At 71.0% G+C, this 112,698-nt stretch carries 108 protein-coding genes and 3 tRNA genes (2 of these 111 only partly in view); 41 read left to right on the top strand and 70 right to left on the bottom strand.

All coding sequences use genetic code 11. The annotated features are described in order from the left end of the window. The 3 genes from P6897_RS03485 to P6897_RS03475 all read right to left on the bottom strand — a co-directional run. Positions 1–682: the beginning of a PepSY-associated TM helix domain-containing protein gene (locus tag P6897_RS03485; protein ID WP_282502542.1), read on the bottom strand. Its footprint begins 710 nt before the window's first position; only the first 682 of its 1,392 coding nucleotides appear in the window; it begins with the start codon at positions 680–682; the stop codon falls past the left edge of the window. A gap of 192 nt (positions 683–874) precedes the next feature. Then, on the bottom strand, positions 875–1,519 hold the full coding sequence (locus P6897_RS03480) for a hypothetical protein (RefSeq protein WP_282502109.1): 645 nt from the start codon (positions 1,517–1,519) through the stop codon (positions 875–877). 24 nt (positions 1,520–1,543) lie between these two features. After that, complete coding sequence (locus P6897_RS03475; protein WP_114588189.1) at positions 1,544–2,017, bottom strand: S-ribosylhomocysteine lyase; 474 nt, start codon at positions 2,015–2,017, stop codon at positions 1,544–1,546. A 228-nt stretch (positions 2,018–2,245) separates the two neighbouring features. On the opposite strand from P6897_RS03475, the gene P6897_RS03470 reads away from it, so the two are divergent. Continuing rightward, positions 2,246–3,274: a lytic transglycosylase domain-containing protein gene (locus P6897_RS03470; RefSeq protein ID WP_282502108.1), complete on the top strand. Its 1,029-nt coding sequence runs from the start codon at positions 2,246–2,248 to the stop codon at positions 3,272–3,274. Between the two features lie 96 nt (positions 3,275–3,370). Here P6897_RS03470 and P6897_RS03465 read toward each other — a convergent pair whose 3' ends face one another. Next, positions 3,371–3,499, bottom strand: coding sequence for a hypothetical protein (locus P6897_RS03465; protein ID WP_256978038.1), 129 nt, complete (start codon positions 3,497–3,499; stop codon positions 3,371–3,373). A gap of 140 nt (positions 3,500–3,639) precedes the next feature. Between P6897_RS03465 and P6897_RS03460 the strand changes: the two genes are divergently transcribed. From P6897_RS03460 to P6897_RS03450, 3 genes are all read left to right on the top strand, one after another. Further along, the gene (locus P6897_RS03460) at positions 3,640–4,074 is read left to right on the top strand and encodes a VOC family protein (protein ID WP_282502107.1); all 435 of its coding nucleotides are present in this window, start codon (positions 3,640–3,642) and stop codon (positions 4,072–4,074) included. 23 nt (positions 4,075–4,097) lie between these two features. After that, on the top strand, positions 4,098–5,336 hold the full coding sequence (locus P6897_RS03455; RefSeq protein ID WP_282502106.1) for an amidohydrolase: 1,239 nt from the start codon (positions 4,098–4,100) through the stop codon (positions 5,334–5,336). Positions 5,337–5,405: 69 nt separating this feature from the next. Then, the gene (locus tag P6897_RS03450) at positions 5,406–6,470 is read left to right on the top strand and encodes a sodium:calcium antiporter (protein ID WP_112616607.1); all 1,065 of its coding nucleotides are present in this window, start codon (positions 5,406–5,408) and stop codon (positions 6,468–6,470) included. Positions 6,471–6,493: 23 nt separating this feature from the next. Here P6897_RS03450 and P6897_RS03445 read toward each other — a convergent pair whose 3' ends face one another. Both P6897_RS03445 and P6897_RS03440 read right to left on the bottom strand, forming a co-directional pair. Next, positions 6,494–6,826: a hypothetical protein gene (locus P6897_RS03445; protein ID WP_112616605.1), complete on the bottom strand. Its 333-nt coding sequence runs from the start codon at positions 6,824–6,826 to the stop codon at positions 6,494–6,496. Positions 6,827–7,139: 313 nt separating this feature from the next. Then, entirely contained in the window at positions 7,140–8,939 is a 1,800-nt protein-coding gene (locus P6897_RS03440) for a DUF2207 domain-containing protein (protein ID WP_282502105.1), read from the bottom strand. Positions 8,940–8,974: 35 nt separating this feature from the next. Here P6897_RS03440 and P6897_RS03435 point away from each other — a divergent pair, with 35 nt between their 5' ends. Next, on the top strand, positions 8,975–9,406 hold the full coding sequence (locus P6897_RS03435; RefSeq protein WP_282502104.1) for a MarR family transcriptional regulator: 432 nt from the start codon (positions 8,975–8,977) through the stop codon (positions 9,404–9,406). Positions 9,407–9,539: 133 nt separating this feature from the next. Beyond that, positions 9,540–10,922 carry an HNH endonuclease signature motif containing protein gene (locus tag P6897_RS03430; protein WP_282502103.1) on the top strand — a complete coding sequence of 461 codons (1,383 nt, stop codon included), beginning with the start codon at positions 9,540–9,542 and terminating at the stop codon, positions 10,920–10,922. Between the two features lie 138 nt (positions 10,923–11,060). On the opposite strand, the gene P6897_RS03425 is transcribed toward P6897_RS03430, so the two are convergent. Beyond that, the gene (locus P6897_RS03425) at positions 11,061–11,486 is read right to left on the bottom strand and encodes an Hsp20/alpha crystallin family protein (protein ID WP_064956137.1); all 426 of its coding nucleotides are present in this window, start codon (positions 11,484–11,486) and stop codon (positions 11,061–11,063) included. A gap of 150 nt (positions 11,487–11,636) precedes the next feature. Then, entirely contained in the window at positions 11,637–13,046 is a 1,410-nt protein-coding gene (locus tag P6897_RS03420; RefSeq protein WP_282502102.1) for an L-serine ammonia-lyase, read from the bottom strand. Positions 13,047–13,135: 89 nt separating this feature from the next. Here P6897_RS03420 and P6897_RS03415 point away from each other — a divergent pair, with 89 nt between their 5' ends. Next, a complete protein-coding gene (locus P6897_RS03415; RefSeq protein ID WP_282502101.1) occupies positions 13,136–14,206 on the top strand; it encodes an FUSC family protein in 1,071 nt (356 codons plus the stop codon). A 13-nt stretch (positions 14,207–14,219) separates the two neighbouring features. On the opposite strand, the gene P6897_RS03410 is transcribed toward P6897_RS03415, so the two are convergent. The 4 genes from P6897_RS03410 to P6897_RS03395 form a co-directional block, all read right to left on the bottom strand. Beyond that, positions 14,220–15,473: an FAD-binding protein gene (locus P6897_RS03410; protein WP_282502100.1), complete on the bottom strand. Its 1,254-nt coding sequence runs from the start codon at positions 15,471–15,473 to the stop codon at positions 14,220–14,222. A 124-nt stretch (positions 15,474–15,597) separates the two neighbouring features. After that, positions 15,598–15,670, bottom strand: a tRNA-Arg gene (locus P6897_RS03405). 76 nt (positions 15,671–15,746) lie between these two features. Next, positions 15,747–16,364: an asparagine synthase gene (locus tag P6897_RS03400; protein ID WP_269267287.1), complete on the bottom strand. Its 618-nt coding sequence runs from the start codon at positions 16,362–16,364 to the stop codon at positions 15,747–15,749. A 44-nt stretch (positions 16,365–16,408) separates the two neighbouring features. Further along, positions 16,409–16,837, bottom strand: a complete 429-nt coding sequence (locus tag P6897_RS03395; RefSeq protein WP_112616589.1) for a YdeI/OmpD-associated family protein — start codon at positions 16,835–16,837, stop codon at positions 16,409–16,411. Positions 16,838–17,056: 219 nt separating this feature from the next. Here P6897_RS03395 and P6897_RS03390 point away from each other — a divergent pair, with 219 nt between their 5' ends. Both P6897_RS03390 and P6897_RS03385 read left to right on the top strand, forming a co-directional pair. Beyond that, on the top strand, positions 17,057–17,473 hold the full coding sequence (locus P6897_RS03390) for a DUF4383 domain-containing protein (protein WP_112616587.1): 417 nt from the start codon (positions 17,057–17,059) through the stop codon (positions 17,471–17,473). Continuing rightward, entirely contained in the window at positions 17,473–18,018 is a 546-nt protein-coding gene (locus tag P6897_RS03385) for a hypothetical protein (protein ID WP_274178413.1), read from the top strand. The genes P6897_RS03390 and P6897_RS03385 overlap by 1 nt, the downstream gene beginning before the upstream one ends. A gap of 39 nt (positions 18,019–18,057) precedes the next feature. Here the strand turns inward: P6897_RS03385 and P6897_RS03380 are convergent, their stop codons facing one another. The 7 genes from P6897_RS03380 to P6897_RS03350 form a co-directional block, all read right to left on the bottom strand. Then, on the bottom strand, positions 18,058–18,993 hold the full coding sequence (locus P6897_RS03380; protein ID WP_282502099.1) for an aldose 1-epimerase family protein: 936 nt from the start codon (positions 18,991–18,993) through the stop codon (positions 18,058–18,060). A 32-nt stretch (positions 18,994–19,025) separates the two neighbouring features. Next, positions 19,026–20,528: an L-arabinose isomerase gene (gene araA, locus P6897_RS03375; RefSeq protein ID WP_112616582.1), complete on the bottom strand. Its 1,503-nt coding sequence runs from the start codon at positions 20,526–20,528 to the stop codon at positions 19,026–19,028. A gap of 28 nt (positions 20,529–20,556) precedes the next feature. Beyond that, the gene (locus P6897_RS03370) at positions 20,557–22,170 is read right to left on the bottom strand and encodes an FGGY-family carbohydrate kinase (protein WP_282502098.1); all 1,614 of its coding nucleotides are present in this window, start codon (positions 22,168–22,170) and stop codon (positions 20,557–20,559) included. 89 nt (positions 22,171–22,259) lie between these two features. Further along, positions 22,260–23,279 (bottom strand): LacI family DNA-binding transcriptional regulator, encoded by a 1,020-nt coding sequence (locus tag P6897_RS03365; RefSeq protein ID WP_282502097.1) that lies wholly within the window; start codon positions 23,277–23,279, stop codon positions 22,260–22,262. Positions 23,280–23,370: 91 nt separating this feature from the next. Beyond that, complete coding sequence (locus tag P6897_RS03360) at positions 23,371–24,003, bottom strand: hypothetical protein (RefSeq protein ID WP_282502096.1); 633 nt, start codon at positions 24,001–24,003, stop codon at positions 23,371–23,373. A gap of 185 nt (positions 24,004–24,188) precedes the next feature. After that, the gene (locus P6897_RS03355; RefSeq protein ID WP_282502095.1) at positions 24,189–24,776 is read right to left on the bottom strand and encodes a PadR family transcriptional regulator; all 588 of its coding nucleotides are present in this window, start codon (positions 24,774–24,776) and stop codon (positions 24,189–24,191) included. Positions 24,777–24,839: 63 nt separating this feature from the next. After that, positions 24,840–25,916, bottom strand: coding sequence for an FUSC family protein (locus P6897_RS03350; protein ID WP_282502094.1), 1,077 nt, complete (start codon positions 25,914–25,916; stop codon positions 24,840–24,842). 67 nt (positions 25,917–25,983) lie between these two features. Between P6897_RS03350 and P6897_RS03345 the strand changes: the two genes are divergently transcribed. Beyond that, positions 25,984–26,484 (top strand): DUF1992 domain-containing protein, encoded by a 501-nt coding sequence (locus P6897_RS03345; RefSeq protein ID WP_282502093.1) that lies wholly within the window; start codon positions 25,984–25,986, stop codon positions 26,482–26,484. A 22-nt stretch (positions 26,485–26,506) separates the two neighbouring features. Here P6897_RS03345 and P6897_RS03340 read toward each other — a convergent pair whose 3' ends face one another. From P6897_RS03340 to P6897_RS03330, 3 genes are all read right to left on the bottom strand, one after another. Next, entirely contained in the window at positions 26,507–27,661 is a 1,155-nt protein-coding gene (locus P6897_RS03340) for a cystathionine gamma-synthase (protein WP_282502092.1), read from the bottom strand. Then, entirely contained in the window at positions 27,658–28,677 is a 1,020-nt protein-coding gene (locus tag P6897_RS03335; protein WP_282502091.1) for a pyridoxal-phosphate dependent enzyme, read from the bottom strand. The genes P6897_RS03340 and P6897_RS03335 overlap by 4 nt, the downstream gene beginning before the upstream one ends. Before the next feature lie 156 nt (positions 28,678–28,833). Then, positions 28,834–29,646: a nitroreductase family protein gene (locus tag P6897_RS03330; protein ID WP_282502090.1), complete on the bottom strand. Its 813-nt coding sequence runs from the start codon at positions 29,644–29,646 to the stop codon at positions 28,834–28,836. 85 nt (positions 29,647–29,731) lie between these two features. Here P6897_RS03330 and P6897_RS03325 point away from each other — a divergent pair, with 85 nt between their 5' ends. Beyond that, complete coding sequence (locus P6897_RS03325; protein ID WP_282502089.1) at positions 29,732–30,301, top strand: flavin reductase family protein; 570 nt, start codon at positions 29,732–29,734, stop codon at positions 30,299–30,301. A 19-nt stretch (positions 30,302–30,320) separates the two neighbouring features. On the opposite strand, the gene P6897_RS03320 is transcribed toward P6897_RS03325, so the two are convergent. After that, entirely contained in the window at positions 30,321–31,178 is an 858-nt protein-coding gene (locus P6897_RS03320; RefSeq protein ID WP_282502088.1) for a sulfurtransferase, read from the bottom strand. A 161-nt stretch (positions 31,179–31,339) separates the two neighbouring features. On the opposite strand from P6897_RS03320, the gene P6897_RS03315 reads away from it, so the two are divergent. Together P6897_RS03315 and P6897_RS03310 are read left to right on the top strand one after the other, a co-directional pair. After that, a complete protein-coding gene (locus P6897_RS03315; protein WP_282502087.1) occupies positions 31,340–32,677 on the top strand; it encodes an aminotransferase class I/II-fold pyridoxal phosphate-dependent enzyme in 1,338 nt (445 codons plus the stop codon). Further along, positions 32,674–33,999: an NtaA/DmoA family FMN-dependent monooxygenase gene (locus P6897_RS03310; RefSeq protein WP_282502086.1), complete on the top strand. Its 1,326-nt coding sequence runs from the start codon at positions 32,674–32,676 to the stop codon at positions 33,997–33,999. The genes P6897_RS03315 and P6897_RS03310 overlap by 4 nt, the downstream gene beginning before the upstream one ends. A 15-nt stretch (positions 34,000–34,014) precedes the next feature. On the opposite strand, the gene P6897_RS03305 is transcribed toward P6897_RS03310, so the two are convergent. Together P6897_RS03305 and P6897_RS03300 are read right to left on the bottom strand one after the other, a co-directional pair. Beyond that, positions 34,015–36,501, bottom strand: a complete 2,487-nt coding sequence (locus tag P6897_RS03305) for an MMPL family transporter (protein WP_282502085.1) — start codon at positions 36,499–36,501, stop codon at positions 34,015–34,017. Positions 36,502–36,556: 55 nt separating this feature from the next. Further along, complete coding sequence (locus P6897_RS03300) at positions 36,557–37,111, bottom strand: TetR/AcrR family transcriptional regulator (RefSeq protein WP_112616556.1); 555 nt, start codon at positions 37,109–37,111, stop codon at positions 36,557–36,559. Positions 37,112–37,149: 38 nt separating this feature from the next. On the opposite strand from P6897_RS03300, the gene P6897_RS03295 reads away from it, so the two are divergent. Then, positions 37,150–37,755: a response regulator transcription factor gene (locus tag P6897_RS03295; RefSeq protein WP_282502084.1), complete on the top strand. Its 606-nt coding sequence runs from the start codon at positions 37,150–37,152 to the stop codon at positions 37,753–37,755. Between the two features lie 54 nt (positions 37,756–37,809). Here P6897_RS03295 and P6897_RS03290 read toward each other — a convergent pair whose 3' ends face one another. After that, positions 37,810–38,400: a DoxX family protein gene (locus tag P6897_RS03290; protein WP_282502083.1), complete on the bottom strand. Its 591-nt coding sequence runs from the start codon at positions 38,398–38,400 to the stop codon at positions 37,810–37,812. Between the two features lie 181 nt (positions 38,401–38,581). Between P6897_RS03290 and P6897_RS03285 the strand changes: the two genes are divergently transcribed. After that, positions 38,582–39,037 carry a CinA family protein gene (locus P6897_RS03285; protein WP_282502082.1) on the top strand — a complete coding sequence of 152 codons (456 nt, stop codon included), beginning with the start codon at positions 38,582–38,584 and terminating at the stop codon, positions 39,035–39,037. 13 nt (positions 39,038–39,050) lie between these two features. Here the strand turns inward: P6897_RS03285 and P6897_RS03280 are convergent, their stop codons facing one another. The 3 genes from P6897_RS03280 to P6897_RS03270 all read right to left on the bottom strand — a co-directional run bounded on the left by P6897_RS03280 (position 39,051) and on the right by P6897_RS03270 (position 40,709). Beyond that, positions 39,051–39,344, bottom strand: a complete 294-nt coding sequence (locus P6897_RS03280) for a hypothetical protein (RefSeq protein ID WP_282502081.1) — start codon at positions 39,342–39,344, stop codon at positions 39,051–39,053. A gap of 64 nt (positions 39,345–39,408) precedes the next feature. Next, on the bottom strand, positions 39,409–40,368 hold the full coding sequence (locus P6897_RS03275; RefSeq protein ID WP_282502080.1) for a Gfo/Idh/MocA family oxidoreductase: 960 nt from the start codon (positions 40,366–40,368) through the stop codon (positions 39,409–39,411). A 44-nt stretch (positions 40,369–40,412) separates the two neighbouring features. Further along, positions 40,413–40,709 (bottom strand): hypothetical protein, encoded by a 297-nt coding sequence (locus P6897_RS03270; protein WP_114589261.1) that lies wholly within the window; start codon positions 40,707–40,709, stop codon positions 40,413–40,415. A gap of 173 nt (positions 40,710–40,882) precedes the next feature. Between P6897_RS03270 and P6897_RS03265 the strand changes: the two genes are divergently transcribed. Beyond that, entirely contained in the window at positions 40,883–41,182 is a 300-nt protein-coding gene (locus P6897_RS03265) for an ATP-dependent DNA ligase (protein ID WP_282502079.1), read from the top strand. A gap of 2 nt (positions 41,183–41,184) precedes the next feature. Here P6897_RS03265 and P6897_RS03260 read toward each other — a convergent pair whose 3' ends face one another. From P6897_RS03260 to P6897_RS03240, 5 genes are all read right to left on the bottom strand, one after another. Beyond that, positions 41,185–41,634 (bottom strand): MarR family transcriptional regulator, encoded by a 450-nt coding sequence (locus P6897_RS03260; RefSeq protein ID WP_269267256.1) that lies wholly within the window; start codon positions 41,632–41,634, stop codon positions 41,185–41,187. 86 nt (positions 41,635–41,720) lie between these two features. Further along, the gene (locus P6897_RS03255) at positions 41,721–43,175 is read right to left on the bottom strand and encodes an NAD(P)/FAD-dependent oxidoreductase (RefSeq protein WP_274178398.1); all 1,455 of its coding nucleotides are present in this window, start codon (positions 43,173–43,175) and stop codon (positions 41,721–41,723) included. After that, a complete protein-coding gene (locus P6897_RS03250) occupies positions 43,172–43,612 on the bottom strand; it encodes an SRPBCC family protein (protein WP_282502078.1) in 441 nt (146 codons plus the stop codon). Before P6897_RS03250 ends, P6897_RS03255 begins: the two co-directional genes overlap by 4 nt. Before the next feature lie 24 nt (positions 43,613–43,636). Beyond that, entirely contained in the window at positions 43,637–44,812 is a 1,176-nt protein-coding gene (locus P6897_RS03245) for a zinc-dependent alcohol dehydrogenase (protein WP_282502077.1), read from the bottom strand. Further along, the gene (locus tag P6897_RS03240) at positions 44,809–45,027 is read right to left on the bottom strand and encodes a multidrug transporter (RefSeq protein WP_112616536.1); all 219 of its coding nucleotides are present in this window, start codon (positions 45,025–45,027) and stop codon (positions 44,809–44,811) included. The genes P6897_RS03245 and P6897_RS03240 overlap by 4 nt, the downstream gene beginning before the upstream one ends. A gap of 104 nt (positions 45,028–45,131) precedes the next feature. Between P6897_RS03240 and P6897_RS03235 the strand changes: the two genes are divergently transcribed. Next, positions 45,132–45,254: a hypothetical protein gene (locus tag P6897_RS03235; RefSeq protein WP_258524624.1), complete on the top strand. Its 123-nt coding sequence runs from the start codon at positions 45,132–45,134 to the stop codon at positions 45,252–45,254. A 59-nt stretch (positions 45,255–45,313) separates the two neighbouring features. Here the strand turns inward: P6897_RS03235 and P6897_RS03230 are convergent, their stop codons facing one another. Continuing rightward, a complete protein-coding gene (locus tag P6897_RS03230) occupies positions 45,314–45,823 on the bottom strand; it encodes a MarR family transcriptional regulator (RefSeq protein ID WP_274178396.1) in 510 nt (169 codons plus the stop codon). Positions 45,824–46,001: 178 nt separating this feature from the next. Between P6897_RS03230 and P6897_RS03225 the strand changes: the two genes are divergently transcribed. Both P6897_RS03225 and P6897_RS03220 read left to right on the top strand, forming a co-directional pair. Next, on the top strand, positions 46,002–46,358 hold the full coding sequence (locus P6897_RS03225) for a hypothetical protein (RefSeq protein WP_269267244.1): 357 nt from the start codon (positions 46,002–46,004) through the stop codon (positions 46,356–46,358). A gap of 156 nt (positions 46,359–46,514) precedes the next feature. Then, positions 46,515–48,167, top strand: a complete 1,653-nt coding sequence (locus P6897_RS03220) for a thiamine pyrophosphate-binding protein (protein WP_282502076.1) — start codon at positions 46,515–46,517, stop codon at positions 48,165–48,167. Between the two features lie 9 nt (positions 48,168–48,176). Here P6897_RS03220 and P6897_RS03215 read toward each other — a convergent pair whose 3' ends face one another. Together P6897_RS03215 and P6897_RS03210 are read right to left on the bottom strand one after the other, a co-directional pair. Next, complete coding sequence (locus tag P6897_RS03215) at positions 48,177–50,066, bottom strand: FAD-dependent monooxygenase (RefSeq protein WP_282502075.1); 1,890 nt, start codon at positions 50,064–50,066, stop codon at positions 48,177–48,179. Between the two features lie 22 nt (positions 50,067–50,088). Beyond that, on the bottom strand, positions 50,089–51,489 hold the full coding sequence (locus P6897_RS03210) for an MFS transporter (RefSeq protein WP_023952395.1): 1,401 nt from the start codon (positions 51,487–51,489) through the stop codon (positions 50,089–50,091). Between the two features lie 76 nt (positions 51,490–51,565). Here P6897_RS03210 and P6897_RS03205 point away from each other — a divergent pair, with 76 nt between their 5' ends. From P6897_RS03205 to P6897_RS03180, 6 genes are read left to right on the top strand one after another with little or no spacing between them, the layout of a single operon-like run. Then, a complete protein-coding gene (locus P6897_RS03205) occupies positions 51,566–53,026 on the top strand; it encodes a fumarylacetoacetate hydrolase family protein (RefSeq protein WP_282502074.1) in 1,461 nt (486 codons plus the stop codon). After that, positions 53,023–53,721, top strand: a complete 699-nt coding sequence (locus tag P6897_RS03200; protein WP_114589260.1) for a GntR family transcriptional regulator — start codon at positions 53,023–53,025, stop codon at positions 53,719–53,721. Before P6897_RS03205 ends, P6897_RS03200 begins: the two co-directional genes overlap by 4 nt. A 27-nt stretch (positions 53,722–53,748) precedes the next feature. After that, positions 53,749–55,260, top strand: a complete 1,512-nt coding sequence (gene hpaE / locus P6897_RS03195; protein WP_282502073.1) for a 5-carboxymethyl-2-hydroxymuconate semialdehyde dehydrogenase — start codon at positions 53,749–53,751, stop codon at positions 55,258–55,260. A 53-nt stretch (positions 55,261–55,313) separates the two neighbouring features. Continuing rightward, a complete protein-coding gene (gene hpaD / locus P6897_RS03190) occupies positions 55,314–56,474 on the top strand; it encodes a 3,4-dihydroxyphenylacetate 2,3-dioxygenase (RefSeq protein ID WP_114589187.1) in 1,161 nt (386 codons plus the stop codon). A 27-nt stretch (positions 56,475–56,501) separates the two neighbouring features. Continuing rightward, positions 56,502–57,287 carry a fumarylacetoacetate hydrolase family protein gene (locus tag P6897_RS03185; RefSeq protein WP_282502071.1) on the top strand — a complete coding sequence of 262 codons (786 nt, stop codon included), beginning with the start codon at positions 56,502–56,504 and terminating at the stop codon, positions 57,285–57,287. Beyond that, complete coding sequence (locus P6897_RS03180) at positions 57,272–58,075, top strand: HpcH/HpaI aldolase/citrate lyase family protein (protein WP_282502070.1); 804 nt, start codon at positions 57,272–57,274, stop codon at positions 58,073–58,075. Before P6897_RS03185 ends, P6897_RS03180 begins: the two co-directional genes overlap by 16 nt. 7 nt (positions 58,076–58,082) lie before the next feature. On the opposite strand, the gene P6897_RS03175 is transcribed toward P6897_RS03180, so the two are convergent. The 3 genes from P6897_RS03175 to P6897_RS03165 are packed head-to-tail and all read right to left on the bottom strand — an operon-like array spanning position 58,083 to position 62,297. Beyond that, positions 58,083–58,910, bottom strand: coding sequence for a PRD domain-containing protein (locus tag P6897_RS03175; RefSeq protein ID WP_112616976.1), 828 nt, complete (start codon positions 58,908–58,910; stop codon positions 58,083–58,085). Positions 58,911–58,954: 44 nt separating this feature from the next. Beyond that, positions 58,955–60,406 carry a family 1 glycosylhydrolase gene (locus tag P6897_RS03170; RefSeq protein WP_282502069.1) on the bottom strand — a complete coding sequence of 484 codons (1,452 nt, stop codon included), beginning with the start codon at positions 60,404–60,406 and terminating at the stop codon, positions 58,955–58,957. Continuing rightward, positions 60,393–62,297 carry a beta-glucoside-specific PTS transporter subunit IIABC gene (locus tag P6897_RS03165; protein ID WP_282502068.1) on the bottom strand — a complete coding sequence of 635 codons (1,905 nt, stop codon included), beginning with the start codon at positions 62,295–62,297 and terminating at the stop codon, positions 60,393–60,395. Before P6897_RS03165 ends, P6897_RS03170 begins: the two co-directional genes overlap by 14 nt. Positions 62,298–62,517: 220 nt before the next feature. Between P6897_RS03165 and P6897_RS03160 the strand changes: the two genes are divergently transcribed. From P6897_RS03160 to P6897_RS03145, 4 genes are all read left to right on the top strand, one after another. Continuing rightward, positions 62,518–63,210, top strand: coding sequence for an SDR family oxidoreductase (locus P6897_RS03160; protein WP_282502067.1), 693 nt, complete (start codon positions 62,518–62,520; stop codon positions 63,208–63,210). A gap of 7 nt (positions 63,211–63,217) precedes the next feature. After that, positions 63,218–64,678, top strand: coding sequence for a glycosyltransferase (locus P6897_RS03155; protein ID WP_282502066.1), 1,461 nt, complete (start codon positions 63,218–63,220; stop codon positions 64,676–64,678). Between the two features lie 88 nt (positions 64,679–64,766). Continuing rightward, complete coding sequence (locus P6897_RS03150) at positions 64,767–65,069, top strand: hypothetical protein (RefSeq protein WP_282502065.1); 303 nt, start codon at positions 64,767–64,769, stop codon at positions 65,067–65,069. After that, positions 65,066–66,268, top strand: a complete 1,203-nt coding sequence (locus P6897_RS03145) for a glycosyltransferase family 4 protein (RefSeq protein ID WP_282502064.1) — start codon at positions 65,066–65,068, stop codon at positions 66,266–66,268. Before P6897_RS03150 ends, P6897_RS03145 begins: the two co-directional genes overlap by 4 nt. Here the strand turns inward: P6897_RS03145 and P6897_RS03140 are convergent. Genes P6897_RS03140 through P6897_RS03125 form a run of 4 tightly spaced genes read right to left on the bottom strand, consistent with a single transcriptional unit; the run spans position 66,228 to position 70,271 of the window. Further along, positions 66,228–67,025 (bottom strand): galactosyltransferase-related protein, encoded by a 798-nt coding sequence (locus P6897_RS03140; protein ID WP_274178378.1) that lies wholly within the window; start codon positions 67,023–67,025, stop codon positions 66,228–66,230. The two genes, P6897_RS03145 and P6897_RS03140, sit on opposite strands and share 41 nt — an antisense overlap. Next, the gene (locus tag P6897_RS03135; protein ID WP_282502063.1) at positions 67,022–68,032 is read right to left on the bottom strand and encodes a glycosyltransferase; all 1,011 of its coding nucleotides are present in this window, start codon (positions 68,030–68,032) and stop codon (positions 67,022–67,024) included. The genes P6897_RS03140 and P6897_RS03135 overlap by 4 nt, the downstream gene beginning before the upstream one ends. Further along, on the bottom strand, positions 68,029–69,147 hold the full coding sequence (locus P6897_RS03130) for a glycosyltransferase (protein ID WP_282502062.1): 1,119 nt from the start codon (positions 69,145–69,147) through the stop codon (positions 68,029–68,031). Before P6897_RS03130 ends, P6897_RS03135 begins: the two co-directional genes overlap by 4 nt. Then, positions 69,144–70,271, bottom strand: coding sequence for a glycosyltransferase (locus P6897_RS03125; RefSeq protein ID WP_282502061.1), 1,128 nt, complete (start codon positions 70,269–70,271; stop codon positions 69,144–69,146). Before P6897_RS03125 ends, P6897_RS03130 begins: the two co-directional genes overlap by 4 nt. A gap of 115 nt (positions 70,272–70,386) precedes the next feature. On the opposite strand from P6897_RS03125, the gene P6897_RS03120 reads away from it, so the two are divergent. Then, positions 70,387–71,445, top strand: coding sequence for a hypothetical protein (locus tag P6897_RS03120; protein ID WP_282502060.1), 1,059 nt, complete (start codon positions 70,387–70,389; stop codon positions 71,443–71,445). Next, entirely contained in the window at positions 71,442–72,719 is a 1,278-nt protein-coding gene (locus P6897_RS03115; protein WP_282502059.1) for a glycosyltransferase, read from the top strand. Before P6897_RS03120 ends, P6897_RS03115 begins: the two co-directional genes overlap by 4 nt. A 7-nt stretch (positions 72,720–72,726) precedes the next feature. Here P6897_RS03115 and P6897_RS03110 read toward each other — a convergent pair whose 3' ends face one another. From P6897_RS03110 to P6897_RS03100, 3 genes are all read right to left on the bottom strand, one after another. Further along, positions 72,727–73,359, bottom strand: a complete 633-nt coding sequence (locus P6897_RS03110; protein ID WP_282502058.1) for an NAD(P)H-dependent oxidoreductase — start codon at positions 73,357–73,359, stop codon at positions 72,727–72,729. A 72-nt stretch (positions 73,360–73,431) separates the two neighbouring features. Then, a complete protein-coding gene (locus P6897_RS03105) occupies positions 73,432–74,406 on the bottom strand; it encodes a squalene cyclase (protein WP_282502057.1) in 975 nt (324 codons plus the stop codon). Between the two features lie 19 nt (positions 74,407–74,425). Next, positions 74,426–76,480: a beta-galactosidase gene (locus P6897_RS03100; RefSeq protein WP_282502056.1), complete on the bottom strand. Its 2,055-nt coding sequence runs from the start codon at positions 76,478–76,480 to the stop codon at positions 74,426–74,428. A gap of 62 nt (positions 76,481–76,542) precedes the next feature. Here P6897_RS03100 and P6897_RS03095 point away from each other — a divergent pair, with 62 nt between their 5' ends. Beyond that, positions 76,543–77,139 (top strand): TetR/AcrR family transcriptional regulator, encoded by a 597-nt coding sequence (locus P6897_RS03095; RefSeq protein WP_274178369.1) that lies wholly within the window; start codon positions 76,543–76,545, stop codon positions 77,137–77,139. A 108-nt stretch (positions 77,140–77,247) separates the two neighbouring features. Here P6897_RS03095 and P6897_RS03090 read toward each other — a convergent pair whose 3' ends face one another. Further along, positions 77,248–78,054, bottom strand: a complete 807-nt coding sequence (locus P6897_RS03090) for a sugar nucleotide-binding protein (protein ID WP_274178368.1) — start codon at positions 78,052–78,054, stop codon at positions 77,248–77,250. Between the two features lie 290 nt (positions 78,055–78,344). On the opposite strand from P6897_RS03090, the gene P6897_RS03085 reads away from it, so the two are divergent. Further along, the gene (locus tag P6897_RS03085) at positions 78,345–80,057 is read left to right on the top strand and encodes a P-loop NTPase fold protein (protein WP_282502055.1); all 1,713 of its coding nucleotides are present in this window, start codon (positions 78,345–78,347) and stop codon (positions 80,055–80,057) included. 59 nt (positions 80,058–80,116) lie between these two features. On the opposite strand, the gene P6897_RS03080 is transcribed toward P6897_RS03085, so the two are convergent. The 4 genes from P6897_RS03080 to P6897_RS03065 form a co-directional block, all read right to left on the bottom strand. Next, positions 80,117–80,208: transfer RNA gene (locus P6897_RS03080), tRNA-Ser, on the bottom strand. Positions 80,209–80,300: 92 nt separating this feature from the next. Next, entirely contained in the window at positions 80,301–81,611 is a 1,311-nt protein-coding gene (locus tag P6897_RS03075) for an LCP family protein (protein ID WP_282502054.1), read from the bottom strand. Between the two features lie 270 nt (positions 81,612–81,881). Further along, the gene (locus tag P6897_RS03070) at positions 81,882–83,522 is read right to left on the bottom strand and encodes a RecQ family ATP-dependent DNA helicase (RefSeq protein ID WP_282502053.1); all 1,641 of its coding nucleotides are present in this window, start codon (positions 83,520–83,522) and stop codon (positions 81,882–81,884) included. 4 nt (positions 83,523–83,526) lie between these two features. Beyond that, positions 83,527–84,285 carry a hypothetical protein gene (locus P6897_RS03065; protein ID WP_282502052.1) on the bottom strand — a complete coding sequence of 253 codons (759 nt, stop codon included), beginning with the start codon at positions 84,283–84,285 and terminating at the stop codon, positions 83,527–83,529. 110 nt (positions 84,286–84,395) lie between these two features. Between P6897_RS03065 and P6897_RS03060 the strand changes: the two genes are divergently transcribed. Beyond that, the gene (locus P6897_RS03060) at positions 84,396–86,843 is read left to right on the top strand and encodes an acyltransferase family protein (RefSeq protein ID WP_282502051.1); all 2,448 of its coding nucleotides are present in this window, start codon (positions 84,396–84,398) and stop codon (positions 86,841–86,843) included. 306 nt (positions 86,844–87,149) lie between these two features. Continuing rightward, the gene (locus P6897_RS03055; RefSeq protein ID WP_282502050.1) at positions 87,150–88,007 is read left to right on the top strand and encodes a hypothetical protein; all 858 of its coding nucleotides are present in this window, start codon (positions 87,150–87,152) and stop codon (positions 88,005–88,007) included. 47 nt (positions 88,008–88,054) lie between these two features. On the opposite strand, the gene P6897_RS03050 is transcribed toward P6897_RS03055, so the two are convergent. The 4 genes from P6897_RS03050 to serS form a co-directional block, all read right to left on the bottom strand. Next, positions 88,055–88,858 (bottom strand): hypothetical protein, encoded by an 804-nt coding sequence (locus tag P6897_RS03050; RefSeq protein WP_274178361.1) that lies wholly within the window; start codon positions 88,856–88,858, stop codon positions 88,055–88,057. A 709-nt stretch (positions 88,859–89,567) separates the two neighbouring features. After that, positions 89,568–89,655, bottom strand: a tRNA-Ser gene (locus P6897_RS03045). Positions 89,656–89,703: 48 nt separating this feature from the next. Further along, positions 89,704–90,645: an HAD family hydrolase gene (locus P6897_RS03040; RefSeq protein ID WP_103841269.1), complete on the bottom strand. Its 942-nt coding sequence runs from the start codon at positions 90,643–90,645 to the stop codon at positions 89,704–89,706. Continuing rightward, a complete protein-coding gene (gene serS, locus P6897_RS03035; RefSeq protein ID WP_274178360.1) occupies positions 90,642–91,907 on the bottom strand; it encodes a serine--tRNA ligase in 1,266 nt (421 codons plus the stop codon). Before serS ends, P6897_RS03040 begins: the two co-directional genes overlap by 4 nt. Positions 91,908–92,022: 115 nt before the next feature. Here serS and P6897_RS03030 point away from each other — a divergent pair, with 115 nt between their 5' ends. From P6897_RS03030 to P6897_RS03020, 3 genes are all read left to right on the top strand, one after another. After that, a complete protein-coding gene (locus P6897_RS03030; RefSeq protein ID WP_323987231.1) occupies positions 92,023–93,213 on the top strand; it encodes a diacylglycerol kinase family protein in 1,191 nt (396 codons plus the stop codon). A 63-nt stretch (positions 93,214–93,276) separates the two neighbouring features. Then, the gene (locus tag P6897_RS03025; protein WP_282502048.1) at positions 93,277–94,641 is read left to right on the top strand and encodes a deoxyribodipyrimidine photo-lyase; all 1,365 of its coding nucleotides are present in this window, start codon (positions 93,277–93,279) and stop codon (positions 94,639–94,641) included. Between the two features lie 48 nt (positions 94,642–94,689). Next, a complete protein-coding gene (locus tag P6897_RS03020; RefSeq protein ID WP_269267208.1) occupies positions 94,690–95,736 on the top strand; it encodes an LLM class flavin-dependent oxidoreductase in 1,047 nt (348 codons plus the stop codon). 44 nt (positions 95,737–95,780) lie between these two features. Here the strand turns inward: P6897_RS03020 and pheA are convergent, their stop codons facing one another. Next, positions 95,781–96,743, bottom strand: coding sequence for a prephenate dehydratase (pheA, locus tag P6897_RS03015; protein ID WP_112616472.1), 963 nt, complete (start codon positions 96,741–96,743; stop codon positions 95,781–95,783). Continuing rightward, positions 96,740–97,636 carry an EamA family transporter gene (locus P6897_RS03010; protein ID WP_282502047.1) on the bottom strand — a complete coding sequence of 299 codons (897 nt, stop codon included), beginning with the start codon at positions 97,634–97,636 and terminating at the stop codon, positions 96,740–96,742. Before P6897_RS03010 ends, pheA begins: the two co-directional genes overlap by 4 nt. 73 nt (positions 97,637–97,709) lie before the next feature. Between P6897_RS03010 and P6897_RS03005 the strand changes: the two genes are divergently transcribed. Both P6897_RS03005 and pgm read left to right on the top strand, forming a co-directional pair. Beyond that, positions 97,710–98,636 (top strand): LysR family transcriptional regulator, encoded by a 927-nt coding sequence (locus P6897_RS03005; RefSeq protein WP_282502046.1) that lies wholly within the window; start codon positions 97,710–97,712, stop codon positions 98,634–98,636. 52 nt (positions 98,637–98,688) lie between these two features. After that, positions 98,689–100,329, top strand: coding sequence for a phosphoglucomutase (alpha-D-glucose-1,6-bisphosphate-dependent) (pgm, locus tag P6897_RS03000; protein ID WP_112616468.1), 1,641 nt, complete (start codon positions 98,689–98,691; stop codon positions 100,327–100,329). A gap of 118 nt (positions 100,330–100,447) precedes the next feature. On the opposite strand, the gene P6897_RS02995 is transcribed toward pgm, so the two are convergent. Beyond that, positions 100,448–100,942 carry a MarR family transcriptional regulator gene (locus P6897_RS02995; protein ID WP_282502045.1) on the bottom strand — a complete coding sequence of 165 codons (495 nt, stop codon included), beginning with the start codon at positions 100,940–100,942 and terminating at the stop codon, positions 100,448–100,450. A 94-nt stretch (positions 100,943–101,036) separates the two neighbouring features. On the opposite strand from P6897_RS02995, the gene P6897_RS02990 reads away from it, so the two are divergent. After that, positions 101,037–101,966: an NADP-dependent oxidoreductase gene (locus P6897_RS02990; RefSeq protein WP_282502044.1), complete on the top strand. Its 930-nt coding sequence runs from the start codon at positions 101,037–101,039 to the stop codon at positions 101,964–101,966. 107 nt (positions 101,967–102,073) lie between these two features. On the opposite strand, the gene P6897_RS02985 is transcribed toward P6897_RS02990, so the two are convergent. From P6897_RS02985 to P6897_RS02935, 11 genes are all read right to left on the bottom strand, one after another. Next, on the bottom strand, positions 102,074–102,694 hold the full coding sequence (locus P6897_RS02985) for a bifunctional 4-hydroxy-2-oxoglutarate aldolase/2-dehydro-3-deoxy-phosphogluconate aldolase (RefSeq protein ID WP_269267200.1): 621 nt from the start codon (positions 102,692–102,694) through the stop codon (positions 102,074–102,076). After that, complete coding sequence (locus P6897_RS02980) at positions 102,691–103,629, bottom strand: sugar kinase (protein WP_269267199.1); 939 nt, start codon at positions 103,627–103,629, stop codon at positions 102,691–102,693. The genes P6897_RS02985 and P6897_RS02980 overlap by 4 nt, the downstream gene beginning before the upstream one ends. 8 nt (positions 103,630–103,637) lie before the next feature. After that, the gene (gene kduI, locus P6897_RS02975; protein ID WP_274178352.1) at positions 103,638–104,477 is read right to left on the bottom strand and encodes a 5-dehydro-4-deoxy-D-glucuronate isomerase; all 840 of its coding nucleotides are present in this window, start codon (positions 104,475–104,477) and stop codon (positions 103,638–103,640) included. A gap of 65 nt (positions 104,478–104,542) precedes the next feature. Next, complete coding sequence (gene kduD / locus P6897_RS02970; protein WP_269267195.1) at positions 104,543–105,307, bottom strand: 2-dehydro-3-deoxy-D-gluconate 5-dehydrogenase KduD; 765 nt, start codon at positions 105,305–105,307, stop codon at positions 104,543–104,545. Then, positions 105,304–106,176 (bottom strand): fumarylacetoacetate hydrolase family protein, encoded by an 873-nt coding sequence (locus P6897_RS02965; RefSeq protein WP_274178351.1) that lies wholly within the window; start codon positions 106,174–106,176, stop codon positions 105,304–105,306. The genes kduD and P6897_RS02965 overlap by 4 nt, the downstream gene beginning before the upstream one ends. Next, entirely contained in the window at positions 106,173–107,399 is a 1,227-nt protein-coding gene (locus P6897_RS02960; protein WP_282502043.1) for a glycoside hydrolase family 88 protein, read from the bottom strand. The genes P6897_RS02965 and P6897_RS02960 overlap by 4 nt, the downstream gene beginning before the upstream one ends. A 21-nt stretch (positions 107,400–107,420) precedes the next feature. Beyond that, a complete protein-coding gene (locus P6897_RS02955; RefSeq protein ID WP_269267190.1) occupies positions 107,421–108,092 on the bottom strand; it encodes a DUF624 domain-containing protein in 672 nt (223 codons plus the stop codon). Between the two features lie 4 nt (positions 108,093–108,096). Further along, a complete protein-coding gene (locus P6897_RS02950) occupies positions 108,097–109,017 on the bottom strand; it encodes a carbohydrate ABC transporter permease (RefSeq protein ID WP_269267189.1) in 921 nt (306 codons plus the stop codon). Further along, positions 109,017–109,952 (bottom strand): sugar ABC transporter permease, encoded by a 936-nt coding sequence (locus P6897_RS02945; protein WP_269267188.1) that lies wholly within the window; start codon positions 109,950–109,952, stop codon positions 109,017–109,019. Before P6897_RS02945 ends, P6897_RS02950 begins: the two co-directional genes overlap by 1 nt. A 92-nt stretch (positions 109,953–110,044) precedes the next feature. Next, positions 110,045–111,328 (bottom strand): extracellular solute-binding protein, encoded by a 1,284-nt coding sequence (locus P6897_RS02940; RefSeq protein WP_282502042.1) that lies wholly within the window; start codon positions 111,326–111,328, stop codon positions 110,045–110,047. Then, positions 111,325–112,698: the 3' portion of a DUF2264 domain-containing protein gene (locus P6897_RS02935; RefSeq protein WP_282502041.1), read on the bottom strand. The gene runs 645 nt beyond the window's last position; only the last 1,374 of its 2,019 coding nucleotides appear in the window; its start codon lies off the right edge, out of view — the gene reads right to left on this strand; it ends in the stop codon at positions 111,325–111,327. The genes P6897_RS02940 and P6897_RS02935 overlap by 4 nt, the downstream gene beginning before the upstream one ends.

Raw genomic sequence — 112,698 nt, 5'->3', positions numbered from 1 at the left:
GCAGCGTCGAGATGTTCGCACCGCCGTAGGTGGACCACGTGATGCCGGAGGCAGACAGGAAGAGCGCTCCGAGTACGAGCCACACTCCGAGCGACGCGTGCCACCCGAAGAGGCGTCGGTAGCCCCGCGCTCCGCGCTTCGGGCGGAACAGGTCCTTCTTGGCGCGCGCCGTACGCAGCCGCACCACCCAGAGCGTGAGCCCGGCCACCACGACGATGCCGAGCCACGAGGCGGCGAACTCGCTGTAGAGGCGGCCCGGCTCGCCGAGGTGGAGATTGCGGTGCAGGTCGCTGACCCACGCGCGAAGCGGCAGCGCGCCGCTCGTGCCGTAGACCGTCAGGTCGCCTCGGATCTCGCCCGTTCCGGGGTCGACGAAGACAGCGCGGGTCTGGCTCGGACCGAGCCCCTCCTGGGCGAACATGACGCGCGTCGTGTCGCCCGCTGCGGGCGCGGGCCGCACCGCCGCGAGCGAGGCGGCGTCACCGATGTACCCCTCGGCGATGCGGACCTGGTCGCCGATCGGGAGTGTCGTCTCGGTGACCGGCGCGCTGAGCTCATGGGCGTAGACGACGCGCTCGAGCTGCGGCGTCACGACGTAGACCGCTCCGCTGAGCGCCGCGATCAGGATGAAGGGGCCGACCAGGATGCCGGCGAAGAAGTGGATCCGCAGCAGCAGCGGCATGACCCACGCACGCGACCGCCGGGGCGGAGCGTGTTCGCGGGACGTGGTGGCGGGCGCGCCGCCCGTATCGGCGGCGCCGTCGGTGGACGCGTATGACTCGGTGATGGACATGGGACTCCTCGGTCATCGGGGTGCCGGCACGCGAAGCATGGTCAGCGCGCACGACGGATCGCCCCGACGGGCGCCGGGGCGTCAGAGAGCGAGGAGAGCGGGCGGGCCGCGACGCGCGGGCGCCGCGACGAGGGCGCGAAGGCGCGGTGTGCGAACGCTCGACGCGAGGGGGCGCAGACGCGGCGGCATCGGCGCGGAAGGGACGGCATCCCGAGTCACAGACCGCAGCCGCGTCGCGATGCGCCGCGCGAGATCGGCGAGCGCCGCGAGCAGCCGTTCGCCGCGATGCAGCAGCAGGGTCGTGATGGCGGCCGCCAGGATGTGGGCACCGATCATCGCGGCGTCCGGGGCTGCCGCAGCGATCTCACCCGGCGCGGACGGGGATGCCGGGAGCGACATATGTCCCGCGTGCAGGCTGAACGGCCCCGTCAGGCCCGACGCCGGCGTGGGCATCCGTGCGGAGCCTGCGAGCGGCACGACTCCGAGAGCGAACATGACGTGGAAGAGCGTCTGCGCGGCCGTGACCGCGGCACCGAGGCGCACGACCGAGACGCGGCACCCGACGACGGGGAGGCTGATCATCAGCGACAGCGCCCACGGGAGGGCGGCGCCCAACGCCGAGGGCGGTTCGCCTCCCGCTGCGACGTGCGACAGCAGCGCGACGAACGTGGCCAGGGTCGCGGCAGCGGCGGCTCGCAGCGCGCGCTGGTGGCGAGACGAGGTCACGTCGCGGCGGTCGGTCGGCCGGCGTCAGACGCCGACGCGGGAGAAGGCGTCGAGGCTGATGCCCTGGTCGAGGACGGTCTTCGACCACTCGCGGGCCGAGTGCAGCGAGTGGTCGCGGTAGTTGCCGCATTCGAGAGCGGAGACGCCCGGGATGTCGGCCTCGACGGCCTCCTCGGCGATGAACCGCAGGCTGCCGGTGAGCGCCGCGACGACATCGGCGACCTCGGGCTCGCCCCACATGAGCAGGTGGAAGCCGGTGCGGCATCCGAACGGCGAGATGTCGATGACCCCCGCGATCCGATCGCGGAGGAGACCCGCGAGCATGTGCTCGATGGTGTGGATGCCGGCGGTGGGGATCTCGCCGGCGTTGGGCTGCACGAAGCGGACGTCGAAGTTGGTGATGGTTCCGCCGTCCGGTCCGTGCTCGACGCCGATCCGGCGCACGTACGGGGCCAGCACAGCGGTGTGATCCAGCGTGAAGCTCTCGATTTCAGCCACGTGTTCCTCCTTCGACGCGGACGGTCGGACGGCCGCCGAGCGCCGCCGTTCCGGCCAGAGTAACGCTCCCCGTCATGGGCTCGGCGCGGTCGGGCATTCAGGTTACGTCCAGGGACTGTCCGGGACTCGTCCAGACTCAACCCGCAGACTCGGGGAGTTTTGTGCGTCCGCCCGAGACGCCCGCCGCCTCGCGGTGCCCGCAAACATCGAAGGACCGCCCCTGTTCGCATGACTTCTTCGTCGAGCCAGACCACCCGCCGCGACCTGCGGCGCTCCGCCAGCGTGAGCTCCAGCTCCGCATCCCGCCGCTTCGTCCGTCCCGCCGCCCTCACCCTCGGGCTGGCCATGGGGCTGACCGCGGTCGTGGGCACGACTGCCTCGGCCGCACTGCCCACGGCATCCGGCCCCGCACCGGTGATGCAGCGCGCTGCACTGGTGACCGCCGCGGCCACGTCGACGGCGAAGCCGCTCAGCGCGATCGAACAGGCCACGAGCGACGCCGTCGCCGCGGCTGAGGCATCGGTCGTCGAGGCCGCCACCGTGACCGGTGACGTCTCGGCCGCCGCGCTTCCGATCGAGGGCGATACGACGATCGACACGACGCAGCTGCGCGAGCGCATCGAGGGCCTGAAGGACACCGAGGTCATCCCGACGCTGCTCCTGCCCGACCTCACCGACAAGCTCACGGACGCGACCGACGATGTGCAGGCCGAGACGGCCGACCTCCGCGGACGTCTCGAGGCCGCACAGGCGCAGAAGGCCGCCGAGGAAGAGGCCGCGCGGATCGCCGCCGAAGAGGCCGCAGCCGCTGAGGCCGCCGCGAAGGCGAAGGCCGAGGACGAGGCCGCCGCAGCCGCAGCCCAGCGTTCGAGCGGCTCGCGCTCGTCGTCCTCGTCCTCGTCGTCGTCGTCCGCGCCCGCTGCTTCGGCGGTCGCTTCGACGGGCGACAACTCCCCCGGCGCCGCGCAGCAGGCCGCGAGCAACATGCTCGGCGAGTTCGGCTGGGGCCAGGACCAGTTCTCGTGCCTCGTCTCGCTCTGGAACAAGGAGTCGGGCTGGAACTACCAGGCCTACAACAGCGGCAGCGGTGCGTATGGCATCCCGCAGGCGCTTCCCGGCAGCAAGATGGCTTCGGCCGGTGGCGACTGGCAGACCAACGCCGTCACGCAGGTTCGCTGGGGCCTCGGCTACATCTCCGGCCGCTACGGCTCGCCCTGCGGCGCCTGGGGCCACTCGCAGTCGGTCGGCTGGTACTGATCACCGCTCGCTGACGGTTCGCGAAAGCGCACGTCCGCACGGTCCGCTCGCGCGGGAGACCGTGCGGACGTGCGCTTTCGCCGTTCCGGAGCGGGGTCAGTCCTCGTCGAGGGGGTCCTCGTCGAGGGGGTCCTCAGCCGTGACCTCGAGCGTCGGAGCTTCCTCGATCGGGTCGATGGGCATCTCACCGGGTGCGACGAAGGGCACGTTTCCATTGAGGCTCATGGTGGTTCCTCCCTGCAGTTCGTGAGTGGCTCACGCTACGACGTCGCCAGCGAGCGGTCAGCCCCGTTGCCGTCCAGCGATACCGGGTGTACCCACTGTCGGAGGGCGGGAGTACCGTCGGTCGCGACGAGGAGGTCACCATGAACAGGCTCGGCAACATCACCTTCTACGCAGACGACCCACGGGCGCTCTCGCACTTCTGGGCCGACGTCTTCGGCTATCCGCGCCTCGACTGGCCCGACGACATGCGCCGGCAACAGCTCGATGCCGGCCTGACCGATGACGATCTCGACCGCCGAGGTCTCGCGGAGGATCCCGAGGGCCGCGGACCCCGCCTGTACTTCCACCACGCCGACGGCTCGAAGAGGGGGCGCAACCGCCTGCACATCGACGTGTCGGTCGCACCCGTCGACGGTGCCCGCCGCGCGACGGCCGAGGCCGTGGATGCCGAGAAGGATCGTCTCGTCGGGCTCGGAGCGAGCGTCGTGCGGCTGGTGGAACAGCAGTGGGGTGCGTGGCCCGAGCGGTATTGGCAGATGCGAGACCCCGAAGGCAACGAGTTCTGCCTTCAGTGATCGTCCGGCATAGGGTCGAGGGCATGGCCCCCCGCATCCTCGCCGTCGTGAACGGCCGCATCGTCCCCGTGTCCGCGCCCGTCATCGAGAGCGGGACGGTGATCGTCACGGACGGCGTGATCACCGCCGTCGGCGGGGCCGAGACGCCCGTGCCCGACGGCGCCGAGATCGTGGATGCCGCGGGGCGCTGGGTTCTGCCCGGGTTCGTCGAGGCCCACGGCCACCTCGGAGTCCACGAGGACGGCGAGGGCTGGTCGGGCAACGACACCAACGAGATGACCGACCCCAACGGCGCCCGCTTCCGCGCGCTCGACGGCATCGACATCGACGAGGTCGGGTTCCGCGACGCCCTGCGCGGCGGCGTAACCTCCGTCGTGATCAAGCCGGGGTCGGGCAACCCGATCGGCGGACGCACCGTCGCCATCAAGACGTGGGGCGGGCGCACCGTCGACGAGCAGGTGATCGCCGAGAACGTGTCGGTGAAGTCCGCCCTCGGCGAGAACCCCAAGCGCGTCTACGGCGACAAGAAGCAGACGCCCTCGACCCGCCTGGGCGTCGCGTCCGTGTTGCGCGACGCCTTCGTCGGCGCCCAGAACTACGTCGCGAAGCGGGATGCCGCGGCGGCCAAGGGCGAGCCGTTCGAGCGCGACCTCGGCAAGGAGACGCTCGCTCAGGTGCTCGACGGCACGCTGCTGTGGGATCAGCACAGCCACCGTCACGACGACATCGTCACCGCGATCCGGCTCGCCGAGGAGTTCGGCTACCGGCTCGTCGTGAACCACGGCACCGAAGGCCACAAGATCGCGGACGTCCTGGCCGAGAAGGGCATCCCCGTCATCTTCGGGCCGATGCTCACCTCGCGCTCGAAGGTCGAGCTGCGCGACCGGGCGATCGGGGCACTCGCCCTGATCGCCGAGGCCGGCGTCACCGTCGCCATCACGACCGATCACCCGGTGGTGCCGATCGACCAGATCCGTCTGCAGGCGATCCTCGCCGTGCGAGAGGGCCTCCCGGCGGATGTCGCGTTGCAGGCGCTCACGACGAACCCGGCCAGCATCCTGCGACTCGACGACCGCGTCGGCGCCCTCGAGGCCGGTCGCGACGGCGATCTCGTCCTGTGGTCGGGCGACCCGCTCGCGGTGGAGTCGCGAGTCGAGCACGTCGTCATCGGCGGCACCACGGTGCTCGAGACCACGGACGACGGCGATGTGCACATCGTCGAGCGGTGGGAGCGGTTCGGCCGGTCCACCTGGCTCCGCTGAGCCGGAGTCCATTCCGGCCGCGAACGCAAGCGGTACGCCGTCGCACCGGTTCGGGTGTGCACTGAGGGGATGTCGAACCTGCCCCTCTGGCTGCTCCTCCTGGTCTTCGCCGCTGCCGCCGCCGTGGTGTGGGTGGCCGGAATCCAGCTCTCGAAGTCGACCGACGTCCTCGACGATCGCTGGCATATCGGCAGCGCGTTCGGCGGGCTGATCGTGCTCGCTGTGGCCACGAACCTGCCCGAGATCGCCATCACCGTCAGTGCCGCCATCGCGGGCAACCTCGAAGTCGCCGTGGGCAACATCCTGGGTGGCATCGCGCTGCAGACCGTGGTGCTGGTGATCCTCGACCTGTTCGGCAAGCGCGGTCGCGGGGTCAGGCCGCTGACCTATCGCGCCGCATCCCTCGTCCTCGTGCTCGAAGCCGTGATCGTGGTCGCCGTGCTCGCGGTCGTGATGGCGGGGAGCCAGCTTCCCAGCGACCTCGTCGTCGCACGTGTCACCCCCGATGTCGTGCTCATCGCGGCGCTGTGGCTCGCCGGGCTCTTCCTCGTGCAGCGCGCCGGCAAGCACCTCCCCTGGCACGAGAACGGCACGTCGCCGGGTGCGAGTGAACACACCCCGGGCCACCGGCGCGCCAAGCCGCGGCATCCGCATCATTCGATGAGCACCGGGGCGGTCGTCGCGATCTTCGCGGTCTCCGCGCTCGCGACGCTCGGAGCCGGTGTCGTGCTCGAGCGGGTCGGCGACGCCATCGCCGACGAGATCGGCCTGTCGGGTGTGCTGTTCGGCGCGACCATCCTCGCGCTCGCGACCGCGCTGCCGGAGATCTCCACGGGGCTGCAGGCCATCCGTCAGGGCGACGACAATCTCGCGATGAGCGACATCTTCGGCGGCAATGCGTTCCTGCCCGTGCTGTTCCTCGTGGCCACCCTGATCTCGGGCCAGGCGGTGCTGCCGCAGGCGAATGGAGCCGACATCTACCTCACCGCGCTGGCCGCGCTGCTGACGCTCGTCTACGTCGTCGGACTCATCTTCCGGCCCGCGAAGCGGATCGCCGGGATGGGTGTCGACTCGCTGACCGTGCTCGTTCTCTACGGCGCGGGGATCGCGGGGCTCTTCGCCGTCGCCGCGTGACCGGACCGCGACGGGCGGGCGACTCAGACCTCGTCGGAGCGCGGCGACCGCACGGACCATCCGACCCGCCGCAGCGCATCGGCCAACCGCGCGGCCTCTGTCGCCGCGACATCCCAGGACACGTCCGAGCAGACGTCGACGGCGAGCGGCGGCGGGTCGGCGAACTTCGGGATCTGCACCTCGGCCCACACGTCCCGGCCCAGCCCGACGCGCGGGAAGGCCGTACCCGCATTCTCGATCGCCCCGTCCGATACGAAGGCGATCGTCTCGAGGGCATCGGGCTTGGCGATCGGCAGGTCGACGACGAGCGTGACCACGAAGGGTCCGCTGGCGGTGTCTCGGCCGTGGGCGTGCACGCGCTCATCCTGACAGACCCGCGGCACTGCGGAGGCCGAAAACCGGATGCCGTCGAGGTGCCGGCTCAGCGTTTCCGATGATTACGAAAAGATAACGGGAAAACCCTTGCTCGTCGTTACCTCGCCGTTATAGAGTGCTCGCACGGTAGCTGTTTTGCTGTGGCAGCCACCGGCATGTGATTGCAGGAAACTCTTGGTGCAAAGGGACGAGGGTCCGACCGAATGCCTCTTCGGTCGGACCCTCAACTGTCTTACGGCCGCGAGAGCGGACCGCGCGTGACGACCGCGCGTGACGACCGCGCGTGACGACGCGTCAGGCGCCGCCACCACCGCCTCCGCCGCCTCCCCCGCCGGCAGACCCGCCCCCGCTCGACCCGCCCGAGGTCGACGACGACGACGATGCCGCCGACGACAGCGTGCCGATACCTGCCGCGAACGATGACGCATCGAACGCCGCCGTTCCCACGTACCACCCCGGCGTCGCGATGCCCGCGTCGCCGTAGAGCGCCGTCAGGTGCGCAGCCCACTCCTTCTCGCGGCCGAACAGCACGGCGTACGGCAGCAGTCGCTCGTAGATCCGGAGCGTCTCCCGGGGGTCGTCCGTTGCGACCGGCTCGCGCTCAGCGCCGGTCGGCGACTGCAGCATCCGGATGCGGTCGGCTTCGGCCCACCGGATGAAGAGGTCCAGCCCGCGCAGGTGGTCGCGGATCTCCGCCCCCGTGTCCGACAGCGGCTCACCGGCGACCGCGAAGACGACCACCAGGAACGACGCCGTCGCCAGAACGATGCCGACGATGGGCAGTGCGGGGTGGACGTAAGCGTTCAGCGCGAGCGCACCGAACAGGATGACCAGACCCGCCGCGATGGCCCACGCGGCGACGGGCCAGCCACGCACTCCCGCCGGCACGGGCTTGTACATGCCGCGACCGCGGAGACTGTCTTTGGCCATCTTCAGCGCCCGCTGGGTCTCGGTGGACAGCCGGGTGTCGGAGGAGCCGAAGCGGTAGACCTCGCCACGACGGTGATGCGGGAACATGCCGCGCAGGAGTCTGCGCCCGTTCTCGTCTGCGGCCCGAGGGTCGACGAGCTCCGCCTGCAGCTTCGCACGTCCCCAGCGGCTCTTCCCATCGTCGACGATGCGGATGGCGCCCACCAGCGCCAGCTCGAGGACCTCGGCGGGAATCGCCTTCGACGTCTTCTGCAACAGCACCGCCGCGTCGATCGCATCGATGCGGCGCGGTGGCGCGTACTCGGCGATGACCGTCGGGCGCCCGGGCTCGTCGCGGAGGTACCGCCGGCGATTGCGCAGCGCCCAGCCGGTGGCGCCGGCGAGCAGCGCCGTCGACCCGGACTGGAGCCATCCGAGCGGCGACGCCAGGAACCCGGTGTCGTACACCTCGAACGTGCCCTCCTCGAACCCGACGGCGAAAGTGAGCGTCTCGTGCGGCGCGAGGTCGGTCGCCGAGGCGGTGATCGCGGTTCCGTCCGGTGAGGCGACGATCTCGGGACACGGCGTGGTGCTGTCCTGCTCGCCGACATAGCAGGCCTGCCGGCCGGCGAGGGCGTCCGCGATAGCGGGGTCGACCCGCAAGGTGGCCGTCACCTGCCGGAACGGCTGATTCCAGTCGGTGCCGTTGACGTCCCAGTAGAACTCGAGCCCGGTGTCCGGGAAGTCCCACACGACATTCTCGAGGTCGTAGGTGAAGACGAAGGTGTTCGGCCCGTGCAGGTACTCGGGCCCGCGCGTCAGGATGCCGAGGGTGCCGTCCTCGCTGTCGGTCTCGACGGGACGGGCATCGCCGTTCTCGTCGGTGACCGAGATGAGTTCCGGATGCAGCGGCTGCCCGTTGTAGGTCTCGGGCAGAAGGCGGCGCATGCCTCGGTTCTGATCGGACTGGGCGAAATCGGCGACGAAGGTCTCGACGACCCGCATCCTGGCCGTGCCGTCCTCGTCGCGACTGAGGGTGTAGTCCACGGCGAGCGAATCGAAGACGAAGGCGTCGAGATCGGCGGATTCGTCGGCGGATGCCGCGGCAGGGACCGCCAGCCCGAAAAGGCCCGTGATCAGCACGAGGACCACGATCGCGAGTGCCGCCCGGGTGCGACGCATCATGCCGACCAGCTTAGGCGGGCAGTAAAGTTGTCGCCATGAACGATCGTCGTCGCGCCGTTGCCGCGTGGGAGAGCCTCTTCCGCGCGCAGCACGAGATCTTCGACGACATCAGCAATGACTTCGCCGGCGATGAGCTGACCCAGGCCGAGTACGACGTGCTCCTGACGGTCGCGCGAGGCTCGGGCCATCGCGCTCGCCTGCGAGACGTCACCGCGAACATGCTCATCAGCCAGCCGAGCGTCTCGCGCCTGGTCGATCGGATGGTCGCGCGCGGCCTCATCACCAAGTGCGGCGACCCGACGGATGGCCGCGGCGCAATGCTCACGGCGACGCCGGAGGGGATGTCGGCGTTTCGTCGACTCGCCGCCGCCCACGGCCGCTCCATCGCCGAACGGATGTCGGTGCTGTCGACCGAAGAGCTCGAGCAGCTCGAGCAGCTGACGACGAAGCTGCGACGTCTGTCCTGACGACCGCGGTCGGGGTTGCGGGTCGCGCGGCGTCTCGCGATGTCGATTCCTCCCCCGGCGGGACGGTGCCCTGACTTTCGATAACCGAACATATGTTCGACTCGGATGTCGTACCCGCCGTCACAATGGGAACATGACGGCGAGTGACGGGGGCGGCGAGGCGCGACGCGACGACGTCACGCCGTCGCAAGCGCTCGCTTTTGCGAGGTACGCGGAGGCCCTTGACCTCTCTCACGCCGCTGACATCGCTCGCACCCGGGCGCTGGCCGACCTGGGTCACGCCGCCCTGCACGACGCGCGCCGCGACGGGGTGCGGGGTATGGCGTCGGACATGGAGTTGCGTTCAGTCGCGGCCGAAGCGGCCGGGATGGCGCGGTTGACGGATCGGCGGCTGCAGGGTGAGATCGACCATGCGATGACCGTCATCGACGACTATCCCGCGGTGTTCGAGGCGTGGGTGCAGCGGCGGATCGAACGTGGCCACGTGAATGTGGTCGTGCGGGTCGGTGCGGGGCTTCCGAATGAGGTGCGGGATTCGTTCGCGGAAGCCGCGATCGCGGTGTGCGAGCGGGACGTGCCGTCGCGGGTGCGGGGTGCGCTGGATGCGTTGGCGGCCCGGTTGCATCCGCAGACGTTCACCGACCGGCACAAGACCGCCGCGGCGGAGCGGTGCGTACGGGTGTTCCACGGGTCGGATGGGATGTCGAATCTCGTCGCGAACCTTCCGACGGTCATCGCCGCCGGGATGCTCGACCGGCTGACGCAGATGGGGCAGTCCGTGAAGGACGCCCGGGCGGAGGGCGACGGGGCGGAAGGTGCCGGGGCGGATGCCGCTGGGTCGGGTAAGCCCGCCGACACGAGGACGATGGATCAGCTGCGCGCCGACATCCTCGGTGACCTGGTGCTCGGTGGGGCGCCCGTGGTCGACCCGACCTACGGGGCCGACCGGGCTGGTGGGCTCGGGGCGATCCGAGCGCGCGTTCAGGTCGCGGTCACCGCCGAGACGTTGATGGGGCGTGACGAGAACCCCGCCGAAGCCGTGGGCGCTGCGCTGATCGATGCCGACACGGCACGCGAGCTCGCCGGGCAGGTCAGCGAGTGGGACCGGCTCTTCATCGCCCCCGTCACCCGCACCCCGGTCGAGATCGACACCTACCGGCCCACGGCTTCGATGAAGAAGCTCCTGATGGCGCGCGACCAGCACTGCCGGTTCCCCGGATGCCGCAGAGCCGCGATCCGCTGCGAGATCGACCACACGATCGATCACGCCCTCGGCGGGCACACCCACATCTTCAACCTCGCCCACCTCTGCCAACGACACCACTCGATGAAGCAATTCACGAAGTGGGAGGTCAGGCAGATCGGCGGCGGGGTCCTGGAATGGACCTCACCCCTCGGCCGGGTCTACCGCGAAGACGTACCCATACCGGCCGTCTGCTTCACCATCGCCACCACGGACCCGCCACCGGATGCGACACGCGGCGGACCACCGCCGGACGAACCGCCACCCTTCTGAGTGCTGCAGCCACGCAGTCGGGCGCGCGCATCGCGCGCCTTCGAATCGGTCGCGGGCGCTGGGGGATATACGCGAAAGGGCGGCCGCCGCCCCCGAAAGAGCTGCGGCCGCCCGTCGTGCGAACGCGGATCTGCGCGATCAGTTCTCGATCGGCACCACCGGCGCGGCTGCGTCGGTCGTGACCTCGACCTTGCGCGGCTTGGCCTTCTCGCTGACCGGGATGGTCACAGTCAGGACGCCGTTGTTGTAGGTCGCGGCGATGCCTTCCGTGTCGACGCCCTGGCCGAGGTTCAGCTGACGCAGGAAGCTCGCGGCTTCACGCTCGCGCGTGATCCACTTCACTCCGTCACCGCTCGCGAGCGTGCGCTCGGCGCGGATGGTCAGCAGCTGGCCGTCGACGTCGATGTCGACCGAGCCCGGGTCGATGCCCGGCAGGTCGGCGGTCATCACGTAGTGGTCGCCGTCACGGTAGAGGTCCATCGGCATGCGACGGGGGCCACGGCGCGTGTCGAAGAGGCTCGAGGCGATGCGGTCGAGGTCGCGGAACGGGTCATAAGTAGCCATCGATCTTTCCCTTCTCTGATGCTTCGTGTTGAGATCTGAAAGTTGAGCCATATGGGCTCAACTGCATCCAGATTAGCACTCTCCCCCATCGAGTGCCAAGGGTTCTCGCACGGCGAACAGCGCCCCGAAGATGGGGCGCGGAAGGGCCTCTCAGCACTCGACGACGTTCACCGCGAGACCGCCCTCGCTCGTCTCCTTGTACTTGTGCGACATGTCGATCCCGGTCTGGCGCATCGTCTCGACGACGGCATCCAGCGACACGTAATGCTGCCCGTCACCCCGCAACGCGAGTCGCGCCACGGTGACCGCCGTCGACGCCGCGATCGCGTTGCGCTCGATGCACGGGATCTGCACGAGGCCACCGACCGGGTCGCACGTGAGCCCGAGGTGGTGCTCCATCGCGATCTCCGCCGCATTCTCGATCTGCGCGCTGTTGCCGCCCATGACGGCCGTCAGGCCTCCCGCAGCCATTGCGCACGCAGATCCGACCTCGGCCTGGCAGCCGCCCTCCGCACCCGAGATGGACGCGTTCGCCTTGAACAGCGACCCCAGAGCTGTCGCGGTCAACAGGAACCGCCTGACGCCGCGGCGCCGATCCAGATCCTCCGACGCGAGCCGCGACTCCGCCGCGAACCGCCACCAGTACATAGCCACCGCCGGAAGGATTCCTGCGGCACCGTTGGTGGGTGCGGTGACCACGCGTCCACCCGACGCGTTCTCCTCGTTGACGGCGAGCGCGAAAGCACCGAGCCACTCCCCCGGCAGCTCACGCCCGCCGGCCGCCTCCGCCTGTTCGAGCTGCGCCCGCATCGCCCCCGCCCGGCGCCGCACGCGCAGCATCCCCGGCAAGGTGCCGTCGGCTCGAAGCCCCGCCTCGACGCACCCCGCCATGGCATCCCAGATCGCGTCGAGCCCGGCAGCGACCTCGGCCTCCGGCCGGAGTGCCTCCTCGTTGCGGCGCGCGAGGCCGGCGATGCTCATCTGCTCGCGCTCGCACAGCTCGAGCAGCTCCGCCGCGGTGCTGAAGCGGTACGGCCAGGCGACAGCGCCCGAACCTCCGCGCCGTCCGCCCGCCTCGGCGGCTTCGCCTGCGCGTCGGATGAAGCCGCCCCCGACCGAGAGATACGTTTCCGACGCGACGAGATCGCCCGCGGCGTCCCACGCGCTCAGGGTCATCGCGTTGGGATGCTCCGGAAGCCGCGTCCGCGGTTCGAAGGTCACGTCGCTCCGCGAGAACGGCACCGCGTGCCACCCCGCGAGCACCAGGGGCGACCCGTCGACCCATTCGGTCCACGCGCCGCGAACCACGTCGGGATCGACGGTCTCGGGCGCATGACCCTGTAGCCCTGCGACCACGGCGTCGGGCGTGCCGTGCCCGATCCCGGTCGCTCCGAGCGACCCGTACAGCACGCAACCGACCCGTGCGACCTCGGGAAGCCGCCCCGCGGCCTCCAGCCTGACGACGAAAGCACGGGCAGCACGCAACGGGCCGACCGTGTGGGAGCTCGAGGGTCCTACACCGATGGAGAACAGCTCGAACGCCGAGACGTAAGCGCTCACTCGCCCAGGCTACGCCAGCATCTGCCGTACGGGCCCGGCGGCGTCAAGGGGCTGCTGTCGGGCGCGCTGTACGCCTATCGTGGCGATTGATGACCGCCGTACCCCATCCCCGCCTTGTCTCGCTGAAAGCCGCGGCGCGGACCGCGGGCGGAGAGGCCTTCGCGCTCTCTCGTCTGCTGCTCGCCGGCAAGGCGGCCCTCGCCGCTGCGATCGCCTGGTATCTCGCGCCGTACGTACCCTTCGCGCACGACGAGTACTCCTACTACGCTCCGCTCGGCGTGCTCGTGAGCATGTATCCGACGATCGCCGACTCGGCCAAGGCCGGCCTGCAAGCGGTCGGCGGCCTGGCGATCGGCATCGCGATCGGCCTGGTGGGCCTGTGGTTCGTGTCGGGCCCCAGCCCCCGCATCGTGGGTGTGGCGATCGTCGTCGGCGTCGGCGTCGCCGTCGGAGGCATCCGGGCGCTCGGCACCGGCCGAGACTGGATCGCCATCGCCGCCCTGTTCGTACTGCTGCTCGGGGCGAACGACGCGGGCGGCTTCTCGGTGTCGTACCTCGTCACGATGGCGTTCGGCGTCGTCATCGGCGTCGCCGTCAATCTCGCCATCATTCCGCCCCTCTACCTCCGCCGCGCCTCCACACGCCTGTCGCAGCTGCGCGACGCCGTATCGGACCGGCTCGAGATGCTCGCGACCTCGATCGCCGACGGCGAACCGGCCGACGAGGCCGGTCAGCGCTATCTCGAGGAGATCCTCGACGCCGTGTCGACCGACGTCCGCGAGGCCGCACGCAGCCGCAAAGCGCATCCGCTCGCCCGTCGCCGACGGGGCATCGAGACGGAGAACAACCGCCGATTGCGCGCCCTCGAGAACACCGTCCGCCAGACGATCGAGCTGGCCGACGGCATCGACGGGCTGCCCCTCACACCGGATGCCGCGCCCCCGCGTGCCGCACTCGCCGAGGCTGTCCGTGCGACCGCCCGAGCCGTGGCTCGCCCTCTGGGCGACCCCACCGCCGCGACCACGGTCGAGGATGCCGAGAAGGCGCTCGCCCGCGTCGTCGAGACGGTTCCCGCCCGCAACGACGGGCGCATCTCACCGTGGACGCGGACCGCCGTCGACCTCAGCCGCATCATCGACGCCTCGCGACCCTTCACCTGAGCCGCGGGGCTCCTCAGCGCGCGGGGATGCCCAGTACCCGCTCGAGGTAGGGGCCCGAGAACTTCCCCGTCGGGTCGACGCGCGCCACGAGCTCCCGGAAGTCATCCAGGTGCGGCAGCGATCCGCTGATGGGCATCGAGAAGACCTTGCCCCAGTGCGGGCGCGGATCGAAGGGGGCGAGCGCCCGCTCCACGTGCGAGATGGCCGTGCGCACGGCATCCGGCTCGTTCTTCCAGGTGAAATGGATGCACACGCTGTCACGTCCGAACCCGGGAGAGAGCCAGAGGTCATCGGCGGCGACGGTGCGCAGCTCCGTGACGAGGAGGGCGGGCTCTACCCGGTCGGCGATCGAGCGGACGGCGGCGATGGCGTCGACGGCGACAGCCCGGTCGACCCAGTACTCCGTCTGGATCTCGTCGCCGTTGGACGGCGTCGCATCGATGCGGAAATGAGGCAGACGCTCGCACCAGTCGCCCGGGACGCCGCCCTGCTCGGTCGTGTTGTCGACCCCGTCGGCCGCCGGCGAGTCCGCCTTCGCCGTCACCCGGCGTGCGCTCAGCACTCGTTCCGGCATGTCGGGAGCCGCGGTGTCGTCGAGGCGCTCCTTGACCCATACCTCGCCGACGTCGGGCGTGTTCCAGCGTGTGAAGACACTGACGCTGTAACCGGCTGCCGTCACCCCGTCGAATCGCTCGAAGAGGTCATCCCACGTCAGGCCGGCGTAGGTGTCCTGCCTCACCTGATACGTCGGCTCGATCGCGAGCGTCAGCCGGACGACCGGCCCGAGGGCGCCGAGGTGGACCACACTGCCGGCGAAGTCGGCGTCGCCCGCGGAGACCGTGCGGAGCTCGCCGCCCGGGCCGATGAACTCAAGCGCTCGCACGGCGGTGGCGAGGGATCCGTTGCGATCCCCCGAGCCGTGCGTCGACGTCGCCGTCGCACCTCCGACGGAGATGTGGGGCAGCGACCCCATGTTGTGCAGCGCCCAGCCGTGATCGGCGAGGTGTCGCGCGACCACGGCGTAGCGCGTGCCGGCCCCCACTGTCACCGTGCGGGCCGTGTCGTCGACCTCGATGTCGGGCGCGATCGCCGTCAGGTCGAGAAGGGTGCCGGGAGTATCGGCCAGATCGTTGAAGGAATGCCGCGTTCCCAGCGTCCGGATGCGGTCGTGTGAGGCGACGAACCGCTGCGCCTCGGCGATCGTCGTCGGTGTCAGCACGGCTTCGGCGGCGAAGGTGTGCGTTCCGGCCCAGTTCCGTTCGGTCACGAACCCACGCTACGCGATACCCGCCGAGAATGTATAGCGACGCAACAAAGTCGGCGGGAGCAGCCAGGAAAACAAAGAAGCCCCCGCAGAGCGGAGGCTTCTCGTTCACTGTCTCAACACAGTGTGCGCCCGAAGGGACTCGAACCCCTAACCTTCTGATCCGTAGTCAGATGCTCTATCCATTGAGCTACGGGCGCATGTCCCGGAATCTCTCCCGGGCCGTCGTCAAGCATAGCCCGCTCTCGCGCAAAGAGCGAATCGAGCGCGGAGTGGCTAATCGATCACCGGCGCGACCGCGGAATCCACGGCCTCGTCGCGCTCGACCGCCTGGCGCTGAGCATTGCGCCGCTGCGAGCGCAGGCGCGGCAGATCGACCATCCGCAGGGCCTGCATGCGGGCCGTGCGCATGCGCTCGTAGTCGGGCTCGAGATCGGGCCGCGCCGCCTCGATCCGCAGCGTGCGATCGATGTTTCCGGCCACCTCGCCCCACGCGGCCTCGCGCGCGTCGGCGATGAGCTTGCGCAGCTCGGCCTCGTCGGCGGCGCGCTCGCGCAGCTCCTTCGCGATCCGCAGCGACTGCTTCCGCCGTCGCCGCAGGTTCGACACATCACGGCTGCGATAGTCGTGCGTTCCGCTCGAATCGCTGTAGCGGCCGCTCGCCGCCTTGCGTTCACGGTGGGTGCGTTCGGCGTCGGCCTCGGCCTCCTCGGCGAGCGAGATCAGCGCGTCACGCGCGTCGTCGAGGAAACGATCGGCCTCGAAGTCGCGCCCATCGGCGAGGATGTCGACGAGAATGGCGTTCTTGAGCGCGAGGCGGGTCGCCGCGGAGGCGATGTACAAACCTTCGGCGACGATCTCCGAGCTCTTGGTACGCGCTTGACGGGTGGCCAACGCTGCCCCTCCTCACCTCACCCCAATCCTACGGGGCGCGCGTGTCAGCCGAGCTTGGCGACGACCGCCGCGATCCGCCGCGCGCGCGTCTCGGGCGCCTTCGCGGACTCGATGTTCACGACGTGCGCCTTGCGCGCACTCGGCGACAGCGCGGCGAACGCCTCACTCGCCCCGGCATCCGTCAGGGCGGTGGCGAGATCGGCCGGCACCTCGACCTCGCGCGGCGCGTCGTCGAGCTCGATGTCGACGACGATCCGGTCGCCTCCCGCAAGCCCGCTCTCGCGCCGTCGCTCCGCTGAGAAGGGGATGAGGGCGAGACCCCGCATCGACCCCACCGTGCTGCGGAAAGCGAACCCGTTGACCGTGACCGAGACCGCCGGGCGACGGCCGCCGCCGAGGGCATCCAGCACCGAGAACGGCACCTCGATGCCGGTGTTGTTGCCGAACTGGGACAGCGTGGTCTCGAATCGCACGCTCCTCCATACCACCGCCCGATAAGGGCGCACAAGGCCTGTGAGCCGTGAGATCGCTGACCGTAGCCTCGCGTCACGGCCTGGGCATTACTCCCCATCGATATCGACGACTCACACAAGATCGGACGCCCCGGGCTCCGTCAGAGGCAAACCGATCTGCCACTGTCACCGAACAACCGCAGCACCGCGACATCCGTCGCCCAATGGGAGGGAACCCTCATGCGTACATCACCGAACCGCCTCGTGGCAATCATCTTCGGCGCCGTCTACATCCTCGTCGGCCTCCTCGGCTTCACCGTGACCGCGGGCGTCGACTTCATCGCCACCGAGGGTGGTCTGCTGCTCGGCATCTTCGAGGTCAACCCGCTGCACAACATCGCGCACCTCCTGATCGGTGCCGCGCTGCTCATCGGCGGCCTCTCGGGCGTCCGCGCCGCGAAGGGCGTCAACGTCACCGTCGGAGCGGCCTACCTGCTGCTCGGCATCGTCGGCTTCTTCATCCAGGACAGCGCTGCGAACGTGCTCGCCCTGAACACCGCCGACCACTTCCTCCACCTCGCCAGCGCCCTCGTGCTGCTGGGTGTCGGCCTCGGCACCGACCGCGCCGTCGACAACCGTCGCCACGCCGTCGCCTGATGAACACCGCCGCGCTCACCCGCTCCTGGCCCACGCTCGCCGCGTGGGGGGCTGGCCTGCTTCAGCTCGGCGTGGGCGCGGGCATGATCACGCAGGGCACCGGCGTCGCTGACCGGGGCGTCGGTGTCCTCGCGGCCGTCGTCGGGGCGGCCGCTCTCGGTTGGGGCGTCGCCGCCCTGACCCGCGGCCGCCTCGTCGCTCCCCGCGTCGCGATGGCCATCGCCGTCGTCGGCACGGTCGTATCGGGGCTCGCTCTCGCAGCGGACCCGATGCGGATCAGCGTGCACGCCGTCGGCGTGACCGCGCTTCTCCATGTGTCGTACGGCGTGGCCGCGGCGGCCGTCGTGCGCCGGGCGCGCTCTGCGTCCGCCGGCACCTCCCCCGCCGACGCCCCCGTCGCCCCGCGGACGAGCGTCATCGGACTCGTCGCAGGCTGCGTCATCGTCGCCGGGCTCGTCACGCCTGCGCTGGGCGCGACGGAAGCCGGCCGGGCCGCCCCGAGCCACTCCGACCACCCGCTCTTCTCCACCGAGCACAGCCACTGATCCAGCCGCCGCTCGGCGGCTCGGACAGCTCGGATCCGGTCAGATCGCGCTGATGCGCCAGGAGGCCTCGACCGTGTCGGCCGGCTCGATGAAGACGAGCCCCGCGTCGTAGTCGTACCGTGAGGCGTTGAAGGCATCCGGCGCGCACGTCATGGGTTCGACGGCCAGACCCGCGCGGTGCCCCGGCTGAGCCGGCCCGCCGGGGAGGTCTGCGGTGTGAACCTGGACCCACGGGCACACGGCATCCCACGAGATCGCGACACCGGTTCCCGACGGGTCGGTCACCCGTACGGCGGCGATGCCGTCCTCGGCACGTGAGAGCGCCGTGAACGCGTGGTCGATCTCGACGGGGCCCAGCGTCCGCGGCTGGCGGAAGTCGAACTCGGCGACATCCGTGACGTCGGCCAGCCCGACCGGCGAGAGCCGATCGGGGGTGACCTCGAGCACGCGGTCGGCAGGCAGCTCGAGCGTCCACTCGTCCAGCGGCGCGGATCCGGCGACGAGATACGGGTGCGGGCCGGTGCCGAAGGGCGCGGCATCCGCGCTCTCGTTCGTCGCACGCACTGTCTGCGTCAGGCCGTCGGCCCCGAGCCGGTAGGTCGTCTCGATGCGCACGGTCCACGGGTAGGCGGTCTGCGCGACGATCGTGGCGCCGAGCGTCACGTGGTCGCCCCCGACGACCATGGGCTCGAAGTCGAGCCACGCCACCAGGCCGTGCAGCGCGTGGTGGCGCTCGGGCTCGGTGAGGGCGAGGCGGTAGCGCGTGCCCGCCACCTCGTACTCACCGTCGACGACGCGGTTGGGCCACGGTGCGAGCGTCGCACCGCGGTATCCCGGGCGCACCTCGTCCTCGCCGTAGGGCACGACGAGGTCGCGTCCGGCGACCTGGAAGGAGCGCAACGACGCCCCCACGCTCGCCACGATCGCCTCGGCGTCGCCGAATCGCAGCACGTACGACGTTCCGGATGCCGCCACGGGCGCCCCCTCTCGGTTCTGGTCCTCGGAGCTCACAGTCCGCGGGCCAGGCGGTAGTAGGCCTGGTTCCAGCGGAGCTCCTTCTGGAATCCTCGCACCGTCGTGTCCTCGTCGATGACCACGAGCTCCGTGCCGGCGATCTCGGCGAAGTCGCGGAACACCTCGATACCGACGGCCGTCGTCATGACGGTGTGGTGGGCGGCACCGGCGGCGAGCCAGCACGCGGCCGACGTGGCGAAGTCGGGGGCCGGCTTCCAGATCGCCCGGCCCACGGGCAGCTTCGGCAGGTCGGGAGCCTCGACGTTCTCGACCACGTTCGCCGTCAGGCGGAAGCGGTCGCGCATGTCGCTCATCGCGACCACGAGGGCGGGACCCGGGTCGGCGGTGAAGACGAGGCGCACCGGGTCGTCCTTGCCGCCGATGCCCAGCGGGTGGATCTCCAGACGCGGCTTGGCGGTCGTCAGCGACGGCGACACCTCGAGCATGTGCGCCCCGAGGATGCGCTCCGAACCGGGAACGAGGTCGTAGGTGTAGTCCTCCATGAGGCTCGCCCCGCCGGGCAGGCCCGAACCCATGACGTTGGCGACGCGCACGAGGATCGCGGTCTTCCAGTCGCCCTCGGCGCCGAAGCCGTACCCCTCGGCCATGAGGCGCTGGACGGCGAGCCCGGGAAGCTGCTTGAGCGCGCCGAGGTCTTCGAACGACGTCGTGAAGGCGCCGAACCCGCCCGCCTCGAGGAACGAACGCAGCCCGATCTCGATCGCCGCGCCGTCGCGCAGCGACTGGTGACGCTCGGCCCCGGGAAGAAGTTCCTCGGCGACGTCGTACTGCGCGAGGTACACCTCGACGAGCGCGTCGATGTCGGCGTCGGAGGCCGCGGCGACGGCATCCGCCAGCTCGTTCACGCCCCACGTGTTGACCTGGACGCCGAACTGCAGCTCGGCCTCGGTCTTGTCGCCCTCCGTGACGGCGACGTAGCGCATGTTGTCGCCGAAGCGCGCGAGCTTGAGCGTACGGGCGGCCTGCCAGCCGGCCGCGGCTCGCTGCCAGTCCTCGATCTGGCGCGTGACCTCGGGGTTCGAGACGTGGCCGACGACGGTCTTGCGCGAGACGCCGAGGCGGGTCTGGATGTAGCCGAACTCGCGGTCGCCGTGAGCGGCCTGGTTGAGGTTCATGAAGTCGAAGTCGATGTCGGCCCAGGGCAGCTCGACGTTGGCCTGCGTGTGCAGGTGCAGCAGCGGCTTGCGAAGAGCGTCGAGGCCCGTGATCCACATCTTGGCCGGGCTGAAGGTGTGCATCCACGCGATGACGCCGATCACCGAGTCGTCGGCGTTGGCGTCGAGCGCAAGTCGGCGAATCGACTCGGAGTCCTTGAGCACCGGCTTCCATTCGACGCGCACCGGCAGCCCGGCGAGGCCGTCGACGACCTGCTGCGACTGCTCGGCGACCTGGCGCAGGGTTTCCTCGCCGTAGAGGTTCTGGCTGCCCGTCACGAACCAGACGGTGTACTGCTCGAGAGAGGTGGAGAGGGTCATTGTTCTTCTTCCGGTGATGTCGGACGGGTCAGGAGAGGGCGGCGACGGCGGCGCGCTCGACGGCGAGCCCCGCGTCGTAACGGTCGAGATAGGCGGCGAAGCCGGCGGAATCCGCCTCGTCGGGCTCGGCGACGTCGATCGACGCCGACGCGAACACGCGCTCGCGGAGATAGGCGTCGAGATCGAGACCGTCGCCGTGGACGAGGTAGTCGGCGAGGACGGCGATGCCCCAGGCCCCGCCTTCGGAGGCGGTGTCGCCGACCGCGACCGGGGCGCCGAGGGCGGCGGCGAGGAATCGCTGGGCGACCCCGGCGGTGCGGAACATGCCGCCATGGGCGAACATCCGGTCGAGCTGCACCCCCTCGCGGTCGAGCACGCGCATGCCGAGCGCGAGCGTGCCGAACACGCCGTAGAGCTGCGCCCGGATCGCGTTGGCGAGCGTGAACCGGCTGTCGGGGGCGCGCACGAAGAGCGGACGGCCCTCCTCGGTGCCGGCGATCGGCTCGCCCGCGAGGTGGTTGTACGCCAGCAGGCCGCCGGCATCCGCGTCTCCCGACAGCGCTTCACGGAACAGCGTGTCGTACACGGCGTCCGCGTCGAGCGCCGATCCCGACACTGCGGCGAATCGCTCGAACATCCCCACCCAGGCCGCGAGCTCGCTTGCTCCGTTGTTGCAGTGGACCATCGCGACGAGATCGCCCGCGGGCGTCGTGACCACGTCGATCTCGTGATGCGTGGACTGCAGCGGCCGCTCGAGCACGACCATCGCGAAGATGCTCGTGCCGGCGCTGACGTTGCCGGTGCGGGGCGCGACAGCCTCGGTGGCGACCATGCCGGTGCCCGCATCGCCCTCGGGCGGGCAGAACGGGATGCCGGGCCGCAGCACGCCGGACGGATCGAGCAGCGCGGCACCAGCCGCGGTCAGCGAGCCGGCGGCCTGACCCGCCACGCGGACCTCGGGCAGCAGAGCACGGAGGTTCGCGGGGAGTCGCCCGGCGCTGTGCGCGTCGAACAGGTCGACGCGGCGCTGGTCGTAGTCGCGCGTCTCCGGGTCGATCGGGAACATCCCCGATGCATCACCGACTCCGAGAACCTTCTCGCCGGTCAGGCTGGCGTGCACGTACCCGGCGAGGGTGGTCACGTGACGGATGTCGGCGACGTGCGCCTCGCCGTCGAGCACCGCCTGGTGCAGGTGGGCGACCGACCACCGCAGCGGGATGTTGATGCCGAGCAGCTCGGTGAGCTCGGCCGCGGCCGGGCCCGTGCTCGTGTTGCGCCACGTGCGGAACGGCACGAGCAGCTCGTCGTCGGCGTCGAACGCGAGGTAGCCGTGCATCATGGCCGAGACGCCGATGGCACCGAAGGTCGCGGGCACGACGCCGTACTCCGACTCGACCGCGGCCTCCAGGTCGGCGTAGGCCCCCTGGAGACCCGACCAGACGTCGTCGAGGGAATACGTCCAGCGCCGCTCTTCGAAGCGGTTCTCCCACGCGTGCGAACCGGTCGCGAGCACCTGCGTGGGGTCCGAGCCGATGAGGCACGCCTTGATGCGCGTCGAACCGAACTCGATGCCCAGGCTCGTGCGACCGGCGAGGATGTCGTCGCGCTCTGCCGATCGGTCGCGCGTGGCGGTGTGGGTCACGGATGCCTCCATTGGTCGTGCCGCGGTGGGATCATGTTACCGGTAACACAGCGTCGACGCGAGTATCGGCGGGGACGGATCGACGAACCTCAGACCCGGCGAGTCGAGTCGCGCACCACGAGCCGGGGCGGTTCCGGACCGGCCGGGGCGTCAGCGCCCAGCAGGATGCGCACGCACCGCCGCGCCTCCCCCGCGATGTCGAGACGCACCGTGGTGAGGGCGGGCCGGTAGAACGCGGCGTCGGGATGGTCGTCGAAACCGACCACGCTGACGTCCGCGGGCACATCCACCCCGAAGCGGGCCAGCCCGGAGATGAGGCCGAGCGCCATCTGATCGTTCGCGACGACGATCGCGGTCGGCCCGGCTGCCTCGCCGACGGCGGCGGCGATGCGGGAAGCGATGGCTGCACCCGAGCCGGCGGACCAGTCGCCGCGCCATCGACCCGCGAGCTGCAGTCCCCGGCGCGCGAGCGCAGACTCGGCACCGGTGTCGCGCGCGACGGCCTCGAGCCAGGCAGCGGGGCCCGACAGCTGAGCGATGCGGCGGTGCCCGGCGTCCAGCAGGTGATCGACGGCGAGCGCCGCTCCCTCGGCGCCGCGGTCGCCGCCCCCGCTCGCTCGCTCCCCCGCGGCATCCACTCGTGCATGCAGCGGCACGACGGGAACTCCGAGGGATGCCGCAGCAAGAGTCTCGAGGGCGGCGGTATGCGGCGCCACGACGACGATCCCGTCCACCCCCTGGGCGAGCAGGTGATCGGCGGCAGCGGTCACGCTCCCTGCGTCGGAGCCGTCGGCGTAGGCCGTGGCGATCCACTGGCCCGCCGCGCGCGCGGCACGTTCGAGGGCGCCGATGCCCGCCGCGGGGCCGTAGAGGTCGGTGTCGGAGGCGATCACCCCGATCGTGCGCGTCGTCGCGGTCCCGAGGGCACGGGCCGCGTTGTTGACGCGGTAGCCGAGCTCGGCCATCGCTGTGATCACGCGCTCCCGCGTCTCGGGCCGGATGTGGGGGTGGTCGTTGATGACACGCGAGACCGTCTGCGTCGACACCCCCGCGGCGGCGGCGACATCCCGCACGCCCACTCGCGCCCGCCCGGACATCGCTTCGCTCACTGCGCCAGGCTAGCGGGCACGCCGAAGGGCGGCACCGGCCGAAGCCGCGTGCCGCCCTTCGAGACCTCTCGGTCGGACCGGATCCGGTGGATCAGCGGTCGCCGAGGATGCCGCCGACGAGGTCGTCGACGTCGGAGGTCACATCCGAGGTGATGCCGCCGACGAGGTTGTCGACGGTGCTGCCGATTCCGCTCGTGACGTCGCCCGTGCTGACCTCGCCGGTGCTGACGTCGCCGGTGCCGACGTCCGTGCCGTTGCCGAGGTCGGTGTCGGTCTGGTTGCCGTTGCCGACCTCGTTGCCGTTACCGGTCTCGTTGCCGTTGCCGGTCTCGTTGCCCGAGACGATGGGGGCGTCGACCGGGGCGTCCACGGCGGTGTCGTTGCCCGAGGCGATCGGGGTGTCGTTGCCCGAAAGAAGCGCGCCGTTGCCGACGTCGCTGATCAGCGGGCCGTTGACGAGGCCGCCCTCGAGCCCGAGGTTGCCGACGTTCGCGTTCTCGCCCACGCCGTTGCCGTTGGCCTCGAGGACGCCGTCGATCCACGTCGACAGCGCATCGAACGACGATGCGACATCCGTGGTGGTGGTGGTCGTGTCGGTGGTGGACGAGTCGACTGCGGTGGTGTCGTCAGCCGACGCGGGCAGGGCGAATCCGGCGGTGGCGATCGCGGCGGCACCCAGGCCCGCCGTGCCGAAGATTGCTGCTCGCTTCAGGTTCGTACGCATGTCTCTTCCTTCCGTCACGTGCGCTGGATTGCGGCACGTGGGGCTATCCGGGACGACCCCCGGATGCGGATTGGACACCTCGAGCGAAAACCGCGCATCCGCCCCCGTTCGGGCCGCCTGCGATCCGCGCCCTCATGCGGATCGCGGCGGTTTCCTGGCAGTCGCCTGAGAGCGGTCGATCCGGCTCAGGCTTTGACCGGGCGCCCGCGCTTGGGCTTGTCGGTCGACAGCTCGATCGCCATGGCGCGTCCCGGATGCTGCGCGAGGCGATGCTCGGCGTGGTCGAGCCACCGCACCTCGGCCTCGGCCGCGAAGACCATGGAATCGACCACGAGCGACCAGGCGAGCTCCTCGGGGCCCTCGGGGTTCGCGCCGGCGTACTCGGAAGTGCGGAGCTCCTGCAGCCGCGCGAGCGAGGAGCGACGCTGCGCCGCGATCACCTCGCCGACGTCGACTCCGGGGAGGGTCGCCGCGACCGCGAGCTTGATCGCGAGCTCATCCCGTGTGCCCGCCGGCCGTTCGACGGGCGAGCCCAACCATGACGCGACCTCGGCGCGACCGTCATCCGTGATCTGCCAGTAGACGTGGCCCTGCCCATCGACCGCCCCCTTCTCGACGAGCCCGTCCCGCTCGAGCCGGTCGAGGGTGTTGTAGATCTGGCCGACGTTCAGCGGCCACGTCGACCCGGTCCGACGGTCGAACTCCACCCGCAGCTGATAGCCGTAGCAGGGGCCTTGATCGAGGATCGCCAGGAGGCTGAGTCGAACCGACACGATCGTCCTTTCGCATACCGGGTATGTAGTTTGCGAGTATATGCATACCGGGTATCGAACGACCTACCGGCGCGGCCCCACCACGATCAGGCTGCTGAGGATGCCGAGCCCGACGCCCACCGCGGTGTCGACGACGCGCTCTGCCGCGAGCTCCGCACCGCCCGCGCCCGCCGCACTCAGGATGAGCAGCACGAGCGGCGTGATGAAGACGAGCGCGAGCGCGTAATGACGCACGACGACGAGCTCGATGACGAACTGCAGTGCGCCGAGCACGATGCCGAGCACGACGCCGCCGAGCGGCACGACGCTGATCGCGAGGAACACCGCCGCACCAGCCGCGGTGCCGAGCGCCCGGTGGATGCCGCGCGACAGCGCGACGCGCCGACTCGTGCTGACCCCGAGCACGGCGATCCCCGCCCCGACGATCCAATAGGCGCGCTCGGGATCGACGAGGAGCGCGATCGCCGTGCCGACGACCGCCACCGCCGCCGTGCGCGTGACGAGTGTCCGCGTCGTCGCCCCACCCCAGGCGGCGGGGAAGAGAGAGCGCAGCGCGCGAGGCTGCGTGCCGCGGTGCGCGCGCCGCACGAGTGGGGCCGCCGTGACCAGCCATCCGAACAGGAGCGACGCCGCGAGGATACCGAGGTACAGCGCCGGGTTCACCGCGTGCGATGACTGCGGCGCGGTGACGTGGGCCGACAGCCCGTAGATGAGCACGGCGAACAGCGGGCCCGGCGGCCCCACCGAGCGCCCGAAGACCAGAACGGATGCCGCGACGGCGACCACGATGAGGCCGACGGCCACCGCGACGGGACCGATGGCCGCCGCCGCGACCCCGACCGCCGCGCACGACCACAGCACCGCCGCGACGATCGGGACGAAGCGCAGGCGCTCGAGCGGCGACAGACGCCCACCGTAGAGCGTCGCGAACGCTCCGGTCGCCGCGAGCAGCGCGATGCTCTCGAGCCCCAGCGCCGAGAGCACGATGACCGGCGCCGCCATCGCCAGCGCGGCCTGCAGCCCCAGATGCCAGCGTGGCCCCGGCGACGGCCCGAATCGCGTCAGGCTGCGGCCCAGCTCGCCCGCCTCACGCCGCCACCGGCCGGAACTGTCGGGCGTCGGTTCGGGCGAAAACGGCATTACCCCATTGTCTCGCGAGAACGGCGACGCCCGCGCACCGGCACGTACCCTGGAGGCGGAGAACGACATGAGCGACGATTCCCCCGCATCCCCGCCGCCGGAGACGCCCGCGCCCGGCGCGCGCGAACGAGCCGCCTACATCGAGACGGCGATCCAGCAGGCCATCCGCCGCGGCGACTTCGACGACCTGCCGGGAGCCGGCAAGCCGATCGCCGACCTCGGCCCGCACCATGACCCCGACTGGTGGATCAAACGGAAGATCCGCGAGGAGCAGCTCACCGGCCTCGGTCCGCCGGCGCTGACCCTGCGGATCGAGCACGCCGAGTTCGATGCCCGCGTCGACGCGCTCACCCGCGAGGACGATGTGCGCGAGTACGTCGCCGACTTCAACCGGCGCGTCGTCGAGGCCCGCCGGCAGCTGCAGGGCGGCCCACCGGTGGTGACGCCGACGCGCGACGTCGAGACCGAGGTCGCGGCCTGGCGTCAGCGTCGCGCGGATGCCGCCGCCGCGGCATCCGCCGCTCCCCCGGTCGAGCCTCGACGCCGTCGGCGGCTGTTCCGGCGCTGAGCGGTTCGCCGGCGCCCGGACGTCAGCGCAGCGCCTGCTCCACGTCGGCGAGCAGATCGTCCACCGACTCGATGCCCACCGACAGCCGCACGACCTCGACCGGCACGGCGGCCTCCGTGCCGCGGACCGAGGCGTGGGTCATCGCGTCGGGGTAGTTCACGAGCGACTCGACCCCGCCGAGCGACTCGGCGAGCTGGAACAGCCGCGTGGACTCCGCGAAGCGACGCGCCGCCTCGCCGGACTCGAGCGCGAGCGAGAGCATGCCCCCGAAACGGGTCATCTGCGACGCGGCGAGCTCGTGCCCCGGGTGAGAGGCGAGCCCGGGGTAGAACACGCGGGCGACACGCTCGTGCCCCTCGAGGAACGCGGCGATGGCCCCGGCGTTCTCACTGTGACGCTGCATGCGGACATCGAGCGTCTTGATGCCGCGCGTCGTGAGCCAGGCATCCATCGGTCCCGACACCGCACCGGCGGCGTACTGCAGGAAGCCGATCTTCTCGGCGAGCGCGTCGTCATCGAGCACGAGCGCACCGCCGACGACATCCGAGTGTCCGCCGAGGTACTTCGTCGTGGAGTGCACGACGACGTCGGCCCCGAGCTCGAGCGGACGCTGGAGCGCGGGGGTCGCGAAGGTGTTGTCGACGACGACCAGCGATCCGGCCTCGTGTCCGATGGCCGCGAGCCCGGCGATGTCGGTGATCCGCAGCAGCGGGTTCGACGGCGTCTCCACCCACAGCACACGGGGCGCCCGCTCGGCGACCGCGGCCCGCACTGCGGCCAGGTCGCTCATGTCGACGACACGCAGCTCGACCCCCCAGGGCGCCAAGACACGGGCGATGAGGCGATGGGTGCCTCCGTAGACGTCGTTGCCGAGCAGCACCTCGTCGCCGGGCGTCAGCGCGGCACGCAGCAGCACGTCCTCGGCCGCGAGGCCCGACGCGAACGAGAAGCCGTGCGCGCCGCCTTCGAGCGCCGCGAGCTGCACCTGGAGCGCCGTCCGGGTCGGGTTGCCCGAGCGGCCGTACTCATACCCGCCGCGGAGGCGGCCGATGCCGTCCTGAGCGAAGGTGGTCGAGAAGTGCACCGGCGGGATGACGGCCCCGGTGGTGGGGTCGAACTGCTGGCCGGCGTGGACGGCGAGGCTGGCGAGGCCGCGGGCGGAATCGTGCGTGCTCATGCGTCGCTCCTGGTGTCGTGGGTCGTGCGGGGATCGGGGATGCCGTGGTCGGGTTCGTCGACCAGGTCGGCGAACCCGTGGGTCCGCATCCAGTCGTCGTCGTAGATCTTCGAGAGGTATCCGCGGCCATGGTCGGGAAGCACGACCACGACGACGTCGTCGGGTCCGAGGTCGCGTGCCGTCCGCAGGGCGGCGACGACCGCCATGCCCGACGAACCGCCGACCAGCAGTCCCTCTTCGCGCGCCAGGCGTCGGGTCATCGCGAACGATTCCCGGTCGCCGACGCGCTCGTAGCGGTCGACCACCGAGGGGTCGAAGGTCTCCGGCCAGAAGTCCTCGCCGACGCCCTCGACGAGGTACCTCCCCACCTCGCCGCTGTAGATGGATCCATCCGGATCGGCACCGACGATCGTGACCGCGCCGCCGGAGGCTTCGCGCAGGTAACGCCCCGTCCCCGTGATCGTGCCGCCGGTGCCGACCCCAGCGACGAAGTGCGTCACGCGTCCCACCGTGTCACGCCAGATCTCGGGTCCGGTCGTGTCGTAGTGAGCCCGCGGTCCGGCGGCGTTGGCGAACTGGTTCGGCTTGAACGCGCCGTGGATCTCGCGCGCGAGCCGGTCCGAGACGCTGTAGTACGAGTCCGGATGCTCGGGCGGGACGCTCGCGGGGGTCATCACGACCTCGGCGCCGTACGCCTTCAGCACGGCCACCTTCTCGCCGGCGAACTTGTCGGGCACGACGAAGACCATCCGGTAGCCCCGCTGCTGCGCGACGAGGGCGAGTCCGACACCGGTGTTGCCGCTCGTGGGCTCGACGATCGTGCCGCCCGGGCGCAGCAATCCGTCGCGCTCGGCGGCCTCGATGATCCTCGCGGCGATGCGGTCCTTCGCCGAACTGCCCGGGTTGAAGTACTCGACCTTGGCGAGCACGGTCGCGCGCGTCGAGGCGGCGACGCGGGTCAGACGAACGAGCGGGGTGTTGCCGACGAGATCGGCGATGTTCTCTGCGTAGCGCACGAGGGTTTCCTCACGGTGTCCGCGCGCTCAGAGGCGCGGGTGCTGTCGGGGTCGTCTGAGGTGAGCGCGGCGGCGCTCAGCGACAACAACGACAGGTCTGCACGCGTCAACCCTAAGCCAGGGCCGCGCCGCTGTCGAGGGTTCCGGCTGTCGGGCTCAGCGCGACGACAGACCGCGGCGTTCGAGCGAGCGGCGCATCGTGTGGCGCCCGTGCAGGCTCGCGGCATCCCGCACCCGGGCGATCGCGGCGCGGAGCCAGCCCCGCGGCTCGCCCTGCGTGCGGTAGTACGCCGTGACGGCGTCCTCGTATGCGGCGATCTCGGCGTCGTCCGGCAGACGGTAGGTCTCGCGGTGACGGACGACCCGCTGCGGCAACCGGGGCTTCACCCCCGCCCGGTCGTTCGGGTCGGGGTGGCCGAGGACGACGCCGAACGCCGGGAAGGCCCCGTCGGGAAGCTCGAGCAGGTCGGCGATCTGCTCGGGATGGTTCCGGACCGCCCCGACGTAGACGGCGCCCAGGCCCAGCGACTCGGCGGCGATCACGGCGTTCTGTGCGGCCAGCGCCGCGTCGATGAAGCCGACGATCGTGCTCTCGATGTACTCCACGGCATCCGAAGGTTCCCCCGCGCGATGCGCGAGCTCGCGCGCCCGCGCCCAGTCGGCGACGAAGACGAGAAAGACGCCGCCCCGGCGGATGAAGTCCTGGTCGCCCGCGAGTCGTGCGAGCGCATCGCGTCGGTCGTGGTCGCGCACCTCGATCACCGACCACGCCTGCAGGTTCGAGCTCGTCGAGGCCGACTGGGCGGCGGCGATGATCGCGGTCAGCGCCGCATCGTCGATCTCGCCGGGCCCGAATCGCCGCACGGAACGGTGACGGTAGAGCACATCGAGCACATCGTTGCGCGGGAGGCCCTCGGGAGCGGGCGAACCGTACCGCCGAGTCCAGCCGTCGTGTGGTTCCGTCGTCACGCGGGGCACGTTACACGGCGTCATCGATCGTCTCCGACGTTCACGGAACATGCGACGGGTCGTCGTGGTTACTAACGTCGTGATCATGTCGCAGCCGAACCTCGACCCGTCCGCGGAGCACCCCTCCCGTCATCTGGGCGGTTCGCTGTCCGCCGATGACTTCAAGACGCTCTTCCGCGGGCACCCCGGCGGTGTCGCCGTCATCACGGCCGACGCCGGCGATGGTCCGGTCGCCCTGACGGCGACGTCGGTCTCCTCGGTGAGCGCCGACCCGCCGCTGCTGGTGTTCTCGGTGTCGGCGCAGTCCTCCGCCTCCGCCGTGCTGTCGACGGCCGAGACCGTCGTGGTGCACCTGCTCGACGCCGACGACCTCGCGCTGGCGAAGCTCGGCGCGACCCGCGGCATCGACCGCTTCGCCGACGCCTCCGCCTGGTCACGGCTGACCACCGGCGAGCCGGTCTACCGCGGCGTCCGCGCCTGGGTCCGCTGCGCCGTCGTCTCTCGCATGGATGCCGGCGGTTCGATCGTCATCGCCGGCCATGCCCTGCAGTCGCACGTCGAGCGCGACGTGGAGCCGGGCGGGCACGGCGATGCGCTGGTCTACCACAACCGCACGTGGCACCGGCTCAGCGAGGGCTCGGCGATCCGCGACTGACGCGGTTCCCCGAGCCCGGTCAGACCACGCCGATCGTGGCCGCCGGACTCGGCCCCGTCGCGACGGGGCGTCCCGGATCGCGGGACCACTGACTCCACGATCCCGCGAACACGCGCGCCCGGCGGTACCCGGCCACCGCGAACGCCAGCGCGGTGTGGGCTGAAGCGACGCCCGAGCTGCACGTGATGACGACGTCCGTGTCGGGTCCGACTCCGACGGCCGCGAGCGACATGCGGATCTCGTCCGGGTCGCGGAGAAGACCGTCCGGGCCGATGTGGACGACGGTCGGAAGGTTGCGAGCCCCCGGGATGTGGCCGCTGACGGGGTCGGCCCCCACCGCCTGACCGCGGTAGTGCTGGGGTGCGCGCACATCGAGGAGAACCCCGCGCGCCGGGGCGACAGCCGCTTCGTCGATGCCGGCGAGGCCTCCGCTCCCCTCCGGGAGATCGACGTCACCGGTCGCCGCGGCGCGGTCGCTGTGCTCCAGGCGACGGCCCGATCCGACCCAGGCGCGGAAGCCGCCGTCGAGCACCCGGATGTCGAGGCCGTGGCGACGGAGCAGCCACCACGCACGAGCCGCGGCGACCCCGTCGTTGTCGTCGTACGCGACGAGCCGGTCGCCCGCGTTCACACCCCACCGCCGGGCAGCGGCCTCGAGATCTGCGCGGCTGGGAAGCGGATGCCGTCCCTGTTCCGGAACACCGGGACGAGCGAGCTCGCGCTCGAGATCGACGTACACGGCGCCGGGCAGATGCCCGAGCAGATAGTCGGGTCGTCCTTCGGCACGGTCCAGGCGCCACCGGACGTCCAGCAGACGCACCGGAGCGTCCGCGGCAAGTTCGGCGGCGAGGTCGTCGACACTCACCAGGGGGGACATGACCCCATGCTCGCCACCGCGCGCTCCCATCGTGAACGGGGCCGAAACAGTCGGAAACCGGAGAACACAGAGAGACACACGAGGGCGAGCTCCGGTCACCGCGTGACTCCGGATGACGGCGGAGAAGCGCCGCCGCGGCCGCCCGCCGTACTCTTCCCCCCATGCCCGCTCTCGAGAACCACTCCGAATCCCTCGCCTTCGCGACGCGCCAGCTGCACGCGGGCGCCCGTGGCTTCGACGCGTATGGCTCGCGCGCGACTCCCATCTACCTGACCGCCGGCTTCGAATTCGACGACATCGCCGACGGCGAGGGCCGCTTCGCGGACCCCGCCACCGGGTTCAGCTACACGCGCGTGGGCAACCCGACCGCGGCGGCGGCCGAGCGGCGCATCGCCGACCTCGAGGGCGGCGTGGGCGCGCTGCTCGTCGGCAGCGGCCAGGCGGCGACCTCGACGGCGCTGCTGACGATCCTCGAGTCGGGAGACCACATCGTCGCGGCCTCCGCGATCTACGAGGGAACGCGCGAGCTGCTGCGCTCCGAGTTCGGGCGCCTCGGCATCGCAACGGACTTCGTCGACGATCCGCGCGACCCGGCCGCCTGGGAGGCGGCGATCGGCCCGCGCACCCGCGCCCTCGTCGCCGAGACGATCGCGAATCCGCGCGGCGGCGTGCTCGACATCCCGACCGTCGCCGAGGTCGCACACCGGCACGGCATCCCGCTCGTCGTCGACTCGACCCTCGCGACGCCGTACCTGCTGCGCCCGCTCGAGCTCGGGGCCGACATCGTCATCCACTCGGCGTCGAAGTTCCTGTCGGGCCACGGCACGGGTCTGGGCGGCGTCATCGTCGACGGCGGACGCTTCGCCTGGGATGCCGCGCCCGGCCGTTTCCGCCAGATCGCGGCCGAGACCGGACCCGACGGCCGCACGTTCGTCGAACGCTCGGGCGAGCGCGCCTTCCTCGACACCGCGCGCCGCGTCGCGATGCGCTTCGGCCCCTCACCGTCGCCCCTCAACGCCTTCCTGCTGCTGCAGGGCATCGAGACCCTGTCGCTGCGAGTGGAGCGGCAATCGCAGACGGCGGCGACCCTCGCCGGCTGGCTCGAGACCCGCCCGGAGGTCGCCGGCGTCGACTACAGCGGACTCCCCTCGCATCCGGACCACGACCTCGCCGTGCGCCTTCTCCCCGCGGGGCAGGGCGCGCTGTTCTCCTTCACCCTCACCGGCGGGCGGGCAGCTGCGGAGGCCTTCACGCGCAGCGTGCGGCTGTTCACCCCGATGACCCACCTGGGCGATGTGCGGTCGCTCGTGCTGCATCCGGCGACCACTACCCACGCGAGCCGCAGTGACGCCGACCTGGCGCGCATCGGGGTCGGGCCGGGCCTGCTGCGGCTCTCGGTCGGCCTGGAGGACGCCGGCGACCTCATCGCAGACCTCGACCGCGGACTCGATGCCGCCCGAGCCGCGACCGCCGCAGCACCGGAAGCGGTGTCGGCATGACGCGCGCCCAGCACTTCGGCTGGTTCCTCTCGCGCGGTTTCGGTCCCCACGGCTGGGCGCGGCCGTACCAGCGGTGGAATTGGCCGTGGCAGAAGCCCGACCTCTACCAGCACTCGGCCCGTGAGCTCGAGCAGGCGGGGTTCGACTTCGTCCTGATCGAAGACGCGCTCTCGGTCGGGATCACTCCCGAGACGCTGAACCTCCGCGTCCGCAAGGCCTACGGCGGGCCCAAGCACGACCCGTGGACGCTCGCCCCGTACCTGTTCGCCGCGACGCAGCACCTGGGCGTCATCCCCACCGTCAACCCGGCCGCGTGGCCGCCGTACCTCGCCGCTCGCCAGTTCGCGTCGCTGCAGCACCTCAGCGGCAGCAGGCTGGGCCTGAACGTCGTCACGGACGTCGGGTCGGCGCATCATTTCGGCGCGGAGCGCCTCGGGCACGACGCTGCCTACGACCGTGCGCAGGAATGGCTCGATGCGCTGCGCCTGCTGTGGCACAGCTGGGACGACGACGCACTGATCGCCGATCCCGACACGCAGATCTACGCCGACGGCTCGAAAATCCACGCCGTCCAGCACCGGGGCGAGTACTTCTCGTTCGACGGTCCCCTCAACGCCGAGCCCCTGCCCGCCGGCGACCCGATCGTCGCCTCCCCCGGCGGCTCGCCGCGGGGCATCGGCTTCGCCGGGGCGAACTCCGAGATCCAGCTCGCCCTGTCGAACCTCGACCCCGCGAGCATCCGCGCGTACCGCGGCCGCGTGCGCGAAGCGGCGATCGCCGCGGGGCGGGACGCCGACGCGATCAAGACTCTCTTCGTCGTCAAACCGATCGTCGCGAGCTCGGTCGAGGAGGCGGAGCGCATCGTCGAGGCATCGCGGCATCCCGACGAGGCGACGCTCGTCGAGGTGGCCGAGGCATGGTCGAGCGACCTCGAGACCGACCTCACGTCGCTCGACCTCGACCGCCCGCTCGATCCCGCGATCTTCGGCGATCACGTCTCGAAGGGCACCATCCGGGGGCTGCTCGGGCGGTACTCCGACTTCTCCGAGGCGCCGCTGCGCGACATCCTCGCCGGCAAGGCGCGGCTCGGACGTGTGACCGACGGTGCCGGAGGCACGGTGGGGACCGCGGAGGAGATCGCCGACGTCATCCAGGCGCTCGGCGACGACGCCGACAACGACGGGCTGATCTTCTCGGGCGACTTCCACCCCGTGACGCTCCACCGCGCTCTCGACGAGCTCGTGCCGGTACTGCGACGGCGGGGCATCCTGCGCTCGGAGCACACCGGGCAGGGCCTGCGCGCCGACCTCGACGCGTTCTGACCCCGGCCGGCGCGCTCAGACGTGCGGGTGCGTGCGCTCGAGCTTGGCGCCCTCGACGTCGACATCCGGGAGGATGCGGTCGAGCCACCGGGGCAGCCACCACGCACCGCGCCCGATGAGGTGCATGAGCGCGGGCATGAGCAGCATGCGCACGACGAGCGCGTCGACGAGGATGCCGAAGGCGAGACCGAAGCCCATCGAGCGGATGATCGTCGCCTCGGCGAAGATGAAGCCGCCGAAGACGGACACCATGATGAGCGCGGCCGCGATCACGACCGAACGCCCGGCACGGAAGCCCTGCATGACGGCGAGCCTCGCCTCGGAGCCGTGCACGAACGCCTCGCGCATCCCCGACGCCAGGAACAGCTGATAGTCCATCGCGAGCCCGAACAGGATGCCGACGAGGATCACCGGGAGGAAGTTCAGGATCGGACCGGTCGTGTGCAGACCGATGAGCTCGGCACCCCATCCCCACTGGAAGACCGCGACGACGGCGCCATAGGTCGCGAACAGCGACAGGATGAAGCCTCCGGTCGCGATGAGCGGCACGACGAGCGAGCGGAAGACGACGATCATGATCACGAGCGAGAGCCCGACCACGACCGCGAGGTAGATCGGCAGAATGCCGACGAGCCCCTCGGAGATGTCGATGTTGATGGCGGCCTGACCGGCGACACCGAGCGCGTACTCGCCGTCGACCGGTGGCAGTGAGCGCAGGTCACGCACCAGGTCCTCGGTCGCGACGCTGCTCGGCCCATCCGTGGGGATCACCTGGAACGCCGCGATGGTGCCGCTGTCGGAGACCGCGATCGGCGCGACGGCACTGACGTGGTCGCGGTCGGCGATCGCCTCGGCCACAGCGACCTGCGCTCGCAGCCGCCCCGTGTCGTCGAGGCCCTCGGGCAGGCTCGCGGTCACCAGCAGCGGCGAGTTCGCACCGGGGCCGAACGCGTCCTCGGTGAGCTCGAACGCACGCTGGCCGTTCGATCCCTCCGGCTCGGACGCTCCGTCGGGCAGGCCCACCCGCATCGACAGCGCCGGAACCGCGAGGGCGAGCAGGAGCCCGACCGACACGACGGCGGTCGTGATGGCGCGCCAGGTCGGCATCGCGCGCGTCGGGGTCGATACCGCGTCGGGCTGGCCTACGCGCGCACGCGCACGACGGCCGAGCACGCGCATCCCGAGCAGCCCGAGGAGCGCCGGCAGCAGCGTGATCGCGATCAGCACCGCGATGGCGACGCAGACGGCTCCCGCCGTACCCATGAGACCGAGGAACGGGATGCCGGTGATGTTGAGGGCGAGGAGGGCGACGACGACGGTCGATCCGGCGAACACGACGGCGTTTCCGGCGGTTCCGCCGGCGAGGCCGATCGACTCGTGCAGGTCGATCCCGCGCAGCAGCTGCTTGCGGTGCCGATTGAGCACGAACAGGGCGTAGTCGATGCCGACCGCGAGCCCGAGCATCACGCCGAGCACGGGCGTCACCGAAGCCATCTGCACGACTCCCGACAGTGCGAGCACCCCGAGCACGCCGACGCCCACTCCGACGATGGCGGTGACGAGCGGGAGGGCGGCGGCGATGAGGCTGCCGAGCATGATGAGCAGCACCACGGCGGCGACCGCGACGCCGACGGCCTCGCCGACGCCAAGGATCTTCGGCACGCCCTGGGAGATCTCGGTCGAGAAGCCCACCTCGACGCCGTCGATCGGCTCGGCGGTGAAGTGCTCGACGACGGCGTCCTTCGCATCCTGCGGCAGCTCGAGGCGCGGCAGGGTGAAGGCGACGTTCACGGTCGCGGTCGAGCCGTCCGGCGAGACGAGGGCGATACCGTCGGCGAGGTCGAGCAGGCGCCCGCCGAGGTCGGCGGTCTCGGCCTGCGCCTCGAGCTCGGTCCGCCCGGAGTCGAGGGTCGCCTGCTGCCGCTCCAGCTCGGCGCGGCCCGCGTCGAGCTGAGCCTGCTGAGCGTCGAGCGCGGCGAGCTGCGCGGCCGGAGCACCGGCTGCCTCGAGTTGGGCGCGCGCGGCGTCGAGCTGGGCCTGGCCCGCCTCGAGCTGCGCCGTGCCCTGATCGAGCTGCGCCTGTCCGGCGTCGAGCTGGTCGCGCGCGGAGGAGATCTGCGCTTGACCGTCAGCCAGCTGCTGGGCCTGCGCCGCGCGCTGCGCCTCGGCCTCGAACGGGTCGTTGACGGTCGCGACGTCGGGCAGATCCGTGGCGGAGGCGACGAGGTCGGAGATCGCCGCACGCTGATCGTCGGTGAGCGCGCCGTCCTCAGCGTGGAACACGACGGTGCCCGCCGCTCCGGCGAAGTCGGGCAGCTCCTCGGCGAGCTGGTCGGTGACCTTCGACGAAGCGGTGCCCGGGATGTCGAAGCTCGATGAGAGTCCGCCGAAGCCGAGCGCGAAGGCGCCGCCGGCGATCCCCAGCACGGCGACCCAGGCGACGACGACGAGCCATGCGCGACGCGCGGCTCCCTTGCTCAGGCGGTACAGCAGCTCGGCCATCAGCGACTCCTTCGGAATGCGGACGCCCTTGACGAGACGCAGCGTCTCGTCAACCCTAACCCGGGACCAGCGCGTGGACGATCGCCCGGATGCCGTCCGGCGTCGGAGCCGCGCCCATGAGCACCTGCATCATCATCCAGCCGGCGATCGCGTCGCCGATCTCGACCGCGGCGACCGCGGGATCTCCGTGCGCGACGACCCGCGCCCGGATGCCGCCGTCGGCGCTCAGCCGATCGCGCATCAGCTCGCCGATGGCCGGGTGCTCGGTCGCCGCGGCGACGAGCGAACGCAGCAGCATCCGGCCCTGCGGCGCATCGAGGACCGACCACACCCGCGACATCCACTCCGTGAGATCGCGGCGCAGGTCTCCGGTGTTCCGCACCGCGAGCTGCTGTCGGAAGATCATGCCCTCGAGCAGCGCCTCCGTCAGGATCGCCGCACGCGAGGGCCACCACCGGTAGATCGTCTGTTTGCCGACCGATGCCTGCCGCGCGATGGCCTCGATGGTGAGATTCTCGTAGCCGTTCTGCGCGAGCAGGTCGGCCGCCGCCGTCAGGACCGCGAGGCGGGCCTGTTCGCTCCGCCGCGGACCGGCCCGGTGCTCCTCCATCCCCCCACCGTATCCAGCCGAACGCTACGGTGGAGGCCATGCTCGCCGTGCTGGTCCTGGCCGATCACGACCTGGTGCGCCGCGGCGTGGCCGACCTGATCGACGCGGCCGCGGGCATGCAGGTCGTCGCCGAGGCGGCGACCGCACGTCAGGCGAAGGCTCGCGCCGGGGTGACACGACCGGATGTCGCGATCCTCGGCTATCAGCTGGCAGACGGCACCGGCGCGGCGGTCTGCGCCGCCCTGCGCGCAGCGGATCCGCGCCTGCACTGCATCATCCTCTGCGCCTCGGACGACGACGAGGCGCGTCGCGAGAGCGCATCGGCGGGCGCGTCCGCCTTCCTCCTCGAGGACGTCGCGGCCGGAGAGCTGATCGACGCCGTGCGCCGGGTGGGATCGGGCCATCCGCTGGGCGCGACGCTGCATACGACCGCGTCCTCCGCGCCGTCTCCGGACCCTCTCCCCCGGCGCCAGCGGGAAGTGCTGGCGCTCGTCGCCCGCGGGCTGTCGAATCGCGCGATCGCGGCCGAGCTCGGCATCGCCGAGAAGACGGTCAAGAACCATCTGACAGGCATCATGCGAACGCTCGGCGTCACCAGCCGCACGCAGGCCGCTCTTCGCGCGGCGCAGCCCGCGCACGAATGAGCGAAGGCGCGGACCCCCGGGGGGGATCCGCGCCTTCGGCGGGGCGACTCGGTGTCAGACGAGCCACCGGAAGCGCTGCACGAGAGGCAGCTTCTTCCACATGGCGCCGAGGCCCCAGGTGTCGCCGGCGTGGAGCACGGCGATCACGATCAGCGCGAGCGCGTAGACGATGTGGTAGTCGACGAGGGGGTTGGTAGATGCCGCACCCCAGGCGAACGGCCACTCGGCGAGGTACATCAGGAGCATGACGAGGCTTCCGGCTACCGCTGCGACGCGGAGACCGATGCCCGACATGACGGCGACTCCGATGGCCAGCATGCCCGCCATGAACAGGACGTCGGCGAGCGGGCTCGCCATGCTCTGGAACCAGGGCTGAAGGGGGCCGGTGACGGCGGGGCTGTTGAGGAAGCCCTGCGCCGGGGTGCCGCCGTTGATCCACGCCCGCTCGAACGGCGTCAAGAATCCGAGGCCGAACAGCTTGTCGAGGAACGCCCAGAGGAAGATGAAGCCGGTCGCGTAGCGCAGCGCAGCGAGAGTGCGGCGCCCGGCGAGCGAGGTCACGATCTCGTCCTGGCGGGCGATCGCCTGGGTGCGGGTCCGAGCCTCCGTGCGGGGGATGGCTGCGTGGACCGCGTGCGTGGTCATTTCTGTCTCCTTCGTCGTATGTGGTCTGACCACATAACTATCTCGCATTCGCGATGACTCCACCAGGGACCAAAGTCCCAGTCGAGCTCTGCGCCTCCCGCGCGATATCACCGTGCCGAATCGGAGACAATCCCCGCACGCGTCTCCTCCACCGGTGCTTAGGGTCGCGCCAGGAGGAGAAATGACCCACATCGATGAACTCGCCCGGCTGGCACAGGAGAGCGGCACCGTGATCGCGGTGGCGGAATCGCTGACCTCGGGCAACCTCGCCGCCACCATCGGCGCGGCGGAGGGCGCGGGCGACTGGTTCGCCGGCGGCGTCGTGGCCTACCGACTGGAGACGAAGCACCGCGTCCTGGGTCTGGCCGAGGGGATCGACCCCTGCTCCCCGGAATGCGCCGAGCACCTCGCACGCGCGGTCCGCGACCTGACAGGCGCGGATCTGGCGGTGTCGGTGACGGGCGTCGGGGGTCCGGAGCCGCACGACGGCCACGAGCCGGGGACGGTGTACCTCGGGTGGAGCGACGGCGCAGAGACGGGCCACGTCCTGCTCGACCTCGACGGCGAGCCCGAACAGGTCATCGACGACAGCGCGAACGCAGCCGTCGGGTTGCTGATCGATCGGATGCGGCGCTGACCGCACCCGAGCCTCAGGCCCGCGAAAGCGGCGGACGGTGCGCGATGGGAGTCGGCTTGGTCGCCAGCGGCGACCCGGTGCGGCGGGACGCGGCGTGTCGGTCGGCGATCGCGCAGGCGGCTTCACCGATCGCGACGAAGGTCTCGGTCCCCGCAGTGCCGCAGAGCCACACCACCTCGAAGACACCGTCCCGGCGCCGTTCGACGTAGGCGACGACGGCATCGGCATCGGAGGACGGGCGCGTGGGATCGCATACCCGCCAGGCATCCTCAGCGATCTCATCCCAGCGCAGTCCCGTGTGGTGCATGGGACGAGCCTGCGTCGACAGCGGGCGAAACCCCAGGGCCTTGACAGGGCGCTCAGCGGATGCGTCAGCCGGTTGTCGCCTGGCGGATGCGCTCCATGGTCCGCAGCGTCGCCGCCGTGCGCGCCTGGTCCTCGTCCGGAGCGATCGCGCCGCCCACGAGCTCGACGAAACGCGCGACCTCGCCGTCGAGCGTGTCGACGGCAGCATCCGACGTCCACGCGGACTCCGCACCGTCGAGACCGACCCGTGTCACGCGGCGCGGACTGGCCAGGTGATCGATGAGCAGCGTCGCATCCTCGCCCTGGATCTCGCTCGACCGGAAAGCGGTGGTGATCTTCGAGTAGCCGACGTCGACGACCAGCCCCGGGTATTCGAGCACCGCCAGACCGGCGCCGTCAGCGCCCGTGGCGATCGTCACCGACGACCCGGCCACGCGGGTGGGTTCACCGAACAGGAGGACCGCCGCGTGCACGCCGTAGACACCCAGATCCGCGAGCGCTCCGCCGCCCATGGCGGGATCGAAGATGTTCGGCGTCCCACCCGCCAGCACGGCGTCGTAGCGCGACGACCGTTTGGCGTAGTGGAACGAGGCGCGGCGGAGGGTTCCGAGCGATCCGAGCTGCTCGCGGACGGCCGCGATGCCGGGGTCGTACGCCGTGCGCATCGCCTCGAGCAGGATCACGCCCGCGCGGCGCGACCGGTCGACGAGGTCATCCCACTCCCGGGCTGTGGCGACCGCGGGCTTCTCCACGAGCACGTGCTTGCCCGCCGCGATGGCGGACTCGACCTGCGAGCCGTGGGCGGCGTTCGGCGAACCGATGTAGACCGCGTCGACTTCGGGATCGGCGAGGACGGTATCGAGGCCGGCGATCGCCCGTGCGACACCCAGACGATCGGCGTAGGCCTGCGCCTTCACCGCATCTCGAGACGACACCGCGACGACCTCGATCCCCGGGGTGCGAGAGGCCGCACCGATGAAGGCGTCGGTGATGACACTCGTGCCGATGGTGGCGATGCGGATCATGTCCCCCAGCCTAGGAGGCCGGAGGACCGCTGCCGGGCCGCGCCTCAGTGACGCCGGGTCGAGCGCAGCGTCTGCACCGCTTCATCGAAGCGGAGCGTCTGACGCAGCTCGACGGCAGCCGAGTACCAGGGCCCGCCGAGGGCTACGAAGACCGCGCCGACGACGTCGATGTAGCCGAGGGTGACCTCTCCCTCTCGCACCTCGTAACGGTCGACGTCGACGAGCTCCCAGCGGACGTCCGCCTCGGTGCTCGGCGCTTCCGGCCGCCGCGACGGCAGCTGACGCAGAGCGCCCGACGTGGCCAGGCGCACCGCGCTGGGCTTGCGGGCGATCGGTGACATATCCAAGACCATGATCACTCCCGTCGCTCTGACACGACTATCGCGGCCCGAGCCGTCTGCACCTACCCGCTTGACAGAAGTTCACGAGGGGTTTACGCGCCATCCCTCCTCTAACTAGTTCGCCTAACTAACCGGAATTAATTAGGCGGACCCCCGCCAGTACGCTCGCGTCCGTGGGAACACTCGTTTACGGCAGTCAAGGACGGACGTTCGACGTAGAAGACCGTCTGCTCGCGCACCTGCGGGTCGTGTTCATGAACAAGCTGCGCCGCAACGAGCCGTTCATGTTCCACCGTTCGACCGACAGCGGGCTGTTCAGCGTGTGGGTGCACCCGGCCGTCCCGATGGTGTTCCTCTTCAGCGGCAGCCGTCCGCCGACGATCAATCGACATTGGGTCGAGGCCCTCCTGCTCGAAGCGGGCGGAGCGAACGGCCTGCGTGTCGTCCCGGAGCCCGCGACCGGCGACGCCTGACCTCAGCGACACTCCTCGTCGACCGCATCCGCGATCGCGTCGAGAAGGGTCGTCAGCTTCGCGGCGGTGTCGTCATCCAGCCCGCGCGCGATGTCGCGCACACGCAGCGTCAGCGGATCGACACCCTCGACGTCTGCGTTGCGATCGGTCGGCACGACGTACTTGCTCCGACCGTCGTCGGGGTTGCGCTCGAACGCCACCAGTCCCCCGTCGCGGAGACGCTTCAGCATGGTCGTCGCCGTCGGCGTCGAGATGCCCAGCGAGGCGGCGATGTCGGTCGGGGTGACGCGCCGGCCGGCATCCGCGCTGTCGTACACCACCCGCATTGCGGCGCGCGCCGTCTCACTGGGACCGCAGTCGCTCTGACGCCGCCGAGCCAGGCTGGCCTCTGCCAGACGGAGCCGTTCGACGGCTCGCGCGACGGATTCGGGCTCGGAAGCACCGGACACCATGAACCTCCCGCAGACGACAATGGTGCGTCCACTGTACGAGCGCGGCGACGGGGCGCTCTTCCGCTTGACTCCGGCGCCTCCCACCCCTAGAGACGCGGTGAGAGGTCGGGACGCGTGAGCACCCCGAACTCGTGCCGCAGAGCGCTCAGAGCCGACCACCATCCGGCCAGCCCATGAACGCCTGGGCCCGGGCTCGTCGAGGACGAGCACAGATAGACGCCGCCCATGGGCGTCCGCCACGGGTCGCGTGCGAGCAACGGGCGGGCGATCAGCTGATCGAGCGACGGGATGCCGGCGGAGATGTCACCCTCGGGATAGTTGAGGTTGCGCGCGGCGACCTGCTGCGCGGTCTCCGAGTGGGTCGCGAGGATCGTGTCGCGGAAGCCCGGCGCGAACCGCTCGATCTGGCGCACGATCGCCTCGGTCCGGTCGACCTCGCTGCCCGCGGGAACGTGCGTGTATGCCCACAGGGTGTGATGGCCCTCCGGCGCCCGGCCCGCATCGAACAGCGACGGCTGCGCGACGAGCACATACGGCGCGTCGGGCAGCCGGCCGGCGCGCACCGCGTTCTCGGAGGCGGCGATCTCCGGCCGGGTCCCGCCGACGTGGACAGTGCCGCTCTGCGCGATCGCGGGATCGCGCCACGGCACCGGCGCGGACAGGGCGAAGTCGACCTTCGCCACCGCGTCACCGTACCGGAAGCGCTCGAGGCGGTGCCGATAGCGCGTCGGCATCCGGTCCCCGGCGATCGCGATGAGGGCGCGCGGCGTCACGTCGAGCATCACGGCGCGCGCGCTCGGCAGCTCGTCGAGCGAATCGATACGGCGTCCCGAGAACAGCTCGCCGCCGTGCGCACGGATGTCGTCGACCATGGCGGCCACGATCGCCCCGCTTCCGCCGATCGGGATCGGCCACCCGCGGGCATGACCGTATGTCGCGAGGGTGAGGCCGCCGCCGGCTGCCGCGAGACTCGGGAGGCCGAGAATGGTGTGGGCCGCGACCCCCGACATGAGGGCCGGGGCCGCCTGCTCGCGGAACCGCAGGCTCCATGCCGGTGTCCCCTGCTCGAGGGTGCGCAGGCCGAACCAGGCCGCGGCGATCGGATCGCCGGGCACGCGCAGCAGCGATCCACCGGTGAAGTCCGCGATGCCGCGCACGCGCTCGACGAGCGGCGCCATCAGCCGGGCATACGCGCGGCCGTCGGCACCGAGCCCCTCCGCCGTGCGGTCGAGATCGCGGTACGCCAGCGCCGCGCCGCCGTCGAGAGGGTGCGCGTACGACACCTCGGGCACGACGAACTCGACGCGGTGGCGCAGTCCGAACTCGCGGAAGAAGGCGGATTCGAATGCGAGCGGGTGCACCGCCGAGCACAGGTCGTGCAGGTAGCCGGGGAGGGTGATCTCCCCGGAGGCCGCCCCGCCGCCGAAGTGATCCTCGGCTTCGAACACCGCGACCGAGAGCCCGGAGCGCGCCAGGGTGACGGCCGCCGCCAGCCCGTTCGGCCCGGAGCCGACGATGACGGCGTCGTACTCGGTCGTCACCGTCCCGCGCCGCCCTCCGCGAGGTGCGCGAGCCGACGCAGGGTCTCGGCGTTGCGCACGTGCAGGGGCAGGTCGAGCAGCGGTTGCGGGATGAACGACCCCGGCCCCTCCGCGGCCACTTCCTGAATGCGCACGACGCAGTCATCGCCTCGGGGCTTGACGTCGATGGTGATGTGGGCTTCGCCGATCGGCCAGCCGCGCGCCTGCAGCACCATGCGGTGCGGCGGATCGAATTCGAGCACCGACGTGCTGTCGTCGATGACGAAGGGCCACACCCCGAAGGAATGGTGCAGACGCGACCCCTTCTGGGGCCAGGCGGGACTGACATCGCGCATGCGCGAAGCACCGACGACCCACGCCGGGAACAGCCAGCCGTCGTTCAGGACCGCGAAGACGTCTTCGGGGGCGCAGCGCATGAGTCGGACGTTACGCGACATGGCAGTCTCCTCTCCGGGGCGGAGTCACGGCTGCAGCACCACCTTGATGCAGCCGTCCTCCTTCTTCTGGAAAGTCTCGTAGAGGCCCGGCGCGTCGGACAGCGGCGCGCGGTGGGTCGTCAGATCCATGACGCCGAGCGGGTCAGCGGGGTCTTCGACGAGAGGCAGCAGGTCATCGATCCACCGCTTGACGTTGCACTGACCCATCCGAAGGCTCAGCTGCTTGTCGAACATCGTCTTCATCGGCATCATGTCGGCCTCGCCGGCGTACACGCCGCTGAGCGAGACGGTGCCGCCGCGGCGGACGATGTCGATCGACGAGTGGAGCGCCGCCAGCCGATCGAGCCCGCCGGTCTCCAAGACCTTCTGAGCCAGGGCATCGGGCAGCAGCCCCAACGCCTTGTGCACCGTCGAGACGGCGGGGTTCCCGTGGGCCTCCATGCCGACGGCATCCACGACGGCGTCCGCGCCGCGCCCGTCGGTGAGGTCGCGGAGTTCGTCGACCACCGAGTCGGTCAGGTCGAACACGTCCGCACCGTGCCGCTCCGCCATCGCTCGCCGTTCGGCGACCGGGTCGACCGCGAGCACCCGGTACCCTCGGTGCACACCGACGCGCGCGACGAACTGGCCGACGGGCCCCAGCCCCATCACCGCGAGAGTGCCGCCCTCGGGAACATCGGCGTACTCCACGCCCTGCCACGCGGTCGGCAGGATGTCGCTGAGGAAGAGGTACCGGTCGTCGGGGAGGTCGTTGCCGACGCGGATGTGGTTGTAGTCCGCGAGCGGCACCCGCAAGTACTCGGCCTGACCGCCGGGGACCTGGCCGTACAGCTTGGTGTAGCCGAACAGCGACGCGCCGCTGCCGTACTCGGTGACCTGCGTCGTCTCGCACTGCGACTGCAGCCCGCGCCGGCACATGAAGCAGTGCCCGCACGAGATGTTGAACGGCACGACGATGCGGTCTCCGACCGCCAGGTTCGTGACGGCCGAGCCGACCTCGACGACGACGCCCATCGGCTCGTGTCCGAGCACGTCGCCGCTGTCGATGAACGGCCCGAAGATCTCATACAGGTGCAGGTCGGAGCCGCAGATCGCGGTCGAGGTGATCCGCACGATCGCATCGGTGGGCTCGAGGATCTCGGGGTCGGGCACCGTCTCGACGGAGACGTTGCGGCGCCCCTGCCAGGTGAGGGCCTTCATCGCTCGACCTCCGGCTCGTCACCGTCGGCCTCGGGCGTACCGGGCCCAGGTCCCGGACGCACGGCGGCCGAGTCGGCGATGTCGATGCGCGTGACGCCGTCGTGCTCGCTCGTCTCGATCCGCGGCGCCGCGTCGGCCTCGGTCGATCCGCCGGCGCGCAGCAGTTCCTCGCGGCGGGCGTCTTCGTCGGTCAGGGGTTCGGATGCGTCGGACATGGGGTGACCGTAGGCACATCGTCCCGCCCGGGGCGAGGGGATGGCGGGGGTTGGACAAGCGTGATAGCCAGAGACGACGACCCCATCTCGGAAGGAGACCGTCGATGTCACGAGACGACGCGAAGCCCAGCCAGGCCGAAGGCGCCGACCCCGATCACCCCGACACGGGCGAAGCCCCGGAAGAGGAGACGGGACACCCCTCGCAGGCTGAGGGCGAAGACAGCTGACACGACGAAGCGGGGGCCGACACCACTGATATGGAGTCGGCCCCCGCTTCGTTCGGGAGTCAGGCGCTGCGCTCGGCGATCTCGTCGAGGGCGGAAGCGAGGAGGTCGATGACCTCGGCCGCGATGGCGGTACGCTCAGGGTCGAGCTCATCGATGACCGTCACAATCGCTCGGTGATGGGCGGCGAAGGCGGCATCCACCCGCTCGACGGCGGCGGCGGTCGGAACGAGGTAGTGCGCCCGGCGGTCGCTGGGGTGCTGCACGCGCTCGACCAGGCCCTTCGAGGCGAGACGCTCGACGACATTGGTGACCGTGGCGCTCGAGGTGGCGAGCATGACGATGAGGTCCTTGGGCCCGAGATCGCGGCCGTCGCGGTGTCCCTGAACGAGGTAGCGCAGCGCGGTCAAGTCGATCGCCGACAGCTCGGAGGCGCGCACGGCGAGCCCGGCCTGCACCTGTTCCGCACGCCGCAGACGCAGGACGGCGTCGCTCAGCCGACGACCGACCTCGTCACGAGGTTGATCCGCGTACAGGTGAAGTCCTTCATGACGGACGACGTTTCGAGGCATCGGGTTGCCACCTCCTCCGACAGCATCCTAGAACACTAGCCCAGCTTGACAGATTCTGTCTTTCACAGATGGTGAGATACATAGGATCTAAGAATTGACAGAAACTGTCTTGTCTGGCTAGATACTTAACGAGGGAACCAACACTTCACTCGCTCATCGACGATCTCAGGAGGACAGCATGGGACAGCTCCACTACGGAAACTCCGACACCCGAATCGAGATCCCGGACCGCCTGCTCGCGCACCTCAAAGTCGTCATCGCGACGAAGCTGCGGCGCAACGAGAGCTTCATGATGTCGTGGACGGCCGACGACGGTCGTTCCTCGATCTGGCTGCAGCCGTCCATCCCGCTGCGCTTCGTCTTCGAAAGCGCCGACATGGAGGTCCTCAACCCGGCCGCCATCCGCGACATGGCCAATGCGGCGACGTCGTCCGCCGGACTCGTCGTCGCGCTGGACCAGGAGATCCCCGAGGCCCCGCAGCGTGAGCTGCGGCCGGTGACCGCCGGAGTGCCGCGACTGAAGGTCCCGGCGTAACCCGTACCGAACACTTCACGCCGTCGTCGGTCGTTCCTATAATCGGAACGTCCGGCGGCGGCGTTGCCGTCGGTGCTCGAAAAATGGGCACGAAGCGGCATCCGCGCGTGAGACACATACGGCCTCCATCACCGTTCCGTCTCGAAAGGCATCGCCATGCCCTCCGTCTCCGCGCACGTCGCCGCCGCCCTCTCCCGACACGTCTCGCACGTCTTCGGCGTGATGGGCAATGGCAACGCACACCTGCTCGATGCGCTCGAGCGCTCCCCCGGCGTCACCTTCACCGCGCTCCGTCATGAGGCGGGCGGCGTGGTGTCCGCCGATGCCCACTACCGTGCCGGCGGAGGCCTCGCGGCCGCGACCGCGACGTACGGAGCGGGGTTCACCAACACCCTGACACCGCTCGCGGAGGCAGCGCAGGCACGCACCCCGCTGGTCCTCGTCGTCGGCGATGCGCCGACGTCCGGCCCGCGCCCGTGGGACGTCGACCAGATCGCGCTCGCCTCGGCGGTCGGAGTCCGCACCTACACGGTGGGCCGGGCGGATGCCGCGGCCGCGACCGTCATCGCGATCGAGCACGCCCTCGCGTACTCCTCCCCCGTCGTGCTGGCGATCCCCTACGACGTCGCCAAAGCCGACGCCGGCCCGCTCACCCGTACCCCCGAGCCGCGGCGAGCGCCTGAGCTCGCTCCCGCCACGCCGTTCGCGACCGGAACCGTGACGCAGATCGCCCGCGCACTGGCGGGCGCGCAGCGGCCCCTCCTCCTCGCGGGCCGCGGCGCGTGGCTCGCCGGAGCGGGCACCGCTCTCGGCGCGATCGCCGACGCGACGGGAGCGGTGACCGCGACCACGGCTCTCGGGCGCGGGGTCTTCCCGCGTCCGGAGTTCGATCTCGGCGTGACCGGCGGATTCGGCGCCGACGGGGCGATGTCCGTCATCCGCGACGCCGATGTCGTGCTCGTCGTCGGCGCGTCTCTCAACCAGTTCACGATGCGGTTCGGGACTCTGTTCGCCCCCGGGACGACGGTCGCTCAGATCGACACGGCACCCACGGCGACGCATCCGCACGTCGGGCTCTACCTGCGCGCCGACGCGGCCCTCGCGGCCCGGGCGATCGCCGACGAGCTCGCCGCGCTCGTCGCTCCGGCGAGCGGATGGCGCGAGTCGCTCGACATCGCCGCCCTGCGCGACCATCTCCCCGGCGACGCCCTCGCCCCCGACGGGCGTCTCGACCCGCGGTCCGCCGCGCGGCGGATCGGAGAGCTGCTGCCCGAGGACCGCGTCGTCGTGTCGGACGGTGGCCACTTCATCGGATGGGCGAACATGTACTGGCCCGTGTCGTCACCCGACCGGATGATGATGGTCGGCACCGCCTATCAGTCGATCGGCCTCGGCTTCCCCTCGGTCCCCGGCGCAGCCCGCGCCCGTCCCGCTGCGACGATCGTGCTGACGACGGGCGACGGCGGCGGTCTCATGGCCGTCAGCGACCTCGAGTCGGCCGTCCGGGTCGCCGGCGGCCGCGGCCTCGCCGTCGTGTGGAACGACCGCGCGTACGGCGCCGAGGTGCACCTGTACGGCGCGCAGGGCCTCGCCCCCGCCCCCATGCTCATCCCCGAGGTCGACTTCGCCGCGCTGTGCCGCGCGGTCGGCGGCGAGGCCGTCGTGGTGCGCACGCTCGACGATCTCGAGGCCCTCGCCCGGTGGCGCGATCGCCCCGCCGATGAGCGCCCGTTCCTCCTGCTCGACCTGCGGGTGTCGGCGACGATCCGCGCCCCGTACCAGGAGGAGATCCTCCGCGTGAACTCCTAGGGCGAAGCCCTAGGCGCGCAGCAGGGCTCCCGCGAAGAAGGCGGTCAGCTCGTCGGTCGCGGTGAGCGGCAGCACAGCCGCGACGTACTGGTCGGGGCGGACGACAACGACGACTCCGTCGCGCGAGAGCCCGCGCTCGTCGAAGATGTCGGCATCGTGCCACGCGCTCGGTGCCGCGGCGAACACCTTCTCCCAGTCCGTCAGGCCGAGCGGGCCGGTGCGGGGGCGGAAGATGTCGGGCACGAGCGGCAGCTCGATCTCGTCGTACCGCTGCTGGTACACCACCTTGACGTCGAACACCGCGTCGACGTCCGCGCCCGCGGGGGTGTGCACGGACACCGGCGACACGGGCGACGCGAGCCACCGCGCGAAGTCGTCGAGCGCGGACGGCGCGCCCGGCAACGGGGCGTCGGCGAACGCGTAGATGCGCCACCGCCCGTCGGCCCGGGCATGGTGACCCAGGTGCACGGCGTTGCCGTCGGCGACGCGCGCGACCTCGACCGACGCGAATCGCATGCCGATCGGGAAGCCCGAAGCGAGGTCCTGGTGCGCGGCATCCGCGACGATCTCCGACGGGTCGTACCGGGTGCGGAAGCCGGAGGGGAACTCCGCCGTCGCGAGGTAGTGGGTCGCGAGATCCTGCGGGTCGGTGATCTCCTCGGGCTTGCGCGCCATGAGGGCCGACCACTCCCGGTCGAAGTCGATCAGCTGCTGCGCGACGGGGCGTCGTTCCGCCCCGTACGTCGACAGCAGCGACGGCGCCGCCAGGCCCGTCAGGACGTGGCCGAGCTTCCACCCGAGGTTGAAGCCGTCCTGCATCGAGACGTTCATCCCCTGCCCGGCCTTCGCGCTGTGGGTGTGGCAGGCGTCGCCGGTGAGGAACACGCGCGGCGCGCGCGGGGCGGCCGCCGGCACGTCGTCGAAGCCGTCGGTGACGCGATGCCCCACCTCGTAGACGCTGTGCCAGGCGACTTCTCTCACGTCGATCGAGTACGGGTGCAGGATCGCGTTGGCTCGCCGGATGATCTCGTCGATCGGCGTCTGCCGCACGCGATGATCGTCGTCGGGGGCGACCTCGCCGAGGTCGATGTACATGCGGCTGAGGTAACCGCCCTCGCGTGGGATGTGCAGGATGTTGCCCGCCGCTGAGTTGATCGCGCACTTGATGCGCCAGTCGGGGAAGTCGGTGTTCACCAGCACGTCCATGACGCCCCAGGCGTGCGCCGACGCCGCCCCGACGTGGACCCGGCCGATCGCGTCGCGCACGCGGCTGCGCGCGCCGTCGCATCCCGCGACGTACTTCGCGCGGATCGTGCGCTCCTCACCCGCCCGGGCGCCCCCGACATGACGCACCCGCACCTCGACCGGGAACTCGCCCTCCTCGCCGACGGTCAGCCCGAGGAACTCGACGCCGTAGTCGGGCACGACGCGCCCCGGTCCCTGCGCCGCGGCCTCGGCGAAGTAGTCGAGCACGCGCGCCTGGTTGACGATCAGGTGCGGGAACTCGCTCATCCGCAGCGCATAGTCCTCCGTGCGCATGGTGCGCACGATGCGCGTCGGATCCTCCGGGTCGGGTGCCCAGAAGTTCATCCAGCCGATGTTGTAGGCCTCCGCCATGATGCGCTCGGCGAATCCGAACGCCTGGAAGGTTTCCACGCTCCGCGGCTGGATGCCGTCTGCCTGCCCCAGCTCGAGACGCCCCTCGCGGCGCTCGATCAACCTCACGTCGACATCGGGGAACTGCGACAGCTGCGCCGCCAGCAGCATCCCCGCCGGTCCCGAGCCGACGATGAGGACGTCGGTCTCGTCGGGCAGCTCGGCGGGGCGGTGCAGCCCGCGACCGGCCGCGGGCTGCACGCGCGGATCTCCCGAGACGTAGCCGTGATGATGGAACTGCATCGTGCCCTCCTCGCCGCCGCGGTCAGCGCCGGCCGGTGCCGACGATCGGGCTGACCGACTGCTCGGCCTCGTGGTCGGGGTCGAGCGGGATGCCGCTGCGGTCGCGCAGCAGCAGCGTCGCGACGAGCCCGAGCACCGTCATCCCCGCCAGGTACCAGGTCACCGACATGGTCGATCCCGTCGCCTGCACGAGCGCGGTGGCGATCGTCGGCGCGAACGCGCCGCCGAGGATGGCGCCGATGGCGTAGGAGATCGAGACGCCCGAGAACCGGATGGATGCCGGGAAGAGCTCGGCGTACAGGGCGGCCTGCGGACCGTACGTCAGGCCCAGGCCGATCGTCAGGATCGCCAGCCCGGCGAAGAGGAGGCCGATGCTTCCGGTGTTCACGAGCGGGAAGAGAGCGAACACGCCCGCGAGCTGGAGGATCCAGCCGGCGATGTAGGTCGTGCGGCGCCCGATGCGGTCGGAGAGGAACCCGGCGATGAGCGTCGTGACGAGCCAGGTGACCGCCGAACCGGCGACCGCCCACAGGACCGGTTCGCGGTCGAACCCGAGCGGTCCGTCGGGGTTGGTGGCGTAGTTCTGGATGTAGCCGCCGGTGGTCATGTAGCCGACGGCGTTGTTCCCCGCGAAGACGAACGCGGCGATGATCACGAGAGCGGCGTGCTTGCGGAAGAGCTGCACGATCGGCATGTGGGCCTTCTCGCGCCGCTCGGCGAGCTCGGTGAACACGGGGCTCTCCTCCACGCGGCGACGCACGTACCAGCCGACGAGGATGAGCACGACGCTCAGGAGGAACGGGACCCGCCAGCCCCAGGCCAGGAACGCCTCGCCGGGAGCGATCATGGCCATGAGCGCCATCACTCCGGACGCGAGGAGGAGGCCGAGCGGTACGCCGATCTGCGGCGACGCGCCGAATGCGCCACGGCGCGTCTTCGGGGCGTGCTCGACGGCCATGAGCACGGCACCGCCCCATTCGCCGCCGGCCGAGATGCCCTGGACGATGCGCAGCAGCACGAGGATGACCGGCGCGGCGAGGCCGATCGTCTCGTACGTGGGCAACAGGCCGATCAGTGCCGTCGCGACGCCCATGAGGATGAGCGTCCACATCAGCACGAGCTTGCGCCCGAGCCGGTCGCCGAGATGGCCGGCGAGGAAGGCGCCGAGGGGCCGGAAGAGGAAGCTCACCCCGACGGTGGCGAAACCGATCAACGCGCTGTTGGCGCCGAGCGGAGCGAAGAAGAGCTGGCCGAAGACCAGCCCGACCGCCGTGGCGTAGATGAAGAAGTCGTACCACTCGACCGTCGTCCCGACGACGGTGGCGAAGACCACGCGGCGGCGGTCGGCGGCGGTGGCGATGGTCCCGGTCGGAGTGAAGCCGCTGCGTGCGGCCGGACCGGGGGTGGATGTGGGGGTGCTCATCTTCGTGCTCCCGAGGTGTCGACGACGTTGTCTGCAGACGTTGTTCTGCTGGCGATGATCATATACGATTTCGAATATGAGACAAGAGCGAGGAAGCTCCGGTCGACCGGGCAAGATCATCGCGGTCCACCTGAGCTATGCATCCCGGGCCGCGCAGCGCGGGCGCACGCCCGCCGCCCCCTCATACTTCCTGAAGGCGTCGAGCTCGATCGCCGGGAGCGGCGACACGGTCGAACGCCCGGCGGGTACCGAGCTGCTGGCGTTCGAGGGCGAGATCGCGCTCGTCATCGGGCGCGACGCGCACCGGGTCGGCCTCGCCGAGGCCTGGGACCACGTCGCCGCCGTCACCGCGGCCAACGACCTCGGCGTCTACGACCTGCGCGCCGCCGACAAGGGATCGAACCTCCGCTCGAAGAGCCGCGACGGCTTTACTCCCCTCGGCCCCGACCTCATCGACGCCCGGACCGTCGACCCGCACCGTCTCCGCGTCCGCGCCTGGGTCAACGGCGACCTCGTGCAGGACGACACCACCGGCGGCCTGCTGTTCCCGCTGGCGCAGATCGTCGCCGACCTCTCGCAGCACCTGACCCTCGAGACCGGCGACGTCATCCTGACCGGCACGCCGGCCGGATCGTCGGTCATCGTCCCCGGCGACGTCGTCGAGATCGAGGTCGACGCGCTCGACACCGGCGCCACGTCGGGACGACTCGTGACGACCGTCGTCGCCGACGAGGGCGCCGCGTTCGATCCCGCGCTCGGCTCGCTTCCCACGGTCGACGACATCCAGCGCGAGGAGGCCTGGGGATCGCGCGAAGCTGCCGGGCTGCCGGACGAGCCGGCATCCGGCCTTACCGACGATCTCCGGGCCAAGCTCGAGCGCGTGCCCGTCGCGGCACTGTCGCAGCAGCTGCGCAAGCGCGGGCTCGACGACGTGACGATCGACGGCGTGCGGCCGATGCACCCCGCCAGCAAGCTCGTCGGAACGGCCGCCACGCTGCGGTTCGTGCCGTTCCGCCCCGACCTCTTCGCCCGGCACGGCGGCGGCTTCAACGCGCAGAAGCAGGTGTTCGACGCGGTCTCGCCCGGCGAGGTCATCGTCATCGAGGCGCGCGGCGAGACCGGATCGGGCACGCTCGGCGACATCCTGGCCCTCCGCGCCCGGACCCGGGGAGCCGCCGGCGTCGTCACCGACGGCGGCGTGCGTGACTACGCCGCCGTCGCCGAGATCGGGCTGCCCGTCTATGCCGCGGGCGCGCATCCGGCCGTGCTCGGGCGCAAGCACGTCCCGTGGGAGGCGGGCGGAACCATCGCCTGCGGCGGCGCGACCGTCCAGCCCGGAGACGTCATCGTGGGCGACGCCGACGGGGTCATCGTCGTCCCGCCGCCTCTCGTCGCCGAGGTCGTCGATGCGGCCCTCGCTCAGGAGGACGAGGACGCCTGGATCGCCGCGCGCGTGGCGGAGGGCGCCTCGGTCGACGGGCTGTTCCCGATGAACGCGGCCTGGCGCGCCCGGTACGACGGCGAGCGCGGCGCATGACCTCCCCGACGCCTCCCCTGCCCGAGACGCAGAGCAAGTCGCAGCGCGCGTATCACTGGATCCGCGAGCGCATCGCCGAGCAGGAGTTCACCCCGGGGTACCGGCTCGTGCTCGGGACGATCGCCGGCGAGCTCGACATGAGCGTCGTCCCGGTGCGCGAGGCGATCCGCCAGCTCGAGGCCGAGGGCCTCGTGACCTTCGAGCGCAACATCGGCGCCCGCGTGGCGATGGTCGACGACTCGCAGTACCGCTTCAGCATGCAGGCGCTGTCGATCCTCGAGGGCGCCGCGACGGCGCTCGCGGCGCGCGCGCTGAGCGTCGACGACATCCGGCGTGCGCGCGAGATCAACGCGCTGATGACCGAGTCTCTCGATCACTTCGATCCGCGCTCGTTCACCCGGTTGAACCAGGAGTTCCACGCGACGCTGTTCGAGCAGTGCGCCAACCCTCGAATGCTCGAACTCGTGCAGGCCGAATGGGCACGGCTCGGACACCTGCGCGACTCGACCTTCAGCTTCGTCCCGGGCCGCGCGCAGGAGTCGGTGCGGGAGCACGAGCACATCCTGGCGCTGATCGAACGAGGGGCGCCCCTCACCGAGATCGAGCACGCCGCGCGGCGCCACCGCTCGGCCACCCTCGACGCCTACATGACGCACGAGCACCCCGATCAGGCGCTCGGCCTGCCCAACTTCTGACCGCCCCCTGCTGCAAGGACGCACGAGATGACCGACACGACGCTCACCGCCCCCCACACGCCCGCGGACCTGCCCGGCGCCATCCGTCACTACATCGACGGGTCGCTCGTCGACTCGGTCGACGGCGCGACGTTCGACGTGCTCGACCCCGTCACCGGACGCGTGTACCTGCAGGCGGCCGCCGGCAAGAAGGCCGACGTCGATGCGGCCGTCGCGGCAGCCCGCCGCGCGTTCGCCGAGGGGCCGTGGCCGCGGATGCTCCCGCGCGAGCGCTCGCGCGTGCTGCACCGCATCGCCGACCTGGTCGAGTCTCGCGACGCCCGCCTCGCCGAGCTCGAGTCGTTCGACTCCGGACTCCCCATCACGCAGGCGCTCGGCCAGGCCCGGCGGGCCGCCGAGAACTTCCGGTTCTTCGCCGACCTGATCGTCGCCCAGGCCGACGACACCTACAAGGTGCCCGGCCGTCAGATCAACTACGTCAACCGCAAGCCCATCGGCGTCGCCGGCCTCATCACGCCGTGGAACACCCCGTTCATGCTCGAGTCGTGGAAGCTCGCCCCGGCGCTCGCCACCGGCAACACGGTCGTGCTGAAGCCCGCCGAGTTCACGCCCCTGTCCGCGTCGCTGTGGGCGGGCATCTTCGAGGAGGCCGGACTGCCGCCGGGGGTCTTCAACCTGGTCAACGGCCTCGGCGAGGACGCGGGCGACGCGCTCGTGAAGCACCCCGACGTGCCGCTCATCTCGTTCACGGGCGAGAGCTCGACGGGGCAGCTGATCTTCGCCAACGCGGCGCCGCACCTCAAGGGACTGTCGATGGAGCTGGGCGGGAAGAGCCCGGCGATCGTCTTCGCCGACGCGGATCTCGACGCGGCGATCGACGCCACGATCTTCGGTGTGTTCTCTCTCAACGGCGAGCGCTGCACGGCCGGCAGCCGCATCCTCGTCGAGCGCGCGGTGTACGACGAGTTCGTCGAACGCTACGCCGCGCAGGCCCAGCGGGTGCGAGTCGGCTTCCCCCACGACCCGGCGACCGAGGTGGGCGCGCTCGTGCATCCCGAGCACTTCGAGAAGGTCATGTCGTACGTCGAGCTCGGAAAGAGCGAGGGCCGCCTCGTCGCCGGCGGCGGACGCCCCGAGGGGTTCGAGAGCGGCACCTTCGTCGCCCCGACCGTGTTCGCCGACGTCGCTCCGACGGCGCGGATCTTCCAGGAGGAGATCTTCGGCCCGGTCGTCGCGATCACCCCGTTCGACACGGATGCCGAGGCGCTGGACCTCGCCAACGACACGAAGTACGGGCTCGCCGCCTACGTCTGGACCAACGACCTGAAGCGGGCGCACAACTTCTCGCAGGCCGTGGAGGCGGGGATGGTCTGGCTCAACTCCAACAACGTGCGCGACCTGCGCACCCCGTTCGGCGGGGTCAAGGCGTCCGGCCTCGGCCACGAGGGCGGCTACCGGTCGATCGACTTCTACACGCACCAGCAGGCGGTGCACATCACCCTCGGCGCGGTCCACAACCCGACTTTCGGCAAGAGCTGACCCGCCGCCCGGAACCGCCGGACCCACCCGACATCGAGAGCAAGGACGCTGTCATGACCCACCGCGACCAGATGACCCGGACCTCCTCGGGCTACTTCGTCAGCCAGGAGGCGCCGATCACCTGCGACGACCCGATCCCGACGCCGACGGCGCCGGCGCCCGACATCCTCCGCTGCGCCTACATGGAGCTGGTCGTCACCGACCTCGCCGCCTCACGGGAGTTCTACGTCGACGTGCTCGGGCTCTACGTCACAGAGGAGGACGACGAGGCGATCTACCTCCGTTCGACCGAGGAGTTCATCCACCACAACCTGATCCTGCGTCAGGGACCGGTCGCCGCCGTCGCGGCGTTCTCGTACCGCGTCCGGTCGGCCGACGACCTCGACCGCGCCGTCGCGTTCTACACCGAGCTGGGCTGCCGGGTGGAGCGGCGGCCGGGTGGCTTCGTGCGAGGCATCGGCGACTCTGTCCGCGTCGAGGATCCGCTCGGCTTCCCGTACGAGTTCTTCTTCCAGACCGAGCACGTCGAGCGCCTCTCGTGGCGCTACGACCTCCACACGCCCGGCGAGCTCGTGCGTCTGGATCACTTCAACCAGGTGACCCCGGACGTCCCGCGCGCCGTGCAGTTCATGCAGTCGCTCGGGTTCCGGGTGACCGAGGACATCCAGGATGACGCGGGCACGGTGTACGCGGCATGGATGCGGCGGAAACCGACCGTCCACGACACCGCGATGACCGGCGGTGACGGCCCCCGGATGCACCACGTGGCCTTCGCGACGCACGAGAAGCACAACATCCTCGCGATCTGCGACAAGCTCGGCGCGCTCCGCCGATCGGACGCGATCGAGCGGGGGCCGGGGCGCCACGGCGTCTCGAACGCGTTCTATCTCTACCTGCGCGACCCCGACGGACACCGCGTCGAGATCTACACGCAGGACTACTACACCGGCGACCCCGACAATCCCGTCATCACGTGGGACGTGCACGACAACCAGCGCCGCGACTGGTGGGGCAACCCCGTCGTGCCCTCCTGGTACACCGAGGCCTCCCTCGTCCTCGACCTCGACGGGAAGCCCCAGCCGCTCCGCGCCCGCACCGACGACTCGGAGATGGCCGTCACGATCGGCGCCGACGGGTTCTCGTACACCCGACCGGGCGACGACGGGTTGCCCGAGTACAAACAGGGCGAGTACAAGCTCGGCAACCAGCTCTGACCTCCAACCAACTCTGAGAGGACGCTCATGCTCTCCCCCGACGACATCGCCGCCATCGCGGACGACCTGGCCGAGGCCGATCGCACCCACGGCGTCATCCCGCGCATCACGGCACGGTATCCCGGCGCCACCGTCGAGGACTCGTACGCCATCCAGGGCGTGTGGCGCGACCGGATGATCGCCTCGGGCCGCCGGCTCGTGGGACGCAAGATCGGTCTGACCTCCCGAGCGATGCAACAGGCGACCGGAATCACCGAGCCCGACTACGGCGTCATGTTCGACGACACGGTCTACGGCTCGGGCGCCGAGATCGCCACCGAGCGGTTCTCGAACGTGCGCGTCGAGGTCGAGCTCGCCTTCGCGCTCGCCCGTCCCCTCGCCGGGCCGGACTGCACGCTCGACGACGCGCTCGACGCGATCGACTATGCCGTCCCGGCCCTCGAGATCCTCAACTCGCACATCGAGCTCGAGGGGCGCACGATCGTCGACACGATCGCCGACAACGCCGCTTACGGTGCGATGGTGCTCGGCACCGAGCGGCGACGTCCCGACGAGATCGACCTGCGGTGGGTGCCGGCGCTGCTCTCGCGCAACGGCGAGATCGAGGAGACCGGGGTGGCGGCGGGTGTCCTCGGCCATCCCGCGACGGGGGTCGCCTGGCTCGCCAACAAGGTGTCGCAGCACGGCGCGCGCCTGGAGGCGGGTGAGCTGATCCTCGCCGGGTCGTTCACGCGGCCGATGTGGGTGTCGCGCGGCGACGAGGTCCGCTGCGACTATGGCCCGATGGGAGTGATCGCATGCCGTTTCGTCTGACACCGACCTTCCGCGACGCCCTCGCTCGCGCGGACCGCCCGCTCGCGGGGATGTGGGTGTGCTCCGGGTCGCCGCTGGTCGCCGAGATCTGCGCCGGCGCCGGACTCGACTGGCTGCTCATCGACATGGAGCACTCTCCCAACGGAATCGAGTCCGTGCTCGCCCAGTTGCAGGCCGCCGCCGCGACACCGGTCACGACGATGGTGCGGGTTCCGACCGCTGACCCCGTCGTGATCAAGCAGGTGCTCGACCTCGGTGCGCAGAACCTGCTCGTGCCGATGGTGTCGTCGGTCGCCGAGGCCGAGGCGGTCGTGCGCGCGGTGCACTATCCGCCCCGCGGCATCCGGGGCGTCGGTTCCGCCCTCGCCCGTTCGGCCCGCTGGAACCGCGTCGACGACTACCTGGCCGAGGCCGAGCAGCACGTGTCGCTCGTCGTGCAGATCGAGACCGCCGCGGGGGTCGACGCCGCCGCGGGCATCGCTGCGGTCGACGGGATCGACGGCGTGTTCGTCGGCCCGAGCGATCTCGCCGCCTCGATGGGGCTGCTCGGACAGCAGTCCCACCCCGACGTGGTCGCCGCCGTCCGTCGCGTCTTCGCCGACGCCCGGTCCGCCGGCACACCGGCGGGCGCGAACGCCTTCGACCCCGCGCTCGCGCGCGGCTACGCCGAGGCCGGGGCGGACTTCCTGCTCGTCGGCGCCGACGTCGCGCTGCTGGCCCGCGGCTCGGAAGCGCTCGCGGCGGCCTGGGTGCCCGAGGCCGACCGCACCACCCGCGCCGGATACTGACGCGGGATCACCCCGGCACGGCGCGTGCGATGTGGAGAGCGAGGTAGGCGACCTCCTCGTCGGTGATCTCGATGTCGTGCTGCGTCCGCACGAGCGCACGCACGCGTTCGGCCGTCGCCGTCGCCCGAGGATGCCGCCGGCTCATGCTCTCGAAGAGGAAGCCGTCGTCGCTGTCGAGCATGCGCCCCGAGAACACCCGCTCGGCGAAGAACTGCAGGTGCACGAGGAAACGCGACGAATGCAGGTCGTCGCCGAAGGCGATCCCCGTGGTGTTCGACACGATCGTGGTCGCCGCCGAGATGAGCCGTACGACATGCATCGTGTCGGCACCGGCCCGCCCGTTGGCGGCGTTCGCGAGGTGGAACGCGATGTTGGCGGCCTCTTCGTCCGGCACATCCACGCGCATGCGCGCCCGCAGCAGCTCGACACCGCGGGATCCGACGGCGTACTCGTCGGGGTAGACGGTGCGTAGTTCCCATGCGAGCCGGTTCACGACGACGAGACCGCGACGGTGACGCTCGACGGCGAAGTGAAGGTGGTCGGTGAGCGTGAGGTAGATGTGCGGATCGAGATCGAGCCCCGAGGCCACGGCGTCACGGACGATCTCCCGGGTGAGCTCGACGAACTCACCCGGGATCTGCGCGAGCAGCTCGACGAGGTTCCGCTGATCGGCGTCGTCGAGCGCGACGAACACCCGATCGGTCGCGCCCTCGTCGACGACGTCGCCGGGTTTGGCACCGAATCCGATGCCCTTGCCCAGCAGCACCCGCTCGACGCCGCGCTCGTCATCGACGAGCACGACGCTCGAGTTGAGCACCTTCTTGATGATCTGCATGCCCGTCCTCATCGACCCGGCCTCACGCTCGTGGAGCAGGAGGGTCACCCGAGATCTGCGCCGTTCGTGGCGATCACCCGCTGGTACCACCAGAACGAATCCTTGCGCCGACGCTCACCGCTGCCCTGACCGAGATCGTCGAGGTCGACGTGAATGAAACCGTATCGCTTCGAGATCTGCGACGACGACGCACTGATGATGTCGATCGGCGCCCAGCTGGTGTAGCCCATCAGCTCGACGCCCTCGTCGACGGCCCGGATCATCTCGCGGAAGTGCGCCCGGAAATAGTCGATGCGGTAGGGGTCGTGGACGCGCCCGTCGGCGGTCAGCTCATCGCGCATGCCCAGCCCGTTCTCGACGATGAACAGCGGCTTGCCGTAGCGGTCGTACAGATCGATGAGCGAGATCCGCAGCCCGACCGGGTCGATCTGCCAGCCCCACTCGCTGGACTCGAGGTAGGGGTTCTTGACCCCGAGCACCGTGTTCCCCGGGGTCCGCTCGGCATCCGGGTCGACGGACTCGGCGAGGGTCATGTAATACGACAGCGAGATGAAATCGACGGGGTGCTCGCGCAGCAGCTCGGCATCCCCCTCGGCGAACGGGATCTCGACGCCCTGTCGCGCGAGCGCGTTCAGGGCGAGGCGGGGGTAGGCGCCGCCGGCCTGGACATCCGTGCAGAGGTAGAGCAGCCGGTCCTTCGCCTGGGTCGCGGCGATGTCGTCGGGGTGGCACGTCAGCGGGTAGGTCTTCAGCATGGTCAGCATGCAGCCCATCTGCGACTCGGGCCACATCTCGTGCAGCATCCGCGTCACCGAGGCCGAGGCCACGAACTGGTGATGGAGGGCGGTGTAGCAGGCCTGCAGGATGCTGCCTTCGACGGTCTCCTCGATGATGCCGCCCGAAGTGAGCGGATGCCGCACGATGCCGTCGATTTCGTTGAACGACAGCCACAGCTTGACCAGGTGCCCGAAGCGCTCGAAGCACGTGCGGGCGAAGCGCTCGAACAGGGCGATCGTGCCGCGATCGACCCAGCAGTTGTTCTTCAGGGCGAGGGCGAGCGGCGGGTCGTAGTGCGAGAGCGTGACGAGCGGTTCGATGCCCAGCCGCCGCATCTCGGTGAACAGCCCCTCGTAGAAGGCGATGCCGTCCTCGTTGGGTTCGGTCTCCTCGCCCGTCGGGTACAGCCGCGTCCACGCGATCGACACGCGCAGCACCGTGAACCCCATCTCGGCGAACAGGGCGAGATCCTCGGGATACCGGTGGTAGAAGTCGATGCCGCGGCGCTTGGGGTAATACGTCTCGTCATCATCGGCCATGGCGGCGGTGATGCTCTCGACCGTGTGCGCGTGATGGATCGCGTATTCGCGGGGGTCGACGTTCGGACGATACTTCGCGATGTCCGAGACGGCCGGACCGCGGCCGCCCTCGCGCCACGCGCCCTCGGCTTGATTGGCGGCGAGCGCGCCGCCCCACAGGAACGAATCAGACAGTGCCACGAGCGGCCTCCTTGGTACGAGCGGTGAAGATGCCGGTGCCCGCCTCGACGGGCCCGGTGAGGGCTTCGACGACCTCGAACGCGTCGCCGTTGAGGACGACGACCGGGGTGATCGTGTCGAAGCCGGCGAGGTGGATCGCCTCGAGGTCGGCCTCGAGGATCAGCTGCCCGCGTTCGACGCGATCGCCCTGCGCGACGTGGGCGACGAAGGGAGCTCCGTCGAGCTTGACCGTGTCGAGCCCGACGTGGACGAGGATCTCGACGCCGTCGTCGCCGGTGATGCCGAAGGCGTGCTTCGAGGGCAGCAGGCTCGAGACCACTCCCGACAGCGGCGCGTACACGGCGCCCGCACTGGGGCGGATCGCGACGCCGTCGCCGAGGATGCCGCCGCCGAAGACCGGGTCGTCGACGCGGTCGAGCGGGACGACCTCGCCCGCGACGGGGGCGACGAGGCGGCCGTCGCCGACCGGGTTGGGCGCGATCCCGCCCGCCGGGCCGGTCTGAGCCTCGAGGGCGCGGATCGTGCCCGAGTCGGAGTCCTTCCAGATGACGAGCGCGACGACGAAGGCGGTCGCGAAGGCGACGAGCGCCCCGATGACGGCATGGATGAGGTTCCACGGGTTGAGCACGTCGATGAACATCGAGATGCTCGCAGCCCCCGGGCTGACGAGCGCGAAGGCGCCCACGGCGGCGATGCCCAGGTAGACGCCGCCGGTCAGCGAGCCGGCGATCACCGCGAACAGCGCACGGCGGTTCTGCAGCGTCACGCCGTAGAGCGCGGGCTCGGTGATGCCGAAGAACGCGGAGATGCCCGACGAGATGGCCGTGCCGCGCAGAGTCTTGTTGCGGGTGCGGATAGCGACGGCCAGGCTCGAGCCCGATTCGGCGATGTTGTGGGCGAGCGAGGCCACGAGGTAGAAGGGGTCACGCCCCTGCTGTGCGACGGTGGCGATCGTGGGGGGGATGAACGCCTTGTGCATGCCCACCGAGATGATGAAGGGGAGCACGGCTGCCAGCAGCGCGATAGCGACCCAGCCGAGCGTGCCGTACAGCCAGAGCATGCCGCCGGTGAGCAGCGATCCGAGGCCGTAACCGAGGGGCCCGAGGGCGAAGATCATGATCGGCGAGACCACGATGAAGCACAGCAGCGGCACGAAGAAGGTGCGGATGGGCCCGGGCGTGATCTTCGTCGCCAGCTTCTCGACGGGCCACAGCAGCAGCACCGCGAGGATCGGCGGGAAGACCTGGGCGTTGTAGGAGATCGCGGGGATGGCGAGGCCGAAGAGCGCGACACCGCCCTCCTGCGTCAGCAGACCGGAGAACGTCGGGAACACCAAGAGCCCGACGATGCCGAGAGCCAGCGGGATGTTGACGCCCAGCTTCTTCGCGGCAGTGTAGGTCACCAGCAGCGGCAGGAAGAAGAACACCGCGTCGGGGATCGCCGAGAGCACCTGGTAGCTGGGGTCGGTCGTCTGCATCCACCCGAGCGCCGAGGCGAGGATCAGGAACGACTTGAAGATGCCCGCGCCGGCGATGGCCGGGATGATCGGGGTGAACACCGCGACGACGAAGTCCATGATCGCCGAGCCCGCGCGCTTCCATGTCAGCTTCGGACGGGTCTCCCCCGCCGCACGTGCCGCCGCACGCCCGCCGCGCAGCTTCTCGATCTCGGTGAAGTAGTCGCCCACCTTCGACCCGACGATGATCTGGGTCTGCGGACCGCGCACGACGCCGATGACGCCGGGCACCGCCTTCAGAGCCGCCTCATCGGCGCGGGCGTCGTCGACGAGATTGAATCGGAGCCGCGTCGAGCAGTGCTGCAGGGCGGCGATGTTCTCGGGTCCGCCGACGTGCTCGAGGATCGCGCCCGCGGCGTCCTTCGTGGTGGTCATCTTCGTTTTCCTCCTGTGGAATCCCGGACCGTACCGCCGGAGCGGCTCCGCTCCGGCCCCGGTCGGAGGCAATAAAAAAAGGACCCGACCGCCGTGCGATGCACGTACGTTCGGATCCTGCCTGCATGACCAGTCACATGTCCGAGATGATCGTCGCACGTTCCACGGCGGCACGCAAACGAGCACGGCGGGGCCGTCGCGCGGATGCGACGATGGGTGCATGACGCAGACGCATCTCATCACGGGCGCGGGCTCGGGCATCGGACTCGCGATCGCGCGCCGGCTCGCCGACCGTGGCGACCGGCTCGTGCTCCTCGGCCGGAACGAGGCCCGCGCGGCCGAGCTCACGGAGCTCCTCCCGGACGCCGTCGGCGTCGCCGCGGACCTGCGCGAGCCCGCGGCCCTCGCCGGCGCGCTCGCGGACCGGCTGCCGGAGGCGATCGACACCGTCATCCACGGCGCGGGCGTCGTCGAGCTGGGTCCTGTTGCCGAGCTGCCCGTCGCCGCATGGACCGATCAGCTCACCGTCAACCTCATCGCCGCCGCCGAGCTCACCCGCCTCGCTCTGCCCGCGGTACGGGCCGCGCGCGGTCAGATCCTGTTCCTCAACTCCGGCGCCGGCCTCACGGCGCACCCGGCGTGGAGCGCCTACGCCGCGTCGAAGCACGGACTCAAGGCCCTCGCCGACGCGCTGCGCGGCGAGGAGGCCGCCCACGGCGTCCGCGTGACGACGGTCTACCCGGGGCGGACCGCCACGCCGATGCAGGCGGAGGTGCACCGCCAGGAGGGCCGCGACTACGACCCCGCCGCCTTCATCGATCCCGAGTCGGTCGCGACGACCGTGCTCGCCGCCCTCGACCTGCCACGAGACGCCCTGGTCCCGGACGTGTCCGTGCGTCCCGGCCCCCGGTGACGTCGACGTGGCCGGCTCCGACCTTCCTCCCGGGCGTCACCTCGCACTGACCTGGGGCATCGCCGTTCCCTACGGGGGCATGACCACCGCCCTGCTCGATCGCAGCCGCCTCTTCGCCGAGGCCGGAACTCCGGTCGACGTGCTCACCCTCGACGACCGCGCGTTCCCCCTGCCGCCGGTCACCGACCCCGACGCCACGACGCCCGTGACGATTCGCAACCTCTACGACTGGCCACGGACCGGCGGCGTGCATCCCGGCACGGGGCTCCCCGACGCACCGCCCGCGCTCGATCCCGCGGACGACGGCGTCATCATCGATGAGGCGAACGACGTCATCCTCCGCCGCCTGCGGCTCGGCGCCGACGGCAAACCGGTGGACATCGACCACCTCCGCCCCGATGGCACGATCGCGCTGTCGGAACGACGGGTCGGCGCCCGGGGCCGCCTCCTCCTGGCCCGCGACGCCGACGGCCGACCGGTCCGCGCCTGGCGCCGACGCTACGACTTCTACGCCGACTGGCTCGACCACCTCGTGGGCGACGGCGAGGCGTTCCTCATCGTCGACAGCAAAACCGTTGCGCCCTTCGCGGCGGGATACCGGCGACGCCGGGTCACGACCGTGCACGTCATCCATGGCTCGCACCGGGGGCCGAAACCGGGCTCGGTGCGAGCATCGCGCCAGGCGGTGTTCTCGCGACTGACCGATTTCGACGCCGTCGCATTCGCCACCGACGCCCAGGCCGCCGACGTGAGGGCGATCGTGGGGCCGCGCCCGTTCCTGGCGAGCGTCGCCCACCCGGTCTCGCTCATCGACGGCACGGCGCTGCCGACGGAGGCCGCGCGAACCGGCGCCGTCGTCATCGCCCGGCTCGAAGCGATCAAGCGGGTGGAGGATGCCGTCGCGGCGGTGCGCCTCGTGCACAGCGACGACGGACCGCGCGTCCCCCTCGACATCTACGGCACGGGTTCTCGCGCCGCCGAGCTCGCCGTCCTCGCCGAGGACGACGACGCGATCCGTTTCCACGGGCACACCGACGAGCCGGCAGCGGCCATGGCCACCGCCAGCGTCCTCCTGCTCACGAGCAGATCGGAGGCGTTCGGTCTGGTCCTCCTCGAGGCGATGGCCGCGGGCTGCCTCCCCATCGCCTACGACATCGCCTACGGACCGGCCGAGCTGATCCGCCACGGCGAGAACGGATGGCTCGTCGCGGACGGCGACGTCGGCGCCCTCGCGGACACCGTGCGAGCCGCGGTCGAGCTCGACCCCGCCCGGCGGGGCGCGATGCGGGAGAACGCCCGAGCGACCGCATCCGAGTACAGCGACGCGCGCATACGCCGCCGCTGGGCGAGCATCTTGCGCGCGGCTCGCCGCCGGGGGCGTACCCGCGGCGGACTGCGCCGGTTGTCGGCGGCGGCGCGTCGCGTCGTCGGCGACGTGCGACGACGACTGCACCGCCCGGCCCGTTAGCCCGCTCTCCACCGGCTCGTCAAGGGGCACTCGGAAAAGCGGACGGCTGTTGCACCCTGTCGTGGCACGAGGGGAGGCGAGCGCCGCGATGGGAGAACTGAGATACGGATCGGACCTCATCGCCGTTGTCATGCCCGACGACATCCTCGCCCACCTCCAGCTCGTGGTCGCCGCCAAGCTCGGCGCAGGCGAAGGGTTCACGGTGAGCTGGAGACACAGCGACGGACAGGGGCGCAGCACGCTGTGGCTCGAGCGGTCGATCCCCCTCCGGTTCGACTTCGCGTCGCCTCATCCCGTCGCCACCGATCCGCGGCGGGTGCGGGCGATGCTCACCGAGGCCGCCGCGGTCACCGGGCTCTCCCTCGGCACGCTTCCGCTCGAGGCCTCATGACCGACCTGCTCACCTCGCGGGCCGAGACGCGCTGGCTCGTCGCGAGTCCCGAATACGCCGGCGTCACCGCCTACACCGGCGGAATCGGCCGTCACTACGCCGCGCTGCTCCCGGCCCTGGCCCGCCAGGGGGTCGCCGTCGACCTCGCGCTCGAGACGAGGGACGATCTCGTGTCCGACGACCCGGGCGACGGGGTCAGGCTGGTCGACGGCGGCGTGCGTCGCGCCTACCGCGCTCATCACCATGACGTCGTCTTCGCTCCCGAGTGGGGCGGCCTGGCCGCGCCGCTCCCCCGCACGGCACCCCTGCTGACGAATCTGGCGACCGGCGTCCGCCTCGCCGACCAGGTGTCCGGGCTCACGCCGGGAGACCTGCCGATCGGGCAGCGGCTCGCCCGCCTGCGGCAAGCGTCGGCGGAACGGCATCAGCTGTACCGGTCCGCCGGTCTCATCGCCATCTCGCGGGCGATGCTCGAGCGCACCAGCGACCTGTACCCGGGCCTGCCGCCGGCTCGCGTCGTCCGCAACTGCATCGACGTCGACGCGGTCGCGGCCGCAGCGACGCGCGCGGCCGCACCCGACGGCTGGCCCGACGATGACGCGCCGGTCGCGCTCTTCCTCGGCCGTTCCGAGCGACGGAAGGGCGTCGAGGACGCTTTCGCGGCGTTCCGGCTCGTGCATGACGACGTGCCGGGCGCCCGCCTCGTCCTCGCCGGCGCGGGTGGGGATGCCCGGTACGAGCCGACGCGCGCCGCACTCCTCGAGATGCTGCCGCCGACGGCGCGCGACCGCGTGATCTGGCTCGGGCACGTGCCGGGCGAGGAGCTCTACGGAGCGATCTCACGAGCGGATGTCGTCATCTGCCCCTCTCGCTGGGAAGGCTTCGGCAACGTCGCCCTCGAGGTCAAGGCGATCGGCACGCCGCTCGTGGTGACTTCCGGCAGCGGATACGACGACTTCTGCACCGACGGCCAGGACTGCCAGAGCGTGCCGCCCGCCGACCCGGAACGTCTTGCCGCCGCGATCACCGTCGCCGTGCGGCATCCCGCGTGGGCACGAACACTCGCCGAGCATGCGCGCGCACAGGTCGCCGATTTCGCCCCCGACCCCGTGGCCCGCGACCTGCTCGCTGCCGCGGCCGAGTTGCTCGCCGGCGCGGTCAGACCGAGGCTCGACGCCAGCCGTCGTCCTCGCGGGTGATCGCTCCGGCTCGCTCGAAGGCCTCCAGCCAGCCCGTCATGGGCCACTCGCCCCACTTCTCAGCGAAGAGGGCGCCGTTGCGCAGGATGTCGTCGAGGTGCTGCCAGGGCGGCGACGAGGTCTCGTGATGCTGGTGATAGGCGTCGGCGCCGCCGACCCAGATCATCGGGACGCCGGCGCGACGCAGGGAGAACGCGAAGTCGGTGTCTTCTCCCCCGTAGCCCTCGTACCGCTCGTCGAACCCGCCGACGGACCGCCACACGGCGATCGTGGTCGCGAACGAGAGCGACCAGAACAGCGGGTACTCCGCGGGCTCGGCACGTTGCAGGGTGCCGGCGGGCGGAGCCGGGCGCGCCGCGTGGGGCGCAGTGGCCGCGCGGAGGGACGCCGCGTCGAGCGCGGCCCTCGCGGGCAGATACGTCACCGGCCCGCACAGGACCGCATCGGGGTGCTGGGTCGCCGCGTCACGGTAGCGATCGACGAGCTCGGGCCCGGGGACGCAATCGGCGTCGAGAAAGACGAGCAGGCGCGCCCCGAGCGCCTCGGCTGCACGGGCGCCGGCGTTTCGCGCCGCCGCGAGCCGCAGACCGGCCGCCCCCGGGGGAACGCGCACCACGGACTCGGCGTCGAGGAGGGGCGCATCGTCGTCGCCGATCCAGACGACGACCCGCGGCACACCCGCCGTCGCGCGCAGCTGATTGCGCAGGTGCTCGAGGCGCGGTGCCGAGCAGAGCGTCACGATCGCCATGTCGCTCATGCACCGGCTCCCGCCGCCGCTTCGGCACGGATGATCTCCGCCGCGCGCTGCGCCGCTCCGTCGGCGCGCCACGCGGTCCATCCCTCGCCGCAGGCCGAGGCCTGGTCGAGCAGATCCGGCCAGCGCGCCGGCTCGGGCCACCGGGGCACGGCGACGGCGAGGCCCGACCGCCCGAGCGCCAGGGCGGTCGCCCGCTGCTCGGAGAACGGACGTTCCTGCGGGATGACGATCGCAGGTGCGCCCGCGGCGGCGAGATCGGCGACCGCGTTCTGACCGCACCACGACACGACGACGGCTGCCGTCGTCAACGCATCCCAGGGGTCGGCGGCCCACGCTCCGGAACCGGCGCCGAGCACACGCCACGGACGCCCCGACGCGCGCTCCGCGGCCGCGATGTCGTCGGCCGAGACGTCGGCGCCACCGCCGCCGCCGAGCAGGACGACCTCGTCGCCGCGCGGCTGCGCTGGCCGACGACGACCGGCGAACCGCGAGATCCCGCCGACGAACGCGACGCGGTCACCGAGCGAGGTCAGGTGCTCGGGAGCATAGATCTCCTCCGGCCAGGGCGCGATGACCCGCCGCGCCGCGGCATAAGCCAGCCGGTGCGGCTCGTCCGTGCGGTCACCGGGCTGCGTGATGATCACCACGGGCACGCCGAGGAGCCGGACGAACAACGTCACCTCGGCCGAGACGTCGACGACGAACGCGTCGATGTCGCCCGCCCCGACCGCTGCGGCGATGACCGCGAACCGCGAACGGTGGCCGACGTGGTGCAACGGAGCCCAGTGGAGCAGGCCGCCCGCCGTCGGGTCATCGGCGGGGACGGCCGGTGCGGGCACGTCATCGCGGGAGAGCTCGACCCACGAGACGTTCGCGGGCAGCTCGGCGGGAGCGGGCATCGAGCTGAAACAGACGACGTCGACATCGAGGTGGGGCGCGATGGCGAGCATACGGGTCAGGTGGCCGCGACCATGGTGGTGCACGTACCAGCCGATGCGCCCCGTCATGCCGGCAGCTCGGCGGGCGCCGCGAGCGTGCTCAGCGACGCGAAGATCTCCTCGAGGGCACTCGTTCGCGCGTCGAGCGAGAACCGCTCCACCGCCCGCCCCCGGACCGCGCGACGGAAGCGCGGATCACGGGCCTGCGGCCAGATCTCCGCCACGGCATCCGCCATCGCGGCGACGTCTCCGGCGCCCACGAGGCGCATCCCAACGGAGGCCGCCGCGATCTCGGGCACGCCGCCCACCGCGAAGCCGACGACGGGCGTCCCGCACATGAGGGCTTCCGGACCGACGAGCCCGAACGGCTCGGCCCACGCGGGCGTCGCGAGCGCGACGGCCGACCGACCGACGAGCGCGGCGAGTTCGTGAGGGGTGAGCTCACCGGCCAGCGTGACGTCGTCGCCGAGCAGCGGGCCGAGCACGTCGTCGGCGTACGCGCGGTCGCCGACACGGCCGGCGATCGTGAGCCGTCGCCCGAGCGATCGGGCGACGGCCACGGCCAGGTGCGGGGCCTTCTCGGGAACGATGCGGCCGAACCAGACGAGGTCGTCGCCGCCCGGCCCGGCGGTCCAGACGCGAGGGTCGACGCCGTTGGCCAGCAGGGTCGAGGCGACACCCGCGTGCTGCCACTCCCGACGCGTGTGCTCGCTGACCGAGAGGAACGTGCTGCCCCGGCCCGCCGCGGCACGGTGGGCCCGTACGAAGTCATCGTCGACGGGCGTATGCAGGGTCGTCACCATCGGCACGTCCAGCTGCGGTGCGAGCTGCAGCGGGAGGGCGTGCAGGCAGTGGTTCGAGATCACGTCGAAGTCCGCGGCCCGCGCGCCGATCGTCTCGAGGGCGCGCCGGAGCATCGGCACGCTGAGGGTTTCGTAGGCGGGCGGGTACGTCTTGTCGGTGCGCACCGCGTCGGCGTCCCAGCCCAGCTCGGGCATCTCCCAGATGCTGCCGGGCTCGACGTGGTCCGACCCGGTCACCGCGACGACGGTCACCTCGTGGCCTCGGGCGCGCAGAGCCTCGACCTCCGACCACACGGCGGCCTCGAGCCCGCCGGCGTGAGGCCTCCGGATCGGAAACCGGAGCGGCGCGATGACCGCGATGCGCAGCGGACGCCCCGTCACGAGGCACGCTCGCTGCGAAGACGGCGGTACAGCACGGCATGCGCTTGCGCCGTCCCGGCATCCTGCTCGCGACGACTGTCGCGACGCGCTTCGATGAGATCGGCCCGCGCGACCGAACCGGGACGGGGCGCCTCGTCGCACGACAGCAGCGTGCGCAACGCAGCGGTGAGCGTCTCCACATCGCCCGGGTGGAAGCTCGCGATCGAGTCGTCGTCATGCTGATCGGCGAAGTGGCCGACATCGGGGACGGCGACGGGGACGCCGAGGTCCCAGCAGAGCTCGAGCCAGCCGGAATGACTGCCGAAGCGGTAGGGCAGCACGCAGACGTCGAGTCCGCCGAGCGCCGTGTTCAGCGCGGCGTCGGGAAGTCGGCCCTGCTCGACGAGGACCGCGTAAGGGTGGCCAGCCACGGCCGCCCGCACCTCGTCGCGGGCGTCGTGATCGCGGACCGACCGGTGCATGCGGATCTCGGCGACAGCGTGATGGCCCTCATCGCGGAGGCGCTCGACCGCGGCGATCAGCGTTCGCGCGCTGGTCGGCCCATCGGTGCCGGGGCGGAGGTCCTTCAGGTGCATTCCGATCCGCAGCTCTTCGCTCACCGCGACGACCGACGGGGTCTCGCCCTCGCGCAGGATGGCGGGATGCGGCAGCACGACCGCCTCGCGTCCCCAGCGCTCGCGCACCTCGGCTGCGGCGCCTGCGGTGAGCGTCACGAGAGCGTCGACGCGCGGAATGAGCTCGTCGAGCTGGGCGGCGTACGGACCCTGGCCCGCGAGCTGGGGGTGAGTCAGATCGTGGACGGTGAAGACGACCGCCCAACCGGCGGCATGGGCCGCATCGATGCACGCCGTCAGATGGCCCGCGGGGAAAGACTCGGTGCCGAAGTGCACGTGCAGGATGTCGGCACGATCGGCGTGCTGACGAATCCAGTCGGGGTCGAGGGCGACGGGGGGCCACCACACGCCCTCGGCCGCGCCAGCCACCGGCGGGTCGGGCAGGAGCTCGATGCCCGCGGCGTGCGTGACACGCTGCACGTAGGGATGCCCGGCGGGCACCGCGACGACGCGCACGTCGGGCGCACCGGACATCTCGTCCAGGGGCGCACTGGCGGTGACGATGGTCACGGTCCTCCTTGCTGAAACCGCCGAAACGGGGGCGATCCGAGTCGGACGCTAGCCGAGCGGGACGCCCGGCGCCTCGCACTTGCGCGAACCACAGGCGACCGGTAACGATGACCGGATGCCCGTCGACACCCCTCCCCTGTGCCTCGTCTGGGGTCCTGCCGGACACGGAGTGACCGATTACGGCTCCGACGTCGCCGCCGCCGCGCACCGTCTCGACCCGGCCGTGCGCGCCGCCGCCGTGACCGACCTCAGCGCCGCGCTGACAGCGGTCGCTCCCGGCGAGCCCGTGCATCTGCACGCGACCGACCGCCTGCTCGGAGCGAGCCTGGAGGATGCCGCCGACGCGGTCGAAGCGCTCTCGCGCGCCTGCCGGCTGACCCTGACACTGCACGATCTGCCGCAGCCGTCAGACGGCACGAAGTACGACCGCCGGGTCGCCGCCTATCGCCGTTTCTTCGCCGCCGCCGACGCCGTGGCCGTCAACAGCGAGCACGAGCGGCTGCTCGTGTCGGAGCACCTCGGCGACGACCTGCGGCCCGAGGTGATCCCGCTCGGAACCCGGCTCGCCCGCGCTCCTGAGCCGGGTCCCGCCGACGCCCCGGACCGACCCGGCGCCTCCGCCGACCTCATCGTGCTCATCGCGGGGTTCGTGTACCCCGGAAAGGGGCACGAGCCGGCCCTGCGCGCCGCCACCGCGGCAGTGAACGCGCTGCGTACGTCGGGCCGACCGGTCGGCGAAGCGGTCGTCCGCGCTCTGGGTGCCGCCTCGCCGGGCCACGAGGGCGACGTCGCGACGCTCCAACGCTTGGCCGCCGACGTCGGCGGCCGCTTCGAGATCACCGGATTCCTCGACGACGGCGAGTTCGCCCGGCGGCTGCGCGAGCCGGGCATCCCGGTCGCCGCGCACGAGCACGTGTCGGCTTCGCGATCGATGCTCGACTGGATCGAAGCCGGACGTCGTCCGCTCGTCGTCCGGTCGCGCTACAGCGACGAGATGGACGGCCTGCGCCCCGGGACGACGGTTCTCTTCGACCCGGCGGAGCTGACCGACCGCCTCGCCGAGGCGTGGGAGGACCCGGCCTCGACTCGTCTGGCCCCCGGGCATCCCCTGCGTCCCGACCTGGCCGACGTCGCTGGGTCGTACCTGAACTGGTGGCGCGGGATGTCGCGATGAGCTCGGGCCCACTTCCCGGCGAAGCCCTACCCGGCAACCGGTGGGACCTTCTCGACGGCCGATGGCCCGCACAGCCGCCGACCGTCTCGGTGATCGTCGCCCACTACCGCCAGCCCGAACAGCTCGCTCGGACGCTCGCCGCGCTGCGGTCGCAGGATCACCCGGCCGACCGGCTGCAGATCATCGTCGCGGACGACGGCTCGCCCGAGCCGCCCTCCGTTCCGGACGGGGTCGAGCTCGTCCGCCACGAGGACCGGGGCTTCCGGCTCGCGGCCGTCCGCAACCTCGGTGCCGCGGCGGCTCGCGGGGATGTCCTCGTGTTCCTCGACGCCGACACGGCCCCCGAGCCCGCCTTCGTCCGCGAGCTGACCCGGCTGCCCGCACTCGCGCCGGACTGCGTCACGGTCGGGCGGCGCCGGCACGCAGACCTGCGCGGCGTCGACGCCGCCCGGCTCGCCGAAGAGGCGGCGCGCACGGCCCTGCCCGAGCCGGAATGGCTCGCAGCGGAGTATCGCCGAACCGCGAACCTGCTCCGCGCTGACGACCGCAGCTATCGCCACGTCATCGGGGCTGTCATCGCGTGCTCGCGGGTGCTGTTCGACGCGACGGGAGGCTTCGACGAGTCGTTCACGTCGTATGGCGGGGAGGACTGGGAATGGGCCTACCGCGCGTGGCTGCACGGCGCGCTGCTCGCCCACGTGCCCGCAGCCGTGGCGTGGCACGACGGACCGGATGCCGCCGGACGCGATGAAGGCGCGGTGGCGCGCCGCAACGCAGAGACCATCCGGCTCAGCGACCTCATCCCCGTCGCCGGTTCCGCCGGCCGGGGTCTGCGGCCCACCCACCCCGACATCGCGATCATCGCGCCGCCGCGCGCGAGCGACGGGCAGCGGTTCCTCGCTCTCGACAGCGCGCTGGCGGCTCTGGGGCCGGCTGCGGGGCGCGCCGCCGTGCTTCCGGAGGAATCCGAGCCGGATCCCGCGTTCGATCGCGTCCGGATCATCATCGAGCTGCTCCGCCCGGTCCGCATCGACGGCGACGACGACGTCCTCACCGCCGCACTGGCTCGCGTCGACGGCGAAGGCCTCGGTGAGCTGACCCTGTGCTCCCCCGACAGCGAGCCCCTCCTGCGGGTCATCTCGGTGCGCGCCCGCGCGCGGAGCGACCGCTGGCGCCGTGGGGATCTCTTCCCGACGGCGTCGGCGACGACGCGTGCGATCCGCGCCGTCACCGACGAGCCCGATCTCGCCGCCTACCTCGGCGGCTGGGGCTGACCGGCGCTCACTCCGCCGGGTAGCGGGCGGCGCGCAGCACGCGCGCGAGATGCGCCGCGTTGCGTGCGAGAGTGGCGGTCGTCGAGGCGACCGGGTCTGGCGTCTTCTCCAGATCCTTGAAGTCGACGGTCTGCATCGCCTCGCCGTTCCAATACGTGCCGCCTTGTGCGGGGATCGTGAACCCGACGTCGTTCAGCCCCTGGAAGAGGTCGGCGGTGGCCTTGTGCGCGCCGTCCTCGTTGCCGACCACGGCCACCACGGCGACCCGGTCGAAGAGGATCGGCCGACCGGCGTCGTCCGTCTCGGAGAGTTCGGCATCGAGGCGCTCGAGCACGCGCTGCGCGAGGCTCGAGGCGTGTCCCATCCAGATGGGCGTCCCGACGACGAGGATGTCGGCGGCGAGGATCTGCTCTCGAACGGAGGGCCACTCGTCTCCGTCCCCCATGTCGGTCTCGACGCCCGGCGCGATGTTCAGGTCGGCGATGCGCACCTGCGTGCCCGAGGCGCCGTGCTCGGCGAGGGCGTCGAGCACCTGCTGCAGCATGAGCTGCGTGCTCGACTCCGCGGGTGCGGGCTTCAGGGTGCAGTTGAGGGCGACGACCCGGAGCGGGGCGTCGGAAGCGGGCATGTCTGTCGTCATGGCGAGTCCTTTCGTCTGCCGCCATCGTCGGCGACGCCCCGCGGTGGGCGACAGGCTGTTGACAGCGCGACGTCAGGCCGGAACAGCGGCATCCCACCACCGCAGCACGCGCAGGGCGACCATCGTCAGCCAGGGCGACGGCTCGCCCGCGGCGACATCGATGTCGAACCAGATGCGTCCCGCGAGCGGCGTCCCCTGATGCCAGGTGCCGTCGGCGGCGCGAGCGTTCCGGACCATGTCGATCGCCTCCGCCAGCCGCGGATCGGGTGCGGCGTTTTCGAGAAGCGCGGCGGCGCGGAAATGATCGAGGGCGACGAGCGCGCTGTAGCGGTGGCGATTGGGATAGACGAACTCCGTCACGAAGTCGCCGACGGGCTCGCCGGTCGAGGCGCGGAAGGCGAGCCGGCGCGACAGCAGGTACTCCTCCCCGCGGTGCCGGCTCTCGCGGAGGGCCGGGTCGCCCGTGATCTGCTCCCACGCGAGCATGCCGCGCAGAGCGTTGAGCGTCGAGTGGAACGACCCGCGCACCGATCGTCCTTCCTCCGCCTCGCAGTTCCACCCGCCATCGGCCAGCTGATGCTCACGGAACCACCGCGCCAGGCCGCTCATGTCGACACCGAGCCAGGCGCCCGTCGCGAGCGTGTACGAGTTGATGCACACGTCGATCTCGCCGTCCCAGTACGGCAGGTCGTCGTATTCCCAGCGGCTGTTGCGTCGCAGCCGTTCCGCGGTGTCGCCGAGGACGGCGGCATCCAGACCCCACTCCCGCAGATCCTTCAGGGTCCAGGTGGTCGCCGTCCAGGGCTGTCCCGGCGCGCGGGCCTCCGCGCTGTCGAAGAACCCCGCCGGGAAGTACGCGCCACCCTCCCACTGACCGTCGTCGCCCTGCTCCCGCAGGAGGCGTGCGCCGTTGCCCTCTGTCGCGACGCGAGCCCGCGTGGCCTGCCACACGGACGGCGGAGCGTCGGCGAGATCACGCTCCACCTGCCAGCGCAGCGACGGGTCGGTGTCCAGAAGCCACGCCAGCGTGCCGTCCGTGTCGGTCATGCGGTCATTGTCGCGCGGCTCAGCCCTCCTGCGCGAGCACCGCGACACCGCGCGGGGCGATCGCGACGGCATCCGCGGAACCTCGCTCGGCGGCACCCGCGATCAGGTCGCCCGCTGCGGCCACCACCACCTCGGCGTCGGTGCGGTTCGCGAGGAACACGAAGCGCCCACCCTCGTGGCGGCGGATGATCACGTCGACGTCGCCGTCGGCCGCGAGGGGGTCTGCCGCGAGCGCCGGGATGTCGCCGGCCAGGCGCCGCACGACGTCCGCGGCACCGGCGCGACCGATCGCAGCCGACACGTACGTCGCGCTGCCTCCGCTGCCCTGGCCGCTTCGGCGTCGGGTCACGGCCGGGGCGCCGTCGAGGTCGCCTCCGGCGTAGGTGTCGAGCACCTCGACATCGGGTTCGACGCGCGCGATGCGCTCGCTCCAGTCACGGACGACCGTGCCGGAGGCGAGGGATGCCGTCTCGCCCGGCAGCATCGGGACGAACTCCTCGATCGTGATGCCGAGCAGCTCGCGCAGCGCACCCGGGTAACCGCCGAGCCACACCCGGTCGTTCTCGTCGACCACGCCCGAGAAGTAGGTCGTCACGAGGTGACCGCCACCGGCGACGAAGGCGGTCAGTCGCTCGCGCAGCGCGGCCGGGACGACGTGGAGCATCGGCGCGACGACCACCTCGTAGTCACCGAGGTCGGCCGCGACGGGCACGACGTCGACGCGCGCGCCGAGGTCGAGGAGCGCTCGGTACCACAGCAGCGTCTCGTCGTCGTAGGCGGGCGACTCGGAGGGGTGCGAGTCGCGTCCGCTGACCCACCACGACTCGTAGTCGAACACGAGCGCCACGCGCGCCCGCTCGCGCCGGCTGCCGGTGACCGGCGCCAGGTCGCGCAGCTGCGAGCCGAGGTCGACCACATCGCGGAACACCCGGCTCTCGGCGCCGGCGTGCGGGACCATGCCGGAGTGGTAGCGCTCACCCCCGGCGCGGGACTGCCGCCACTGGAAGTAGCAGACCGCGTCTGCCCCGTGCCCGACGTGGGTCAGGGCGTCGCGGACCAGCTCGCCGGGCCGCTTGGGCGGATTCACGGCGCGCCAGTTCACCGCGCTCGGCGCGTGCTCCATGAGGAACCACGGCCGGCCGCCGGCGATGTTGCCCGTGAGGTTCGACCAGAACGACAGGTCGTCGCGCCCGAGCTCGCCCGGGCGCAGGTAGTGGTCGTTCGACACGAAGTCGACGTCGCCGACCCACGAGGGGTAGTCGATGTCGCGGACGTTCTGGGCGACCATGAAGTTCGTCGTGCGCGGGATGCCGGGCGTCACCTCGGCGAGCACCGCGTTCTCGGCGCGCAGGTGGTCGCGCACGGCATCCGACGAGAAGCGCTCGAAGTCGAGCTGCTGTCCAGGGTTGCGCTGCGTCGGAGCGGCACGCGGGGGCAGGATCTCGTCCCACTCCTCGTAGTGCTGCGACCAGAACGCCGTGCCCCAGGCCTCGTTGAGCGCGTCGAGGGTCGTGTAGCGCGCCTGCAGCCACACCCGGAAGGCCCGGGCGGCGTCATCCGAGAAGTCGTAGAGGTTGTGGCAGCCGAGCTCGTTCGAGATGTGCCAGGCGACGAGAGCAGGGTGATCGGCGTAGCGCTCGGCGAGCGCACGCGTCAGCCGCAGCGCGTACTCGCGGAAGACCGGCGACGTCGGCCGCCAGTGCTGACGCGACCCCGGCCAGAGGGTCGTTCCGTCGATCGTCTGCGGCAGGATCTCGGGATGCCGCTTCGCGAGCCACGGCGGCGGCGACGCGGTCGCCGTGGCGAGGTCGACGTCGATGCCGTTGGCGTGCAGCAGATCGATGATCTCGTCGAGCCAGCCGAAGTCCCACTCGCCCGGGCGCGGCTCGAGCAGCGCCCAGGAGAAGATGCCGAGCGAGACGATGTTGACGCCGGCCTCGCGCATGAGCCGGACGTCCTCGTCCCACACCTCGCGGGGCCACTGCTCGGGGTTGTAGTCGGCGCCGTAGCGCATCCGTCCCGGGCCGAGCGCCCCGTCCTTCACCCAGCGGTAGGTCGTGTCATCCGTTGCCATGCGATCAGCGTAGACCGAAACACGTGCAGATGCACGGGATTGATGTGTTCTACGCTCGGGTCATGCCATCCGACGCCCCTCACCCCCGTGGGCCGTACGCGAAGAGCGCGGCCCGGCGTGCGGAGATCGTGGCGTCGGCGACCGTCGTGTTCGGCACCCACGGCTACCGCGGCGGGTCGCTCCGGCAGATCGCCAAGCAGCTCGATCTGAGTCTCACCACCGTGATGCACCACTTCCCCACGAAGGTCTCGCTGCTGGCGGCCGTCCTCGAGCAGGAGGATGCCGCCGACACCGACTTCCCCGCGCGCGCAGCCCGCGACGGGTTCATCCCGAGCGTGCTGGCGATCGTCGAGCGCAACCTCGCCCGGCGCGAGCTCGTGCGCATGTTCTCGATCGTGTCGGCCGAGGCGACGCACCCCGAGCACGAGGCGCACGCGTGGCTGCTCGAGCGCTACCGCGCGGTCACCGAGACGTACGCCGCGGCCATCGCCGACGATCGCGCCCGCGGCCGACTCGATGCGGACGACGACCCTCGAGCCCTGGCCGACCTCGTGATCAGCGGGTGGGAGGGCATCCAGATCCGCTGGCTGACCGACGACACCGACCCCGTCGCCGCGATGCGCCTGCTGCTCGTCGGCCTGCTGCGGCCCCGCGCCTGAGCCGATACATTCGTCGGACTGGCGGGGCTGATGTGGCCTCGGCGCCCGCTGCAGGCGACACCAGCACCACCGGTCCGACGGCTGTATCGCCGCTTCTGGGTTCGGCGATCAGCCTCGATCGGCGATCATGCGCCCGTAGCCCTCGACGAACGTCGGGAACGTCAAGTCGAGCATCGCCGCGAGGCGCGAGCCGTCGAGCACCTTGCCGCGGTCAGCGTCGGGTTCGACCTCCGCGCGCGGCGGAGCGTCGACCCCGAGGCGATCCGCGATGAACTCGACCACCTCGCCGAGGGTCGCGGGTCGCCGGTCGACGCCGTGCAGAAGCGCAGGCGGCGCGTCCGCGTCGAGCAGCTGCGCGATCGCGCGCACGAGGTCGACCTCGTGGATGCGGTTGGTGCGACGCTCGTAGTCGACCGGCTCACCCGCGAGCACCTGCCGGATCAGCCGCTCACGTCCGGGGCCGTAGATCCCGGCGGGCCGCACGACGATCGCGTCGAACATCTCGCGGGCCGCATGCTCGCCGTCGACGAGCTGTTCGCCGCGCGTGCTCGTCGGCCGGGGCTCGTCGTCCTCGTCGAGGGGACGCTCCGGACCCCACCCCTCGAAGACCCGCGTCGACGACACGAATACGGTGCGCTCGGGCGGCTTCGGCAGCGCTCGCGCGATGCGCTCCAGCGCGGCGCGGTAGAAGCCGGGGTCATCCCCCGGTGGAAGGGTGACGACCATCGCGTCGACCGCGGGCAACGTCGTGTCGAGGGGCGCTGCGAGGTCGGCGACGATCGGCGTGAACGCAGGCCGGATGCCGCCGGCGCTCCGCCGGATCGCGACGACCTCCTGCCCCGCATCGACGAGACTCTCGCCGAGGCGAGTGGCGACCTTGCCGGATCCGACCAGGAGCGTACGTCGAGCAGTCATGCCCCCCATCCTCCCAGGGTGCGCCGGGGCCGGGGCCGGGGCCGGCTCGGGCTGGGGCCTCACAGATCCACGCCTCGCGACCCGAGGTCGCGGGTCAGGATCCCGACCCCCGCGGCGGAATCAGATCTCATCCCGCGGTTCGCTAGTCTGCGAGCGTGGCACAGAGCGCATCCCGAAACGAAATCGGATATATCGACCTTCCCCTGGACCCGTCGAGCGGCAGCGACCAACTCGGAATCGGTCATTACTACGATGGGCTCGCGGATTTTGTTCGACGCTGCCAAACCCCGATGACGATCGCCGTTCAAGGAGACTGGGGAACCGGCAAGACGACGGCGCTCAATTTCATCAGCAACCGCCTCGCCGGTTCCCGCGACGCCGCCGCCGGTGCCGTGAAGGTCATCGAATTCAACACGTGGCTCTACTCTCAGTTCGATCTCGGCGACTCGCTCGTCTTCTCGCTCGCACACGAGATCCTCCGCCCTATCGCCACGGCGTCTCAGAAGGCCAAAAAGCTCTTGCCGTTCCTGGGCGCCCTCGCCACCGGTGTGGCTGTCGGCGGCGCGAAGTCCATGGCGAAGTTCGCTCAGGTGGAGGGCGTGATGGATGCCGCCCTAACGGTACTCACCGACGCCGCAACTCCTGACGGGGAACCCGACTACATCTCTCGGCTCAAGCGCATCCGCGCGGATTTCGGAGACGCCGTCGAGCAGTACTGCAAGAGCGAGAAGGTCGATCGCATTGTGATCCTGATCGACGATCTGGATCGCGTGGAGCCGGGGCGCGCCATCGAGATCCTGGAGAGTCTGAAGCTCTTCTTCGAGGTCAAGCAGTGCGTTTTCGTGCTCGCCGTCGACTTCGAGGTGGTTGTCCGGGGAGTCCGCGTCAAGTACGGAAACGACGTCGATCCTCGCAAAGCGCGACAGTACTTCGACAAGATCATCCAGGTGCCCTTCTCGATGCCTGTCGGGTCGTATGACGTCCGCGGTCTGATTGGAGACGCACTTCAGCTCGAACCCGGCGCATCCGAAGAGGTCGTGCAGATCGTGCGGGCCACCATGGGCACAAACCCTCGTGCGATCAAACGACTACTCAACTCCTTCGAACTCTTGAAGCTCGTCTCGCCCGCACATCGTACGCACGAGCTGGAGCAGACGATGGTGGTCATGCTGTGCGCTCAAACCGCGTATCCGAAGCTGCACGATCGCATCGTCGACGCGGTGTACTCGACAAACATCGAGATCGACACGGAGGAATCCGTTCAGCTCGACATCCTCAGCGAGAGCCTGCTGTCAGACCTGGACGACGAGCAACGCGCGCGCCTCTTCGAGGACCTCGAGATCTCGCTGCGAGAACAAGCCGCCTTCATTCATTTCCATGCTCTGCTCGCGCGGCACCTGAGCGACGCCGACGGCTTCACCGACTTCGTCCAGCTCCGAGACGCGGTGCAACTGACGCAGGTGACGGCGGTCGAGACGCCGCGGCGGGTCGACCGCGCCGACGGGGCGGCCCTACGCCCGGCGTCCATGGAGGAGATCGAGGCGCTCGTGAAGAAGCGCTCGCGCGCCACGACCGCCACCGCGGTAACCGACATCCTCGCGAACCTCGAACAACGCCTACAGCAGGCCGAGAAGCCGGTCTGCTGGCTCGTCCAGCCGGAGCTCCGCTACCTCGTGCTCTACGCGTCCGGTGACGCTTCGGAGATCATGAGTGCCGCACCTCGCGTGCGGCCCCGTGTGGCGGCACTGAGCTACAGCCGCAAGGGCTTCAGGCTGAGCTTCGGACGTCGTGTCGCGCTGAGGGACGGCGGTGCGACACACGGAGCCGAATGGGACGCGTTGGTCCGCGGGCTCGGGCCGGCACACGTCCGTGATGCGGGAATGGTCCTGCGCGAATCTCCGTCAGGGTACCCACTGAACGTTGAAGTGACCGCGCTGGCATCGTCCGACTCCGTCGTCGAACTGTTGACCGAGATCTACGACATCTCGCGATCGCTGCGGTGATTCCGACACCCGATTCGCTGCGCGAACGAAGAAGCCCCGGCGGACCGGGGCTTCTTTCGTGGCGGAGACGGAGGGATTTGAACCCTCGGTCCCCTTACGGGGACTCCACCTTAGCAGGGTGGTGCACTAGGCCTGACTATGCGACGTCTCCACGGCATCCGACGCGAGACGGCGCGGATGCACCCGGCAATCATAGCCCGGACTGCCTCAGGCTCCGAATCGAGGGCCGGAGAGCACCCCGGCTCACCGGGAGCTGACGGTACAGGTGACCTGCGCCGCCGTCTGGCCCGTGACCGACTCCGGCAGCACGACCGGTCCGCCCGCCTCGGGCGCGTCCGTCGCGGGCGCGTCCGGCGTCGCCGCCGGGTCGGCGGGCGCTGCGGAATCGGTCGGAGCGGGCGTGGGAGGAGCCGCCTCGCCGACGACCTCGGTGCCGTAGCCGTCACTCGTCGACCCGCTCAGCTGCACCGGCTGGTTCGCGGCGAGCGCGTCGAACAGCACCTTGGCGGCGCTCTCGACCGGCTGCACACGTGATCCGCCGTTGACGTAGGCCGTGGGGTACTGCACGAACACGATGTCCTCGTAGGGCACGCTGCGCATGGCGAGGGCGATCTGTACCATCCGCTGCGGGCTCGACAGCGACGAGCTCAGCTTGATCTGCCCGCTGGCGACCTGGTCGACGGCGGTGGTGGCGAGATTGAGCAGCGCCGTGGGGTTTCCGAGCACCCCGTCGGACTGCAGCTTGCGCACCATCGAGCTCATGAACTGCTGCTGGTTCGAGATCCGGCCGAGGTCGGATCCGTCGCCGATCGCGTACCGCGTGCGGAGGAACTGCAGCGCTTCCGTGCCCTGGAGGGTGTGGTTGCCCTTAGTCAGGCTCAGCCCCGTGTGAGAGTCGTTGACGTCATCCGACACGCAGACGTCGACGCCGCCGATCGCGTCGGACATGTTGATGACGCCGGTCCAGCGGGTCGCGGCGGCGAATTGGATGTCGATCCCGGTCAGCTCTTCGATCGTGCTGACGGAGCACGCGAGACCGCCGTACATGTACGAGACGTTGAGCATCTGCGCACTCATCGCCGAGTACTGGGTGCCGTCCTCACCGGTGCAGGCGGGGATGGGAACGATCATGTCGCGCGGGAACGAGATGACCGTCACGCGCCGCGGCTCGTCGCTGATGTGCACGAGCATCGTCACATCGTTGCGCTCACCGTCGGTGTCCTTCGCCTGGCAGGCGGACGAGAGCTCGGCGTTCGCGCCCTCGCACGAGTCGGTGCCGACCACGAGCATGTTCACGCCGCCCTCGATCTCGCCGATCGTCGGGGGGAGCTGCGAGTCGTCGTCGCCGATCGAGACGCCGGCATCGGCCACGACCTGCGTGGCGTTCCACACGTAGAAGCCGCCGACGGCGACACCGCTCACGACCACGACGGCGACCATGACGCCGAGCACCGCCAGGATCTGGGTCAGCGGGTTCGGCGACCGCAGCTGGCCGTGCCGGGCGACGGGACGACGACGGCGCCGCGACGCCTTCGCATCGGAACGTGCGCTCACGGGTGTCCTCTCGACGAGCCGGCGAGGAGTGCGTTCGGGTGCGCGCTCTTCGCGTCGCGCAGGCACTCCCGGTGACCGACTCATCATAGGGACGGATGTCTGGAAAGTCCGTGAGCGCCCCGGACATGCGAGGCGGTGACGCCCCCCATTCAGCCGCCACCGCCCGACATGTCGCCGTGCTCACCTGCACGCTAACCAGCCGCGAGCGGGCAACCGGCCGGAACGGGACGAGACTGGTAACCGCTCCCAGGGGCGAGTCGCGACCGGCGGTCAGGCGGGTTCGAGCAGACCGCGCTCGGCGACGAGCTCCGTGGCGAGCACCTTGTACCCCTGCGATTCGAAGAACACGGTGACACGGTCGTCCTCGACGGCCATCACGGTTCCCTCACCCCACTCGTGGTGGCGCACGACGTCGTCGACGCGGAAGGGACCGTCGGCGTGATCACCCCGTTCCTCCGAGGTTTCCTCGCGCGCCGCTCGGTCGTTCGCGGATGCCGCGCACGTGTCGCAGTTCTCGCACGGCTCGACGTAGTCCTGCCCGAAGTATCCGAGCAGCGTCGCCCGCCGGCACCGACGGGTCTCGGCATAGCTGCGGAGCATCTCGATACGGGAGGCGTCGATGCGTTCCCGCTCGGCCGACCTCTCCAACGCAGCGTCGACGGCGCGCTCCACGGTCATCCCCCGCCGCAGCGCGACCCCGGCGCGACTCGTCCGCATCGCGCCCGCATCGACGAGAACCGTCAGCAGCGCGGTCACGCGACGGGTCGACAGCCCGCCGGCCGCGGCGATCTCGGCGCGCGACCGCGTCGCGCCGGCGATGGCGTCGACGAGTCGCTTGAGCTCGCCCCGCTTCGGTGCCGACGCCGCGAAGAAACGTCGCAGCGACAGGTCTTCGGGCCGATAGTGAAGCGTCGCCGTCGCGGGCTCGCCGTCGCGGCCGGCGCGACCGAGCTCCTGGTAGTAGGCGTCGATGGAGTCGGGGATGTCGGCGTGGACGACGAAGCGCACGTCGGCCTTATCGATCCCCATCCCGAACGCGGAGGTGGCGACCACGACCTCGACCTCGCCGTCGTGGAACGCCTCGTGCACCCCGTGCCGCTCCTTCGCCGACAGGCCGGCGTGGTACGCGACGGCGTTGATCCCTCGTTCCTGCAGCGCCTCGGCGTACTCCTCGGTGCCGCGCCGGGTGGCGGTGTACAGCAGCCCCGGCTTGGGCAGCTCCACTACCTCGTCGATCACGGCGTCGCGCTTGCCCGACTTCTCGGAGTGACGGCGGACGTTCAGCTCGATGTTCGGCCGGTCGACGTCGCCCACGAGGATGGCCGGGTCGTCCATGCCGAGCCGCTCGATGATCTCGGTGCGGACGGGGCTGGTGGCCGTCGCCGTCATCGCGAGGATCGGCGGTCGCCCCAGACGCTCGGAGACCTCGCCGAGCATCAGGTAGTCCGGGCGGAAGTCGTGTCCCCAGGCTGCGATGCAGTGCGCCTCGTCCACGACCAGCAGCGAGACCCCGGCCTTGGCGAGCTCGGCGACGACGTCATCCTTCGCGAGCTGTTCGGGCGCGAGCAGGACGTACGAGGCCTCTCCCGACCGGATCGCGTCCCAGGCCTCGCGCTGGGCGCGCGCGCCACGGCTCGAGTTCAGGGCGACGCCGTCGGGCGCATCGGGTGCCTCCTCGATGCGCGCGAGCTGGTCCTCCTGCAGCGCGATGAGGGGCGAGACGATCGCGGTCAGGCCGGGCCGGAGAGCCGCAGCGACCTGGTAGACGGCCGACTTCCCCGCACCCGTCGCCCAGACGACCAGCACGTCTCGCCCGGCGACCGCCGCCTCGATCGCATCGAGCTGCTGCGGGCGCAGCTCCTCGATGCCGAAGGACTCTCGGGCGACACGGGCGATCTCGTCGGGCTGCACCGATTCAGTCCATCGCGCCCGCTGCCACAGCGCACGCCGGTTGCGCCGGCGCTTCCGGTGTGGAAGGCGCGTCGTCGGCGGGCAGCCCGCGCCGCTGCACACGGTCATAGGACGGCTGGCGCAGCGCGCGCACCCAGGGGTAGACCCGCGCGCCGGGCAGCACCCGCCGTCCGGCGTCGAATCGAGGCTGATCGCCGGGCCATGCAGCGCGCGTCAGCCGCAGGAGCACGAACGGACGCCACGGGCCGAGCGGTGAGGCGAACGAGAGCACGAGCCGCCAGTCCGCGGCATCCGGGCCGCCGTCCACGGTCGTCGCCGAGAGCAGCACCGGACCGCGACGACCGCGGTAGGGCAGCAGGATGCCGAAGCGTGCGCGCTCGGGCCGGCGCAGGGGCAGCAGCGCGTAGCGCAGCGGCACGCCCCGTCCTGTCGAGGCGAACTCGATGTCGCCGGCGTCGACCTCCGGTGATGCGGATTCGCCCGAGAGGCGCAGAGCGAGCCCGAAGATGTCGGGCAGGGCGTCCGGCAGCCCCACGGAACGCGACAGTCGGGCGACGACCCTCGCCTCACCCGACTGCGGTGGCTCGTCGATCCACGAGATGCCCGACCGGCGCTCGGGCCCGACCCAGCGGACCGTGCCCGTCAGCATCGTGCCGCGCACGTGGATCGGGCGCGGTCGACGCAGCATCAGCAGAGCGCCGAAGAACCCGCGGAGCAGCATTCCGGCGCCGCGGGCGAGAGGTGCTCGAGGAAGAGCTGTCATAGCACCACCGAACCCGATTTCCCGCATCTTGCGCACAGGGGTTGCGTTCGGACGTCGATGCGCTATGAGATCGCTCCCACTACACTCGGGGACGCCCTTCCGGACGCCATGTGAACAGCCCCACGCTCTCCCACCCGACGCCGCGACGCGACATCCAGGGCCTCCGGGCCCTCGCCGTCCTCGCGGTCATCGGCGCGCACGCGGTCGGCTGGCCACGTGGCGGATTCGTCGGGGTCGACGTGTTCTTCGTCGTCTCCGGCTTCCTCATCACCGGCGCGCTGCTGCGCGAGGCGCAGCTGACGGGCGGCATCCGCCTCGCCGCCTTCGCCGGTCGGCGCGCCCGCCGCATCCTGCCCCTCGCGGTCGTCGTACTCATCGCCACAGCGGCGAGCGCCTTCGTCGTCTTCAATCGCCCGCGCGCCGAGCAGACGCTCCTCGACGCCCTCTGGTCGGCGGGGCTCGCCGCGAACTGGCGATTCACCGCGGTCGGCACCGATTACTTCCACGCCGACGACGCGGTCTCGCCGCTTCAGCACTTCTGGTCGCTCGCGGTCGAGGAGCAGTTCTACCTCGCCTGGCCGCTGCTCCTCCTACTGACCGTCTCGCTCCTGCCTGCCGCCCGCCGTCGCGGTGCGGCGGCGACCGGGGCCGTGGCCGTGCTCGCAGCGGTCGTCGTCGCCGCATCGTTCGCGTGGGCGCTGCTGCAGAGCGCGGATGCCGCCGTCCCGGCCTACTTCTCCACCTTCACCCGCGCGTGGGAGCTGGCCGTCGGGGCGCTCATCGCCGCGGCGGTGCCGCTGCTGCGCCGCATCCCGCCCGTCGTCGGCGGACTCGTGTCGTGGATCGGTGTCGGGGGCCTCATCGTGGCCTTCGCCGTCATCGATCCCGAGGCGGGCGGATTCCCGGCTCCGTGGGCCGCCCTTCCCGTCGCCGCGACGGCGCTCGTTCTCGCCGGCGGCGTGCCGGGCGACCCGCGGCACCGGCATCTCTTTCCGCTGACGAACCCGGTGAGCGTCTTCGCGGGCGACGTGTCGTACTCGCTGTATCTGTGGCACTTCCCGGTCATCGTGTTCGCCGCGGTGCTGCTGCCCGCCCGAGAGGCCACGACGGCGCTCGTGCTGGCGATCACCCTCGTCCTGGCCGTGGCGTCGTACCACCTCGTCGAACGGCCGTTCCGGTTCGCGCCGTACGGCCGGCCGGTCGGCGGCGAATCGGCCGAGACGCCGCCCGAGGATGCCGCCGCCGCGCTGGTGCCCACAGCGGTGCGCGCTGCCGAGCTGGTTCGGGATGCCGCTCCAGCACCGGCTCCACGCGCGCTCAGCACCCGCCCCGCGGGCTGGACTCCCGGGACGCGGTACTACCCCGGGGCGCCCTCGGCCACGTCTACGAGCCCGTCGAGCGGCGCTCCTGAGTTGAGCCGCGCGGACCTCGGCGACGGCCCGGGCGTTCCGGAGGTTCCAGCGCCGCGCGCCATCGCAAGCCCCGAACCCGCCCCCGCCGCCGCGCCCGAGCCGGTGCCCGCTTCTGCGCCCTGGGCCGCGTGGCGCGCCCGCTTCGGCCCGCCGGCGCTGCTCGCGGCATCCGGGCTCGGCATCGCCGCCCTGGCCGTCGTGCTCGTCGTCCAGAACGTCTTCGGCGGCCTCACGGCATCGCTCGTCGCCTTCCCGCCCGCGGGCGCCGCCGACGCCGCGAGCGACGCGGCGGACGCGGACCCCGGCGACCCGATCGCCGCCCTGCAGGCCGAGCTCGCCTCGGCCGCGACCGCGACCGAGTGGCCCCAGCTGCATCCCTCGCTCGACGAGGTCATGACCCGGTCGTCGGCGAGCAACCCGGCTCGCGACTGCTTCTCGCCCGAGGTGTCGCCGACCGCCGCGGGCTGCTCCACGGGCAGCTCCGACGCCCCGGTCCACGTCTATCTCGTCGGCGATTCGACCGCGATGGCCTACGCCCCGGCGTTCCGCAAGCTCGCCGACGACAGCGACGGCGGCATCCGCGTGACGACCGTCGGCCTCTACGGATGCCGTTTCACCGACGTCGCGGTGCAGAACGACGGCGCCGGCGTCATGACGGCATGCCCGCAGCGCAAGGCCGATGTCCGCGCCATGATCCTCGCCGACGCGCCCACCCTCGTCGTGATGTCGAACGCGTACACGCTCGGCCACACCCCCGACGGCGCCGACCTCTCGGCCGATGCGCTGCTCGCCGCCCAGGAGGCCGAAGCCGACACCTACGGGATGCCGGGCCGCATCGTGCACCTCGCGCCGCCGCCGGAGGGCGCCGATCTCGGGCGCTGTTACTCCCCCGCCGCCTCGCCGTACGGATGCGCGGCCGGCGTCTCGAGCACGTGGGGCCAGATGGAGTCGGCGGCCGAGCAGGTGGCGGCCGCATCCGGCAACCACGCGGTGAGCTCACTGCCCTTCACCTGCTGGGAGCTCGTCTGCCCCGCTTTCGCGGGCGACATCCCGACGCGGTACGACCGCACGCACCTGACCGTCGCGTACGCGGAGCACATCGTGCCCGCGCTGCGCGCCGAACTCGCCGCTCGCGGGCTGCTCTAGCCCGCGGAGCGAGACGCGGACGGGAGCCTTCATCCGTTTGGATGAACTTCGGGCCGTAATGCGCGGGGCACGTGCCACGGACGGCAGATCCTTCGCCCGACGCCGGTCGTGGTTTCGCCCGCGTTTCCGGGCGTCGGCAGCACCGGATCGTCGCGTCGGAGGCGGCCGCCAGCGACTCGCGCGTCCAGAGCAGCGCGAGCGGAGGACTAGCTTGAGGTGCCCGCTCGACGTGGCTGCTCTGGGGGCGCCACCTGACGACGCTCGTCGTGTCTGCGTGGCATCACACCGTTCAATCTGGAGATCCGCATGACCACCACTCCGCCGCCCTTCGGCGCGCCCGAAGCGCAGCCCGCCCCTTACTACCCGCCTCAGCCCGCGGGGGTGATGCCGACGAAGCAGCGCAACATCGTCGGCATCGTCGCGCTCGCGATCTCCGCCGTCGGATTCATCTTCGCGTGCGTGCCCGCTGCACTGATCCTGGGCTGGATCCTCCTGCCGGCCGGCTTCATCCTGGGCATCGTCGCCGTCTGCCTGTCGGGCCGCGTCAAGTGGCAGGGGCTGACGGCGATCATCGTCTCGGTCGTGGGAACCATCGTCGGCTTCCTCGTCTTCACCTTCGTCGTCGCCACCGCGCTCTCGGACGCTGTCGATGAGGCGACGGGCGGAAGCACGACCGTGAACGAGGCCCCGGCAGGTGCCGCGCCGCAGGACGAAACGGCCGACGAGGCCACGAGCGACGCCCCTACCGGCACGCGCGAGGACCCCCTGCCGTTCAGCGCCTCGATCAGCAACAACGACTGGGACGTGATCCTCAACTCGTTCGAGCGCAACGGAAACGACGCTGTGATGGCCGGGAACTCGTTCAACACGGAACCCGGCGAGGGCACCCAGTACGTCATCCTCGACATGACAGCCACCTACAAGGGGAGCGGCGACGGTAGTTCTGCACTTGTCCAGGTCGAGTACGTCGCGGCGGACGGCACCGTCATCTCGACCTGGGACAACTTCGTCTCCGGTGTCGAGCCCACCTTCGGCACGGCGAGCTTGCTGGCAGGCGCCTCAGACACCGGCAAGCAGGTGTACCTCGTACCGTCCTCGCTCGATGGCCTCATCCGCGTGACGCCGGGAATCCTCGCCGACGAGGTCTACTTCCAGCTTCCGTGACCGTCAGCTGTTCGGCTGGGTACGTCGCCGTGCCCGGCCGAACGGGGCTATCCGCGGGCAGAGCCCCAGCTCTCACGCGAGGGGGAATCCGGCGGCGGCCGCGTCCCGCTCAATTCACGCGTTCGTCTCGCCGTGTCGACAACGAGCGACAGCCTGTCCAGCCCCGCCGATCCGGCCTCCACATGTCGCCAGGTTCGCGGGTCGGCGCGCGCATGCCCGATAGCGTTCATCATCAGCTCGAGCTCGCGCTTGTCCAACCCGGGGTGGCCGTCAACGTCATCCGGTCCCAGCAGCGTCGCGAGGAGAGCGAAGTCGCCGAGATGTCGGGCGCGGTTCCGGTCGAGCGGGACGGTGTAGGCGGCCGCCTTCGCGATCAAGGCGCCGAGAAGAGACGGCCGCGGCGCGCTTCCCACACGGTCTCCGATTCGCACCTGCACCGTTTCTGTTCGATTTACGGCCTTCTGTGCGCCAGGCGTTTCGATCGTCCGGCCGCCACCAACGCCAGTTCTGTTTGCCGCAACCGGCCCGAGATGCCGAGGGATGAGCACGTCGACAGCCGCTGCACCCTTGCGCCACCGGTGCTGAACTCCTGAACCGGTTGTCTCTGCTTCGAAACCGCGTCGGCTCAACGCGGCGGTGAAGACGCGAAGGATTTCCGGCTCCGACCGCACATCGAGGACAGTGTCTGCGTCGTCTGTAGGTCGCGCCATCGCAACACCTCGTTCGGCGCACCAGAGGTGCACCATTTGGCCTCCGACGATGGTCCAACCCGTCGCGAGCTCCTCATAGATGTCGAGCAAGGTCAGCCACGCTTGCTCCTGCGCCACAGTCATTGTCGGCAAGTCGATCATGTCAACCGTCGCCCACCTGTTTCCTGAAAAGCACGAGAGCTTGCTGCGCTTCCCGCGCTCCGCCTTCAGATAGGTCGGCCACGACGGCGAGCCAGGGCAGAGGGCGAGGCACTGGACCATCTACTGCTCGAAGAACGACATTCTCCGGGCCGACTGCAGGCAGCAGCAGGTGCTTCCTCTTGACGCTTTCAAGATCGAGCGAGTGAACGTACCCTTCTGCGAACTGGGCCGTGGACATCCCCGCCCGCGGATCGCTCGCCCCCGTCGCGATGACACGAGGGTCACCACCCACTCGGCTGGGCTCGGGGCCGGACAACCGCGACCGAACCGCCCGTCGCGCGAGGCTGGAGCGTATGACCGGCAGCGGGTCGGGGCTGTCCCGCAACTTTCGCCATCGCGATCGCAGACGGGAGAGTTCGGAAGGCGAGACCCAGTCCGGAGTCTTGCCTTCTGCCACAGCGATGAAGGCCCACGCCACCCGTGGACTGAAAGGCTGTCCCGCGCGGCGTCCGAACGAGGGAAGGCTCGCTGATTCCACCATCCACTGCGTACCGATGCGCTCGCCGCTGATGTCCTGAGAAGCGAGCATCGCGCGGACACGCCGCGGCGAGACGCCGAGTTGTGAGGCGGCATCAGCCACGCTGATCAAGCCCATGAACAGTATTATTCCACCGCCGGAATAATACTGTCAACGCGGCCTGGTCTGGCATGGCGGAGGGTGTGGGATTCGAACCCACGGGACATTGCTGCCCACCAGTTTTCAAGACTGGATCCTTCGGCCGCTCGGACAACCCTCCCAGCGGCGTGAACCGCTGAGCTTCGATCCTAGCCGCCCGCGGCCCCGGTCAGAGCGAGCGGAGGATGGCCGCGACGCCGCCCTCCTGAACCGACACGGTGGTCTCGGATGCCTCGGCCAGCAGTTCGGTCGCGCCCTGCGCCATCGCGATCGCCCGCCCGCCGCGCTCGCGCGCCCAGCGGAACATCCCGATGTCGTTGCGGCCGTCGCCCATGACGAGGACGTCGGCCGGCTCGATGTCGAGCCACGTGCGCACCCGCTCGAGCGCCGTGGACTTGTCGACGCCCTGCGGCGCGATGTCGAGCCAGGCCGACCAGCCCACCGCGTACGACACCTTGTTCAGGCCGATGCGGTCGACCAGCTCGACGAAGTCGGAGTCGGTCTCATCAGGAGAGACCACGACGACGCGGCACACCTCCTGCTCCGACAGCTCGGCGAAAGCGACCTTGTCGGCGTCGTGCAGGTTCCAGTCGTGGAGCTCCTCGGTGTAGAGGCGGCGCCCGTCGGGCAGCTCGACCATGTAGCGGGCGTGCGGCAGGTGCTGACGCAGCAGGCCGAGCACCTCGCTCGGGTCGAACGTCTCGATGAAGAAGCGCTCGTAGGCGAGCACGTCGGCGAAGTCGTCGTCGATCCGCTTGAGGATCACGGCACCGTTCGAGCACACGACGTAGTCGGGGTTCAGCGCGAGCGAGCCGAGGATGCCATGCGTCCCCTCCCACGAGCGTCCTGTCGCGAGCATCACCTCGTGACCGGCCGCGTGCGCGTCGGCGACCGCCTCCACCACGCCGGGACTGAGCGTCTCGTCCTCGAGCAGCACGGTGCCGTCGATGTCGAGCACGATCATCAGGCGCGAGGCGCCGGCGACCGCCGGCATGACCTCGGCGACGTCCTCGACGATCTCGGCCGCATCGCGCGGCGCGACGACCTCGATGCCGCCCTCGTCGGGAAGCGCGTCGGGCGCCTGCGTCATCCCGCCGTCGGCGCCGGTCATGCGATCGGCTCCGCGACCTCGAGGCCGCCGAGATAAGGCCGCAGCACCTCGGGGATCACGACCGAGCCGTCCTCCCGCTGATGGGTCTCGAGAAGAGCGACGATCCACCGGGTCGTGGCGAGCGTGCCGTTGAGGGTCGCCACCGGCTCGGTCTTGCCGCCGTCGGGGCGGTGACGGATGTCGAGGCGACGCGCCTGGTACGTCGTGCAGTTCGAGGTCGACGTGAGCTCGCGGTACGCGCCCTGCGTGGGCACCCACGCCTCGATGTCGTACTTGCGCGCCGCGCTCGAGCCGAGGTCGCCGGCAGCGACGTCGATGACGCGGTACGACAGCCCCAGGTCCTGCAGCATCCGCTCCTGCATCTCGACGAGGCGCAGGTGCTCGGCCGCCGCGTCGGCGGGCGTCGTGTAGACGAACATCTCCAGCTTGTTGAACTGGTGCACCCGGATGATGCCGCGCGTGTCCTTGCCGTACGAGCCGGCCTCGCGCCGGTAACAGGTCGACCATCCGGCGTAGCGCTTGGCGCCGCGCTCGAGGTCGAGGATCTCGTCCATGTGGTACCCGGCGAGGGGGACCTCGCTCGTGCCGACGAGGTAGGCGTCGTCCTCCTCGAGGTGGTACACCTCGGCGGCGTGCTCACCGAGGAACCCGGTGCCCCGCATGACCTCGGGACGCACGAGCGTCGGCGGGATCAGCGGCGTGAACCCGGCGGCGAGGGCACGGTCGAGGCCGAGCATCATGAGCGCGATCTCGAGGCGCGCGCCGATGCCGCTGAGGAAGTAGAAGCGGCTGCCGGCGACCTTCGAGCCGCGCTCCATGTCGATGGCGCCGAGCTTCTCGCCGAGGGCGAGGTGGTCGAGCGGCTCGAAGTCGAACGACGGCGGCTCACCGTGCGTGCGAAGCGTGACGAAGTCGGCCTCGCCGCCCGCGGGCACATCATCGATGACGATGTTCTCGATGCGGGCGAGCGCGGCGTCGGCGGCCTCCTCGGCGGCGGTGACGGCCTGCTGGGCCTGCTTGACCCGTTCGCTGAGCTGCTTGGCCTCGGCGACGAGCGCGGCCTTCTCGTCCTTCGGCGCTTGCGCGACCTTCTTGCCGTGGGCGTTCTGCTCGGCACGGAGCCGCTCGAACGTCGTGATGGCCTCGCGGCGCTCGCGATCGGCGGCAATGGCGTCATCCACGCTCTCCGACGAGTTCCCGCGCTTCACCTGCGAGAGTTTCACCAGGTCGGGCTGTTCACGGAGCAATGCGAGGTCGATCACGCGTCAAGTCTAGGGTCGCCCGCATCCGCGCAGCCGGATCAGCGCACCCCGTACCGCCGCGGCCGTCCGGCGCAAGGGGCAATCCGCCACGGGCGGCCACCCCTAGGGTGTAGCCATGGCGACCGAGTCCGACGACACCTCCTCGCGGGAGCGCTCCGACGATCCCACCTCCCAGACCCCCGACCCGGAACAGGCGGCGGCTCCCGACGACGTCATCCGCGAGCCCGAGGACGTCGCGCCCGACACGACCGACGGTGAGACCGGCGAGGCACGCCGCGTCGGCCCCGAGGGCGAGACGGAGCCGATGTCGGGCGGCTCGGAGAAGCCCAATCCCAAGGCGGCCCTCGTCTACAACCCCATCAAGGTCGACGGCGACGCTCTGCGCGAGCAGGTGCTCCGCGCCGCCGAGGCGGCCGGGTGGGAGGAGCCCCTCTTCTACGAGACGACGGTCGACGACCTCGGCGACGACGTCACGCGTCAGGCGCTCGAGTCGGGCGTCAACGTCGTGCTCGTGGCCGGCGGCGACGGTACGGTGCGTGCCGTGTCGGGAGAGATGAGCGGCAGCGGCATCCCGCTCGCCATCGTCCCCAGCGGAACGGGGAACCTGCTCGCCCGCAACCTCGGTCTGCCCCTCACCGAGCCCGAGACCATGATCGAAGCGGCCTTCAGCGGCGACCGGACCGCGATCGACGTCGGCTGGGCGCGGATCACCCGCGAGAGCGGCGAGGTCGAGAAGCACGCGTTCGTCGTCATGGGCGGCATGGGGCTCGACGCGGCGATGATCGCCAACACCAACCCGCAGCTGAAGAAGTCGGTGGGCTGGGTCGCATACGTCGACGGCGCGACGCGCTCGCTCGTCAACGCCAAGCCGTTCCGCGTCGTCTACCAGCTCGACGGGCACCGCATGCACGCGGCTCGCGTGCAGAGCGTGCTCTTCGCGAACTGCGGGTCGCTGCAGGCCGGCATCGCCCTCATTCCCGAGGCTTCGATCACCGACGGCCAGCTCGATGTCGTCATCATGCAGCCGAAGGGCTTCTGGGGCTGGCTGCTCGTGTGGCGCCGCGTCGCGTGGGATAACAGCTTCCTGCGGAAGTTCCGGGCCGGACGCCGTGTGCTCGCGCTGCGGACGAAGGACAACGCGGTCGTCTACTCGCGAGGCCGCGGCGTCGCTCTCGCCCCGCAGGAGCCGCACCCGGTGCAGCTCGACGGCGACGAGTTCGGCGAGGCGAAGCACGTGCAGACCCGCATCGACCCGCGCGGTCTCGTTGTCGCCGTGCCGGCCGGGCATAAGCTGCCCGGCGGCTGAGCCCCCGCGCGTCCGCGCTGTCAACCGCTCGCTGACGCCGGGGTGGCCCGACAGGATGACGGGATGAGCTCGCCTTCGATCGTCTGGTTCCGCGACGACCTGCGCCTGGCCGACCACCCCGCGCTGCGCGCCGCCCTCGACCGCGGGGAGCCCGTCGTCGGCCTGTACGTGCTCGACGAGGAGTCTGCGGGCATCCGCCCGCTCGGCGGCGCCGCACGGTGGTGGTTGCACCACTCGCTCGCATCGCTCGCCGACGATCTGCGCGCTGGCGGGTCGCATCTCGTGCTGCGCCGCGGAGCTGCGGCATCCGTCGTCCGGTCACTCGTCGACGACATCGGTGCCGGAGCCGTCTACTGGAACCGCCGGTACGGCGGAGCCGAGCGTGCTGTCGACACCGACCTGAAGGACGGTCTGCGCGCCGACGGCGTCGAGGTCGAGTCGTTCGCGGCGAACGTGCTGTTCGAGCCGTGGACGGTGAAGACCGGGAGCGGCACTCCGTTCTCGGTGTTCACCCCGTTCTGGAACGCGGCACGCAACCTGCCCGCCCCGCGTGAGCCGCTCCCCCGGCCGGACGAGGTCCCCGGCCTGCGCTCATCGCCCGCCGGCGACGACCTCGACGATTGGGAGCTGCTGCCCACCCGGCCCGACTGGGCGGGCGGTCTGCGCGAGCGCTGGCAGCCCGGCGAGGCGGCGGCGCGCGCACGCCTGCGCGAGTTCCTCGACGACGACCTCGGCACCTACGACGCGGCCCGCGACGAACCCAGCGCGGGAGCGACCTCGCTGCTCTCGCCGCGCCTGCGATGGGGCGAGCTGAGCCCGCACACCGTCTGGCACGCAGGAGTCGAAACCGGCGGCGGCACCGGCGCCCATGCGACCTCCGCCTCGCGCTTCCTCTCCGAGCTCGGCTGGCGCGAGTTTGCGTCGCACACGCTCTACCACTTCCCCGATCTCGCGACGAAGAACTGGCGGAGAGGCTTCGACGCCTTCGCCTGGCCGGCCCTCGACCCCGCACACCTGACGGCGTGGGAGAAGGGCGAGACCGGCGTGCCGATGGTGGATGCCGGGATGCGCGAGCTCTGGCACACCGGATACATGCACAACCGGGTGCGGATGGTCACGGCATCCTTTCTCACCAAGAACCTGCTCATCGACTGGCGACTCGGTGAGCAGTGGTTCTGGGACACCCTCGTCGATGCCGACGGTGCCAGCAACGCCTTCAACTGGCAGTGGGTCGCGGGGTCGGGCGCGGACGCGTCGCCGTACTTCCGCATCTTCAACCCCGAGCGCCAGGCCGAGAAATTCGACCCGAGAGGGCTCTACATCGGCCAGTGGGCACCCGACAGCGCCGCGCGCGAGCCGATCGTCGACCTCGCGGCGACCCGCAAGGCGGCGCTGCAGGCGTACGAGGCGGTGAAGCGGGCGCGGTGAGGCGGGCGCGGGAATGCCCGCGGCGGCCGCACGGTTGACAGAGGCGATATGACTGATGCATCCCGCCCCGCCCTGTCCGTGCTCGACCTCGTGCCCGTGCGCACGGGACAGACCAGCGCGCAGGCCATCGCGGCGTCGCTGACCGTCGCGCAGCGGGCGGACGAGCTCGGCTACCGCCGCTACTGGTTCGCCGAGCACCACAACATGCCCGCCGTCGCCTCGACGACCCCGCCGGTGCTCATCGCAGCCGCGGCAGCGCGCACTTCCCGCATCCGGGTCGGCTCCGGCGGCGTCATGCTTCCCAACCACTCGCCCCTCGTCGTCGCCGAGCAGTTCGCGGCGCTCGAGGCGATCGCCCCCGGACGCGTCGACCTGGGCATCGGGCGCGCCCCCGGCAGCGATCCCGTCATCACGCAGCTGCTGCGTCAGTCGGGCACGACGAGCGACGTCGACCGGTTCCCCGACAACGTCCGCGACATCCTGGCCCTCGTGACCGGCGACGGCGCGACGGTGCGGTTCACGTCGGGCGGGACGTACGACGTCCACGCGACGCCCGCCGCCACGACGACGCCGGATGTCTGGCTGCTCGGATCGAGCGACTACTCGGCGCAGCTCGCCGCCGCCCTCGGCCTGCCGTACGTGTTCGCGAACCACTTCTCGGGTGAAGGCCTCGACCGTGCGCTCGGGCTCTACCGCGACCAGTTCCGACCGTCCGAGACCCTCGATGCGCCGCGGACGTTCCTCACCGCGAACGCCGTCGTCGCCGACAGCGATGCGGAGGCCGAAGCCCTCATGCTGCCGCAGGCCCGCATGATGGCACGCCTGCGGGGAAACCGTCCGCTCATCGCCCTCGAGACCGTCGAGGAGGCCGCCGCCGCCGAGGCGACCGACCACCTCGCCGCACCGCTGCTGGATGCCCTGCGCTCGCGCTGGTTCGTCGGCACCGGCCCCGAGGCCCAGGCCGCCCTCGCCGCGTTCGCCGCGCAGCACGGCGTCGACGAGGTCATGGTCTCGCCGGTGTCGGCCGCGCACGACGGCGAGCAGCCGGATGCCGCTCCCGCCCGCATCCGCACCCTCGAGCTCCTCGCCGCCTGACCCTGACCCGGCCCCGGCCCCGGCGGTCGTGGGGAGGCGGTGGGTCAGGCCTCGGGCTCGCCGGAGATCAGGGCCCGCAGCCAGTCGCGCGCCTCGACGAAGACGTCGTCGGAGTACCGCTGCGGGTAGCGGACGATCGCCCGGTCCGCGCGCGGGTACGACCCGAGGAACAGCACCTTCGGGCTGAAACGCCGCACGCCCATGAGGGCGTCGGCCATGCGCTCGTCGGCGACGTGGCCGTCGGCGTCGATGACGAACCGGTACCGTCCGAGCGCGTCGCCGATCGGCCGCGACTCGATCAGCGAGAGGTTGATGCCGCGGGTCGAGAACTGCTCGAGCAGCTCGAGCAGCGCACCCGGGTGGTCATCGGGCAGCTCCGCGATGAGCGAGGTCTTGTCGGCCCCCGTCGGCGACGGCGGGGCGACCGTGCGGCTCACGAGGACGAACCGGGTGACCGCGTGCTCGTTGTCGCCGATGTCGGATGCGAGCAGCTCGAGGTCGTGATGCTCGAGGATGCCGGGGGGCGCGATCGCCGCGTCGGCGTCGCTGACCCCGTCGATGAGGCCGACCGCGGCGGCGACATTGCTCGCGGCGGGCAGGTGCGCGTGCTCGGGGAGCGTCTTGAGCAGCCACTGCAGGCACTGTGCGTAGGCGACCGGGTGCGCCGCGATGAGCGACACGTCCTCGATTCGAGTGCCGGGCCGCGCCACGAGCACGAAGTTCACGGGCACGAGGTACTCGCCGACGATCCGCAGACCCGGCATCGTGGCCAGCGCGTCCTGCGCCGTCGAGACTCCGCCGTCGACGGAGTTCTCGATCGCGATCATCGCGGCATCCGAGCGTCCGTCCACGACATCCGCGAGCGCTTCGCCGACGTTGCGCACCGACCGCCAGATCTGGTCCCGCGCCTCGGGCACCTGGGCGAGGGCGGCCTCGGTGAAGGTCCCCGCCGGCCCGAGATAGCTGTAGGTGCGGCGGGCGGGCTGGTCGTCGTGCTCGGGCGTCACGCAACGAGCCTAGACCGGCGCGCCCACGGCACGCGCACGCTGGTCACGAGCACGCCGAGCACGAGCACCGCTCCGCCGACGATCTCGGCGGGGGCGGGGATCTGTCCGAGCAGTGCCGCGGCCGCCGCCATCGCCACGACGGGTGCCAGCAGCACCCACGGCACGACGGCGGCTGACGGATTGCGCGCCAGCAGACCGTTGAAGATCGCGTAGCCGACGAGGGTGCAGAGCCCCGCGGTGTAGACCGTCGAGACGAGGGCGCGGATGCCGAACCCGGCAAGACCCGCGCCGATCGCTTCCGGCCCCTCGAACACCAGCGCCAGCACGAGCGCGGGCACCGGCACGACGAGGGCGGACCAGACGGTGAGCGAGAGCGCCCCGAGCGGACCGCGCCCGGTGACCACGCCGGCGCGGCGGGCGATCACGTTGCCGACGGCCCACGAAAGGGCGGCGCCGAGCGCGAGCACGACGGCGAGCGCGGGAGCGTCTCCCCCACGGCCGGCGGCGACGGTCGCGAGCCCGGCGATCCCGAGGCCCACGCCGATCACCTGCCCCGGTGTGGGGCGCTCGCGCAGCACTCCGGCCGCGATGACGACGGTGAACACCGCCTGGGCCTGCATGAACAGCGCGGCGAGACCCGGCTGCAGCCCGAGCCCGAGAGACAGGTACAGCAGCGCGAACTGGCCGAGGCTCATGAACAGCCCGACCCCGATCACCGACCCCCAGCCGGCCCGAGGGCGCGGCACCACGAGCGCGAAGACGGCGACGGCGGCGAACCGGATCGCCACGAACAGCAGAGGCGGGATGCCGGCCATGCCCCAGTCGATGACGAGGAAGTTGAACCCCCACAGGGCCGCCACCGCAGCCGCCAGGATCATGTCGCGTCGAGTCACGAGGCTCAGTCCACCGTCCAGAACGATCAACGACAAGCGATGCTTTCTCCACTCGAATCGGTAGCATCACTTCATGATCGATCTGGATGCCGTCCACTCGCTGCGGACCGTCGCACGGGAAGGCAGCGTCGCGGCCGCGGCATCCGCTCTGGGATTCACACCCTCGGCGGTGTCGCAGCAGATCAAGCGTCTCGAGCGCGAGACCGGTGTCGCACTGCTCGAACGCGTCGGCCGCGGTGTGGCCCTCACGGCTGCCGGAACGCAGCTCGTGGTCGGGTCGACCCCGATCCTCGCCGACCTCGAGCGACTGCGCGCCGACCTGCACGCCGGCGTCGGTGCGGACGGAGACGGCCGCGTCACCGGCGAGCTGCGCCTCGCCGCGTTCTCGACCGTCATGCGCGGGCTGCTCGCTCCCGTGCTCGTGGAGCTCGCGGGCGCCCACCCCGACCTGCGTCTGCCCGTGCGGGAGAGCGAGCCGTGGGAGACGGTGGCGCTCGTCGCCTCCGGCCAGCGCGACCTCGGCATCGTGCATCAGTGGGGCGGCGTCGCGCTGGCGATCCCCGAGAACCTCGTCGTCACTCCGCTGTTCACGGATGTCGCCGACGTCATCCTCCATCGCGACCATCCGCTCGCCGGCCGCGAGGTTCTGCACCCGGCCGACCTCGCGCGCGAGCAGTGGGTCGCGACCTTCGACACGACCATCTGCCGCCAGTGGCTGCGGCGGCTGTTCGACGGCGTCGGCGGGGCACCCCGGGTGCTGTACGAGTCGATGGAGTTCGAGAACCACATCGAGCTCGCCCGAACCGGAGCCGTCGTCGCGCTCGTGCCGCGCCTGGGCCGCGGCGACCTCGGACCCGACCTCGTCGCGGTGCCGACGGCAGCTCCCGCGTCGACGCGCGACATCTCCGCGGTGCACCGGCGCTCGCAGGCCGACTCCCCCGCGCTCCGCGCGGTCCTCACCGCGCTGCTCGCCGCCACGAACGCGCGGGATCGGCCGTGAGTGCCGTGTCAATCCGTCACCGCCGCGCCCGGAAACGGGCAGACTAAGCACTATGAGCCGTGCAGGAGCGCCCGCAGAAGCATCCGACCTCATCGACATCGATGAGCTGATCGCCGCCTACTACGACCGGAAGCCGGATGCCGCGGTCCCCGGGCAGCGCGTCGCGTTCGGAACGAGCGGCCACCGCGGTTCGTCGCTGTCGACGAGCTTCAACGAAGACCACATCCTCGCCACGACCCAGGCGATCGTCGACTATCGGCGCGCTCAGGGCATCGAGGGCCCGCTCTTCCTCGGGCGCGACACGCACGGCCTCTCCCTTCCCGCAGAGCGCAGCGCCATCGAGGTGCTCGTCGCGAACGGCGTCGACGTGCGGGTCGACTCCCGCGACTCGTGGGTGCCGACGCCCGCGCTCAGCCACGCGATCCTGACCTACAACCGGGGCCGCGCGCTCGACGACGCGGGCCGCGCCGACGGCATCGTCGTGACGCCCTCGCACAACCCGCCGCGCGACGGCGGCTTCAAGTACAACCCCCCGCACGGCGGACCCGCCGACACCGACGCGACCTCGTGGATCGCCGACCGCGCGAACGAGCTCATCGCCGCCGGTTTGGAGGGCGTGCACCGCACCCGTCACGCCGACATCGACCTCGACGCGCTCGGCCAGTACGACTTCCGTGACGCGTACGTGCGCGACCTCGCCACGATCATCGACGTCGACGCGATCAAGGCGTCGGGCGTGCGCATCGGGGCCGACCCGCTCGGCGGTGCCTCGGTCGAGTACTGGGCGCTCATCGCCGAGGTCTACGGCCTCGACCTGACCGTCGTGAACCCCGAGGTCGACCCGACCTGGAAATTCATGACGCTCGACTGGGACGAGAAGATCCGCATGGACCCGTCGTCGCCGTCGGCGATGGCCGCGCTCGTGGCGCGCCGCGACGAGTACGACATCCTCACCGGCAACGATGCCGACGCCGACCGCCACGGCATCGTGACGCCCGACGCGGGTCTGATGAACCCGAACCACTACCTCGCCGTCGCGATCGACTACCTCTTCGCGAACCGCCCCGGCTGGCCGGCGGATGCCGCGGTCGGCAAGACCCTCGTCTCGTCGATGATCATCGACCGCGTGGCCGAGTCGCTCGGCCGCGAGCTGCTCGAGGTCCCCGTGGGCTTCAAGTGGTTCGTTCCCGGCCTGCTCGACGGCTCCGTCGCCTTCGGCGGCGAGGAGTCGGCGGGGGCCTCGTTCCTCCGCAAGGACGGCAGCGTGTGGACCACCGACAAGGACGGCATCCTGCTGTGCCTGCTCGCCGCCGAGATCCTCGCGGTCACGGGCAAGACTCCGTCGCAGCGCTACGCCGAGCTCGAGGCCCAGTTCGGGTCGTCGGCCTACCAGCGCGTCGACGCCGCGGCGACGCCGGAGCAGAAGGCCGCGCTCGGCAGGCTGTCGGGCGACGCCGTGACCGCCACGGAGCTCGCTGGCGAGCCGATCACCGCGAAGCTCTCGCACGCGCCGGGCAACGGTGCAGCGATCGGCGGCCTGAAGGTGCAAACCGAGCACGCGTGGTTCGCCGCGCGCCCGTCGGGCACCGAGGACGTCTACAAGCTCTACGCCGAGAGCCTGCGCGGACCCGAGCACCTCGCCGAGGTGCAGGCCGAAGCGCGCGCCGTGGTCTCGGCCGCGCTCGGCGCCTGACCCCGCGGCATCCTCGCATCACACGCCCAATGCACGGCTGAGCGCCGGTTGCACGACCTTCGAGCGTGAGCGGGCCGTGCGCTCGCGGCGAAGCCGTGCGCTCGGGCGCGTACCGCGGTCAGGACGGGCGGCGCCGGGATGCCGAACGGGGCGGCGCCGAGCGCAGGTGCGTCGTCACGCTGCCGAGGATGCGCGCGAGGTCGGCGGCGTCCGCGTCCGACAGCCGCGCGAACAGCAGCCGATGCACGGTCTCGATGTGACCGGGGAACACGGCGGCGAGCACCTCGCGCCCCGCGTCAGTCAGCACGACCACGGTGCTGCGCTCGTCCTCCGGAGACGGTGAGCGCGTGACGTATCCGCGCTGCTCGAGCAGCGTGGCCTGATAGGTCAGCCCGCTGCGGCTGTACACCACGCCGTCGGCGAGGTCGGTCATGCGCAGCGTGCCGCCCGGGGCGTCATTCAACCGCGCCAGCAGCTGGAACTGGACGTAGCTGAGACCTCCGGCATCCTTCAGCTGCGCCTCGACGGCGGGACGCAACAGGCTGCCCACCTCTGTGAAGGCGAGGTAGGCCGCGAGCTGCGTCGACGTCAGGGAGCGTGGCGCGTTCGTCATGGTTTCGATCATACCTATTGCTTCACATTCGAAGCAGTGCTACGTTCTCCATATCGCTTCGAATTCGAAGCACTTGAGCGTAAAGGATCACATCATGAAGGCAGTGCAGTTCTCTCGGACCGGTGGCCCCGACGTCCTGGAGGTCGTCGACATCGACCGCCCCGAGCCGGCCGCGGGGCAGGTCCGCATCCGAGTAGCCGCATCCGCGTACAACGCGGCAGACGGCGGGATGCGCGCGGGCTTCCTCCCCATCCCGATCGAGTTGCCCCACGTGCCCGGGTACGACGTCTCCGGGCACGTCGACGCGGTCGGCGCGGGCGTGAGCGACCTTGCCGTGGGCGACGCCGTCATCGCGTTCCTCCCCATGGAGCACGACGGCGGAGCGGCGGAGTTCGTGCTGGCTCCCGCCGACGCCGTGGTCGCCGCGCCCACGAGCATTCCCCCCGCCGATGCCGCCGCGCTGCCCTCCGTCGCGCTGACCGCATGGCAGGCCCTCTTCGACGACGGTCGCCTCGAACCCGGCCAGCGGGTGCTGATCGTCGGCGCCGGCGGCGTCGTCGGAAAGTACGCCGTCCAGCTCGCCAAGCGCGCCGACATCCACGTCATCGCCACCGCGAGCCCCCGCAGCGTCGACGCCGTCCGCGCTGCCGGAGCCGACCAGATCATCGACCACACTACGACCGACGTGCTGGGCGCGATCGACGGACGAGTCGACGTGCTGCTGAACCTCGCCCCGATCGAACCCGAGCTGTTCGAGGCCTACGTCGGGGCCGTCGCCGACGGCGGCGCGGTCGTCAGCACGACGGCGTTCATGGCCACGCCGAGCGACGAGGCGCGCGGCGTCCGTGCCGCGACGGTGTTCGTCCGCCGCGATAGCGACCGCCTGGCCGAGCTGGTCCGCCTCGTCGACGAGGGCGCGCTCACCGTCGAGGTCACGCGGCGCATCCCCCTCGCCGAGCTCCCCGCGCTGCACGCCGAGGCGGCTGAGAGCGGCATCGCGGGCAAGGTCATCGTCCTGCCCTGAGCGGCGCCATCCTCGCATCACCCCCCATGCACGGCTGCGCGCCGAGTGCACGACCTTCGAGCGTGAGCAGGCCGTGCGCTCGGGGCGAAGCCGTACGCTCGGGCGAGTCAGCGGGCGAGGAGCTCGGCCAAGCGGGGCAGCTGCGACTCGTCTTCCAGCGCTGAGCCGACGGCCACCACGCGTACGCCGGCGTCGAGGAAAGTCGCGGCGTTCGCGGCATCCATCCCGCCGGTCGCGACGAAACGCACACCCGGGAACGGCCCGCGGATGTGCTTGAACCAGTCCGCGCCGAGCCACTGGGCGGGGAACGCCTTGAGCCACGTGAGGCCGAGTGCCACCGCCCGCTGCACCTCACCCGGGGTCGCGACGCCGGGCAGGATCGGGATGCCGTGTCGCTGCGCCGCCCGCACGACCTCGGGATCGAGCCCCGGCGAGACGACGTAGGCCGCGCCCGCGTCGACGGCGAGAGCGACCTGGTCGACGGTGACGACGGTTCCGGCGCCGACGGCCTTGCCGCGCTCAGCGCCGAGACGCACGACCTCGCGCAGCGCGCGTTCGTCCTCCGCGGTCTGCAACGGCACCTCGACCGAGTCGATACCCAGGTCCCACGCGGTGGTCGCGAGACGCACGGAGCGTTCGAGACCCATCCCCCGCAGGATCGCCATGAGCGGGGCGCCGGCGAAGATGTCGTCGAGCGCCGTGTTCGCGTCGGTGTGCAGGGTGGTCATGAGACAGTCCTCTCGAGGGGTGGTTCGTTCTGGTCGGGCGCCGGGGCGGGGTCGGGGAAGTCGCCCGTCGTGGCCATCGTGAGCGCCGCACGCTCGTGCCCCGACCGCAGCCGGTCGTAGGGCGGGGCGCCAGCGAGCAGCGCCGCGAGGTACCCCCCGGCGAAGGCGTCGCCGGCCCCCACGGGCTCGACGACGTCGACGACGAGAGCAGGCTCGAAGACCGCGCCGTCGCGCGTGAACAGCGTGGCACCGACGGCACCGTCCTTGACGACGAGCTGCGGGACGTCCGGCAGCAAGGCGCGGGCGGCGTCCGCTGTCGCGGCATCCCACAGCGTCTCGGCCTCGTCGCGACCGACGAAGACGATGTCCGCGCGGCGTGCCAGGTCGAGCAGCGGGTCGGCAGCCGCAGCCGCGGCCCACAGCGGCGCCCGGTGATTGACGTCGACGCTCACGGACACGCCCGCCGCGCGCGCCCGATCGACGATCCGACGCAGGAACGCCGGGGCCGTTCCGCCCAGCGCGGCCGTGATCCCCGAGACGTGCAGCACCGCGACGCCGTCCCACGAAAGCGCGTCGGCGTCGGCTTCCGAGAGCTGCGCGGCCGCCGACCCGGCCCGGTAGTAAGTGACGCCGTGACCGGGGTCCTTCAGGTAGAGGCCGGTCGGGTAATCGGCGTCGATGACGACCCGCGAGACGTCGACTCCGCGGGCACCGACCCGCGACAGGACCCGTCGACCGAGGGCATCGTCGCCGACGCGGGAGAACCACGCGGCGGGCTGACCGAGCGCGGCCGCGTGCGCGGCGACGTTCGACTCCGCTCCCCCGGCGTCGATGCGGAACACCTCGGCGTGCTCGAGGCGCTCCGCCGCAGCGGGCGCGACCATCGCCATGGTCTCGCCCGCCGTCAGCAGCGCCCCACGCAGCTCCCCCCGCATGGCCCCGCTCACTTCAAGGTCGTGACGGGTGCGGCATCCATGTCGTCGAACGTCTGGTTCTCGCCCGCCATCGCCCAGATGAACGAGTACGCCGCAGTACCCACTCCGGAGTGCAACGACCAGCTCGGCGAGATGATCGCCTGCCGGTCGGCGACGACGAGGTGCCGGGTCTCCTCGCGCTCACCGAGCAGGTGGATGATGCGGGCGTCCTCGGGGACGTCGAAGTACAGGTAGCACTCGGTGCGACGGTCATGGGTATGGGCGGGCATCGTGTTCCACATCGAGCCCTCGTGCAGCGTCGTCACGCCCATGACGATCTGACAGCTCTGCACGCCGTTCTCGTGGATGTACTGGTTGAGCGTGCGGCGGTTGCTCGTGGCCTGGTCGCCGAGCTCGCGCACGGTGCCCTCGCCGGGCGACACGAGCGCCGCCGGGTAGGCGGTGTGCGCGGGCGCCGAGAACAGGTAGAACTGCGCGCCCCCCTGGCCATCGGCCGCGTCCGCGTCGGCGAAGACGACGTCGCGGATGCCGCGGCCGAGGTACAGGCACGCGCCCGTCACGAGCGTGTAGACCTCGCCGTCGGCGGTGACCGTGCCGGTGCCACCGACGTTGATGATGCCGACCTCGCGGTGCTCCAGGAAGTAGTCGCTGCGGATCTCGGGGTAGCCCGGAAGCACCAGCTCGCGTCCGGCCGGCACGGCGCCGCCGAGGACGATGCGGTCGTGGTGGGTGTAGACGACGGTGATCTCACCCGGCACGAACACCTCGGGCACGAGGTACTGCTCGCGCAGGTCGGCGGTGGTCATGCCGGGGATCTGCGCGGGGTTGGTCGCGTAACGCTGCTGCATGGGGGTTCCCTTCTGGGGCGGTTCGGCGGGATGCCGGTGATGGAACGGGGAGGACCGGGGCCGGCTCAGCGGACGAGCCAGCCGCCGTCGACGGGCACGATCGCGCCGGTGACGTACGCCGCGGCATCCGAGGCGAGGAAGACGAAGGCACCCTGCAGGTCGCCGGGGGTGCCCCACCGGCCGGCGGGGATGCGGGCCAGGATCGATGCCTCGCGGTCGGCGTCGGCCCGGATCGGCGCGGTGTTGTCGGTCGCCATGTACCCGGGCGCGACCGCGTTGACGGTCACCCCCGACGCGGCCCACTCGTTCGCGAGCGCCTTGGTGAGGCCGGCGACCGCGTGCTTCGACGCCGCGTAGCCGGGCACGAGGATGCCGCCCTGGAACGACAGCATCGACGCGACGTTGATGATGCGCCCCGAGCCCTGCGCGATCATGCGGCGCCCGGCGGCCTGCGACAGATGGAACACGGCGTCGAGGTTGACCGCGAGCACGTCGTCCCAGTCGGCGGCCGGGTGGTCGGCGGCCGGGGCACGACGGATGATTCCGGCGTTGTTGACGAGGATGTCGATGCCGCCGAGCTCGGCGACCGTCTCGGCGACCGCTTCGGCGAGCTGCTCCGGCGTCGCGGTACCGAGATCGAGGCGGATGCGGTGCGCGCGGCGACCGAGCGCGGTGATCGCCTCCGCCGTCTCGGCCGCGTCGCCGCGGTCGAGTAGCGCGACATCCGCGCCTGCCTCGGCGAGAGCGACGGCGGCGCCCTGGCCGAGGCCGCGAGTGGAACCGGTGACGAGGGCGACGCGGCCGTCCAGCCGGAAGGAGTCGAGGATCATGCGGGGCCTCCGATGAAGGTGGTGGTCAGTTCGCCGAGACGCTCGATGCGCACGGTGACCGTGTCGCCGGGACGCAGCGGGCGGTGGCTGGCCTGCGCGTCCGGCAGCTTCTGCGGCGTGCCGGTCGAGATGACGTCGCCGGGTTCGAGCGTCATGACGCTGCTGAGGTACGACACGACGCGCGCGACCGAGAAGATCGTGGTGGCGGTGGACTGCGAGACGGTCACGACGCCCTCGCGGACGACCTCGACGAGCATGTCCTGCGGGTCGCCCGCCTCGTCGGGTGTGACGAGCCACGGCCCGAGCGGCGCGAAGCCGTCGAAGCACTTGCCCATCGCCCACTGGCTCTGCCGCCGCTGCCACGAGCGGTCCGACACGTCGTTGAGAATCGTGTAGCCGGCGACGTGCGAGAGCGCCGTCGCCTCATCGACATCCTTGGCCCGCCGCCCGATGACGACGGCGATCTCGCCTTCGTAGTCGACGTCGTCCGCGACCGCGGGCACCACGACGGGGTCGGCCGGTCCGGCGAGGGTGTTGGGGGTCTTCACGAAGATATCGGGGAACGCGGGGTCGTCGGCGGTCGGGTCGACGCCGTCGGGCACATGCCCCCGGTAGTTGTAGCCGAGGCACAGGATCTTCCCCGGACGCACCGGCGCCTCGAGCCGCGCTGCCGACAGCTCGAGGTCGGCGACATCCGCACGCGCTGCGGCGCGGTCGAGCGCGTCGCGGTCGGCCGCGAGCAGATCGGTCAGCGCCGCGGGTCCGAGGTCGACGACGCGGTCGACGCCGTCGACCGTCACGACGACGCCCGACCGGACGGCCCCCTCGGCATCGGCCGCGCGGACCGCGCGGTAACGGACGAGCCTCACCAGTACGGCTTCCAGTCGGGGCGCGCGGCGCGCACGAGTGCCTCGAGGTAGAAGTAGTCGCCCCACAGGGTGCCCTCGTCGACGCCGACCGACTTCGGCAGGTCGTAGACGCTGTGCAGCAGCACCGCGTCGGCGGCTTCTGGGCTCTCGGGCGTGTAGTTCTCGATGAGCGAGGCGAGGATCTCGTGCCCCGCCGCCCGGTAGCGGGAGGCGGCATCGGGGTCGGCGTCCGCCCCCTCGTCGAGCACACCGGCGAGCTCGAACAGCCCCGATACCGCGATCGCGGCCGACGAGCTGTCGCGGGGCGCGTCGGCGCCGTCGGTGTAGACCATGTCCCAGAACGGCACCCGGTCGCTCGGGAGGTGCGAGAGGAAGCGCTCGGCACAGCGACGCGACGCGTCGAGCAGCGCCGGGTCGCCGGTCGCGCGGTGGTTCATCGCGAAGCCGTAGATGCCCCACGCCTGGCCGCGCGCCCAGCACGAGTCGTCGAACGCGCCCTGCTCGGTCGCGCCGCGCAGGGGCTCCCCGGTCTCGGGGTCCCAGTAGAAGGTGTGGAAGGTCGTGTCGTCATCGCGCAGGATGTGCGTGCGCAGCTGCGTCGTGTGCCGTCGCACCGCGTCGGCGAAGCGCTCTTCGCCGGTCTGCTCGCCCGCCCAGGTGAGCAGGGGCATGTTCATGAGGCTGTCGACGATCGTGCGTCCGCGCTGCGCGGGGTCGGAGAGATCTCCCCATGCCTGGATGATGCCGGCGGGCTCGAGGAAGCGGCGCATGAGGTGATCGGCGGCCGCCAGGGCCGTCTCACGCGCGTCCTCGTCGCCGAGCAGCCGGTAGGGCGCGACCGAGGCGAGGCTGTACAGGAACCCCAGGTCGTGCGTGTCGAGGTCGTCCTCGTCGCGGATCCGTCGCGCGAAGTCCGCGGCGTGGGCCAGCCCGGCGTCGCGGAAGAAGGCGTCGCCGGTGATCTCCCACGCGATCCACATCATCCCCGGCCAGAAGCTGGTCGTCCAGCCGCGGTTGGCGCCGGCCGGGAACCCGTTCGCCGCGGGGCGGATCGGGTACCGGTCATCGTGCGTCGTGTCGTCGGGGTAGCTCAGCCCGAAGGTCTCGATGTTGCGGCGGAGCGTGCTCAGGGCGTCGGCGATCGCCGCCTCGATGGCGCCGCTGTCGCGCGCGAGGGCCGCGTCCGCGGGTACGCCGAGGTCGGTGCCGGGGAGGGATGTCATGTCGAGGGGTTCCTTCGGGGTTCAGACGGTCTGAGGCTCGGGATCACCGAGCGCCGGACGGAGGATGTATCGGGCGTTGGCCCAGGCGAGGTAGAGCGCCGGCGCCGAGGTGAGACCGATCGCGATGGCCGGCATCGAGACGAACAGCCCCGCCTGCAGCGCGATGACGGCGAGCGAGACGAGGCTCAGCCACCACCGGCGCACGCTCAGGAGCACCGCCGCTCGGGCGATCGAGCGCAGCGAGGCGTCGGGCTCTTCGGCGAGGGCAGCGAACGCGACGAGACCCGATGCGAGCAGGAGCACGGTCAGCACGCCGAGCACGGGGACGACCGCGACCCCCGCCTGCATCGGTGCGAAGAAGCGGACGTCGACCAGCACGACGACGAGGGCCGCCACGACGATCCCGCCCAGCACGATGGCCTTGCGCCACGAGCGCTTCCAGCTGCGGACGAAGGTCCGGACGACCTGGTTCTCACCCTCGCCGTGGGCGCGGAAGGTCGCGAACGCCGCCGTGATGCCCGGTGCGCACACCGGTGCCACGACGGCGAGCATCGGCCACGACAGCGCGGGGTCGGTGATCACCAGCAGCACGACGAGCGGCAGGCACGATGCCAGCAGCAGCAGGTTCGTCATGAGCCCGAGGTAGACGACGCCGAAGACGGTCGCGTAGGTGTTGTGCGAGATGCGCTTCACGGCCTCAGCCCTTCATCCCGCTGGTCGCGATGCCCTCGACGAAGTACTTCTGCCCGACGAGGAAGATGATCGCGATCGGCACCACCGAGATGACGAGTCCGGCGAACAGCAGGGCGTAGTTGGTGTCGTAGAGGTTGCTCACGAAGCTCTTGAGTCCGAGCTGGATGGTCCACAGGTCGGGGTTGCGCAGGTAGATGAGCGGCCCCAGGTAGTCGTTCCAGGTGTTCACGAACGTGAGCAGCGTGAGGCTCGCGAGGGCGGGCACCGAGAGGGGCAGCATGATGCGGCGCCAGATGCCGTACTCGCTCAGGCCGTCGAGGCGCGCGGCCTCCGAGAGCTCCTCGGGGATGGTCTCGTAGAACTGCTTCATGAGGAACACCCCGAAGGCGCCGAACGCCTGGATGAGGATGATGGCCCACAGCGTGTTCGAGACCTTGACGTTGGAGAGCAGGATGAACTGCGGGATCATGTACGACTGCCACGGCACGGCGATCGTGCCGATGTAGGCGAGGAACAGCACGTCGCGGCCGGGGAAGCGGATGCGGGCGAAGCCGTAGGCCGCGAACGACCCGGTCAGCACCTGCAGGAAGGTGACGACGACCGCGAGCACGAGCGTGTTGCGGATCCAGGTCAGCATCCCCGACTGGTTCCAGATGTCGACGTAGTTCTGCCAGACGAACACCTCGGGGATCCACTGGATCGGCACCGAGAAGACCTCGTTCGCCGTCTTGAGCGAGCTCATGATCATCCAGAAGAACGGCAGCAGCAGTGCCGCCGCGGCGATGATGAGCGCGACGTAGCCGGCGAGGCGTCCGACGCGGCGCAGCGGCGACACGGTGTCGGGGCGGTGTCCCTCGGGCAGGCCGTCGGCTGCGATCTTGCGCAGCGCCCGGCGGTCGTCCTGGGGTACGAGAAGATTCGTCATCAGACGTTCCTCCGCTTGTTCCAGATGAACTGGAGGATGGTCACGAGGATGCAGAGGAAGAAGAGCGCCACGGCGGCCGCGGAGGCGTAGCCGAACTGGTTCTCCTCGAACCCCTTGCGGTAGATGAACTGCGAGATCACGAGCGTCGACTGACCCGGCCCGCCCTCGGTCATGACGAGGATCAGGTCGAAGATCTTGAACGAGTTGATCGTGAGCATCACGGTGACGAAGAACATCGTCGGCCGCAGGCACGGCAGGGTGACGTTCACGAAGCGCTCCCACGCGTTCGCGCCGTCCATGCGGGCAGCTTCGTAGAGCTCGCGGGGCACGGTCTGGAGCCCCGCGAGGAACAGGATCATGTAGTAGCCCATGTCTCGCCAGGTGCTGACGATGACGACGGCGGGCATCGCCCACTCCGACGAGGTGAGCCAGCCGGGCGGGTTGGCGATGCCCACGGCGCGGAGGATCTCGTTGATCGGGCCGTACTCGGGGCTGAAGAGCAGGTTCCACACGACCGCGATCGCGACGATCGAGGTGATGTAGGGGAAGAACGCGGCGGTGCGGAAGAACGCGACGCCGCGCAGCTTGTTGTTCAGCAGCAGCGCGAGACCGAGCGACGCGATGATCGTCAGCGGGATGTGCAGCGCGGCGTAGTACAGAGTGTTGACGAACGAGATGCGGAAGCTGCCGTCACCGAGCAGCCGCTCGAAGTTGGCGAGGCCCACCCAGTTCGCCGTGCCGAAGATGTTCCAGTTCGTCAGCGACATGTAGAACAGGGTGATGACCGGCACGAGGGTCAGCAGGGCGAAGCCGACGAAGTTCGGCAGGATGAAGCTCCACCCCAGCAGCGTGTTGCGCAGGGTCAGCTTCGATCGCCTGCGGCGCTGCGCCGGCTCGGGGCGGCGCGCCTTCGGTGAGGCGGCAGTGGTGGTCATGGTGTCTCCTGGGGAGGACGGCGGGGGATGCGGCCGGCGCGGGGTGCCGCGCCGGCCGCGGGGTGCCGTCGGCGAAGCGACGGCGCGCGGGATCAGTCGAGACCGACCTCGTTGGCGACACGGTCCTCGGCCTCGGTGATGGCCCGCTCGACCGGGGTCGAGCCCGACAGGATCGCGCTGTGCATGTCGTTGAGGATGTTCTGGATCGCCGCCGTCTTGTTCGACGTCGGGTTCTCGGGGTGGACGTCGCCGGTCGACCACGCGAATTTCGACAGCTCGTCGGTCGGAGCGCCCTCGACGGCGAAGTACGCCTCGGTGACGGCGTCGTTCGACGCGGCCGGGGTGATGCCGATCTTCGCCAGCTCCTCGGCGGCCTCCAGGCTCGCGGCATAGGCGAGGAAGTCCTTCGCCGCCTGCACCTTGGCGCCGTCGATGTTGGCGTTGATCGAGAAGCCGGTCGGGTCGCCGAACGTCACGGGCGTGCTGTCCATGCCGGTCGTCGACGCGTCGAGCTGCGGGATCGGCGCGATGCCCCACTCGAAGTCGTTGGCCTCACCGGAGGCCTGCTGCGAGATCAGCGTCGCGACGTACCACGTGCCCATCGGCAGCATGGCGGCCTTCTGCGTGCCGAACTCGCCCTGGTAGGTGAGCTGGTTGGCCGTCGAGGTGTTGAAGTCGACCTGCGCGCCGGCACCCTGGAGCGCGAGCACCCGGTTGTAGTAGTCGGCGAAGTAGCCGTAGTCGCCCGAGAGCACGTCGGTGTCCTCCTGTGCCGAGGCGAAGCCCTGCACGGTCGACTGCCAGCGGTGCTGGTAGGTGCCCTTCGCGACTCCCGCGGTGTTGATCGCCTCGGCGGCCGCGTCGTAGTCCTCCCACGTCCACGAGCCGTCGGGGTACTCCTGGCCCGCGGCGTCGAAGAGCGCCTTGTTGTAGAACAGCACCCAGCGGTCCTGGCGGTAGGGCACGCCGTAGGCGGTGCCGTCGACCTCGTACGACGAGGCGCCGCCGACGCCGTCGGGCAGCTCGACGTCGGAGACGTCCATGAGCTGGCCGCCCTCCTGGAACGTCGTGACGAACTTCACCTCTTTCTGGGTGATGATGTCGGGTCCGACGCCCGCGGCGAGGTCGGCGGTGACCAGCGTGTTGTACTCAGCCGCGTCGTACTGCTTGAGCTCGACCGTGACGTCGGGGTTCTTCTCGTGGAAGGCGTCGGCGAGCACCTGGAACTCGGGGGTGGTGTCGAGGCTCCACCCCGACAGGGTCAGGGTGACGGGGCCGTCGGCGGTCTGGGCGGGCTCGGATCCCCCGCCGCAGGCGGCGAGCGACAGGGTGGCGACGACCGCCATTCCTGCTGCGGCTGCGAATTTGCGCTTCATGCGTGCTGCTCCTTTGCGATTGCGTGCGAGGTCCCACGTCGGACCTCGTGATGCCGAAGCGCCGGGGCAGGCGATTCGGAGTCGATGAGACGGCTCACGGTCCGGGCCCCGTCGGGCCAGGTGACCGTGACCGAGGCGCCGTCGACGGCGACGGCCGCGTGCGGTGCGCTGCGCTCGCCACCGGCGAGATCGAGCAGGGCGACGACGGGCTCGCCGACGCGCACCGCGTGCTCGATGACGGGCACGAGCGTGCGGACGCCGAGCGGATCGGCGTCTGCACGAGACACGAGTCCCGCGACCCCGCCGGTGGTCAGGGCGCGGATGCCGCTGCTGCGGCCCCGCGATGACACCCACGCTCCGGTGTCGTCGGTACCGCCGACCACCTCGTCACCCGAGAGCGGCCAGCCGCCGAGGCGGAGTCGCAGCGATGCGGCATCCTGCCCGGGCGCGAGTGCGTCGACGACGATGACACGCACCTCCGACGATCCGCGGACGATCGAGGTGGTCGTGACGGTGCCCACGGACGTGGCATGTCCGACCAGCCCGGATCCGTGACGATGCGCGCTGGGGACCGGGTCGACGAGGTGCGCGTCCCAGCGGGATGCCGCGATCCCGACCCGCCCGTCCGCGTCATCCTGCACGCGCACGTCGCGCAGGGTCATCGCCGTGCGGTGCGTCGCACGTCCGTCCGAGTCGACGAGTGCGACCGACTGCTCGAGCGGCTCGAGCCAGCCACACTCGTCGACGATCGGCGAGGTGGCCGTGGAGTAGCCCAGTCGCGCATAGAGCGGTGAATCGGTCGTGCGGTCGCCCGGGAACGCGTGGTCGGTGCCGTGGTTGACGATGCGGACGATTCCGTCGGCGACCGTGCCCGACACGATCCAGCCGGGCGATGCGATCGCGCGCAGGTCGTCCCCCGCCTCGATCGGCAACGGCTCGGCCGGGGCCGTCCAGGCCGGGTGGTCGGCGGGCAGCAGCAGACCGAGGAAGCCCTTGACGGCCCAGTACGGAGAACCCGGGCCGGAGTACGACTGCGCGAGCCCGCGCCAGGTGCCGTGCCAGCCCATCGTGAGCAGGCCGTCGGCATCGGGGGCGCCGTGTTCGGCGAAGTGCGTCACGATCCGGTCGGCGGCGTGGCGGAGGCGGCCGGGGCTGTGTGAGGGCACATTCGCGATGGCGCCGGCCCAGAACGGCGCGGCGGCGGCGAAGCGGTAGATGAGGCTGCGGCCCTGGATGAGGGGCGAGCCGTCGCCGCCGACGAGCGCGAAGGCGTCGTGGAGGAACGCGTCGAGTCGGGCGACGTCGGCGCCCGTCCGGCCCCCGGCGAGGTCGGTGGCCCCCGTCATGCGCGCCCACAGGATCGGATAGAC

Source organism: Microbacterium sp. BDGP8 (assembly GCF_029991045.1).
In the GTDB taxonomy this organism is placed as follows: Bacteria; Actinomycetota; Actinomycetes; order Actinomycetales; family Microbacteriaceae; genus Microbacterium; species Microbacterium plantarum.
This window is presented reverse-complemented; position numbering and strand designations above follow the sequence as displayed.

Excerpts from the sequence above, each read along its gene's own strand:
- P6897_RS03215 (WP_282502075.1), bottom strand. The coding sequence starts at position 50,066 with ATGCAGTTCCATCATCACGGCTACGTCTCGGGAGATCCGCGCGTGCAG.
- P6897_RS03115 (WP_282502059.1), top strand. The coding sequence starts at position 71,442 with ATGAGCTCGGGCCCACTTCCCGGCGAAGCCCTACCCGGCAACCGGTGG.
- P6897_RS03285 (WP_282502082.1), top strand. The coding sequence starts at position 38,582 with ATGACCCACATCGATGAACTCGCCCGGCTGGCACAGGAGAGCGGCACC.
- P6897_RS03145 (WP_282502064.1), top strand. The coding sequence starts at position 65,066 with ATGACCGACCTGCTCACCTCGCGGGCCGAGACGCGCTGGCTCGTCGCG.
- P6897_RS03025 (WP_282502048.1), top strand. The coding sequence starts at position 93,277 with ATGAGCTCGCCTTCGATCGTCTGGTTCCGCGACGACCTGCGCCTGGCC.
- P6897_RS03305 (WP_282502085.1), bottom strand. The coding sequence starts at position 36,501 with ATGGCCGAGCTGCTGTACCGCCTGAGCAAGGGAGCCGCGCGTCGCGCA.
- P6897_RS03150 (WP_282502065.1), top strand. The coding sequence starts at position 64,767 with ATGGGAGAACTGAGATACGGATCGGACCTCATCGCCGTTGTCATGCCC.
- P6897_RS03200 (WP_114589260.1), top strand. The coding sequence starts at position 53,023 with ATGACCTCCCCGACGCCTCCCCTGCCCGAGACGCAGAGCAAGTCGCAG.
- P6897_RS02945 (WP_269267188.1), bottom strand. The coding sequence starts at position 109,952 with ATGACCACCACTGCCGCCTCACCGAAGGCGCGCCGCCCCGAGCCGGCG.
- P6897_RS03165 (WP_282502068.1), bottom strand. The coding sequence starts at position 62,297 with ATGACCACCACGAAGGACGCCGCGGGCGCGATCCTCGAGCACGTCGGC.
- P6897_RS03465 (WP_256978038.1), bottom strand. The coding sequence starts at position 3,499 with ATGAGCCTCAATGGAAACGTGCCCTTCGTCGCACCCGGTGAGATGCCC.
- P6897_RS03415 (WP_282502101.1), top strand. The coding sequence starts at position 13,136 with ATGACCGCCGTACCCCATCCCCGCCTTGTCTCGCTGAAAGCCGCGGCG.
- P6897_RS03240 (WP_112616536.1), bottom strand. The coding sequence starts at position 45,027 with ATGTCCGACGCATCCGAACCCCTGACCGACGAAGACGCCCGCCGCGAG.
- P6897_RS03390 (WP_112616587.1), top strand. The coding sequence starts at position 17,057 with ATGCGTACATCACCGAACCGCCTCGTGGCAATCATCTTCGGCGCCGTC.
- hpaE (WP_282502073.1), top strand. The coding sequence starts at position 53,749 with ATGACCGACACGACGCTCACCGCCCCCCACACGCCCGCGGACCTGCCC.
- P6897_RS03210 (WP_023952395.1), bottom strand. The coding sequence starts at position 51,489 with ATGAGCACCCCCACATCCACCCCCGGTCCGGCCGCACGCAGCGGCTTC.
- P6897_RS03245 (WP_282502077.1), bottom strand. The coding sequence starts at position 44,812 with ATGAAGGCCCTCACCTGGCAGGGGCGCCGCAACGTCTCCGTCGAGACG.
- P6897_RS03450 (WP_112616607.1), top strand. The coding sequence starts at position 5,406 with ATGTCGAACCTGCCCCTCTGGCTGCTCCTCCTGGTCTTCGCCGCTGCC.
- P6897_RS03160 (WP_282502067.1), top strand. The coding sequence starts at position 62,518 with ATGACGCAGACGCATCTCATCACGGGCGCGGGCTCGGGCATCGGACTC.
- P6897_RS03350 (WP_282502094.1), bottom strand. The coding sequence starts at position 25,916 with ATGCCGTTTTCGCCCGAACCGACGCCCGACAGTTCCGGCCGGTGGCGG.
- P6897_RS02940 (WP_282502042.1), bottom strand. The coding sequence starts at position 111,328 with ATGAAGCGCAAATTCGCAGCCGCAGCAGGAATGGCGGTCGTCGCCACC.
- P6897_RS03205 (WP_282502074.1), top strand. The coding sequence starts at position 51,566 with ATGAGACAAGAGCGAGGAAGCTCCGGTCGACCGGGCAAGATCATCGCG.
- P6897_RS03460 (WP_282502107.1), top strand. The coding sequence starts at position 3,640 with ATGAACAGGCTCGGCAACATCACCTTCTACGCAGACGACCCACGGGCG.
- P6897_RS03260 (WP_269267256.1), bottom strand. The coding sequence starts at position 41,634 with ATGGTGTCCGGTGCTTCCGAGCCCGAATCCGTCGCGCGAGCCGTCGAA.
- pgm (WP_112616468.1), top strand. The coding sequence starts at position 98,689 with ATGAGCCGTGCAGGAGCGCCCGCAGAAGCATCCGACCTCATCGACATC.
- P6897_RS03340 (WP_282502092.1), bottom strand. The coding sequence starts at position 27,661 with ATGAGCACGCACGATTCCGCCCGCGGCCTCGCCAGCCTCGCCGTCCAC.
- P6897_RS03360 (WP_282502096.1), bottom strand. The coding sequence starts at position 24,003 with ATGCGTACGAACCTGAAGCGAGCAGCAATCTTCGGCACGGCGGGCCTG.
- P6897_RS02995 (WP_282502045.1), bottom strand. The coding sequence starts at position 100,942 with ATGACGAACGCGCCACGCTCCCTGACGTCGACGCAGCTCGCGGCCTAC.
- P6897_RS03065 (WP_282502052.1), bottom strand. The coding sequence starts at position 84,285 with ATGACAGCTCTTCCTCGAGCACCTCTCGCCCGCGGCGCCGGAATGCTG.
- P6897_RS03455 (WP_282502106.1), top strand. The coding sequence starts at position 4,098 with ATGGCCCCCCGCATCCTCGCCGTCGTGAACGGCCGCATCGTCCCCGTG.
- P6897_RS03300 (WP_112616556.1), bottom strand. The coding sequence starts at position 37,111 with ATGGAGGAGCACCGGGCCGGTCCGCGGCGGAGCGAACAGGCCCGCCTC.
- P6897_RS03325 (WP_282502089.1), top strand. The coding sequence starts at position 29,732 with ATGTCGCAGCCGAACCTCGACCCGTCCGCGGAGCACCCCTCCCGTCAT.
- P6897_RS03235 (WP_258524624.1), top strand. The coding sequence starts at position 45,132 with ATGTCACGAGACGACGCGAAGCCCAGCCAGGCCGAAGGCGCCGACCCC.
- P6897_RS03175 (WP_112616976.1), bottom strand. The coding sequence starts at position 58,910 with ATGCAGATCATCAAGAAGGTGCTCAACTCGAGCGTCGTGCTCGTCGAT.
- P6897_RS03030 (WP_323987231.1), top strand. The coding sequence starts at position 92,023 with ATGGCGACCGAGTCCGACGACACCTCCTCGCGGGAGCGCTCCGACGAT.
- P6897_RS03020 (WP_269267208.1), top strand. The coding sequence starts at position 94,690 with ATGACTGATGCATCCCGCCCCGCCCTGTCCGTGCTCGACCTCGTGCCC.
- P6897_RS03185 (WP_282502071.1), top strand. The coding sequence starts at position 56,502 with ATGCTCTCCCCCGACGACATCGCCGCCATCGCGGACGACCTGGCCGAG.
- P6897_RS03120 (WP_282502060.1), top strand. The coding sequence starts at position 70,387 with ATGCCCGTCGACACCCCTCCCCTGTGCCTCGTCTGGGGTCCTGCCGGA.
- P6897_RS03085 (WP_282502055.1), top strand. The coding sequence starts at position 78,345 with ATGACGATCGCCGTTCAAGGAGACTGGGGAACCGGCAAGACGACGGCG.
- P6897_RS02990 (WP_282502044.1), top strand. The coding sequence starts at position 101,037 with ATGAAGGCAGTGCAGTTCTCTCGGACCGGTGGCCCCGACGTCCTGGAG.
- P6897_RS02960 (WP_282502043.1), bottom strand. The coding sequence starts at position 107,399 with ATGACATCCCTCCCCGGCACCGACCTCGGCGTACCCGCGGACGCGGCC.
- P6897_RS03280 (WP_282502081.1), bottom strand. The coding sequence starts at position 39,344 with ATGCACCACACGGGACTGCGCTGGGATGAGATCGCTGAGGATGCCTGG.
- P6897_RS02985 (WP_269267200.1), bottom strand. The coding sequence starts at position 102,694 with ATGACCACCCTGCACACCGACGCGAACACGGCGCTCGACGACATCTTC.
- P6897_RS03225 (WP_269267244.1), top strand. The coding sequence starts at position 46,002 with ATGGGACAGCTCCACTACGGAAACTCCGACACCCGAATCGAGATCCCG.
- P6897_RS03040 (WP_103841269.1), bottom strand. The coding sequence starts at position 90,645 with ATGACCGGCGCCGACGGCGGGATGACGCAGGCGCCCGACGCGCTTCCC.
- P6897_RS03180 (WP_282502070.1), top strand. The coding sequence starts at position 57,272 with ATGCCGTTTCGTCTGACACCGACCTTCCGCGACGCCCTCGCTCGCGCG.
- P6897_RS03470 (WP_282502108.1), top strand. The coding sequence starts at position 2,246 with ATGACTTCTTCGTCGAGCCAGACCACCCGCCGCGACCTGCGGCGCTCC.
- P6897_RS03110 (WP_282502058.1), bottom strand. The coding sequence starts at position 73,359 with ATGACGACAGACATGCCCGCTTCCGACGCCCCGCTCCGGGTCGTCGCC.
- P6897_RS03135 (WP_282502063.1), bottom strand. The coding sequence starts at position 68,032 with ATGACGGGGCGCATCGGCTGGTACGTGCACCACCATGGTCGCGGCCAC.
- P6897_RS03140 (WP_274178378.1), bottom strand. The coding sequence starts at position 67,025 with ATGAGCGACATGGCGATCGTGACGCTCTGCTCGGCACCGCGCCTCGAG.
- P6897_RS03270 (WP_114589261.1), bottom strand. The coding sequence starts at position 40,709 with ATGTCACCGATCGCCCGCAAGCCCAGCGCGGTGCGCCTGGCCACGTCG.
- kduI (WP_274178352.1), bottom strand. The coding sequence starts at position 104,477 with ATGCAGCAGCGTTACGCGACCAACCCCGCGCAGATCCCCGGCATGACC.
- P6897_RS03220 (WP_282502076.1), top strand. The coding sequence starts at position 46,515 with ATGCCCTCCGTCTCCGCGCACGTCGCCGCCGCCCTCTCCCGACACGTC.
- P6897_RS03425 (WP_064956137.1), bottom strand. The coding sequence starts at position 11,486 with ATGGCTACTTATGACCCGTTCCGCGACCTCGACCGCATCGCCTCGAGC.
- P6897_RS03290 (WP_282502083.1), bottom strand. The coding sequence starts at position 38,400 with ATGACCACGCACGCGGTCCACGCAGCCATCCCCCGCACGGAGGCTCGG.
- P6897_RS03295 (WP_282502084.1), top strand. The coding sequence starts at position 37,150 with ATGCTCGCCGTGCTGGTCCTGGCCGATCACGACCTGGTGCGCCGCGGC.
- P6897_RS03095 (WP_274178369.1), top strand. The coding sequence starts at position 76,543 with ATGCCATCCGACGCCCCTCACCCCCGTGGGCCGTACGCGAAGAGCGCG.
- araA (WP_112616582.1), bottom strand. The coding sequence starts at position 20,528 with ATGACCCTCTCCACCTCTCTCGAGCAGTACACCGTCTGGTTCGTGACG.
- P6897_RS03275 (WP_282502080.1), bottom strand. The coding sequence starts at position 40,368 with ATGATCCGCATCGCCACCATCGGCACGAGTGTCATCACCGACGCCTTC.
- P6897_RS03440 (WP_282502105.1), bottom strand. The coding sequence starts at position 8,939 with ATGATGCGTCGCACCCGGGCGGCACTCGCGATCGTGGTCCTCGTGCTG.
- P6897_RS03430 (WP_282502103.1), top strand. The coding sequence starts at position 9,540 with ATGACGGCGAGTGACGGGGGCGGCGAGGCGCGACGCGACGACGTCACG.
- P6897_RS03090 (WP_274178368.1), bottom strand. The coding sequence starts at position 78,054 with ATGACTGCTCGACGTACGCTCCTGGTCGGATCCGGCAAGGTCGCCACT.
- P6897_RS03310 (WP_282502086.1), top strand. The coding sequence starts at position 32,674 with ATGACGCGCGCCCAGCACTTCGGCTGGTTCCTCTCGCGCGGTTTCGGT.
- hpaD (WP_114589187.1), top strand. The coding sequence starts at position 55,314 with ATGACCCACCGCGACCAGATGACCCGGACCTCCTCGGGCTACTTCGTC.
- P6897_RS02950 (WP_269267189.1), bottom strand. The coding sequence starts at position 109,017 with ATGACGAATCTTCTCGTACCCCAGGACGACCGCCGGGCGCTGCGCAAG.
- P6897_RS03345 (WP_282502093.1), top strand. The coding sequence starts at position 25,984 with ATGAGCGACGATTCCCCCGCATCCCCGCCGCCGGAGACGCCCGCGCCC.
- P6897_RS03230 (WP_274178396.1), bottom strand. The coding sequence starts at position 45,823 with ATGCCTCGAAACGTCGTCCGTCATGAAGGACTTCACCTGTACGCGGAT.
- P6897_RS03435 (WP_282502104.1), top strand. The coding sequence starts at position 8,975 with ATGAACGATCGTCGTCGCGCCGTTGCCGCGTGGGAGAGCCTCTTCCGC.
- kduD (WP_269267195.1), bottom strand. The coding sequence starts at position 105,307 with ATGATCCTCGACTCCTTCCGGCTGGACGGCCGCGTCGCCCTCGTCACC.
- P6897_RS03315 (WP_282502087.1), top strand. The coding sequence starts at position 31,340 with ATGCCCGCTCTCGAGAACCACTCCGAATCCCTCGCCTTCGCGACGCGC.
- P6897_RS03105 (WP_282502057.1), bottom strand. The coding sequence starts at position 74,406 with ATGACCGACACGGACGGCACGCTGGCGTGGCTTCTGGACACCGACCCG.
- P6897_RS03250 (WP_282502078.1), bottom strand. The coding sequence starts at position 43,612 with ATGTCGCGTAACGTCCGACTCATGCGCTGCGCCCCCGAAGACGTCTTC.
- P6897_RS03055 (WP_282502050.1), top strand. The coding sequence starts at position 87,150 with ATGACCACCACTCCGCCGCCCTTCGGCGCGCCCGAAGCGCAGCCCGCC.
- P6897_RS03320 (WP_282502088.1), bottom strand. The coding sequence starts at position 31,178 with ATGTCCCCCCTGGTGAGTGTCGACGACCTCGCCGCCGAACTTGCCGCG.
- P6897_RS02980 (WP_269267199.1), bottom strand. The coding sequence starts at position 103,629 with ATGCGGGGGGAGCTGCGTGGGGCGCTGCTGACGGCGGGCGAGACCATG.
- P6897_RS03100 (WP_282502056.1), bottom strand. The coding sequence starts at position 76,480 with ATGGCAACGGATGACACGACCTACCGCTGGGTGAAGGACGGGGCGCTC.
- P6897_RS03050 (WP_274178361.1), bottom strand. The coding sequence starts at position 88,858 with ATGATCGACTTGCCGACAATGACTGTGGCGCAGGAGCAAGCGTGGCTG.
- P6897_RS03005 (WP_282502046.1), top strand. The coding sequence starts at position 97,710 with ATGATCGATCTGGATGCCGTCCACTCGCTGCGGACCGTCGCACGGGAA.
- P6897_RS03385 (WP_274178413.1), top strand. The coding sequence starts at position 17,473 with ATGAACACCGCCGCGCTCACCCGCTCCTGGCCCACGCTCGCCGCGTGG.